Genomic DNA, 115343 nt, shown 5'->3' on the forward strand with positions numbered 1-115343 from the left:
CACCTCCAAAATCGTATAGATATTAAATACGATTCAGGGGGTGTTTTTTCCTTGTCTCATTTTACTGGGTCACTCTAGACCGCAAGGAGGCTTTTAACTAAAACACCAATTAAAGAGGAACGTTTTCAAAGTGTTCAACATCAGGAAATGGATCATAGAAATGGTGCAGCTGTCTTTTCCATTCTTGATACTCTTTCGATTGTCTAAACCCAACTGTATGGGCCTCTAATGATTCCCACTTCACCAGCAATAAATATTTACCCTCAACTTCCATACATCGCTGCAGCTCGTGAGATATGTAGCCTTTCATGGAAGAAATAACTTTTGATGCTTCACGAAATGCTTGTTCATATTCTTCCTCCATCCCTTTTTTTACTTGCAGCATTACTGCTTCTAAAATCATGTAAATTTCCCCTTTCCCTGCTTTCTCAAAAGAGCTCCTGATTTCTAGTTTAATTTAATGATTTCAAAAACTGCCTGTTCAGCTGACTGAAGGGCACCTTCAAGGTGGCCGCCAAAGGGTGAATTCGTCTCCGTACCAGCAAAAGTAATTTTCTTTTCCCATACCCCAGCTTTTGGCGGCTGACCATAACTTGGAAAATCTCTAAGCGGGTCCAGGTCTTCCTCAACTGCAGTTTCGGAATCTTCGGCCCAATCCTTATAAAGGATAGCCTTAACGTTTTGGGCGGAGGTTCCAAATAGCCTAACCAATTGATCAATGACCAAATTTAAAACTTTATCCTCTCCAAGTTCTCGGCGTGTTCTCGCTGGCATACCGAAGAAACCAAATAAAGCGCCAGATCCTGTTTTAGGAGAAGCATCGTGGATTTCCTGCAGAGGTCCAACCCAGCTCGATGCGAAGCCAGAGAGCTCTGATTCTCTCCAAAAGGGACGATCATAGATGGCAACTGCCTTCGCCTGCCCTGCCATCCACGTCGGTTTGCCAGCAAGGTCAGTCATAAGATCTGCAGGGAGAGATGGAGAGAATTCAATATGACGCGCCACAATCCGAGGCGGCAGTGCTAGGATTACAGCACTTGCAGTTACATTTGTTGTCTCTCCATCAGCAAGGACTGCTTCAACCGTAATAACTCCCGTTTCCTCTTGTCGAATGGCTGTGACTCGGGTTCCTAGCTCGACTATCCCTGAGGGAATTGTATCTGCTACAGCATCAATAAGGGATTGCACACCTCCTATGAATCGAATCGACCTTGCACCAGCATTTTCCGGCAATACATGGCGCTCTGGAGGTTCGTTTTGGAATCGTTCTGAAAGCATTGCCCCTTTGGTGTACTGGACAAAAGTTTCTAAATTCAGTTCTTTCACAAGGCCGGTGATCGCGCTCTCATATTCAGGCCAAAACCACGTTGGCCCGAGATCAAATTTACCCAGGTCAGGTCTGTTTGGATCAGAAACGCTCAAGACTCTGCCGCCAATCCGTTCTCTAGCTTCGAGAACCCTGCAAGGAATGCCATGTGCAGCAAGCAAAGACGCAGCCCGCAGTCCACTTAACCCAGCACCGACAATGACTACAGGGTTTTTCACACTCTTGCCTCTTTCGTACTGTGTCTATGCTGAATGAATGCAAATATAAAAGAGCTATTCCTTTTTATATATAACTCTTCTAAATGAGTTTTCCCACTCGTCCAAATTTCAGCTTCCATTACTATACCCCCGATTTTTAACTCGGCATTGTTGAGTTTAGATTATTGCTGTATAGAGCGTTATACCGGCTTGCAGCCATTAAATAATACCAGATAAGGGCACAAAGCCTTGTTTTAATCAGACTGTCAGCAATGAATCATTTTGTAATTCCCGGTGCAATACTTCACCCATACGCTTCATCCCTTCAATAATCCTCTCTTTAGACATATTGGAGTAATTTAAACGCAATGTATTTTTTTGTGTGCCATTTGGAAAAAAGGGCGCACCAGGTACACAAGCCACATTGTTTTTCAGGCACTCTGTAAATATATGCGCTGAATCAATACCCTCTGGAAGCTCAACCCAAATAAATAATCCGCCTTCCGGCTTACTGTAAGATAAATGATTTGGGAAGAATTCTTCAATGCAGGATAACATAGCTGTGCATCTTTCTTTATAAACAGCTTTGATTTTATTTATGTGTTCTTCGATATCGTAAAGCTCCATATACTTTGCTGTAATTCTTTGAGCAAAGCTGTCAGTATGCAAGTCAGCTGTTTGCTTAAAAGCAACATACTTATCAATGAAGGTTTCGTCCGCACAAATCCATCCAAGCCGAAGACCGGGAGTGAAAATCTTAGAGAAAGTGCTTAAATAAATGACTCTGCCTTCTGTGTCAAAATGTTTCACAGGCGGGAGTTCCTCTCCAGCAAATCTTACAGCTCCATAGGGGTTATCCTCTACAATCAGCACATCATACTGATTAGCAAGCTCAATCATTCTTTTTCGTCTTTCGAGTTTTAAGGTACGGCCAGTAGGGTTTTGGAAATCAGGAATCGTATAAATAAATTTTGCATCAGGATGATCTCGCAGCATTTGCTCCAGCTCTTCCATTACCATTCCATCATCATCCATGGCTACTTCAACAAACTTTGCATTATATGCCTTGAATACATTAATGGCTGCAAGATAGGTTGGGTTTTCACAAATAATAGTATCTCCCTCATTGATAAATAATCTTCCAGTCAGGTCGATTGCCTGCTGGGATCCTGATGTAATAAGAACATTTTCAATGCTGGAGTCAATCCCAGCCATTTTCATTCTCTGACAAATAGCTTCTCTCAAAGGAATATATCCTTCAGTTGTACTATATTGAAGAGCAGCCGCACCTTCTTCATTCAATACAGCATTGCATACTACCTTTAGAGCTTCTACAGGAAACAGTTCTGGAGCCGGCAGTCCTCCCGCAAAAGAGATTACTTCCGGTCTTTCTGTTACTTTTAAAATTTCACGTGTCTCAGAAGAAGTTACAAAGCGAGCTCTCTCAGCAAATTTATGTTTCATTTATACACATTCCTTTTCTATTTTTGGAGTTGCTTTAATACTGAAAATTCAGTCACTAATGCTTATACTTTTCTCTTTTTGATAGATACCTGCCCATATTACAATGGGAATGAGCAGTAATGAAAGGACAGCACCTGCAATGGAAAGGGCTGCATAACTGGAATGTGCTACAACTATTCCGGATAACCCTCCTCCTAATGCTCCTGACAAAGCAATCCCTACATCGATTGAACCCTGAGTTTTAGCCCGGGAAGAAGCATGAGTTGAATCTACCAGAATAGCCGTGCCGCTAATTAAGCCAAAATTCCATCCAAGCCCAAGTAAAACAAGGGCTATATTGAGTATGAGCATCGACTCACCAGGTCCTGCTGCAGCCAAAATGCCAGAAGCAAGCAGCGTAATAGCGGAAGCAGCAGCCATAGCCGCACGGCCAATTTTATCAACAAGAATACCAGTTACTAATGAAGGCAAAAACATCGCACCTATATGAAATCCAATGACAAGCCCCACCTCATTCAAATCATGTCCATGATGTCCCATATGTATAGGGGTCATTGTCATAATGGCCATCATCACAAATTGAGTTAATACCATTACAGCCGCTCCTGCAAAAATGCCTCGCCTGTTTATCGATGCCAAATTAGAGCTTTTCTCTAAATGATTGGCTTTAGTGTGTGCATCTGATATGGCTTTTGCCACAATAAAAGGATCAGGACGAAGGAACAAAAATAAAACAAATCCAGCAAGTATATACGCCGCAGCCGCTAATATAAAAGGACCGGCTAAAGCAGGAATTCCTATGGATATAGCAAACTCCCCCATTACATCCACCAGGTTAGGTCCTGCGACAGCACCGAATGTGGTGGAAACCATGGCCATACTAATAGCCTTTGCCCTCTGTGCGGGGCTTGCCAGGTCAGTTCCAGCGTAGCGCGCCTGCAAGTTTGTAGCCGTCCCCGCCCCGTAGATGAGCAGTGAAATAAATAATAGCAGAATGCTGTTTGTTATTGCTGAAACCAATACTCCAATGGCACCTATGCCTCCAGCCAAAAATCCTGCCGCAAGTCCAGGACGGCGGCCAAACCGCTGAGAAAGCCGTCCCACCAGCAGCGCAGCACCTGCTGACCCTAAAGTAAATAACGCGGTTGGAATTCCTGTTACACTATCTGTCCCCAGCATGTTTTGCGCGAGAAGTGCTCCTACTGTAATTCCTGCTGCAAGTCCTGCTCCTCCAAAAACTTGGGATATGACAATGACAATTAATGTTCTTTTGTATAGTTGCTTCTGTTTTTCTGAAGAATTTATGTAGCTTTGCAGCCAGGCAGATTGCGCGTCTAACGGTAACAAAAACTCACCTCCCTTTTTATTTTCATAATATTCCAACTAGATTTCAATCATCTTAACACGCACAAAAAAACCATACAATATTATAATTGTATGGCGAACAATATTAGATATGATTGTTTAACAGGCGTTTAAGGATGATCAAACCTCTCTCAAGCTCTTCAAGCGTTTCCGGTGCACAAACAGAAACTCTTACAGCCCTCTCCGGACAACTATTTCCAACTACAAAACGTTCAGCTGCAAACACCTGTACTCCATGCTGCTTAGCCAGCGTTTCAAATTCAGCACCTGTAATCTTGCCTGGCAATAGCAGCCAGCGAAAAATGCCTGTTTCAGCGCCTAGACATGTAAAGTCTGCCAAATATCGGTTAACGAGTTGATTTCTGAGGATCGTCTGCTCCTGATGTCCCTCAATTAAGGCTTCAAATTGATTCGATACAATAGTACGTGCTGCAAGTTCTGCCAGTAATGGAGAAACGGAAACATTTAAATTATAAAGCGCCCTTGAAATTGATTCCTTGAATTGACTCGGCACTGCTGTATAGGCCAGCCGCAAGCCCGGTGCAAATGATTTAGATAAGCTTGCAATATAGATGACCTGTTCTGGTGCAAAGGATGCGACTGCCGGCAGTGGTTCTTTGCTTAGAAGATGGTATGAAGCGTCTTCGATAATGAACTGATTATACTTTTTGGCAATGGCTGCGATCATTTTTCGATTCTCAATCGACATAAAGGAAGCTGTCGGATTATGATAATCCGGAATCAAGTAGATGCCTTTAATATTTTCATTTTTACACGCATATTCAAAAGACGCCGGACTCATTTCATAGTTGTCTGTTTTTATTGGCACCAGCTGCACACTAAGCATCGCTGCAGCCGTTTTTAAGCCAGGGTATGTATGCTGGTCAACTCCAATGCGCTCTCCGGGCTTACATAGACTTGCCAGTGCAGCAGCAATAGCATTTTGACCGCCATTCGCAAATAAAATGTGATCAGCGGTTGTTTCTAACCCGCCTCTGCGGATAAGCTTTACCGCTGCATCCTTTTGCCAATGGCATTCGCCTCCCCGGCCATAGCCAAACCATTTTTCATAATCGGTCTCTTGCAGCATAGTTTTCAGCTGGAGCATCAGCGGCTCGAAAGAAGCATTATCCGGAAGGGTTGCTCCCATTTCAATTAAGTGCTTCGGCTTTGTATCTTCAAGTAAATACGCATTCGATAGGGCATCATAGGACACAAATGTGCCGCTTCCAACCGTTGCACTTAATAACCCCTTTAACTCACACACTTTAAATGCTTTTGAAATGGTGCTCACATTTAAATCTAAATAATCGGCCAGTTCCCGCTGTGGAGGAAGCTTGGTTCCGGGCAATAACACTCCGTTTAAAATATCCTGTTCCAATTGCCCTGCCAGTGTTTGATAGATGGGCTTTTCTTTTTTATCAAGGGATGGCTTCCAGGTCATAGGATAGTTTTCAAAAGAATTAATCGGCATGATACGCACCCTTTTTTGTAAAAGTTTTCAATGAAGCTGTTTCTTTCATTATAACCCTTGTTCCTCTACCCTGCCCATTTCGTCTAACAAAGAAAAAATTTAGTTTTTATTCTCCAAATACTTTTCCCATTCGCTTAGATACATCTTAGGTTTATCTTCAGGCTCAAATGATAATTTACAGATAAATTCTAATGAATTTCCATCCGGGTCATGAAAATAGACCATAGCATGTGTCTGGTCTGGGAGTACAATGGGTTCAAGAGGTTTAAAGCCGAATTCTTCACGCATTTCAATGCCTCGCATTTCAAGCCACTCTTTTGCATTCTTCAGATCTTCTAAATCTACTCTAAATGCAATATGTCTGATGGAAGGATGATAGTTCATTTTTGCTTGGTCACATTCCCATAATCCCAGCCAGCTTTCGTTCTTAACGATCCAAAAAAATGCCGTTTTTTCGTATTTTATTGCTAAATCCAGCCTCAAGCCCCTGTAAAACTCAATCGAATTATTGATATTACTTACTGGTAAATGTGCTTCATACAGTCCTTTAATCATTTTTTAACCCCTGTCCCTCATTTTCTTAGCATTAATATACCAGTAACTGATCCATTTTCCGTCCACAATATGGTTGAAATTTTCTACTGCTTTATATGTATTGGCCCCTTAAGAACTTAAGTAAATTCCAAAACAAAAAAGCTGTCCCGCATGATTGTGCGGGACAGCCCTTATTAATCTCCTCCCCCGCCGCAGCTTGAGCAGGAGCTGCAGGTTGAGCAGGAGCTGCAGATTGAGCAGGAACTGCAGGAGCTGCCCGACCCGCAGCTTGTACAGCTTGATGAGATCTTGCTGCTGATTTTCATGTAACTGGCAAAATCATCATAATGAAAATACGATACAGATAAAAAAGGAACCAACATTGCGTTATAGTTTTGCTGATTTTTCCTTTTTCTCATCATTTCTTGTATGACGCTTTTTTCATAGTTTTTTACTTTCTTTGCAGTTTTTTTCATAGCAGAAATAAGCGAGAGCACAGTAGCCATATATTGGCTATCACTCTTAAAATAGAGCTCTATTAGTTCATTTTCCGGCAAACACTTAAAATCATCAATTATATTTGGAGGTACAGAGAATCTGTAAAATCCCTTATAAAGTTTGATATTTTCCTTTCTTATGAAAAAGAGTTCACCATACACCCAATCAAAAAATCCGCGTACATCGGGTTCAGGCGACTTCTTTAGATTGGGACTATGATGAAGAGTGCTTCCTAAATATTCTTTTGAAAAATCATCATACTCACGGGTAAACATGAGCATATGATGCCATAGGTCATCGACTTTTTCACTGAACATAGGGGACTCCTTTAAAAGAGAAGTCAAAATAAAGTAGCGTTTTAAATCCAGCAGACGCCAGCTGTACTCATTTTCTTTTAGCTTAATTTCTTTCATTACCCTCTCTTCTACGTTTCCCATATAACTTTTACTAAGAGACTTCTCCAGGTGATCACTTAGCTTTTTTAACCCTTTAATCGGTTTTATGTCTAATGATTTTGGAGATAAACTAAATTTAAATGAGAGCTTTTTGCGCAAAAATAAAATAAACCAAATAACCACTGCAAGCAGGAGTAACCAGGCCATGTAATCCCCCCTTCTTTCATACTATTACGAATTCCATTTTCAGAAGTTCCATATTTTGCAATATTAATATTGTTTAGCACAAAAAGAAAAAGCTGCCTTACTCGGCAGCAGCTCAATATATGCACCATTTAAGATAATATCACACCCGCAAAATTCCCTCTTAGTACTTGTTTCTTATTCTGGTTCGTACAAAGGAAAGAGGCGGCAATGGCCATTCTATTATGATCTTGCTCTTCATATTTATCGATCGTTACTTCACATATGATTGTATCTCCTGTAAAGACAGGTCTCAAAAATTCAAAATTCATCGTACGGGCCAACACGTTTGCGTCTCCGCCCACTTTGGTTGGCAGTGTGGCCGTTAATAATCCTTGGACTACAAGCCTCCCCTGTTCATCCGGGGTTATATGGTGAATTCCTTCATCACCTGATATTTCTGTAAATAATTCAACATCCCTTTTTGTAAAAGTCCGTTCAAATGTAATCATGTCCCCTACTTTTAAAAGCATATTAATCTCCCTCCGAAGGCTTAAAACAATATATCAATTAACGACTGAATATTACAATAATTATCAACGGTATTCAACTTATTAGCCCAGTTTTTAATTGCTGTTTATGTATCAAATTTCCAATATTTAGGCTTTATATCCTTATTCACCCATTCCTTTTGCGGTGCCTGGTATGGGGTGTTGGCGACCAAATGATTATTGTGCCAGCTTGCTGCTCCGGAACTAATCATTTCATCGAGCAGGACTGGAATAAATTCTTCAGGCTGCAACTGGAAAGAATAGCGTGCAAAATCCTGGAACCATCCGCACTTTAGCAGGTAGTCGCTGATCTCTTCTTTAGCCAATCCATCTTTCATGATTAAGGTGAATGAAAAAATCCGCTTGCAGGCATGCCATGACACTTTTTCTGGCGCCTTAAGCCACTTTTCAAACCGTCTCTTTGCTGTATCAATGGCAGCCAGAGGATCCTCGATTTGAGGCCCATGTCCTGAATAGGCCTGCCCGATCCGGAGTTCCGACAGCCGTTCCAGACTTTCCATCGATCGCTGGATTGATGAAACACCCTCACGAAAGATATTCAACCATCCGATATCATTTTGGTGAAAAAGATCCCCGCAAATTAATACCTCTTCTTCAGGTTCATACAAAGAAATATGCCCTAACGTATGTCCAGGTGTATGCAGGACTTTAAAGGTTCTGCTTCCTGTCTGAATTTCATCTTTATCTGAAAGTTTAGCATCAACACGATAAGGTTCTACAGACTGATCCAGCCATTCTGCACTGCAGGCTTCGGGATCACAAGAGTTAATTAATTCCGCTTCCCATTTATGAGCAGCAATCCTAACACCATAATTTTTTTGAAAATGAAAATTGCCTCCCGCATGGTCACTATGGTAGTGCGTGTTGACTATAAGGTGCAGTTCTTCTGGTGAAACGCCTGCTTCTTTTATTAATTGCTCAGTTTCTTTGACATCACTGCCAAATCCAGTATCAATAAGGATTGGAAGTTCATCCTTGATCAGAATCATATTCGCACTTGGAAACTTTCTTTCAAAAAAAATAATATCCAAAGCTCAACCTCCTTAAATTTACCTCAATTTAAATGTGAAATATATTCAAATGCTGTCGTCCCATATACGCTTTTAAAGTGCTTATTTAAGTGAGTCAAATCAACAAAACCACATTCAGTAACAGCTGCATAGATGTCTTTATTCTTTTCGATTACCTGCTTGGCGCGTTCAATCTTGCAGTTGAGAAAATACTGATATGGTGAAATTCCGGTATGAGCCTTAAATAATCTGATAAACTGGTATTTTGATAAATTCAGCTCTTTACATATGTCGTCCAGTTTAAGTACATTCTCCAAGCTCCCATGAACCATATTCTTCGCCTTTCTAATTAGAGCATTATCTTTCTTATCATATGATGAAAGTTTAGTTTGAATGAGATGATCTGTGAGAGATAAAAGCAATTCACTGCATAGTGCTTCATCTTTTTCGCTTAATATAGAATGAGAAAGAGTCAATATTTTTTGTTCAAGCAGATCATCATACACAACGGGATTTGAAAAACGGACGATATCCTTTGTCCCGCTGACATCTGAAATCAGCTGAGGGTCAATATATAACATCACATAGTCAAGACCGGTCTCATCATGCGCCATTCCGTCATGTGCCTGTTCCGGATTAAAAAGCATAACGCCATTAGGATAGGATAATTGCAGACCGCCATCCAGGGTATAATGCTGAATGCCGCGCAGCGTCACACCTATTGCATATTCAGCGTGAGCATGCTTTTTATAAGCAAATTCAGAAATACTTGCTGACAACGCAGTAATCCCTGCCGATTTTTTATAGATAAATTTGTCCATTGGACTCACCCCTTAACAGCATGCCTACATCCAGATCATCACGCCGGAATAAGCTAAAAATATGGCCATGACTATATTCACAATTTTATCATGCTTCTGTAAAAACGCCTTGAAAATGGTACCGAACAGCACCCATGTAATAAATGCTAAAAATCCAATAATCGTGATGGCGAGAACACTCATTGTCACAGCCGGCACTTCCGTATAATACGGCATGATGAAGCTGGGAATAACAGTCATTGTAAATAAAATCACCTTTGGATTTAAAAACTGCATCAGGAAGCCTGACATAAAGGTGCCATTTTGGATTGCAGCTGGCTTTGATGTGTCTGACTTAAAAATTTTATAAGCGAGATAGAAAATATAAAAGCTGCCGATTAACTGCATGACGATTAAGATTTTTGGTATGACCTCCATAAGGATCGTATTCAGCATAGCTGAAATCATAAGCAGCAGACCAAAAGCAATCGTAGCACCATACGTATATTCCATCGCCTTTTTTGTCCCTATATTATGGACAGTGGATAATATGACGATATTCGTCGGGCCTGGCGTAAACGTAACAATAAAACAATATACTAAAAAAGATGTAATATTCATGAAGAAAACTCCTTTCAGGGTATTCTCACATAAATATACATCTTAGGATTAAGCGGCTTATAGTATATTATTGCAGGATCAAATAAACTCCTATTATTGTTGCCCCGTTTGTTTAAATCCACTTCTCACAGTCTCAATTCAACATATTGTCTCCGCACATGACCAGTCCCTTGCATGTTTCAGAGTAATATCAATAAACATGGATAAAGCCGGGGAAATCCACTTGTTTTTGTGATAAACTGCTTGGGAGAAAATCTGTTTAAAGCCACCTGCACAGGGAATAACTTTTAACCTTCCTGCCTTGATTTCATCAGATACTGTCATTAGAGGTAAATAAGCAATACCAAGCCCGCTCATGACACAACGTTTCGTCGCTTCAATACTCCAAAGCTCCATCGTGTGGGAAGGGACGATTCCACGTTCTCCAAGGTATTCTTCAAACATCGTTCGATAACTGCATTCCTTCTCGTTCGCAATTAGACACTCGCTTATCTTTTGATTTTCGCAGCTTTCATCTAAAATATTCAGTGGACAGTCAGGGCTTCCAACTAGGACGATAGGTTCTTCCAAAAACGAATGGACGATTAAATCAGAATCCTGCAGCTGCGGCATCATGACAAATGCAATATCCGCACTGCCATTAAGTATTGCTCTCTTGTTATCACTGCACCTGGCGTTACTTAAACTGATGTTTACATGGGGAAACTTCTTTCTATATTCTCTTAATATTGGTTCCAGGCGGTATACCGTTAGTGATTCCGGAGCCGCAATCTTTAACTCTCCTCTCATATCCTCTCCATCACTGGCAATACTTTCGATCTTTCCATAGGTATCTAGTATCTCTTGAGTATAGGGGAGCAGCTTCTTGCCCGTATCAGTCAATCTTACCTTTCGGCCCATCCGGTCAAACAGAGGCAAGCCTAAATGTTCTTCAAGTGCCTGAATATGAGAAGTTACCGTGGATTGAGTGTACCCTAATTGTTCTGCCGCTTGTGTGAAGCTGCCCGTTTCAATGACCTTTTTAAACGTAACAAAATGGCGAATTTCCATTATTTCACCCACTTTTATTTTTCTCTTATTTTTATAGTATCAAAAAAATCAATGGATAACTTCATAAACTTCAATTTTACTAATAAATAGCTGCGGGTTACTATTTAAGAAAAAAACAGGAGTATAACGGAGGTGTCTGAGTGTTGAAGCGTATTCACTATAGCTGGTTTATTCTTACCATCACATTTTTATCCATTATCGTTGCCGGAATTGCCATATCATCATCAGGAGTTTTCATAGATCCTTTCGAGAACGAATTTGGCTGGGATCGGCCTATAATTGCACTTGCTTTTGCCATTAGTCTTTTTTTATATGGTATATCAGGCCCGTTCATGGCAGCATTATTAGAAGTGATCGGGTTAAAAAAAATGATGATTGGTTCAATGGCGACTTTGCTTGCTGGTCTCATGCTTACCTTAATGATGAACCAGTCATGGCAGCTGATGATTATTTGGGGCATTATTATTGGACTGGGAGCTAGTCTTTTTTTAACGGTAGTAAGTCCATATGTAGCGAATCATTGGTTTGCAAAACGAAGAGGACTTGCAGTAGGAATTTTAACAGCAAGTACTGCAACAGGTCAGTTAATTCTTCTTCCTGTCTTAGCAGCTATAATCGATCATTATTCTTGGCGTTTGGCGATTGGTTTAATTATGATCCTTAGTTTCATTATGCTGATCATAATCCTTTTATTTATGAAAAACAAGCCAAAGGATGTTGGCATTCTTCCATATGGACTTGAAAAGGAGATACAGGACAGCACTGAAGGACAAAAGAAAAATCCTATTGTTTTAGCCTTCAATGGCTTATTAGAAGCTGTGAAAGTAAAAGAATTTTGGCTATTAGCCGGCAGTTTCTTTATTTGCGGACTTTCAACGAACGGTTTAATTGGCACCCATTTTGTATCTTACTGTATAAGTTTTGGAATACCTTTAGTTACAGCGGCTTCGTTTCTTTCATTTATGGGAATTTTTAATCTAGCAGGAACAACCCTATCCGGCTGGCTGTCAGATCGTTTCGATAATCGATGGCTATTATTTTGGTACTACGGTTTAAGAGGGGCTTCACTTGTATTTCTTCCTTATGCATTAATTGAAGGTTCGATTACGATGCTTATTATCTTTACTGTGTTTTATGGATTAGATTGGATTGCAACTGTTCCACCAACTATTAATATCTCAAGACAAATATTTGGGACTAAAAAGAGCGGAATCATTTACGGCTGGATTTTCGCATCTCATCAAGTAGGTGCTGCTGCAGCTGCATATGGAGGCGGTCTAATCTATAAATTTTTCAATACTTATACTTGGGCGTTTTTCCTGGCTGGTGTTTTCTGTTTATTTGCAAGCTTATTTGTCATTACTATTAAAAAACAGCATTCAAGTCAATTAGCTAATGAGGGAATAGTGAATATATAGCAATTAAAACATAAGCACCATTTTAATATCACGTCCGCAAAATTCCCCATCAATACTAGTTAAAGTCTAATATCCTATAAAAAAGAACAAGCTGATTTTACTAAAAGATCGGCTTGTTCTAATGTATTCGAAAAGGAAACCGCCAATTTTAACTAACACTAAAATTACTCTAAACCATCATTAATCCTCTTCACAATTTTCCCAGGTACTCCCGCAGCAACAGTATTTTCAGGAACATCTTTAGTGACAACGGCTCCTGCCGCAACCACTGAATTTTCCCCAATCGTCACACCAGGCAGGATGGTAGCGTTTGAACCAATCCAGACATTTTTTCCAATAATAACTGGAGATGGATAGGTTGTATTTCTTGTTTCTAGAGATAACCCATGATTCAGTGTAGCAATCGTGACATTCATACCGATCATGGTGCCGTCTCCAATACGAATCCCGCCTCTGTCCTGGAAGGAACACCCTGTGTTAAAAAACACGTTTTTGCCAATCGTGATATTCTTGCCGAAGTCGGTATAAAATGGCGGAAAACACATAAATGAAGAATCAACTTTGCTGCCTGTCAGTTCTCTGAAAATCTCAGCTATTTCCTCTTTTGAATGATACGAATTATTCAATTCCATAGTGATCCTTTGAGCTTCATAACTGCATTGAGTTAAAAGCCCATGCAATTCCTTGTCCTCACCTGAAATGGGATTTCCCTTTCGGCAGAAATCTATAAAGTCTTCCATGTTCATTTTTTAACCACCTATCTTTGTATGACCCTAACCAAACCCATAAAAATAGAATGTCCCAAAAGCCAGGCTTTCAGGACATCTTTGAACTATTTACATAGTGCTGATATCAATCACAAATCGATACTTCACATCTGATGCTAATACGCGCTCGTAAGCTTCATCTATTTGATCAGCTGTAATGACTTCAATCTTTGGAACAATGTTATGTTTTGCACAGAAATCCAGCATTTCCTGAGTCTCACGGATGCCTCCAATCATAGAACCCGCAAAGGAACGGCGATGGCCGATGAGTGAGAACACATTGACTGACAATGGCTCTGCTGGAGCACCCACGTTAACCAATGTTCCGTCAAGCGTGAGCAGAGAGAAGTAAGCATCTATGTCGATCTTTGCACTTACCGTGTTAATAATTAAGTCAAACGTTCCGGCAAGTTTTTTGAACGTTTCCTGGTCGTTTGTGGCAAAGTAATGATCTGCACCGAATTGCAGGCCGTCTTCCTTTTTATTCAATGTTTGTGAAAGGACTGTCACTTCTGCACCCATGGCATGTGCAATTTTAACAGCCATATGGCCAAGGCCGCCCATACCGACAACCGCTACTTTCCTGCCTGGTCCAGCTTCCCAATGATTTAGCGGCGAATAGGTAGTAATCCCCGCACAAAGCAGCGGTGCTGCAGCGTCAAGCCCAATGCTATCAGGTATGCTGAGTACGAATTCTTCCTGTACTACAATGTGCGTTGAATACCCGCCTTGAGTTGGTTCGCCATATTTGTCAACACCAGCGTAGGTTTGGATATTTCCCTTAAGGCAGTATTGTTCTTCTCCTTTACGGCAGTTTTCGCATTCGCCGCAGGAGTCAACCATACATCCGACTCCTACCCGGTCTCCTGCCTTGTACTTTGTAACCTCAGCTCCTACTTCTGCAACAATTCCTGCAATCTCATGCCCGGGTACAAGCGGATAGTTCACAGGACCCCACTCCCCGTGTGCAGTATGGATGTCAGAATGGCATATGCCAGCATATTTAATTTCAATCAGAACATCATGCAAATCCAGATTGCGCCTTTTGATCTCAGCCGCTCTAAACGGCTTGTCCGGACCGTCAACGGCCCGCGCTTTAGCAGTTATCATGAATAAACCCTCCTGAAATATTTTAAGAGAATGATAGATTTTAATAGAACTCAATTAAGTTCCCATCATTTATCTCTTTTCACCACCATGTTAAGGCTTATAGTTAACTCTAGGTCAAGTGGCTAATATAATTTTTTTATTCCCGATAAAGTGTCTTTGACATTTATAAAATACCATGATAATCTCACGTCATACCTTATAGTTAACTCTAGGTCTATATCTTTGATAATAGGAGATAAATAATGAAGACATACACGATCAGCGAAGTGGCAAAGGAATTGAATCTGACAGTATATACCCTGCGCTACTACGATAAGGAAGGTCTGATGCCCTTTGTAGAACGGACCCCCAGCGGAAACCGTTTATTTAAAGAATCCGATCTTAACGCTCTAAAAGTGATTGAATGCCTGAAAGCCACCGGAATGCCTATTAAAGAGATTAAAAATTTCATTGATTGGTGTTCTGAGGGGGATGCCACACTGCAGCAAAGATATGACATGTTTCTGGAGCGAAAAGCAAATGCAGAAGCACAAATGGAAGAACTAAGAAAAACAATGGAAGTCATTGAGCATAAATGCTTATACTACAAGACTGCACTGGAAGCCGGAACAGAAAATATTCATAAAGAAGATAAAATAGAGATTAATAGCTGATTGAAAGCCGCCTGTATTTAATACAGGCGGCCATCTTTAACTAAAAAAAATCCAATAAGCATCACAGTACACAATCAGGGGAAAAATCAATCTAAAAAGCCGCTTTCCATACGCAAGGAAAAGCGGCTTTGGATGTAGTTTTATTCAATCAATGTCCCTGTTGCTGAATACAAGTATTAAACATCTCTTTTCACCTAGACTGCCTGATGAGAGCTTTTGACCATTTCACCCAAGAGTTTGAAGCTATAAGCCTTTTTAGCTTAGTGCTCCATCATTTCATGGGCAATGTCTTGGCCATCCATGTCAGATGGATAGTACGTAGGCCAATGGGTAACTTCATCCAGCAATTTTTCCCGGTCGTCACCCCAATAAAGGTGATAGTGACTAGCTTCTGTCGGATAGATACTATGATCACTAAACTGAATATATTGAGGAAGACCTTCAGCTATTGCTACTAGCTTAAATACATATCTAACCCCTCTATTTCCCGCATCATATGTCAGAATTTCATATCCATCGTAGATATACTCCCCGGTATATTCTTCTCCGTTTTTGAAAAACGTTACCTTATTCCCCTGTATCTGAATTCGTTCAACATTTGTTTGGTATCCTTTATTATAATATTCCTTATATTCTTTAGCTGTCATCTCACCCCCATGCTCTGCTTTATGTGCAAATACTTCGTCAAGGGCGCCATCTTGAAGAAATGGGTATACTGACTGCCAGTCACCTTCCCAGTCGGATAAGGAACGATCCTTCACTTGACTGTTTTCAAAATATCCTTCATAAATTTTTGCTGTTTCTTCATTATGTACATGAGTATGGCCATGATCGTGTTCACCCTGCTCATTTTTCTCAGAGTCTCCCTCGGATGAAGGTTCCGATAATGCTTTTGTCAACTCCTCTAAGTTGTGCTGCATAAGCGTAAAGTAGTCCTCATTATTCTTTATATCTTCATCTGTTAAAACAGATAAATTGTGAATACGTAAAGCCTCTGCACCAATTTCCTTCCTAACTACTTCTGCCACTTTAGGAGTTATATTCTGTTCAAAAAATACATGCATCAAACCATGCTTTTCAGCAGTCTTAATGATGTTTTGCACCTCTTTATGTGAGGGCTCATTAGCAGGGCTCAAGCCGGATACTGCGATTTGCTCGATCCCATAGGATTTCTCCCAATAGCCATAAGCAGCATGAGATACAATAATTTTATTTTCAGGCAAATTTTCAAGTTGTGTACGGAAGTCCTGGTCTAAGTTTTCGAGCTTTCCTTTCAGCTCCTCAAAGTTTTGGTTGAAAATCTTTTCTTGCTTAGGTTTTAAATCAACTAATAAATCTTTTATATGCTCTGCCAGCTGAATAGATCGAATAGGATCCAGCCAAACGTGAGGATCCTGATCCCCGTGATTATGTCCAGAATGTTCGTCCTCATGACTGCCTTCTTCTTCATGCTCATGGCCGTCATCCTCTCCTTCATGGTCATGTACATGCTTTTCCAAGATAATTTCTTTTGATGCTTCAAGTACCTTGACGTCATTAGATTGAATAGTTTCCGAGATTTTGTTTGCGTATGATTCTAAGCCTGCCCCATTATAAATAAAAGCATCAGATTCAGATATTTTCATCATATCGCCGGTTGTTGGTTCATATGTATGCGAGTCTGATCCCGGTGGCAGAATAGACTCCACAGAAGCTTGATTTCCTGCGATTTGTTCAGCGAAAAACTGAAGCGGATATACGGTTGTATAAATCTTCAACTCTTTGCTGGATCCTTTTGGTTCCCCATCACTTTCACTGCTGTTTGCAGCTTTTCCTCCACACGCAGCCAGCGTGAAGATGACTATAAATAAACTAAGTAAACCTGCGAATCTTTTTAACAATTTTATTCCCCCTTTACTTAGGGAACATTTTATCGTAATGATTACGATTTGTAAATAGTAATCATTACGATTTTTCGGTTGAACCCTTTCAACTCCTTTGTTTAAAAAGAAAAAGCTGCTATATTAGCAGCTAATTTTGTACATAAGCACCAATTAGTTCAATACCTTTATCAATTCAATTTCATCTCTGATTGGAATACCATCATTTCCAATTAAGGTATTTCGGGTTTTACCTTCCTTGCTTTCTCAACCGCATTAAGTATAACTTGAGACAGAATAAATCCTCGTTTCTGATAAAATTTTAATGCTGACAAATTATCGTTTGTTGTAATAAGTTTTACGATTTTACAATTTTTCTTTATAGCAAGATTTTCTACTTCTTGAACTAACGATGTACCTATCCCCTTACCTTCTTCCATACTATCTAAGGATATAATTTCACAATCATTATCTTTAATTAGGTAAGTAATTAAGCCAATGATTTTGTCATCTACATCTACAACAGCAAAACCGTCCAGTGCACTGCAATCATAAATCCCACTGGAAATAACCATTTCCGTGCTCCCCCAATGCAGCTTAAAAAACTCTACTATTATACTTTTCGGTAAATTCGCAGCTGGGTAAATATTCATTTTTAGCCACCCTTAGATTTATAAAGTCTTTCTTAATTATCTTAAATGACCATCCAATTAACAACCTTTTTATTCCAGTCACTTAGAAGGAAGACCTAATGAATTCCTAAATCCCCTTTAGCAAACAGCAGCTCTAATGGTACCACCGAATTAATGGAATATTTTAGAAAAGAGGTTAAGGTGATGGAGGACGTAACTGGCACCTGAAGTATTATGCGCACTCCAGTGTCCTGCAATAAAAATAGACATCCCGCGAAAGGATGTCTTCTTATGTTTTTATCAGCTGAACAAAAACTAACATGATAAATGATATTCCGATCATACACGCTACCCATAACCAGGCCATCTCCATATTGCCTGAATCAATGGCTACATAAATAGCGGTAGGAATGGTTTGTGTTTTTCCCGGAATATTACCGGCAAACATTAAAGTAGCTCCGAACTCCCCCAGCGCTCTTGCAAAGCTCAGGATGCCACCTGAAATAATGGCCTTATATGAAAGTGGTATCGTGATATTCATAAATAATTGAATTTCATTCGCTCCATCAACCCGAGCCGCATTTTCAATATCACGATCAATTGCTTCAAAGCCTGTCTTGGCAGACTGATACATAAGAGGAAATGCGACAACCGTCGAAGCGATAACAGCCGCCCACCATGTAAACATAACTGGCTGTTTAAAAATAAACTCAATGAATTGGCCTGCAAAACTGTTTCTTCCAAAAATGACTATCAGCAAAAACCCTACAACAGATGGCGGTAATACTAATGGCAAAAGAAAAGCGGTCTCTGCAATGGCTTTTCCTTTAAATCTTTTATTTGCCATACCCTTCCCTATGATAACGCCAAGAATAATTGCCAATACTCCTGAGACAGCCGCAACTTCAGCAGATATTAGGACTGGTGACCAAAAATCAGTAGCCATATAATTATTTCAATCCTTTAAATCCATACTCTTTAAAAATATCCATAGATTTTTCATTTTGAAGATAATCATAGAAAAGCTTAGCTTCCTCAGGATGACTTGTATCTTTAATCACACCCAAAGGATAAATGATAGGATCATGAGTATTCTCCTCTGCCGTGTTCACTATGTTGACCTTTTCAGATATTAACGCATCCGTTTTATAAACAATTCCGGCATCCACATTATTTGTCTCTACATATGTAAGGACCTGGCGGACATCTTTGGCATACACTACTTTTTCTTCTATGTTGTTCCAGATATCTATTTCTTCTAATAATTCCTTCGCATATTTCCCGGCAGGAACCGACTCCGGTGTGCCTATGGACAATTTATCTGCTTTTGGCAGATCGTGAAACGACTTGATTTTCAATGCCGAATCCTTTGGCACCACTAAAACAAGCTCATTCCCAACTAGATCAATTCCATTCTTTTCTTCAATCAGCCCGTCATTCACCAGTTTATCAAATTTATCCTCTGCAGCTGAAAAGAAAAGATCAGCGGGTGCTCCCTGGGAGATTTGCTGCTGAAGAGAACCTGAAGCTCCAAAGTTAAAGTTGATCAGCACATTTGGATGTTCTTTTTCGAACCTTGCTTCGATTTCCGTTAAGGCATCCTGCAGGCTTGCCGCTGCTGAAATAGTCAGTTCCACCTTCTCTCCGGCTGCATCCCGCTTCTCTTCTCCTGTATTTTTAGACTGACATCCAGCCAATGATAAAAAAAGGACCATTGATGAAAAAAATAACAGGGATTTCTTTTTCATTATGCCCCCCCTTTCCAATTAGTTATATCTGATTATAACTAATTATAACTGCTAATGCCCTGGATATCAGCGGTGAGGACATTGTGACAATTCCTCTGGGAAAAACAGTGAAAAAACTCCATTTTTAGGGCTGGAAAAAAGAAGGCACAATGGCCTTCCTTATAAAAATAATTGAACCAGCATCGGCTTGCTTTAGTACAGCTTATTACTGATATTCTCAGATATCTCCATTTTCACTTTTGAAGCTTGTTCATAGTTTTTCATGGTGATCCCCGTGCAGATAAGATCGATTAAATAAAGCTGTGTAATTTTGGCTACTAATGAACCGCTGTCTAACGGGCTTTCTTTTACAGAGGTCAGTAAAATATAATCCGCGTATTTGGCCAAAGGTGATTTCACATAGTTTGTTAATACAATCACAGTAGCTTTCTTTTCATTGGCTATTTTAACAGTGTCGACAATATCCTTTGTGCTGCCTGTTAAACTAATGGCAATCACAACGGAATGTTCATCCAGGGAGGTCGCCCTCATTACCTGGAAGTGAGGATCTGTGACGACATCAACATGTTTTCCTATTCTCATGAGGCGATTTTGCATATCAAGCCCGGCAATTCCGGAAGAGCCTATGCCAAATATCACTACATCCCTGGAACGGACTATCGCTTCGATGCTGTTTTCAAGAGCTTGATTATTCAGCATACTATACGTATCTTCAATGGCATGTACCATGTTTGTGCGGATGCGTTCAATATAGGTCTCGTCACCCGCCTGACTGGAATTACCAGATACCTCTTGCGCGAGCGAAAATTTAAAATCCTGGAAGCCTTTAAAGCCCAGCTTTCTGAAGAAGCGCAGAACTGTAGCCTCTGCAGCTCCTATTGCTTCCGATAATTCCGTTAATGAATGGTATAACACCTTGTCTGTATTCGTTAAAATATATTCATGAATTCTATGGTCGGATTTAGTAAAGTTGTGTTTATGCTGTTCCATTAATATAGTAGGCTTCAGCCCTGTTATTTTTCTATTCGTTTCCATAGTAACCCCTCTGCTAACTTTTCCTGTTCATGTCCAAAAAGTGCTTGGCTGCTCCTAATAAATTGGCTTTGTTTTCATGTGCGGCAATTCTCATCCGAAGCGACTTCCAGTGGTTTGGCATTACTTTCTTCGCTAAAGACGATTGTACCTCTTCCAATAAAAAGTCTCCTTGTGCAGAAATTCCGCCGCCAATCAGTACAAGCCCGGGGTTAAAAATATGAACAAGGCTCTGAATGCCTGTCGCCACATCATCTGCCCACTGTACAAATAGGTTATTAGCTTCCTTATTTCCCTCTCTGGCAAGCTCGAAAAACTTCTCTAATGGAAGGTTCACACCCATTCTTTCCTCCACAAGCTCTGATAGGGCTGAACTGGAAGCATACCTTTCATAACAACCATTGTTACCGCAGGTGCAGGGCTTCCCATTTGGGTACAGATTGATATGCCCGATTTCCCCGGCTGAAAAATTGGCTCCTGTGTATAGCTTACCATTTAAGAATAACGCACCGCCAATCCCCGTGCCAATAGTTACGCAGAGAAAATCATCCATATCTTTAGCTGCACCTTGCCAATATTCACCTAATGCCGTGCAATTCACATCGTTTTCAACCGTAACCGGCAATCCGGTATGTTTTGAAATAACCTCAGCCAGACTTGTACTGGTATATCCCGGAATATTATCCGTTGCATGCACCACGGTTCCATTCTGGTTATCAATCTGCCCTGCAGAGCTGATGGCAATGCCCTCGACTTTTGCCTGTTTTAACAGCATATCACAGATCATCTTCACTTTTTCTACTATTAAGGGACCGCCCTTATAAGCCTCAGCCGGGATGGAATCAAGACTTAAAAGCTCTCCTGCGTCTGAAGCGATGCCATATTTTATAGATGTTCCGCCAATATCAATAACTCCAAGCTGCATGATTGTGCTCCTCCCTTACAATTGAAAAAAGAGAAAACCCATACCAGGTTTTCCCCTCCATCTATGAGCATTAAAGCTACTTCCCTATTCATTTAGAAAGCGATACTCCAATGCTCCATCATCTTTCATGGAAATAAACAATCTTTTATTATATTCTTCACGTTCTTCCGGATAATCCTCACGAAAATGTGCGCCCCTGCTTTCTTTTCGTTCCAGCATGGCCTCAAGCAGAATTTGCGAAAGCTTGAAGAAGTTTCGTGCCTTAATTGTCAGCTTTCGGGTTGCCTGCTGTTCGAACAATCTACCTAAATCAAGCTCTGACTCGAGCTTTCTGATGGTTTCTAATGCTTTTAATAGACTGTCCTTATTGCGCACGACATTCCCATGATACCACATGAGTTTTTTGATCGATTCAATAGCCTGATGAACTTTTTTCTCCATATCTATAACAGGACCTTTTGTTTGCCCCTGAACGCCAAACATGTTCTCGATCTGTTTCAATGCTTCAGGTTCAGAAATTTCCTCATGGCTTTGTGTTTCGATATACCTGACACAATCTGCCGCAGCCCTTTTGCCAAATACCATGCAGGCGCCAGTCGAATTTCCTCCCAATCGGTTCGCACCCTCAATATTGCAGGACAGCTCACCAATGGCATATAATCCGTTCACACCGGTTCTGCCATACGTGTCAATATAAACTCCGCCGTTGCTGGCATGGGCAAATGGGGCAATACGAATCTCATTCTCCAAAAGATCAATATTTCTCTCTTTCAGCCAATTTAAATAGACCGTGTAGAACTCTTCCCCATTTTCATATAACTCGGACCGATATAAAAGCCTGAATCCGCGGTCATTCCGATTCGCAATGATGTTTTTCATCATCGCGATATCCACATACTTCGAATCAAGTGAATGGGTGAACGGACCGTGTGTGCTCCGGATCTGCAGACATTCCTGCTTCGATATCTCCTCAGGCAGCATAGAATCCAGTAAGCTGCTTCCTTCTTCATCGACTATATCATCACAATACATTAATGTATGTTCCCCAAAGAGGGTTTTATATTTCGGAGCCGTAATGCCTGGAATGAATTGAATATATTCCATGTTTACAAGACGGGTCCCTGCTTCGACAGCCAGGATATGGCCGGAGCCATCCACATCATTGGGATTTAAGTTATGCTGATAAATACTGCCGAATCCGCCCGTTGCTAAAATGACAGATTTGCATTCCACCATAACGAGGTCATTATTCTCATCTAAAAGTATGGCTCCCGCCACACGGTCATCTTTCTTCAGCAAAGTAAGGACGATTGTCTTTTCCAGGATAGACAGGTTTTCATACTCTGCAAAAATAGTTCTCACATTTTCGCGAATCTGATCCCAGTCACTTAATAAATAGATATCCCGTTCATGTTCAGCGAAACAGGCTTTACGCTCCCCTTCCAGCTTTTTCGCCTTCACACCAATCTCCTGATATTCCTTTACACGCTTCGGAATTTCTTTTACATACACCTCAGCTAAATCCCGCCCATGCATGCCATGGCTCAAGCTTTCAATATCTTCAAGAAATATCGATTCATCTTCATGATCTTTTGTCACCTGAGTTCCAAGGGAGGCTTTCAGCGGATAAAAGCTTGAACCTGAAGCTACCTGCATTTTTGTCACCATCAATACATCGGCCTGTTGATCTGCAAGCTCTTTGCTTACTTTTATCCCGGCCAGCCCGCTTCCGGCCACTAAGACATCCGTTTTTATTTTCTTTTTTATTTGAAACATAGTCTCACCATTTTACGCTGGTTTTTTTCTATCATAGTATGTCAGATTTTCATCTTCAGCTTTGCTTTTTTGCTTGAATAATAAGCTAAAGACATAACCGAACACGATAGAAGCAATTAAATTAATGATGGAATAGGCCCATAAAGTAATATCAGTAAAGTAAGACACATAGACTGCAAGGGCTGCTGTTGCGAAGAAACCGCAGATGGCCCCTTTCGCGTTTGCTCTTTTCGTCATGACTCCAAGCGTGAAGGTACCTCCGATGATACCCAATACTAATCCCATCAATCCATTAAACCAGGAATAAGCATCTCCAACATCTGTGTAAATCAGGACAATGGCAAAAGCAATGGAGAAAATCCCTACAATTGTGGATACATTACGCGCCATTTTGGTGCTTTTTTCATCACTCATATCTGGTTTAAGAACTTTCTGAATATCCAATGTCCAGCTTGTCGCCACACTGTTCAAGCCCGTTGAAAGTGTTGATTGTCCCGCAGCGAATAATCCGGCAATCAGCAAGCCTGAAATTCCTGCCGGCAGCTCAGCCACGATAAAGTTGGCAAAAATCAGGTCGGCTTTACCTTCAGGCATCGCACCTGCCTGCTGCGTATAAAATGTATATAAAGCTGTTCCGATAAAGAAGAATAATGTTGCCGTACCAAGTGACAGAATACCATTTAAATAAGTCATTTTATTCATTTCTTTTAAGTCAGTGGTTGTTAAATAACGCTGAACCATGTCCTGACTTGAAATATATGAGAATGCAGTTGAAATCCCGGCGCCAAAAATAAGAAGTAGAACACTGTTATTGACAAAGTTCGGATCGAAGAATGGTGTATCCGTAAAGAATTTCCCGTCTTGCGTACCGACACGGACCACTTCTCCAAATCCGCCATCAATGGAGAACATCAGCATAATGAGGGCAAAAATACCTCCGCCGATTAAGACAACACCCTGGATGAAGTCTGTCCAAAGCACTGATTTAATTCCTCCAAAGGCTGAATAGATGGTTGCCACTACACCCATGAATAATACGATCAGTACAGCATTGATGCCTGTAACAGCCGCTAATGCTAACGCCGGCAGATACATAATAATGGACATGCGCCCAATCTGATAGACGATAAAAAGAAGGCTCCCAATAACGCGCAGCTTTGTATCAAAGCGGCGCTCTAAATATTCGTAAGCTGTATCTAAATTTAACTTCCTATAAACCGGAAGGAAATAATAAATCGCGATTGGCACGGCAATAAATAAACCTAATTGTGCAAACCACAGCTCCCATGATCCTAAATAGGAGTTTCCGGCTAAGGATAAGAATGAAATCGGACTTAATAAGGTTGCGAATAAGCTGACAGATGTCACCCACCAAGGAATAGAGCCATCCCCTTTGAAGAACTCTTTTCCCTGCATTTCTTTTTTGGCAACTGCAATCCCTACCCAAAGAATGAACAATAGATAGGCAAATAATATAACGTAATCAATTACAGCAAATGATCCAGTCATCATTTATCCCCCTGATATTACAGATATTTTTCCGCAATCATTTTCGCACGCTGAACTTTGTCCTCTTCAAGCGCTTTCATTGGCTTCCTGCATACACCTGCATCAACGCCTTGTGTCTTCAGGATCTCTTTAATCGTCTGGTATAAGCCGTTATCTAAAATCTCGCCGATTAAATCATTGGTTACTTTTTGAAGCTCCCTTGCTTCTTCAATCTGGCCATTTTGTGCCAGTTCAAAAATTTGCTTGGCACGCTCTCCATTTACATTAAACGTACTGCCAATTGCCCCGTCTACATTCAGGACACTTGCCGAAAGCAGCATTTCATCAAATCCCGAGTAGATGAGCTTATCAGGATAAGCATGGCGAAGTCTTTCCAATAAGAAGAAATCAGGTGCTGTAAATTTCACGCCGATTACTTTTTCATTCTCAAAAAGCTCTCCAAATTGCTCAAGATTCATGCTAACCCCTGTTAAGGCTGGGATAGAATAGATGATCATTTTGTTGTTAACGCTTTCTAAAATGGTGTAATAATAATCTTTAATCTCCTGGAAATCAAACTTATAGTAGAATGGTGTAACAGCAGAAATAGCATCATAGCCTAAATCTGTTGCAAATTGTGCTAATTCTACTGCTTCATCAATATTTAATGAACCCACCTGAGCAATCAGTTTAACCTGATCTTTAGCTTCATCTTTTACAATTTCAAAGATTTGCTTTTTTTGTTCAGTGGAAATCAGAAAGTTCTCACCTGTACTTCCATTAACATACAAGCCATCTACCTTTGAAATTTCGATATTGTAACGGACAATCTCCCTTAATCCCTTTTCGTTCACCCTTCCGTTTTCATCAAATGAACACATCAACGCTGTAAAAATTCCTTTCATCTCGAACACCCTCATTTCTAATTTTCACTAGTAGTTTTGTATAGCTTTTGCAAATTTCTCTGTAATTAATTTCGGACGTGTAATGGCACTTCCTACAACAACTGCATGAGCTCCTAATTCAATAGCCCTTTTTGCTTTTTCCGGTGTATCCATATTTCCTTCCGCTATAACAGGAACTGAAACATGGGATATTACTTGTTCCAGTAATTCCAAAGGAACAACTCCTTCCGAATAAGGAGTATATCCCGCTAAAGTGGTTGCCACAATATCAACTCCGGCTTTTTCAGCTGCAAGCGCTTCTTCTAATGTAGAAATATCAGCCATAAACAGCTGGTCCGGGTACTTGGCTTTCACTTCTGCAAAAAACCCCTGAAAACTTTTTCCATCCGGACGGACTTGCTTTGTTGCATCAAAAGCAATGATATCCACACCTTCCTGATACAGGTCATCTACTTCTTTTTCCGTTGCCGTAATATACACTCCGCTGCCGGGATAATCCTTTTTAATAATCCCAATGATGGGAAGATTGACCTCCTTCTTGATTGCACGGATATCTTTCACGCTGTTTGCTCTAATTCCGGAAGCCCCTCCTAGCTTTGCTGCAAAAGCCATCTTACTCATAATATATGAATCATGAAGCGGCTCATCTTCAAGGGCCTGACACGAAACTATTAATCTGCCTTTTATCTTATCTAATACATCCATAATACCTCTCCTACCTGTCATTCCTTTGATGCTTCCATAACGGCAATCATCCCTGCACAAGAAAATGCTCAGAAAACGTTTTCATATCGTCACTATATCACCGTGATATTTAATTGTCAATTTTATTTTTAAAAATGACAATTTATTATCAAAATAAATGAAAATTTATATCATTGTAGAATCCGAGTCAAACAAAAAAATGCAAGATTCTTATTTATAAGGAAGCTTGCATTAGAATCTATTTTAATTTGTATTAAATGATTTCAGGATCTCCTTCATCTAAATTTTCAACTATACCGCTCTGACTTTCACAGTAATACGATGCCCTCTTTCATAGTTGAGTATAATCTCGGCTGCTTGTTTACCCATAACCTAACTGTCTATATTTACAATGTTGCACATATCTTCAATATCAGCCTTAATAATGGTCTTCATCCTACTTCTCCATTATCAGTAATATCAAGGCAGTTCTACAAAAATAGCGTTAATCCCTTCCCGGATTAACGCCTCAATCAATATGAGTGCACTACTGACCCTTTCTCTTTTTACTTAGTTTTTCACTGAACCTAAACTCTCAAGGAGCCGCGGAACCCCCTTGCAGCATAGTAGGAATCAGCTCCATTGTGATACACAAACACCGTATCGTAGCGGCGGTCACAGAAAAGAGCCCCGCCAAGTTTTCTGATATGAGCGGGTGTCTGCACCCAGCTCGATGTTTTCTTATCAAAAGCTTCAAGCTCCTGAAGCTCCCGGTATTGCTCTTCCGTTAAAAGCTCAACGCCCATGGCAGCTGCCATATCCATCGCACTGTTTTCCGGCTTATGTTTTTTCCTTGCCTCCAGTGCTTCACGATCATAGCAAATACTTCTGCGGCCCTTAGGACTTTCAGCTGCACAATCATAAAATATGTATTCGCCCGTCTCTTCATCATACCCGGCAACATCCGGTTCGCCGGCCGTTTCGTCCATTTCATTCAGCGACCATAACTTTTCAGGATTAGCCTCAAGCTTAGCTTGTACATCTGCCCATTCCAGCCCTTCATGCCTGTGCATATTCTTTTCAAAACGTGCTTTCAATGTTTGCAGCAATTCATCCTGCTGTCCTGGTGACAGCACCTTGCTTCCTTTTGTCATATGAGTACCTCCTTTTTTCTCCATTATAATATAATTATGACCCTAAAGGGCTAGTTGATAAAAGCTGGAGCCGCATTTTACTTTTCATATTTGGCTGTTTCGCCGGTTTCCCTTTTTTTGTTTGCTGCTGCTCTTACTTCGGACTTAAACCCGGCGTTTTCCCCTTCCTGAGTCCGAACCTGAACCAACTTCGGACTCAAACCCGGTGTTTTCCCCTTCCTGTGTCCGAACCCCAACCAACTTCCGACTCAAACCCGGTGTTTTCCTCTTCCTGTGTCCGAACCTGAACCAACTTCGGACTTAAACCCGGCGTTTTCCTCTTCCTGTGTCCGAACCTGAGCCAACTTCGGACTCAGACCCGGCGTTTTCCCCTTCCTGTGTCCGAACCTAAACCAACTTCGGACTCAAACCCGGCGTTTTCCCCTTCCTGTGTCCGAACCTGAACCACCTTCGGACTTAAACCCGGCGTTTTCCCCTTCCTGTGTCCGAACCTGAACCACCTTCGGACTCAAACCCGGTGTTTTCCTCTTCCTGTGTCCGAACCTAAACCACCTTCGGACTCAAACCCGGCGTTTTCCCCTTCCTGTGTCCGAACCTGAACCAACTTCGGACTCAGACCCGGTGTTTTCCCCTTCCTGTGTCCGAACCTGCAACTACTTCGGACTCAAACCCGACGTTTTCCCCTTCCTGTGTCCGAACCTGAACCAACTTCGGACTCAAACCCGAGGATTTCCTCTTCCTGTGTCCGAACCAGAATTATCCTGCTCCACAAAAAAAACACTAACAAACGATACCATTTGTTAGTGTTTCCAAATCTATTATGAAGCTTGTTGTTCAAATCTTTCTTCTGCTGGAGGGTTGAATTGCCCTTCCCACTTCGCAATAACTATTGCCGCAAGTGAGTTCCCCACCACGTTAACTGCTGTGCGTCCCATATCAAGGATACGGTCGATGCCGGCAATAAAGGCAAGGCCTTCTGCAGGCAATCCAATGGTACTGAATGTCGCCAGCAGCACCACAAAGGATACGCCCGGTACACCCGCCATTCCTTTCGATGTAACCATCAGCACTAACATTAGCGTAATTTGCTGTCCGATGCTTAATTCGATCCCAAACATCTGGGCAATAAATAAAGAGGCAATCGCCTGATATAAAACAGATCCGTCCAGGTTAAAAGAATAGCCTGTCGGAATAACGAATGAAGAAATATGTTTCGGGCTTCCCGCTTTCTCCATTTTGTCCATAATTCTTGGAAGAACTGTTTCCGAGCTTGCTGTTGAAAATGCCAAAATTAATTCCTCTTTGATCATCTTCAATAATTTAAAGATGCTGAACCCGACAATTTTGGCCATGACTCCCAGAACAACTAGAACAAAGAAAATCATCGATCCATATACAGTAAGCGCCAGCTTGCCTAATGGAATCAGTGAGGCGAAGCCATACTTGGAAATTGTGACACCAATTAAGGCAAATACCCCGATCGGCGCATACTTCATAAATAGATTCGTTACATAGAACATCGCCTTAGCTGTACCTTCGAAAAATCTCAGAACCGGCTTTCCGACATCTCCAATTGCAGCGATTCCGAGTCCAAATACAACAGCAAAGAAGATAATCGCCAGCATATCGCCTTCAACCATGGCTTGTACCGGATTAGTAGGCACAATATGCAAGAATGTATCCGCTACAGACTTGCCTTCCTGCTCTTTATTGGTTTCGACATAGCTTGAAATGTCACTTTGCTGCAGGCTGTCCATATTCAGGCCGGCACCTGGCTGAAATACATTCCCGGCGATTAAGCCAACCACAATGGCAACCAATGTCATGCCGATAAAATAGGTCAATGATTTACCGCCAAGCTTACCAACGGATTTTAAATCACCTACACCAGCAATAGCAACGATAATCGTGGATAGTACAATAGGAACCACAATCATTTTAATTAAACGGATGAACAGATCGCCAAATGGCTGTAAGGCACTTTGCGCTGCTTCATTACCGTAAAAGATACCGCCAACCACAATCCCCAGGACAAGACCGATAAAAATTTGAGTGGCTAAACTTAATTTAATTCTTTTCATCAATTACCCTACCTTCTTGTTTAGTTTTAACATGCTGCGCAGGCAAGGGAAACAAAGCTGATCTCAAAAAAAAGAAAATCGACAATTGTCAATTCACTCTGATTCATATTCTCTTCTGTTTCCTTAAACGCTGACGAGGTTAGCTTTCGGGTTAGGACTGCGGAAACAGTAAGCCCTTCCATCTTTCGGATTCACCCCGTGCGGAAACTCCGCCGTAAATAATGGGTCCCCCGTTCTTAAAATAAGATTAAGCATAGAACACTAAATCATTATATTATCCCAAGATAATTTTTGTAAATAGTTAAGTATTCCCGGTATAAAACAAAAAAGCACTTGGCTCCACCTGCGCCAAATGCCATGATAGCCACACATGCTATCCCCGCTACATCTAAATTAGCATCTTTGTATTAAGAATATTGAACGGGCTTGTAAACTTTTCTTAAATATCAGGTGATAACGAGGGCATTATAATATCTCAATCAATATGCAATAAAAATTCCAGCGTTTTGCTAAATGCTTCTTGTTCTGATTTTACATCATACCTTGAGGAATAAGGATCACTGAATCCGTGTTTCCCAGTAAATTTATGTGCTTTAATTTTCTTTTTCTCCAAAGCCAATACTAACTCATCGACATTAAAAGATTGCTCTTCCTGCGGAAAAAACAGCATGGCAGGACTCCGGGGTGTCACCTCTAAATAGTCCCTAATCCTTGAACCATAGTATCCAACAATTCCATCAACACAATCTTCCTCGCTGCACAGCCAGGCAATAGTTGCACCTATACTAAATCCAATGATATATATTGTTTCGTATTCATCTTTAACATCCAATAATAAATCTTTGACTTTACGAGCCGCTCTATCGAAACCAACATGTTCCATAAAGTGATGATAAGCGGCTTCCTCTTGCGAATAATCAAAAGGTTTCTCTCGCTCTAGTAAATTGGGGCATATCACTTCAAAATTCTGCTTGGTTAATAATTCGCAAAAACTCTTTATATGTTGATTTATTCCATAGATTTCGTGGATTACGAGTATTAAAGAATTAGAATTACTATCATAACTATGATCCTTATTCTTCATTTTTCTTCTCCCATTCATTTTTACACTTTATTCCATCGTAAGGTATTCTACATTAATATGATTTAATCATCCATCCTCTAAACACCCTTTTAGATCAAAAAAAGAGCCGCCTATTTGGCAGCCCGACTTTAAACAGTGCACCATTATGACATTAAACACACGCTTCATATTCCCGTTTGATCTTATGAATGATCGTCTGAACAGGCAAAATCTCGTTAATTTCATGGACTCTTGCCCCCGCAAATACGAGACCATTCTCACAGTCCCCCTCCATGGATGTGACCAGAGAATCCAATGTGCAAAAGCGGTAGGAGCAGTTTTTCAGACAATCGATGCATTTCTTGATTTTCACCTTTTTATTGTCAGATATTTGTTCAGTAAAGTTATTCTTAATGGCACGGCCTTCCAAACCTACGGTGGTTTTCACCATAACGATATCTTCCTGTTTGGCATGTACATATTTTTCCTTGAAGGATAGGGGTGCATCACATTCTTGACTTGCGACAAACCTGGTTCCCATCTGAACACCGGAAGCACCGACACGAATGGCATGCGCGATATCTTCTCCTGTCATGATTCCCCCTGCAGCTATGACAGGAATCTTAACAGCATCCACGACTTCCGGCAAAATATCGAATAACGGCCTTTCGGTCCCTAAATGTCCTCCCGCCTCATTGCCCTCTACGACAACAGCAGAAGCTCCCAGCCGTTCAGACATTTTGGCCAGCCTTGCAGATGACACAATCGAAATGACCGGTGTCCCGGATTCTTTGCCCCAATTGTACATATCTCTAGATATTCCTGCACCTGAAATAATGAAATCCACCTTTTCCTCAATGGCAGCCTTCATTTTTTCAGCAAAATCATTCATGGCAAATAAAACATTCACCCCAATATAGCCCTCACTCTTGATAGCTGCCCTGGCCTTTCGTATATGAAGCCTCAGCTCTTCAATGCTAATTCCTGTTCCTGAAATAATTCCAATCCCCCCGGCATTCGCAACCGCTGATGCCAGACTGCTCAACGAAATCCCTACGCCCATTCCCCCTTGCATAATGGGAAACTCAGGCGTCATATGACCGATTTTTAATTGTGGAAATTTCAAAAGAACTACCCCATTTCATCGCCAATTTATTTCTTCTTCATTATTGGACGAATGGGGTTAATTGAATAGTGACAAACATAATACCTGGTACTAAAATCAGGTATTATTTCCGCGATATTCACAGAATGTTCAATATTTCCCAAACCAGAGACATATCTGGAATCACCACCGATGCTAACCATAAAAAGATTTTATCTGCCTCTTTGAAATATACGATGTAACAGGTAAGCTAAACATAAATAAAGGATCATGATTGAAAACACTTTATTTATGGAAAGCTGTTCGATCAGAGGTGTGTGCGTTGAACGATCCGAAGAAAAGATAGACCACCAACTTGGTTCAGGGAATAGGACAGATACTATAGCCCAAATGCATAAGGAACATAACACTAAAAAACAATATAACTTCATAAGCTCCCCTCTTTTAGAAAGCAGTACCAAACACCGATTTAATTGAGCTAACAGTCTTTCCGGACAAAACGGATAGGTCATCTTATAGTCCGTTTTTCTTCGTTTCTAATCTAATTCCTCTATTTTTATGTTATCAGTCATCCAATCTACTAAATCGTTTGTCTGAAGTTCGATATTAAAAAAATAACGTTCTGCATTCCCCCCTATCATCATACTGGATCAAAGTTGTTGTGATCCCGTTGAGATTTACCGGTACGATGATAAATCCGAAAGCAGTTATATACCTAAAACCTTTCTGTTCCCTCCACATTTGGGGTCCAAAAATAATAATGACAAAGTAAAGAAATCACCTCTTTATTTAGCTCATACCTGCATATTCAATAAAAAAGCAATTTCTCCTTTGAAGGCCTTGTCCGGGTGCTCATTCAGCCATAACAAGAAAGTTAATGATAGATAGGTGGTATGGATTCTGCTTGTTCATTTTTCATGGAAATATGCAGCTCTTTCTTAGAGCTGATAGAGGCAAAAAATATATCCCCTAACACGGAGACCCCCTTTCTGGAAAGCTCCCGTTCGAGCCAGTCCCTATCCAAACCTAACTGCTTAAGTACCGTGTTGTATACCACTCCCTCAACAATCACCGGAAAAGCTATTTGATTGGAACTCTCGGTAATGTTCAAATCTCCAAGTGTTGCAGGCATTTGGGAAGGTTTTAATTGGACACTTAACATACCGCTTCCTTCGAGCACCCCCATCTCCACATTCTGGATATCAAAAATATCTTTCTCCCTAAGCATTTGAAGAATGTTATCGATCGTATAGTTAGTCCTTCTTAAATTGGCCTGAAGCAATTTCCCCTTATAGATGACAATCACCGGTTCGAAAGTAATCAATTTTCCTATTTTCCTGTTCGAAATTTTTACTTTCCCGATGATTCTCTGAAAGATGCCGATGGCAATGATGGCAAACCCAGTTTCCAGATGTCTGACAGACGGATCTGCGATATCCGCCCCAGCCACAGCACCTAATATAAGAATAACCAGGTAATCGAAGATCGGAAGCTCCCCTATCGAGCGTCTTCCCATATAAAGAGTAATAAAAAGAAATAGAGGCAGAATGGTAATAATTCTTCCTAATATTAAAAGACAATGATAAAAAAAATCACCCATATTTTACTCCTTTTGTTGTATAGTGTTCTTATCTTTTCGGTCTCTGAAGGAGATTATACGGCAGAAAGGGGCCTTCGAAAGGATTTTGACCATCGCAGCATAACTAAATAAAATGAAACACACCAAATTGGAGGTTTTTGTTTGTTGAACTTATGTTTAGAGCTGGTGAAGTAACACTTTCTCCATGAGAAAGTGCCATTTATATTGAAACTTTATCATCACATAAAGAACAGGAGACTATAAATGGATATCTTAATTCGGCAAGAACTCCCTGCAGACTATAATTCGACTGAAGAAATGGTAAAAGAAGCTTTTTTACATGAAGAATACAGCGACAAAACAGAACATTTTCTTGTCAAAAGGCTCAGAAATTCAGATGCTTTCATTTCAGAGCTTTCTTTGGTCGCGCTGAATCCTGCTAAAGAGGTTGTGGGCCATATTCTTTTAACTAAAATCAAAATATCGGATGGTGAAAGAGCGGAAGATTCTCTTGCACTTGCCCCCGTTTCTGTTCGTCCCGGTTATCAAGGAAAAGGCATCGGCAGTCAATTGATTCGTACCGCACTTAACAAGGCAAAAGAGGCCGGATATCAATCCGTAATCGTTCTGGGCCATAAAGATTACTATCCAAAGTTCGGCTTTAAGCCAGCCAGCCTTTGGAATATCCAGGCCCCGTTTGAAGTGCCTGATGAAGTGTTCATGGCTCTGGAGTTAACAGAGAATGCTCTTAAAAATACTGCCGGGGTTGTTCATTATTCAAAAGCTTTTTCAGAATAAGAGGCTGGATAAAAAAGAGCTGCCGATCAACAAGCTTGATTGGCAGCTCTTTTACCTTGATAAGGGCATTGGAACTTATTCTGTAAATTCCCAAGCAGGATTCCAGACCACTTCCCACAAGTGTCCATCTGGGTCTTGAAAATATCCGGAATATCCACCCCAAAAAGTCTCATGGGCTTGAACCGTAATAACGGCACCCGCACTCTCTGCCTGTTTCATTACCATATCTACCTCTTCTTTACTCCCAACATTATGCCCAATCGTAAATTCAGTTGGACTTTTTCCTGTCTGGTTCATATTGGTATCATGAGCGATATCTTTTCGATTCCAAATTGCCAGTTTTAATCCAGATTGCAGATCAAAAAATGCCACAGCACCATGCTCGAACTCTCTTCCTACTATGCCCTTTGTTGGAAGCCCAAGACCAATTTGATAGAAATGTAAGGACCTTTCTAAATCATCTACACCTAATGTGATAACTGAAATCCGCGGTTTCATATAAGACCTCCCAATAAACTTGCAAATCTTTGCGAAGAAAAGATCATAAAGCATCATCATTCATTTATATCGTAAATCAATTGATCGAATAATTCCCCATCCACATAAAGCAAAATGGCCCACTCACCCTTTTTGGGAAACTTAACAGATGATGGTGTATGGGCATCCGCCCCGTTGTTTGGACCATATGCACGAATGGTCCATCCCATGCCATTTGTTAAAATGGGATGAACTGTTTGCGATTCTTTATGAAAGCCAACGATAGTCAAGTCTGCATTCTCAACGCCCCATAAATGCCACATCCACTTTTGGCCGTTTAAACTGGGCATGTCAGCGCCAATCACACCGGACTTGTTTTCATTTCCAATTATGCCCCTGTCGCCGAACTCCACAGCTTTTCTCTTCCAATCAATAGTGTCAAAATCACTCTCTTGAACAAAATCCGGTATATCCTCAGGCAGCGTAATAGGGTCATCCTTAGCTTTTTCTGCTACACTGACCACTACATCCCCATAGGATTTGCCATCCAGGTACACTTCAAACTTCCACAGGCCTTCGTAAGGAAGGCTGAATGTCGTCGTGAACCGCTGCAAACTTGAGTACCCCGGAGAAGGTTCTATTATTTTTTGCTGAGGTAAGACTTGTATTCTTTCGCCAGTTTCTTTATGAAAGGCAGAAATGGAAAGCTCTTTTCCTTTATACGTGTTAAAAGGCTCCTGGAAACTAAAGATATAGCCATAAGGCGTTCCAGCTTTCAGATAAGGATCGGGTAATATGCTAAATATCATCTTTTGATTCACCTTATATTCATGCCGGATGTTCCATTCACCAGCCGTACCGCCATGTATCTGGTTTTGATCCTGCCTGACCCATGTCTCAGTTGAAACTAAGAAAGCTAAAAGGCAGATGGCAAAAGTGGATATGGCAAAAATAACGAATTTATGAGGCTTTTTTGTTGGCTTCTCTCTTCTATCGGAATGGAGTGCTTTTCTAATATTTATTTTTTGAAATTCCGTAAAGTGCTCGCCCTTGTGAGTTGTCGAGTCCATTGCCCGCCGCAGCTGCCTAAGCTTGCTCTCCATTGTATCCCCGCCTCTCCATCATTTTTTTTAACTTCATCCTGCCTCTGCTCAATCTCGTTTTAATCGTATTTTGGTTTACTCCTATTAATCCCTGGATCTCTTCAATCGAACATTCTTCATAATAATAGAGAGTAACAACTTCCCGATACTTCACAGGCAAAGACAATACACACAAGGAAAGAAATTCTTCCTCGCTGCGCTTCAGCAGTTCCTTTTCCGGAGGCAACTCCTTCGATGAAAATAAAGAAAACAGGCTCGAATTAAGCACTACTTTCCGAAACGCATGACTCTTCAAGACATCTTTTGATCTATTAATAGCCAATCGATAAATCCATGATTTAAAGGAGATCACTTCATCGATTTTGTCGTAATTTTGGTAACATGTGATGAATACATCCTGAACAATATCTTCAGCCAGCTTCCAGTCTTTCATATAGTTATAAGCAAGCTTCGTGAGCCGTTCACCGTACTCATTCATTATCATCTCAAGCCAAACTTCACGATTTTCTAATGAATCATTGTCCCTGATCTTTCTCACACACTCCCCACCCCATTTTCACTTTAATGCTAAGACGAATGAGTAGGATATAGGTTTCATTTATTTTGAAAAGGCACCTGCCTTTGAACCCATCCATATTTGCCTCTTCAAAGACCTGTTTGTTTAAAAAGAAGAAGCCGCCTGGATTGGCAGCTGTGTTATTCATTTTCCCTCATTGAAAACAAATAAATAATTGCAATGATAACGGCAATAATGGAAGTGATTACAGAATATCGAAAAATAGTAAAAAAGAACTCAGGATATGGTGTTATAACACTTGAAGTCATACCATCGACATCTGTTGTGCTTGCGATCCGCTTCATAAAGGCCACTAATAAGAAAAAGGAGACAATAAATGAATAAACGCCTGTTTTCACTATGATTTTCTCCATAAATTCACCCCTAAACTTTCCTTGACTTGCGTTTTCAACTGCATAATTGGAACCACGAACAATTAGTTTATGAAATTACTGAAATCCGCCTGTGTCCTTATTATCTCCCATTAAATAATTTGAACTTTCCCCTGGCTTTGCGTTCGGATTTGTTGGGGTAAGAGGGTTATTTTTGTTTCTCCTGCGTCTCCAATCAATAAACAAAGCAAATAATATAATTCCTGCAATAAAAATTACTAACCACCACATAGGTTCACCCCCCTATTTTGAAAGGCGCCTTTATAGATAAACAACTCTCAGTTTAAGAAAAGATAAAGAAGCAGCGCAATCATAATATTTGGCAGGCCAATTAAAACTGAGCCTATGCTTGTTCTTTTCCGCTTTCGTTTTTCTTCAGGAAAATCATGTGCTTCCAAGCCTGCCCTCATCCGATGGGGACCAGCTATAGAACCTGACATAAGAACAGACATGGCTATAAAAAATAATCCAATGGCTCCTGTCACTAAGTAAGCCTTATTTAATTCCCAAAAACCAAGTGATAATAAAACACCAGTTATTGAGAAAACAATCCCGATAGTTAGATGTTTCAACACACCAAACCTCCTTTATTACTAACTATACGGCTGAGATCTTAAATTGTTTCAATTTTAAATTTATTATGAATACCAATGAAGAAAAAAGGGAGCTCCTCTTCGGAACTCCTTTCTAAATAGAATTAATATAATCTTTAATCACTTTACGATCTGGAGGACTTATATTCGAGGGAATCTCATGGACATGAAAAAAACGCAAATTTTTAACCTCTTCGCTATCCATTGTAAGTTCTCCATCATAGTTGTTGCAGATATAAGCGGTGATGACATTATATACTTCATCACCGTGAGGGTATTTATAGTAAAATTCTTCTCCTGAATAAATATTAAACAACTGCAGATCATTTGCTGTTAACCCAGTTTCTTCAAGCAGCTCTCTCTTAGCCACCTCTTCCAATGTCTCTCCAGGCTCCAGAGAACCTCCGGCCAATGCCCAACAGTTATTATCCATTCTTAACTGCAGCAACAGCCTGTTATTCTTATCCAAAACGATAACACTTGCCCCAGGAATAACAAGAGGACGGCTTCCAACTATTTTTCTTAAATCCATTACATAACCCATAGTAATCTCCTATATATAAGACTTTCCTAACCTTATTCGCTGCGTGGAAAGGAAATCCTTTAAACAATATGGAATTTTATGTTAATATATAAATAACTAACAGGCAATGATTTCATTAACGAAAGGAGGATTTTTATGAGCCCCAATAATAAACACACCACAAAATCATTAGGACTTTCATTGTTAATAACTATATTTGCCTTTTACAATGTGAATACCCCTTATACATCAATACTCTTCGTGTCTGTTGCTTCGTTCATAAGCATTTATTTGATTTCAAGGATTACCGCAAAAGCATATCAAAAGTTTCTAACACACACTGACTATAATTAAAAGTTCCTTACAACCCCAATGCCTAATGGTAAAGGAATGAAAGCAAACCGCTATTCCTCGGGATGGAAGTCCCTTACACCTGCATACCAATCAAGCGCCTTCTGCTCCATCCCTTTCACAAACACCTTTTTTGCCTGGCTATAATCAGCCGTGTCTTCAAACCTTTGAGCCAATTCTTCCTTAAACTTCGTATACCTTGCTGCTTCACGGGGATGGGTCCGCAGATAATCTCTAAAAATAAGATGCCGTTCTATTTGGGGGTTATCAAATTGATAGAAATGTATATGATGAGATCGGTTTTCCCCGCCTTTACGAAATAATCTTCTCCCTGTAATGCCCCATTCCCCGGCAGAGTCATATCCAAGCTTCTTCATCTTCTCATTAAATTCATCTATCTTCTCGATGTTTCTCACAATACACATCATATCGATTACAGGCTTTGCCTTCATCCCCCGGACTGCGGTACTCCCGAAATGTTCACATTTAATGATTTCATCTTTAAAGATGGATTTTAGGAATTGTGCTTCTTTTTGATACATAGGGGCCCAGTTATTGTTAAATTCCGTAAGACGAATCTTCATATGGCCACCTCTGTTAGATAAGCTTGAATGTGTAACTCACATATTAAAAATCCCAATTTCTCATCAAGAAATTGGGAATGCATTTCAACGAGGAATATCCTTAAACTATAATTGAATTTACCTATTACCTATAAGAATCATGTATTGGATGAAACAAGTCTTCCGCTGCATTTCTGACAACTGAAAAGTGTTCCACATTGTAATGGCCATGAAGAATTTCATTATGATGCTTAATAATTTGTTCCGCACTTAAAGTATCGCTATCCGTTGTTGAATGTCCATCACCTACTAATGTGACATCCAATCCATTAATAGTTGCGGTTCTCACTGCACTGTCTATACAGTGCTGGGTTTTGCATCCCATTATTACAACATGCTTGACCTTTTGAGATTTCAGGTGATCCAGGAGTCCCGTTCCATGAAAAGAATTGGTTGCCGCTTTATCAAAGTACTTTGTTTCTGCAGGCACAATAATTTCTTCGTGTACCTGAAATCCTTTTCCTTTCCCTTTCGCAACATCTAAATCCCTTACAAAGACAACTGGAACACCTGATTGTTTTGCTTTATCAATCACTAAATTGATATTCCCAAGAAGGTGCTCTTTATTAATAACTGCACTTTCTTCCTGATTCCCATCGATTAACTCTTGCTGGGCATCAATAATTAATAAGGTTTGATTCAAGCGGCTCTCCTCTTTCGTTATCTAAATTTTTAGATATTTTTGATTATAACACAATATCCAGATTAAAAAAATTTGCTTTGAAACCATAAGAAATAGGCCGCCTGAATGAGGCGGCCCTAAAAACAATTGACTCTGAAAGATCACGTTATATTTCACATTCCAAGTTTAGTATGCTCGAGCAAACCAAACCGTATGCTTCGCTTCTTTGCCACAGTGGATGCATGTATCTTTCGTTGCCGGCGGGTTGAACGGAATGTTTCGTGTCGTGAATTTCGTTTTTTCTTTTACACTTTCTTCACAGGCGTCATCACCGCACCATCCGGCTAAGATCCAGCCTGGGATGGCATCATTTTGTTCAGATTGGGCAATGTGCTGTTCTAATTGCTCGATAGTATCGATATGTGTGTGTGAATGCTCCGCGCGGAATGCTCTTGCTTTTTCTAATAAACGAGTCTGCATCGTTTCAAGCTCTTTTTTGATGCTTTCGATAATCGAATCAAGCGGTACGGCCACTTTATCACCAAGATCACGCGCCTTCATTAAGCATTGATTTTGGTCTAAATCACGAGGGCCAAGCTCTATGCGGACAGGCACGCCTTTTAGCTCCCACTCATTAAATTTATAGCCTGGTGATTGATCGGAATCATCAAGGCGTACACGGATTCCTTCCGCCTTTAATGCAGCAAACACTTCATCTAATTTCTCCATAATCGCAGGGTTCTTTTTCCATGGGCCGACTGGAATCAGCACGACTTGAGTCGGTGCTACTCTTGGAGGAAGAACAAGGCCTTGTTCATCACCATGAACCATGATGACAGAGCCGATTAACCGTGTGGATGTACCCCATGATGTTGTATGGACAAAAGTATGTTTATTTTCTTTGTTCAAATATTTAATATCAAAAGCTTCCGCAAACTTCGTGCCCAAGTAATGGGAAGTTCCCGCCTGTACCGCTTTTCCATCCTTCATCATCGCTTCAATGGAGAACGTATCAACCGCACCTGCAAAGCGCTCGGATGGTGTTTTTTGTCCATCATACACAGGAATGGCGAGCAAGCCTTCTACCACTTCTTTATAAATCTCGAGCATCTGCATCGTTTCCTGGCGCGCTTCTTTTTCGTCCACATGCGCTGTATGGCCTTCCTGCCATAAAAATTCTGACGTGCGGATGAAAGGAAGAGTTTTCTTCTCCCAGCGGAATACATTCGCCCATTGATTGATTAAGACTGGCAGGTCCCGGTAGCTTTTAATCCAATCGGAATACAAATGTCCAATCATCGTTTCAGAAGTCGGACGCAGCGCCAGACGCTCTTCAAGCTTCTCTCCTGCCGCTTCTGTGATCCACGGAAGCTCTGGCGAGAACCCTTCAATATGATCCTTTTCCTTTTGAAAAAAGTTCTCCGGAATCAGCATCGGAAAATAGGCATTGCGGTGGCCGGTTTCCTTAAAACGCTTATCCATCTCTGCCTGAATATGCTCCCAAATTTCATAGCCATCAGGCTTAAAGGCGATACACCCGCGAACAGGGGTGTAATCAAATAAATCTGCTTTTTGTATCGTTTCCAGATACCATTTTGAAAAGTTGTTGGTGTTATGAGACATCTTCTTTTCCTCCTGAAAATATTTTTAAGAATAAAAAAAGCATAAAGAGTCCTTCAAAAGGACGTCTTTATGCTAATAGACGCGGTACCACCTTAGTTCGGCTTTTACAAAATCTAAAGCCCTCTAATCGTTAATAACGAAACGACCCGGTTAGCTTTTTCCTAACATCTCCGTGGCAGGTTTCAATAAGGAGGGGTGATATAGCTCTCAGCCCAGGCTATATTTTCTGTTTCACAATCCTTATTTACTTGATCACATCATTGATTACATATATATGATAATATACCAACTTGTGATGAGTAATTCAATACAGGCAGAAATAAATTCCTGATGGAGTGTTCCCTCCATCCTATTTACCGTCAGCTCTTCTCTCTATCTTAGACGTCTTCAGGAAAAATAATTCATACACAACAGGAACAATAATTAATGTCAGCAGTGTGGATGATGTTAAACCGCCAATGACTGTTACCGCAAGGCCCTTAGAAATAAGTGTTCCTGATGAGGTGGTCAAAGCCAGCGGGATTAATGCGGCAATTGTCGCAAATGCTGTCATTAGAATTGGTCGTAATCTTGTTTTCCCTGCTTCAACTAACGACTCTCTAATAGGCAAACCTTTCGTTCTGTTCTGTCCGATCCTGTCGACAAGCACAATCGCATTCGTTGTGACAATTCCAATCAGCATCAGGAAGCCAATCATCACACTTACAGAAAGAGGCTCATTAATCATGTAAAGTGATACAAGCGAACCAATTGGAACAAAGATAAGTGATGAAAGGATAATAAATGGAATACGGGCTTTACCAAAGGTAATCAGCATGGTTAAATACACAAGCCCGATTGCCACAAGAATGGAAATCCCCAGTGATTGGAAAATCTCCACTGTTTCATCGTTGCCTCCGCCGCTCGTTAAGGATACTCCATCCGGCAGATCAAGCTTTTCCACTCCCGCCTTTACCTCTGATGATACTGCCTGCACATCATTTCCTTTTACCTGGCCTGAAACGCGGGCATAAACCTTACTGTCCAGTTTCTGAATCGATGTGAAGGTATCGATTTCCTTTACCTCAGCCACCTCTGAAAGGGGGACTGGTCCTCTTTTAGAAAATAGGGTAACCTCTTCCAATTCTTCTTTTGACCTGAGTTCTTTATCAAAGGACAGCTGAACCTCCTGCTCCTTATCATCGAGCAGCAGCGTCCCGACATTCACAGGCTTCGTCTGATCGCTGACAGTTCCAAGAATCTGGAATCCCGACAAACCATATTCACTAGCTTTCTCAGAATCTATTTCCACTAAAAATTGCTTTTGTTTTTCACTGAAGTTGTTCGTAATATATTTCAGATCATTATTTTCCTGCATATACTCTTCCACTTGCTTGGAAGCCTTCTGCAGCGCCTCTAAATCATTGGAAAATAAGTCGATATCCACATTATTATTTGAAGGAGGCCCGCCTGTTTCCAGCTCCTGGACACTAATCTTCAAATCAGCGTTTTCCTCTTCTGAGATATCTTCTATTTTACTTTCAATTGATTTAATCGTTTTCTCCACATTTACATTATCTTTTAAGTTAACAAAATAGCTTGCTTTGTTTTCAAGCCGCAGTCCTGTGGCAAAATCCCGGGCTCCTATAGCGGCTGTGACATCTGCCGCTTCTTTCTGCTCATCCAGCATCTCTTCCACCTTCAGTGAGATGGTATTTGTTTTTTCCAGTGAAGCGGATGATGGCAATTCAATCGATGCTGTCAGCGTTTTGGACTGTTCATTAGGAATAAACGTAAATCCTAAAGAAGGCACAACCGCTAATGAACCAACAAGCAATACGAGCGAAATAAATAAGATAACTAACTTGTGATTGAGCGATTTTTCAATTAAACGGCCATAAAACCTCTGAAGAGCTCCCTCTTTTTCATCAGCCGGCACTTTCTTGAACGAAAATTTTGCCAGGATCGGCACAATCGTGATGGAAACCAGCAGCGATGCCAAAAGGGAGAACACGATCGTTAAAGCAAAAGGCAAAAAGAATTTCCCTGTAATCCCGCCAACAAAACCGATCGGAAGAAATACCACAACGGTCGTTAATGTTGATGAGGTGATCGCCTTTAGGATTTCTTTGGTGGATTCTAAAATAATTTTATCGGACATCCCCTCATTGGATTTGCGGACCCGCCTGAAAATATTTTCGATGACGACGATACTGTCATCCACCACACGCCCTACAGCCACAGCCATGCCGCCAAGTGTCATGATATTCAATGAGATGTCCATTTGGTTTAGAAAAATCGCTGCAATCAGAATGGACAAAGGAATGGAAACGACTGCGATAATGGTCGCTCTGGCATTGCGCAGGAAAATCAGAACCGCAATGGATGCAAATAGTGCCCCCAACAGACCTTCTTTGACTAAAGTGCTGACAGATTTTTCAATATCCTTGGCAGAGTCTATGCCAATCTCGTAGTCGAGCTGATCATCGTATTTTTCAAGTACCTTCGTTACCTTGTCTGCCACTTCAACGGTGTTGGCTTCCTGTTTTTTTGTGATTGCCATGGATAATGAATCTTTGAGATTATAACGTGCTAATTCACTTTTATCTGTTATTGGCTCAATGTCTGCAATATCCTTTAGGGAAATACCGGCAGATTGCTGGGTGCCCTGCTCTCCGCCGCCACCGGCACCTTCAGCTGGAGCGCCGCCAATAGCAGGCTGAAGCTGAAGATTTTCCAGATTTGCAATAGAATCAAGGTTTTCTTCTACACGGATCGGGATTTGCTCTTCACTTTCCGTTAGCTCACCTGCCGGGAAAGAAAGGTATTTTTCATTGATCTGCTCTTTAATGCTGCTGAGTGATAATCCTGCTTCTGCTGCTTTCTCTTTATCGACCGTAATTTGCACAAGATTATCGGTTAAGCCTGCAACAGATACGCTGTTGATTCCTTCTATTTTATTTAATTCAGGAATGACATCATCCTTCATGACAGCCTCTATGCTTTTCCCGTCCTTGCTGAAAAAGGAGATATTATAAATTGGAAAAGAACCAAAAGAGAGCCGGTTTAATTTCACTTCAGCCTCTTCAGGCAATCCGGCTTCATCAATAACCGAATTCACCTGCTGTTCCACTTTATCGAGATCTGTATCAAATGGAAATTCCAGGTTAATGATCCCAATGCTGTCATAAGCAGAACTGGTCATCTTCTTTACACCCTCAATGGAATCAAGCTGATCCTCAAGCTTCGAAACTACCTGTTTATCCACATCAGATGGAGATGCACCAGGGTATACCGCTTCAATGGATATCTGCGGGAACTCAATATCAGGAAATTGATCCACTTTTAATTTTGAAAAAGAGTAAATACCGCCAGTGATTAATAAAAATGAAATGATAAAGACCGCAGCGGCATTCTTTAAACTGAACTTTGTTAAAAAATTCATCATTTATTCTCCTTTATAATTAATTTATAAAAATATTATACAAAAACTATACAAACCTATCAATTGATAGACTGTTTCCAAAAAAAAACTTTAACATGCCACTTTGTTAAAGTTACTAATCGTTATTCCTTTGACGCCGATAAAGTGAAACTTCAATCAGTGGGGGGGCTTTTCCCCCGCTGATTGTTAGTTGAACCAATCGGGCCTTTACGGGCAGTTTGACCTCACTTATCCTCCTTTGATTCCTCTGAGTCTTGAAGGGGGGGCTTACTGCCCGTTAGACTGCGATAAACCATAAAGAATCACTTTGATATAAAATCTGGCTTGTTCTTTCGCCAGGCTTTCTTTCAATTTGTAATCCGTATTCCTTGATGAAATCAGACTTAAAAGCAGGTACGCCGATGAAACCGGGTCAGATCCTATTTCCCCGGGATCCCTCAGCTTTTGATCTTTAATGCCTTTTTCAAAGATCGAGGCAATAGGATCCTGATAAGACTCCATCCACCATTTCCGAACGGTTCCCTGATGCTCCTGATCTAATTCTTTTTGAATATCATGAAACATCTGGCCCATTGAAGGAGGCTTATTGATTAAAATATAATAAGTGACCTGGAATAAGCATTCTTCAATATCATCCTCAAAACGCTTAATAATTCTGCTTAATGCATTTTGCATATCAACCAGTTCAGTCCTCAGCACTTCCATATAAATGGCCTTTTTATTGGAAAAATGATGATAAAGGGTAGGCTGCGTAATGCCGCAGGCTTCAGCAATTCTTCTCGTGGAAACCGCCCGATACCCTAAGTCCATAAAAAGCTTATGTGCTGCTTTCACAATTTTTTTATGTGTATCGCTTGCATTTAGTAACATAAGCAAAATCCCTTTCAAGTAAGCGAACCCTATCACTTGATAAGATTATAAAAACCAAAGTGAAATGCGTCAACAATCAATGTGCTCATTTATAAAGTTAACATTCCATCCTACTACATATTCCCATTTCTCCACTTTTCAATCAAGGTTCTAAGGCAAAAATATATGATAATATAAATAATTATGTTAACCTATTTATCATTTCAGTTTACCAATATATCTAATCTAAACAATGGGGGGATATTATGTATAAGCTGCGTGGCCATCATCTATTTTGCCTACTGGGCTATCGGGGAATGGGCTACTCTCAGGAATATGTGGAAAATATGACCCGTATGCATCAAACCTTGAGAGACAACCCCAGGACATGGATACAGCTTGTTAAAGGGCCGGATCACCTGTGTGAAAAGTATCCCAACTCAGGTGAATACCATTGTGAACACGATGATATTTATGAAAGAGATGCTGTTATTCTGGAGAAATTAGGCCTTAATTTCGGACAAATTTTGTACTGGCAGGATATCGAGTCAAACATCCAGAAGTATGCTCTCCCCTCAGATATACAGACTGTTTGTGAAACTTGTTCTTGGCGCTCTTATGGCGTTTGTGAAGAAGGTATCCGGGATATTCTTGCAGGGCAGGGCTTAAGGGAAGTAAAATAAGCCCCCTATTAGAATCTAAAATGGCAATATCCATTAAATTAACCTCTCCATCCAGGAATTAGTCCATTCTTTTCAGAATATAGGTAGATAAAAAGGAATGATGGGGGAATTAACTTGGCATTTGCGGCAATTTTGACAGTTGGACAGCTAAAGCATACAGAAGAGCACCCTGCCTTCAGGGAGTTCTTTACAGCAGGAAATTATATAATGAGAGAGGCTGCTAAAACTGGACAGCTCATCAAAGAATTCAACCCAAATAGATTGAAGCTCCCTGAAGAAATGATTAAAGGGAATGGTACTCCTGTTCTTACCTTAACTGTATGGAATGACCTGCAATCTTTATATCGTTTTACCTATTCAGGTCTTCATAGGCAAGCATTGCAGGACAGGAATAAGTGGTTTGATCCTCTTCCGGAGAGACAGCCTAATTATGTGATATGGTGGTCGGATATGCTATCAAATGTTTCTTGGAAGGAAGCTTTCAAAAGATATGATTCTTATATCCAGCATGGACCTGACTCTTTTGCATTTGACTTTAAGCATCCTTTTGATGAATTTGGGGAGCCGGTCGCGCTTAAGTAGCGGACAATCAATGAGTACCGTTTCTTATTAATTAAATCAATTAAATAACAAATCTGCGAAATAAAAAATAACATAAATAAGACAATGATTGTTCCGAATGTGTATACCGCTTCTTCTGCCGGATTCCCTCCTTCCATAAATACAGAACCAAAGATAAAAAAGAGTAAGAAACTTACCAACGCACCTAAGAAGAAAATACTAATATACTTTGACATGGAATTCCTCATTGATTCGATATTCCTTCCTAATATTATAAGGTTCCCGCACTATCCAGATGCGGGAATTACGATACTCTCCAGTCATCCCAGCCATTGCTGATTGTATGTTATAATCCCCAATATGGCACCTGCACCTGTGCCAAATAGTAAACCATCGATGGCCCAAATCCCTTTTTTATTCACTTTGTTATCCTTTTTGAACATGAACTGCACCTCCTCACAGCAGATTAAGAATCAGACAGAATCCTCTTACACTAATTTTTCATTTATATTTCTTTTAAACTTCTATACATTTATTTTCATTTTTTTCATGATTGGAAATTACTTCTAGTATTTGTAATTTTTTATTTCCTGTTGTGAGTTATACAAATCTCATGGTATATTTTAGTAGGTTATTTGAACTATAAATAGCACTTTATTTTCGGTGAAGAGAAATGAAAAAACCTATAAGATTAAGCATCCAGTGGCTTATTTTAGGCTTACTGGCTTTTGCTATGCTTGGCACCTATGCAGGAAGTGTCATTTCCAGTGTAGTGGTCAGCAGGAACAACCTGGAGAAAAATTATTTAATAGAAAATCAATATTATGCTCAAAAACTCGCAGCTGTTACAGATTCTCTTTTTGTCAATATGATTAAAAATCTGACCATCGAAGCACGAAATGAAGATCTTATGACGAACGATTCCCAAAAAATCCACAAAGAGTTAGATTTCATTCTGCAGTCGACTACCTATTTCAATTCTACATTTTTTGCGGACAAAACAGGCCGCGTCGTGGCATCCGCTCCTGATATGGCTTTAAAGGGAACAAAGTTAACTAGTGTCGGTGCAAAAAAATCTCTGGAAAAGAAAGTTCCAATAATATCAAAGCCTTATGTAGGTGTGACCGGAAAATTAATTTTGCTTATATCTGTCCCCGTTTTTGATGAAAGCGGATCGTATGAGGGATTTCTTGCCGGAACCATCTATTTGCATGAAGATAATAGCCTCATCCAAGTTCTGGGGCAGCATCCAAAGCATGAAAATAACTCTTATGTATATGTGGTTGATTCTGAAGGTAATATTATTTATCATCCGGATAAAAATAGAATTAACGATAATGTAAAGGAAAACAAAGTGGTACAGTACGTTTTAGAAGGAAGAAACGGAAATCTGGAAGTCACGAATACGAAAGGCATAGCCATGCTTGCCGGATATGCCTCTGCTGCCTCAACAAGCAAATGGGGCATTGTATCCCAGACTCCTAAAGAATCTGTGATGGAGCCAACCTTTGAAATGGCCAGGCAAGTAAGTTTGATTGCCATTCTCTTTATGCTGTTTGTATTCGCCCTCTCCCTGATCATGCTGAAAAAAATTGTAAATCCGATCAGAAATCTAGCTCTATACGCAAAGCAGATGACGACCGAACCATCTCGTCCTGTGCCGCAAATTCCCAACTGGTATTTTGAGTTAAAGGAATTAAAGCGAGCTATTTTAATAGCTGTGGATTTTTATCAGACCAAACTGACGAATGCGGAAAGTGAGTCGAACCTGGATCCGCTTACCGGTTTCTACAACCGCCGTTTTTTAGAAAAAAAGATAAGTGAGCTCGATAGGTACTCCATCATTTTATTTGATATTGACCATTTTAAAGCAGTAAACGACCAGTTTGGCCATCAAGCGGGAGATGAAGTATTAAAATTTCTGTCTGATTTAGTTAAAAGGGAAACGAGAGCAAGTGATCTGTGCTTCCGCATAGGCGGTGAAGAATTTCTAATCATCCTTCCAGAAACCGATATCTATATCACGGAATCTGTTGCAGAACGGATAAGGAAAATCACTGAATACACTTTAAGCCCCTCCGGAAAACCAGTCACTGTTTCCATGGGAATTAGCAGCTATCCCGCTGCAGCGGACAGCTTTTCAGAGTTATTGAACAAAACAGACCAGGCGTTATACAAGGCCAAACATGAGGGAAGAAATAGAGTGGTTATCGCCTTGTAAAATAAAGAGGGCAAGCTTTGAGTGAATATCTCTCAAAGCTTGCCCTCCTTTTATGCTACATCTCTAAATCCGTAAACGCATACGGCAATAAATCTTTTAATGTCAGTTCCAATATTTCTTGCTTCTCATTTGTTAAGTAGACTGGCATATCAGGCATACAGAACTCGGCTAACACCTGTCTGCATATGCTGCACGGCGGAAGAAAGTCTGCCGTATCACCAGCTACAGCAATAGCTTGAAGATCACCTTTTTTGTAACCGTTAGCAATTGCAGTGAAAATAGCTGTTCTCTCAGCACAGTTTGTTGCACCTAACGAAACATTTTCCACGTTAACGCCATTAATGACAGTGCCGTCTTTCAGCAATAATGCAGCTCCAACCGGAAATTTGGAATAGGGAGCATAAGCTCGTTCCTTCATACTGCGCGCACTTTCCATCAATTGCTCTTTATTCATGGTACCCATCCTTTTCAAAGAAGAATGAACTTTTCACAGTCCCCTTAGGCCAATGTAAAATTGGCAGGATTATTATCATATTATTTTTTGAAATGTTTGTCAATACCAGCGGTAAGGTTCTCCGCCTTAAAGGCATAACCCACTTCCTCCTTTGATATGTTATACAAATGAATATTTTGTATGGGAGGAAGATAAATGAAAAAAATCATTTTGTTTGCAGACCCTGGCATTGATGATTCTGTTGCCATCATGTATGCCCTTCTCAATCCCGGCATCAAGGTGTTAGCTATCGTATCGAGTTACGGGAATGTCACTAAAGAACAAGCAACAGACAATATCGCTTATCTGCTCCGACTAGCCGGCAGGAAAGATATCCCTATTATCGGCGGAGCTAATAGTCCTTCATCAGGGGAGATCCCAAGGTTCTATCCTGAAATTCATGGTGAAGAGGGATTGGGTCCTATACGCCCTCCGGTGGATGTGCAGGGAGAGCTGACGAATTTTTCGGAGCTCTACAACATTATAAGAATGAACCCGGACGTTACTGTAGTAGATGTGGGGAGAAATACCTCATTAGCTGCACTTTTTATATTAGGGGAAAATATATCCGACGTCATTAGGGAGTTTTATATTATGGGCGGTGCTTTTTTGGTTCCTGGAAATGTAACTTCTTCAGCAGAGGCAAATTTTTATGGTGATCCCGTTGCCTCACAGGTAGTAGTAACCAATATGGATAATATCTATATTGTCCCGCTTAATGTTACGAACAAGGCCATCGTTACAATGGAACATATTAATATGATACAGAAGCTGACTGACAACCCGCTGATTCAGATTATGGATGAGGCAATGGAGTACTATATAGAAGCTTATAAAAAACTCATTCCCGGGATTAACGGTGCTCCATTACATGATGTTTTAACACTGTTCCTCATGGTCAATCCTGAAATGGGAAGCTCCATTAGAAGAGATGTAAAAATATTAACAGCGGATGAAGGAAGAGGGACATCCATCGCTGATTTCAGAGTCAGCTCCAAGCCTGCTGAAAAGAATATAAATATTTTTCTGGATTTTAATTATCAGGAATTTATTGAAGATTTTATAAAAGTAATGAGTTCTTAAACAGAGAAGCAGGTCATTTATTGTTTCGCTCGTGTTTCTACCTCAGTGTCTGAAGGAGCACCAAATTCGGACTTATTCACTCGGATTTTTTCCTCCCCTGTCTGAAAGAGCGCCCTGTTCGGACTCGTTCGCTCGGATTTCTTCTCCTTATGCGAATGAGCCTGCTCCTTTAGCTCCAAAAATAATCGCCCATGCCCTTTTGGTTTTACACCGTTTTTTTAGGGGTAGAATTGCTGTTCACTGAGATCCTGAATATATTTAATGGATTATTCACAAAATCTATAGGAAGACGAGCAGATTGGACTGAACAGCATGTGGAAAATTTATAAAAAGGATATTAGAAGTATTTTTACGAACTGGGTTGCGGCAGTATTAATCGGAGGTTTGACGTTGCTGCCTTCTTTATATGCCTGGTTTAACATCGAGGCTTCCTGGGATCCCTATAGTCAAACGAATCAGCTTCCAGTAGGAATAGTGAATGAAGATGCCGGAGCAGTGGTTCGCGATAAAGACATACATATTGGAAATGACATCGTCAAGGAATTGAAGAAGAACGATAATATGGACTGGCACTTTGGAGACCGGAAAGACGCGATGGATAAGCTGGAATACGGCGACTATTTTGCCGTCATTGTGATTCCGGAAAATTTCTCTCAGAAGCTGGGAAGTGTCATTGAAGATCAGCCCGAAAAAGCGAAAATCGAGTATTATGTGAATGAAAAAATCAATGCCATTGCACCTAAAATCACAGAAAAAGGTGCAGGCGGGATTGTCGATACGGTTACAAGCAATTTTATCTCGACCGTGAATGGAACTATTTTTGAGAAGTTTAATGAATTGGGTCTGGAGATTGAAAAAGACCTTCCGGATATAAAGCGGTTCGAAGAGTATGTTTTTCAAATGGAGGAAAAACTTCCTGAAATCCATTCCTTATTAAGCAGCTCCCTGTCAGATGCGGAAAATGCCCAAAAAATGATTGATAAGGCACAAGCACTCGTTCCCGATGCCAAACGTGCAACAGGCAACGGTCTGCAGACAATTAATGAAACGATGAAATTTATAAATGAGGCTGAGAATCGCCTGAATGCAATGGAGCCCCAAATTCAGGAGAATCTGGAGAATGTGCAGAATATGGCGGTAAAGGTGAACGATTTTATCTCTTCGGTTCAAACCTCTGATTTGAAACTGGACCAGGGAAAGGAAATTAGCAATAGAATCAATGAGCAGATCGCGGGTTCGCTTCAGAATATCGAGACTATCGAAACAGCACTAAAGCAGCTGCAGGAATCTAATATTGAACAAGGCACAAGCCAGAATCAGGAACAAATCAATCAGGCTCTGGAACAATTGGCTGCATTAAAGCAGGAAGTGCAGACGATCCAGGCAAACGGGCAGAAGGTCAATGCCTTTCTTTCAGACAAGCAGCAGGAAGCGGATGATTTAATCACCCGGCTTCAAGAAAATTCAGCTGCAACTGCAGGCAGGATCGACGCATTCGTTAAAGAATATAATGAAAACATCCGTCCAGCCATCAAACAGGAAGTGGCCAGCGCCAAGGAAACATTGAGTAATGCCCGGAATATCCTGACTGAAATACAATCTGCCATTCCTGAAATCGAAAAAATCCTTGCTAAAACAGAGGGGAACTTGGGCAAAGGGAAAGAAACTCTTAAACATATACTAGGAGAATATCCATACGTTAGTTCAAAGATCAATCAATTAGCCGATCGGATTCGGGATATCCAGGGCGAGACAGACATCAACGAGATCATAGAGCTGCTGCAAAATGATCCCGAAGCAGAGAAGGGTTTCTTCGAGGAACCTGTTCAGCTCAATAAAAACAGCCTATTCCCAATCCAAAATTACGGAACAGGCATGACTCCCTTTTATACCGTACTTGCGATATGGGTAGGTGCCCTTCTATTAATTTCTCTATTGGCTACAGGTGTCCATCATCCTGAAGTCTTAACGGGAAAACAAATCTATTTCGGCAAACTGCTCACATTCCTAAGCATTGGATTTGCACAGACACTGGTCGTAACCATAGGGGATATCTTCATTCTCGGAGTGGATGTGGCAGCACCGGTATGGTTTATCCTGTTTGGACTGGTAAGCAGCTTAGTGTTTATATTAATTGTTTATACATTAGTATCTGTATTTGGCGATGTAGGAAAAGCCATGGCGATTGTCTTGCTGGTGCTGCAGATTGCGGGTGCTGGCGGAACCTACCCGACCGCCTTGCTTCCGGAATTTTTCCAAACCATCCACCCCTTCCTGCCCTTCTCTTATGCCATTGATTTAATGAGAGAAGCTGTTGGAGGCATTGTTTGGGAGAGAGTGTACAGAGATCTCCTGATCCTCATGCTATTCGGTTTTATTGCACTATTAATTGGAAGCTTTCTGAAAGAGCCATTAAGCAGAAAAATGAAAGTGCTGATGAAGAAATCGAAGGAATCCGGGTTGTTTCATTAGGGTCTAAAAGTTTTATTAACCCTCTTGACCTTTTCCAAAAAGTGTATTAAAATCAGTAAAAATATCCAATATGGGCTATGAAAAGGACACGAATCTTTCTTTATTTTCTTTCCAGAGATCAGGGCCACCGGCTGCAAGCCCTGAAGAAACGGGATTGATTTACCGCCTTGGAGCTATTATGGTGAAATGATATAATCAGAGTATCTATAATCGGGGAATCCGTTATCTTTTTGAGCATAAAGCAGTCTTTCGGCATGCTTTATGGAATTAGGGTGGCACCACGACCGCACTCGTCCCTTTTGCTGGGATGGGTGCGTTTTTTATTTTATTTAAAACTATATAATTAGCGTTGATAAGGACACGAATCTTTCTCTGTTTTCTTTTCAGAGATCAGGGCCATCGGCTGCAAGCCCTGAAGAAACGGAATTGATTTACCGCCTTGGAGCTATTATGGGGAAATGAGCTATTCAGAGTATCCATAATCGGTGAATCCGTTATCTTTTTGAGCATAAAGCAGTCTTTCGATATGCTTTATGGAATTAGGGTGGAACCACGGCCGCACTCGTCCCTTTTGCTGGGATGAGTGCGGCTTTTTATTTTAATTAAAACTATATAGTTAGCGTTGAAAAGGACATGAATCATTTTTTATTTTCTTTCCAGAGATCAGGGTCACAGGCTGCAAGCCCTGAAGAAAAGGGAATGATTTACCGCCTTGGAGCTATTATGGGGAAATGAGCTATATCAGAGTATCCATAATCGGGAATCCGTTATCTTTTTGAGCATAAAACAGTCTTTCGATTGCCTTATGAAATTAGGGTGGCACCACGACCACACTCGTCCCTATGTTTGGGAGGAGTGTGGTCTTTTTTTATAACTAATAATCAGGAGGAATTGAACATGGAAGCAGAAAAAATAAATCATAGAAAGTTAGGTCAAGAGCTGGAGCTTTTCACATCCATGGAGGAAGCCCCCGGAATGCCTTTTTTCCTGCCAAAGGGAATGGTGATGCGAAATGAACTTGAAAGTTACTGGAGAAGAAAACACCAGCGGGCAGGCTATCAGGAAATAAAGACACCGATTATGATGAAACAGAAACTTTGGGAACAATCGGGCCATTGGGATCATTATCATGAAAATATGTATTTCTCAAATGTAGATGAACAAAATTATGCGATAAAGCCCATGAACTGCCCAGGTGCGATATTAGTCTTCAACAGCAAACGGAGAAGCTACCGGGAATTGCCTATCCGCTATGCGGAACTGGGATTAGTCCACAGACACGAACTCTCAGGTTCTTTAAATGGACTGTTAAGAGTTCGGTCATTCACTCAAGATGACGCGCATTTATTTGTGAGGGCTGACCAGATTGAAGCGGAGATTGATAAAATACTTGTCCTAATTGATGAATTCTACTCCCATTTTGGTTTTGACTATAAAGTTGAACTCTCAACACGCCCAGAGGAATACATGGGATCTCAGGAAATGTGGGACCGTGCGGAAGGGGCTTTGGAATCTGTTTTGAAAAACAAAGAAGTTAACTATCAGATTAATCCTGGCGATGGGGCATTTTACGGGCCGAAAATTGACTTTCATATATTGGATTCACTCGGCAGAAGCTGGCAATGCGGTACAGTCCAGCTGGATTTTCAAATGCCGGAAAAGTTTAATTGTGCTTATGTAGGTGAAGATAACAAACTTCACCTTCCCATTATGATTCATAGGGCAATCTTTGGTTCAGTTGAACGTTTCATGGCCATTCTAATTGAACATTTTGCTGGCGATTTCCCACTGTGGCTGTCACCCATCCAAGCAAAGATCATTCCCATCTCAGATGCCCATGCAGAATATGCAGACTATGTAAAATCACAATTGGAATTATCTGGTATTCGCACAGAAGTCGACTTCAGAACAGAGAAAATGGGACTCAAGATCAGGGAAGCCGAAAAACAGAAAGTTTCCTACATGCTGGTGATTGGTGATAAAGAAATGGAGCAGCAATCCTTGGCACTGAGAAAACGTAAAGAAGGAAATATCGGTGTGATGAGCATTGAGGAAGTAATTGAACGGTTTGTAAATGAACTAAACGGCGGCAGATAAGTTTTCAAGCTCAGAAGGAATCTAATCCTTTTGGGCTTTTCTCTTTATTTACAAATAATCTATCTCTTTTATTCCTTGCAATAGTACAGACATGAACACGAAAGGATCTAAGATCAATAAGCTTATAACTGAAAATGTGCTTGAGTTCACATGAAAGGCCCCAACCTCCTTTCACTATCTTTTTAATGATGCAGGAATGTTTGATTGTCTTCCAATGAATCACTCTTCGGTATCTTTGCTTACATATGTATGTTACAATGAAATAAGCTTCAAAACTTTAGGGTTAACTCGACTTTTCTTAGTCACCCCTTTGAAAGGGGATTAAAAAAATGGAGAAAATAAGCGTATTTCTGGATGATTATCGGAGAGCGCCGGATGGTCATGTATTAGTTGAGACCATTGATGAATGTATCCTTTTGCTTCAGACCTATGAAATTGACCACCTTTCTTTAGACCATGATTTAGTAAGCAAATCGAGAAATGGTCTTATGCTTGTTCATATCATGGTTCAAAAACAGTTATTTGCGGATCGAATAACTGTCCACTCTGCCAACTCAGTAGGCGGGAAAGCCATGTATCGTTATTTAAAACAAGCACAGCAGGATTTTGAAATGCCCACTGACATTAAAGTACTTTTACGTCCACTGCCCCTCAACTACATTCCGCCAAACTATCTGCACAACTATTAGAGTCCATCGACAACCACCTTTTCTCCTTAGTCACAGGAATTAAATAAATCAATAGTGTATAGGGAGCAGAGTTAATCGACTGCTTCCTTTTTTTATTTCTTTAAAAGTTAAAAAAATCCGCTCCTCCCATAAGAGGAACGGATTGATCAGATTTACTGCTTTTCGTTCAAGTATGCCCATGCATATTGCACATAAAGCTCTGCACCTGTCGCTAGGGCGTCTTCATCAATATTGAATTTGCCGTGGTGGTGAGCCCACTCTGTGTCTTTCTTCGGGTTGCCGCTGCCGACAAGGGCGAAGCTGCCAGGTGCTTGGTCCAGATAAAAACTGAAATCTTCGGCCCCCATTGTGGGCTTTTCAGTAAATAGAACATCTTCCCCGAAAGCTTTAGAGGCAACCTTTTGGACGAGCTGCGCACTGTATTCATCATTGATTACTGCCTGTGAACCCCGAATGTATTCCACCTCTGCTTTAGCACCGTAGATAGCTGCCGTATTTTCAGCATAATGCTGCAGCTGTTTTTCAATATGATCTCTTGTTTCAGGATCGAAGCAGCGGACTGTCCCCTCGATGAATGCATTTTCAGCGATGATGTTGAATCTTGTACCCACAGTCATTTTACCAATGGAGAGTACGGCCGGCAGCTGGGCATCAATGGTTCTGGACACCACACTCTGCACATTCATGACAAAAGAAGAAGCAACCACAGCTGCATCAATGCAATCATGCGGCATGGCCCCGTGCCCGCCTTTCCCTTTGAATGTCACCTTAAATATATCAGCTGATGCGAAGGATGGCCCGGGCGTACAGGACACTTTATATGTTGGCATTTGCGACCAGATATGGATGCCAAAGACATTGTCCACGCCTTCCATCGCTCCCTGTTCCACCATCATCTTTGCCCCTTTCGCCACCTCTTCGGCTGGCTGGAAAAGCAGGCGGACAGTCCCCGGCAATTCTTCTTTTATCTCATTTAATGCCTTGGCAGCAACCAGCATCATCGCAGTATGAGCATCGTGTCCGCATGCGTGCATTTTGCCGTTCTCCATGGATGCATAAGGAAGGTCCTTATTCAATTCCTCCACCTGCAGTGCATCCATATCTCCCCTTAAAGCTACCGTCCTTCCAGGCTTCCCGCCTGCAATTTCAGCAATGACACCCGTTGGTTCTGTCCTTCTGTAAGAGATGCCTAAGCCATCCAGATACTCACAGATAAATTGAGTCGTTTTAAATTCCTCCCATGACAATTCCGGTTCACGATGCAATTTTCTGCGCAGTTCCGTTAATTCATCACTATATGCCCCAATCAATTCCTTTAGCCTGTTATGAATCATCTCTTATTCCGCCTCCGTTAGCTCTATTGCTGCCTCAAACAAAATCTGAACTGCTTCGGCAATATGCCGGGAATCAGACCATTCTTCCGGACAATGGCTCAGTCCATTTTTGCTTGGAATGAACAGCATTCCGGTACTTGTGTAATCAGCAAAAACCATGGCATCGTGTCCGGCGCCGCTATTCATGGAGCAAGAAGGGAAACCAAGTGTACTGCTTTTCTCCTTTAGCAGACTGACAATCTCTTTATTCATCTCTTTTGGCTGAATATATAACAGCTGTTCAACCGTTATTTCTAATCCGCTATCAAGATAGGACTCTGCTAATTCCTTCACTTTCTGAATGACATTCTGAACATGTTCCTCCCTGCCGGAGCGTATGTCTACAGAAAATACTGTTTGATCGGGTATCACATTGGCTCCATTTGGATACACCTGCAATCGTCCCGTTGTTACAACCGTCCCTTCTCCTTCTGCCGCAGCAAGCCCGGGAAATTGGGCGATCATTCCGGCAGCGGCAACCAGCGAATCCGACCTTCTGTCCATCGGAGTGGTCCCTGCGTGCCCGGCCTTCCCTTTTACGGTTACTTCCAATTGTGTTAAACCGACAATCGTTTCGACTACTCCGATTGGTATATTCTTTTCTTCTAAAACTGGACCCTGTTCGATATGCAATTCCAGGTAAGCCTTTACTGTTTGAGGGTCACGAACTTTCGGGAGAGATGGATCCAGCCCGATTTTCTCCATGGCTTCAACCGTCGTTATGCCATCTTTGTCTTTCAATGCTTTGAAGTCTTCCTCAGCCAGCAAACCGGTCATTCCGCGCGAACCCATTAAGCCGCCGCCAAACCTGGAGCCTTCTTCTTCGATAAGAGCAATAACCTCCAGAGGATACTTCGGCGTTAATCCATACTCAGTAAAAAGTGCGGCCACTTCAAGTCCTGCTACAACTCCGGCAGGCCCGTCATAGGATCCCCCATTCGGCACAGAATCAAAGTGAGAGCCGACCAGAACACTCGGTGCATCTTTTAAGGAACCATCAAATTTTCCAAAAATATTGCCCAATCCATCTTCACGCACAGTCAAGCCGGCTGCCTTCATTTTTTCTTTAATATACTGCCGTGCAAGCAGATCCTCCTGACTATATGTCAGCCTGGTTGTCCCTCTTCCAGGAGTTGCCGTATAATTGCTTAATGTGTCAATATGACTTTCTATTCTCTCCTGTACTTTTTCCAGATTCACATTTTTCCCTGTCTGAACATCACTCATTTCAATTCCATCCCTTTCTTATAAAAGTCCGACAAATATTCCGGCCAGCACGACCGACACAATGGTCACTGTGATGAATCCGCCGACAAGCATAGGCGGCAGCATATTGCTGGTCAGCATTTCCCTTTCTTTTTCATCCTCGGTTAATGCTTTAATGACTTCATTTGTAATAATGTAGTCAGCCGGAAACCCATATAATGCCGTCAGTGAAACAGCAAAAGCCATTTCCTTGCTCACTTTTAAAAGTTTCCCTGCGATAAATGAGAAGACATACATTCCGATTACACCCAAAATAATGGTTCCGGCAAGCGGATAGATAATTTCAAGCATCATCCCTGGTGTAGCCTGCTTTAAGCCGTCAAAAATAAAGAGCATTAGAGCCATGATCGCAAAACCGAAGCCATTTGCTTTTTGCAGCACCTGCTTTTCAAGAAAGCCAATGCTTGTGGCAATCACCCCGAACAACAGGCAAAGGACAAATGGACTGACACTGGCAACTGGAGCCAGCAATGTCGATGTCAGATAAGCAAGGTAGGATACTACTGCCAATCTTAAAAACTTGAAGAAATCTGTATTATATTTCTCAGGCATATTCTTAAAAAGCTTAAGTTCAGGTTTTGAAACTGTCATTGATGCTGCAGCCGTCTCTTCAGCTGCAGGCCCCTGGGCCTTATAAGCAAGCTGACCGCTGCGGTACTGCTTCAAAAGCCGCTTTCCTTCTTTTTTCAGGACGATGGATGTAAGCGGATATCCCGCAAATCCCTGCATCACATAAATCACGATGGCAAAAACCGATAGTGAAGCCAGTCCCGCTTCCTTCGCTCCCTCCGACATGATCAGAGCAGATACCACACCTCCAACCAATGGCGGAATAGCGACAACCACCGTTTTAAATCCAAAGATAAATGTTCCGATTCCTAGTAATATCGCAATAATTCCTAAAATCCCTGATAAAGCAATCACAATCGTCTTCCACTGATTTTTCAATTCCTTAATCGAAAGCAATGTTCCCATATTGGTAATCAATAGGTACATCATCATCGTTGCCACAACAGGCGGAACCCCTGCCAATGCCACGATATCCTGCGGAAAGAATGTCCAATAACCTGCAAGGAACAGTACGGCACAGACAAATATGGATGGCACCCAAGCCTTAGTCCGGACTGCAACCAGATCTCCAATAAATAATATAAGTAAAAGAATAACTAACGCTAACAGCTGTGACATAAACCCTTCCCCCTCTAAGTTGAATACCTATTCATTCGTGTTTCGAAAAGTATATATTGTTAGAATAATAATACAATTATACTTTTCAGTCAATTTAAATTATTAAAAATTTTATGGAACCGCTATCATCATGACTTCTGCATGAGAAAGTCATAAAAATCAATTTAGCAAAATAATAATATTATTTTAAAATTCTATTGAAACCAAAAAAACCCGCCAAAATGACGAGTTTTCTCCATTTTTGAATAGCCGAAGACTAGTTTCTGGGATCAACATAATCCGGATAATCGGTGATGACGGCGTCCACTTCCATTTCGAACAGGAAGTCAGCAGCTTCCTGGCTGCGCACTGTCCATGAGCCAATTTGCATGCCAAGAGAGTGAACCTGATTCACTAATTCTTCGCTGACAATTCCATAGCTTGGATTAAACCAATCAGCATAAGCTGAAAATTCCTTTAATGCTTCCGCCGTTGTATCGGCACGGTTAGATGTCAGTACACCAATGGGCACTTTAGGAAGAAGCTGATCCATTGTTTTCATAGAGTCGAAGTTAAAAGACTGGATAATGATTTTTTCATTTTGCGGCTTATCAAGATTTCTTTCTTTTAATGCATCTGCCACTTGTTCTTCAATGCCGGGATAAAGCTCTGGAGCCTTCAATTCTATTAATATTCCAACCTTGCCATGGTAGCGATCCAGAATCTCTTCAAATGTCGGGATTGGTTCTCCGGCAAATTGTTCCCCTTTCCAGCTGCCGGCATCGAGACTTCTTAAAAAATCAAACGTTAAATCCACTACTTTTCCGGTTCCATTTGTTGTACGATCCACAGTTGTATCGTGGATTACCACTAATTCGCCATCTTTACTTCTTTGAACATCAATTTCAATATAATCAGCTTTCATATCTACAGCCAGATCAAAGCCGGCTATCGTATTCTCAGGTGCATACCCTGTGGCACCGCGGTGCGCTATATTATCCACTTGTTTCCTTTCCCCTGTTGTCGGTTCTGCTGCGAACGCCTGGCTGATTGGGCTGAATAGCAGAGAAAAAGCCACCCCTGTACCAATTAATAATTTTTTGTTCACGCTCTCCATCTCCTATCTAAAATATGTATTCAACCATATTCTAGAAAAGGAATGTTGAAGGGGTGTGTGATTATTTTTATGGCTAAATAAAGACCATGTTAACAAAAACCAGCCTTTTTCCTTACGTTTTTTTACAAATCCGCTTGTGGAGATTGAATAGAAATGCTCTTTTATTTCGCTTCTTACTGTACATGAACCCCTTTTCCCAGTTCTCTATTGCCGTTTTCTGAATCCCACTCTATTATTGACTGTCCAATCCTCCCATCCATACTCTATAATAATAAAAACAAATACTTGCGAATGACTGCTGCGGGAGAGAACGTAACGTACGTCACCGAAGGGGTAAATCTATAGGAAAGACGAATCTGTCAGGTACAAGGACAGAGATACTTGATTAGGGGGATTGTATGGTTTGGGATGTATTGAACGTGATCGGAACAATTGCATTTGCAATGAGTGGGGCAGTCGTTGCACTGGAAGTAAAATACGACATTATGGGTGCCTATGTTTTAGGATTAATTACAGCATTTGGCGGCGGTGCTATTAGAAACCTTTTTACCGGCATTCCGATTATAGAATTATGGCAGCAAACGACTCTTTTTATTGTTGCCCTAATTACCATCAGCTTTGTCATTATATTGCCAAGCAGCGCTGTTCAGCTTTTGACGAAATGGAGCATCTTTGACTCAATTGGCTTGTCAGCCTTTGCTGTCCAGGGAGCTATGTATGCACAATCAATTGATTTACCCTTATTTGCTGTTATGTTCTCCGCGGCCATAACCGGTGCCGGCGGAGGCATGATCCGCGATGTGCTGGCTCAGCGAAAGCCCATTGTTTTACGTGATGAAGTATATCTTTTATGGGCCATCTTTGCCGGGTTTATCATTGGCCTTGATTGGTTGTCAAAGTCTTATCATTTTTATATTCTTTTTGCTGTTACTTTAATGCTTCGAGGAATTTCGCATCATTACAGCTGGAGATTGCCTATCAAATCTATTCAAAAACAATAAGAAGCTAAAAACGATTCCTTTAAACATAAAAGCTCACATCAGCGTGAGCTTTTGTTTTCTTCCTTATTAAAATAATGGCAAACGACATATCCCACTGATTTTGCGGCAACAAGCATCGAACCTTCATCGATATCAAATTTAGGGTGGTGATTGAAGTATGGTTCTTCCGTTCCCTTTGGAGTGCACCCAATATAAAAATAACAGCCAGGGACCTTCTCCAAATAATGCGCAAAATCGTCCGATGGTGCCATTTTAGGAAACTCTTTTACCTCCAAAATGTCTTTATCCCCGGCTGATGCCAGCGTACCTGCAACAAACCTCGTCAATTCAGGATCATTATACAGCGGCGGGTAGTCGGGTTCATATGTCAGCTCACAGCTTACACCAAATAACTCCTCAAGTCCGTTTACAATGCGGTGAATTTCTCTATTCATCACATCCTTTGTTTCATCATTGGAATAGCGTACATCCCCCTCAATTTCGATATGATCCTTGATCACATTAAAACTCCCTTTACCGTCAAATGAACCGATTGTCACTACACCGGCATGAAACGGATCCACTCTTCGGCTAACAACCGTCTGGATAGCTGTTACAAAGTAAGCGCCTGCAACAATAGCATCGTTTGCTTTATGCGGGGAAGAACCGTGTCCTCCGCTTGCCTGCACCCTAAGTTTAAAATAAGCGCGGCCATTAAAGGAATATCCGCTGTGATAGCCAACAGTTCCAGCGGGGGCGATTGGCAAAACATGTATGCCAAAAATGGCATGGACATCATCGAGAAATCCTTCTTCAACGATGCTTTTTGCTCCGCCTGGAGGCTCTTCTTCCGCATGCTGATGGATTATTTTGACGGTGCCATGGATCTTATCTTTTAATTGGATGAAACAGTCAGCCAAAACCATAAGGTATGCTGTATGTGCATCATGGCCGCAAGCATGCATGATCCCTTCCTTTTTTGATTTAAACGGAACATCCAGCTCTTCTTTAATAGGAAGCGCATCAAAATCAGCCCGAAGTGCCACGGTTTTTCCCGGCTTTCCACCCTCAATAGTGACAACAATGCCATATCCATTCCCTGCATTTGTTATCAGATCAACATCTTTCCCTCTGTAAAAATCAGCGATATAGGCTGCCGTTTTTTCCTCTTTGAATGAAAGCTCAGGATTCTGGTGTAAATAACGGCGTATCTTAATCATCTCTTCTTCTCGTTCTTCCAGCATTTTCATTAATTGATCAATCACCAAAATCATCTCCTATCCTTGCTGGAACCTAAATACCTGTTACTGGGATTCCCTTTCATAATACTAAAAAGAAGAAGAGCATTGTGCAAATCCATTGCTCTTCTTCTATATTCTCTGTATTTACACTTTTCACTCGTTCTCACTGTTCACTTTATATGTTGATTGCTAAATCGCAGCCATCTTTTTGAATTCCTCTTTCAAAATAATGCCCAGAATTAAACCAGGGCTCTATAAACCTCCACAATTGGGCGGTTTGTCCTTTTCCCCCTCAGCGAAATCACAGCCTTCAGCAACTGATTCAAGGCCATAGTCTGTATTGCTTATCTCATATGAATCCTGGGCATTTTTTCGGATATCCTCGAGCGGCTTTTCTTTCTTTTCTCTCATATCTTCCCTCCTAAGTTTTTATTAAAAGTTTTTTCTTAGATGAGAAATATTATTCGTGTTGAGGTTTGGAGCAGCAGCTTCTAATATGCTATAGCGCCATATTTCTGCAAAAAGCCACTGTAATTAAGAAATACCGGAAGCTTGAAAAATACCCTAGTACAAACGAAAAGCACAACCCGCAATATGAAATGGCTTTTCTTGTAAGGATGCTGAGGAGAATTTAAAGCTCAATTTGTTTAATTACTTTCGCTGGATTTCCGCCAACTACTACATTCTCTGGCACATCTTTCGTAACAACTGCACCTGATGCGATCACCGCATTGTTGCCTATTGTTACACCTGGATTAATGACTGCACTTCCCCCGACCCACACATTGTTTCCAACCGTAATCGGCTTAGCATATTCTCTGCCTGAATTGCGTTCAGCGGGATGAAGCGGATGCGTTGCCGTATAGATATGTACACCGGGAGCAAGCATGCAATTATCTCCAAAACGCACTTCACAGACATCCAGGATGGTACAGTCAAAGTTCGCAAAAAAGTTTTCACCTACATGAGTATTATAGCCGTAATCAAATCTGATATTGGGCTCCATATATACGTTTTCTCCGGTAGACCCAAGCAGCTCCTTTAATAACTTTATTCGCTTTTCCCCTTCAGTCTCCAGAGTCTGATTGTACATTCTGACCTTTCGTCTTGCTTCCTCGCGTTCCTTTAATAATACCGGATCGGCAGGATCATACATTTCTCCGGCCAGCATTTTTTCTTTTTCTGTTTTCATTTTATGACCTGCTTTCAAATACATTTTCAAATACAGAACTGAAAAAAGGACAGTGTACCTGTCCCCGTGTCCCCTTTAGCGTGACGCTTTAGGCGGCTGGCAAACGTCACATTTGCGCTGGTGATTATTTTTAAATTTCGTAAATGTTTTTTCAAACTGGCTGCCGCATGCACATTGAAAAAGCAGCTTTTGAGAAAAACCATGATATTCCGTCGATAGCAGCTTACTATCCGAGTTTTTCTCAACGAAATCGTTAATTTTGCTGATGTTCCATCGTTTATTCATTACCTTACCCTCCATATTGAATCGCTGAGCGGACATCCGTTCCATTATTAGCGCATTTCATCATTCCTAAGTTCCTCATTATAACACAAAGGGACAGGTTCATTGTCTAACCCAGCCCCAATTGGTTTAGCATCTTACATATTTCCTTTTAAAGCCAATCTTTCCTCTATCTGCTTCCTTTTGGATATTTTCTGAGGCCTGCAGAATGGTACTTTTTTTCTTATCCCGTTTCATTTCGACCGGCCCAATGGCTTTTGCAATCTCAACCGCCTTTTCATGGAGCGGCAAATAAGAAACACCCACTGTATAGACAAAATTATTCATGGCGGATTTCGTACGCTCCGGAGAATTGTGGATGGTGTCTTTCACTTTATCAAGCATTTTGGCCAGCTTCTCTTCAGAAAATTCAGCGTCCGGACGATTTCCCAAAAGCCAGCAATAGCAGCTCCAGCCACCTGACATCCGCAGTTCTTCCCCGCTTTCGATCCATTTGTCGGCAACATCCTGTGCAATATCTGCTTCAGCTAATGTAACGGCCACTACATAATCGGACAGCATGTAAAAATAAGCAGCATCCATCCAGCGGTCAAAATCCGCTTCGGTCATGGCCTCAGGATCTGCAATGACGCCTGCAAAGTACATGGCATCGTAGTTCCCTGTGGCGTATAACTCCTCCGCCAAAGGCTGATTTCTTTTAATTTTTTTAGCTATCGGTTTCATTCCACCTGTTGCAGCACCAAAAAGCGGCTCATGTGCTCCGTTAGATATGTACATTTTCTTGGTCCGTTCCTTGCCGAGAGCCTCAAGCTCCTGCATAACCGTCTGTAAATCCATCTTTTTAAGCACTTCCTTCTATTTAAATAAAGTTAACAGCAAAAGACTGATTCGCTTCAAGAACCCAAATATTCGGTTTTCAGTTCAATCTCTTTAACTTCTTTATCGAAATAGACCTTATAGGCCATGGCATCCGGTCTAGAACTTACGATTCGGCTGACCTCCTCCTCAATGAAGTGGATAGCCACTCCATCATCCGCTGCAATTCCAGGCTTTATTTTATCAGAAGCCAAAAGCTCATGATAGGCTGGCCTTCTTTCCGCTTCTCCGTCGTAATGAGGGCAATTGCTTCCTTTCAAAAAGCCGAGGCATGTTAATGGCTCCAGTTTATCTCCATAAGAATCCGTAACCCCTTCTTCAAACCAGCAAATGGAGCCCGCACTGATGCCGGCTAATATGATCCCTTGGTCCCATGCCTTTCGTAAAATCTTATCTAATCCCCATTCTTTCCATAAAGCCAATAAATTCTTCGTATTTCCGCCTCCAACATAAATGATATCTTTATCCAGTATAAACCCCTCTATATCTCTTGCTGGCGGTTTAAATAATGATAAATGAGAGGGCTGGCACTTCTGTTTTTCAAAAAAGTCATAAAACCATTTAATGCAAACCTCGGAATCCCCTGTTGCAGTAGGCACATAGCAGACTTTAGGATTTTCTTTACCTGACTGACGTAAAATGTATTCATCTAACAATGGATTCTCCAGCTCCATGGAGAACCCGCCTCCTCCTAATGCGATAATTTGCCTCATAACTTATTCCCCCTCAAAGAAATGCTAAATATAAATATTCTCCTTTAATTCCAGCTGTTCCTTGCTACTCATTCTAAAAGTGATTCTGCATAACAAAACGCTTAGGATTTAGCCCAAGCGTTTTGTTATTTAAAAATAAATTTATTAAATTCCTCTACTGTTTCAAAATAATACTTTGAATCTAACTTCATTTGTTCCTTGATTTCAGGGATAATGTGAGACCATCCGGCAGCCGCAAAATCCACATTGCAGCTTCTGGCCATATCCAATCCGGGCTTCAGGTCATCGAGCATTAATGCATCAGTCTCTTGAAGTTCATAGCGCCTTAATATTTCTTTAATTGGATATGGATGCGGTTTTCTTTGATTCTCAGGAAGATCCCAGCCAAAGATGGCATCTGGCACAAATCCACAATGAATGGAATAATCTCTTTCAATTCTGCTTGTCTCAGAATGAGAAACAACCGTCACAATTCCACCTTGCTTTTTAAACTCTTGAACTGTCTCAGCAAACAGCTCATAGAAGTCAGGTACAGTTGACTCGGTATATTTTTTCCATACCATCTGCTGGTGATTTTGTTCCTCATCTGTAAATTTAATAATATCCTTACATAATGCAGTAAATCCCGGATGATAACAATATCTGACGAAATCTTCAAAAGATATAGGTTTATCATTTGGCCGCAAGTCTTTAAGAGCCTCTGCAAATGATGGAAAGTGTATACCAGGTGTGCTTTTTACCCCTGTATCATCATGATCTAAGATTAAACATTTATATTTTAAACCCATAACTGCCTCCTGCAAACCTCTACATTAAAACATAAATAAAATCCAGCATTCATTTATAATTATATTAGCAAAAAGCCCAATTCATTGCGAATTGAGCTTTTTATTTTGACTGTTGTTTGTTTCTCTTAATTTAAACAGAAGGGTTTATGATTCACTCAGCTCAGGCTTCCCGGCTTCCAGAAGCACCTGATCCCGGCCTAAAATAACAGCTAACAGGATAATGAATGCGCCTGTTCCCACAAGAAGCCATTCGATGGCAATGATATCTGCAATCGGGCCAAATATCAGCATGCCAATCGGCATCATGGAGGTGGAGATCATTCCCATGACACCAAACACTCTGCCTAAATAATTTTCTTCAATTTTCTCCTGCAGCAATACAGTTACCGGCGTATTGAAAATTGGCATGGCAATCCCGAAGAACGCCATGAACACTAAATAGATCCAGAAAACCGGCACGATGCCGAGTGCCAGGGTGCAGATCCCCATGATGAGACTGGCAAGGGTCATGGTTCTAATTTTATTTGGGTATCCTCCCCAGGAAGCAATGATTCCGCCTCCAGCCATCATTCCAACTGAAAAAGCAATTTCAATGGCAGTCAGCTCCCACACATCTCCCCCAAAGGTACGGGTAACCTGCAGCGGCGTCAGAAAGGCCGCAGGCGCCATTAGCACGATGAATACGGCAAAGAATAAGAAAAACTTCTTCAGGAAAGGATTACTGTTCACATATTGCAGCCCTTGTTTAAAGTCGCTGAAGTAACTCGCTGTCTGTTCCGCTGCTGCTTTTTTGTGCACAGCAATTTTAACAAACGTCATCAGTGTAACAATGGCAATCGCCGCTGTGATGACATCGATGAAGAAGATGACCTCAAGCGATGCCATAGCGATTAAAGCGGCACTGACCATCGGTGAAACAAACATAATGACAGCCTGTATGCTCCCATTTACTCCATTCACCTTTGTCAGCTTCTCCTTCGGAACAATCTGAGGCAGAATTGCCCCGACAGCAGGAGTCTGGATTCCTGTTCCAAGGGCACGAATTCCTGCCATGACAAACAGCAGCCAGATGGACTCATATCCCATTAAGAAGAGGATGGCGAGTATCAGTGTTGAAAAGGCAATGAGGCCATCTGCTAAAATAATCAGCATTTTCCGATTGTACCGGTCTGCCCAAACACCCGCAGCCGGTGATAAAAAGAAGGTCGGAATGAACCCGCAAATAATGTAGAGAGTCATCATCAAACCGGATTCTGTCGTTAACGTAATATGCCACATAATGGCGTATTGAACGAGGGACGATCCAAAAAGGGAGATCGTCTGGCTGCTTAAAAAGAGAATAATATTCTTCAGCCAATTTTCCTGCAGATTAGAATTTAAGGTACTCATATATTAATCACTCATTTCTATATTTAATAAAAACAAGCTTTGCCTATATTCAGCTGAATCCATCCGATCTCTATATTCTATTTCCGAAGACAGCAAAAAAGAGGAGAAATTCATCCCCTCTTTAAAAAATACCGTTAAATATAGGTTTCCTTAAATAGACAGACCAATCCCGTCGCTCTGAACATAGGCAGAGCCTTCAAACGTATTCAATTAACGATTGAAAAGCGGGCTTCTTAGTCTCATTGATGCTGTCAACAGGAAAACCTCCATTTCATTATAATTACATTTATCATACCAGCAGAGAACCGTTCACGCAATAGGGACTCAGGGACAGGTTCCAAGTCCCAGTCGGGGGCGTGGGTGTCTGTCCCCGCGTCCCTACTTATAAACTTCATCTCTGGAATGAAACCCATCTGCAATAATGGTGCTATCCATGTTGTGTTTATCAACAGCAATAGGCGAAAGAAGGACTGAAGGCACTTCAATTTTGCCATTATTAATTTTTCGGGTTGTTTCTACCTGTTCACCCTTTGCTATTCTGACCGCAAGTTCAGCAGCTTCTTTGGTCAGTGTGCCGATAGGTTTGTATACTGTCATCGTCTGCGTGCCTCTGATGATCCGCTGGGCAGCGGCAAGCTCGGCATCCTGCCCGGCTACAGGGATTTTTCCTGCCAGCCCTTGCACCGCCAATGCCTGGATGGCACCGCCTGCAGTTGCATCGTTTGCCGCGATCACTGCATCAATTTGATTTTGATTGGCTTTAAGAGCCTCTTCCATATTCACAAATGCATTCGCCGGTGTCCAATCTCTGGACCACTGATCATAAACAATCTGAATATCTCCTTTATCAATTAAAGGCTGAAGCACGTTAAAGACTCCTCGTTTGAATAAATGTGCGTTATGGTCAGTGATTGCTCCGCCAATATACACATACTTCCCTTTAGGTACCAGTTTGGTGATGGCCTTTGCCTGCAGCTCACCAACCTTTTCATTATCAAAGGATATGTATAAGTCGATATCAGCATTTTTCACAAGCCGGTCATATGAAATGACCTTAATGCCTGCCTCATGTGCTTTTTTGACGATCGAAGCGGTGGCTTCAGCATTATGGGGAACGACAACCAGCAGGTCCACCCTTTGTTTTATTAATGTTTCTGCCTGTGATATTTGAACCGCATCATTCCCATTCGCAGCCATGATCTCCACTTCCGCTCCAAGCTCTTCTATAGCCTCTTTGAACAGATCTCGATCCTTCAGCCAGCGTTCTTCCAATAAAGTATCCATTGAAAAGCCGATTTTAATGGGTTTCTTCCCATCCTCTCCTCCTTGCACTTTGCCTGCCGCAGGTATTGCTTTCCCGGGATTTTTTTCGATTGCTGTATCCATTTGGCAGGCTGACAGGAGGCAAACCAGAAACAGTGCAGCCAGAGTCAGCTTCCTTTGAATCTTATCCATCTGTCTTGCCCCTTTTCCTTCCATCAGTCTTTTTTGCCCAGAAGGGTTTTGCGGAATTCCGTCGGTGAGCGGCCGCACATCTTTTTGAAAACCTTGCTGAAATAGTTCGGTTCATGATAGCCCACCTCAAAGGTAATTTCCTTCAGACTTTTCCCGTGATCTGCCATCAGCTTCTTTGCTCTTTCAATACGGCATTCAGTCAGGAAGTCAATATAGTTAACCCCTAGCTTCTCCTTGAACATTTTACTGATATAAATCGGGCTTAACCCCACTTTCCTTCCCAATGCTTCAAGAGAAATATCTTCATGGGAATGTTCGGTTATATATTGTTTCAGCTGATGGACAGTATCCGCTTCCAGCCTGTCGTAATGCTCCATATACGATTTCCTCATCTGTCCTAACAATTCATCCGTTTCAGAGCGAAGCTGCCGGAAATCCTGCGTTTGATAGGCAAAAAATGGTGCAGGAGCTTCAACCCCAATCTCACTCATTACGCGTGAAGCAATCCAAAGCATTTGCAGCACCCGCTGCTGCGCTTGAATCACCCCTGCTCTTTCCGTTTCACAACGCTGAATCATCTCCATTACACGCAAGCTGATTTGCTGCCATTTTCCAAGCCTGACTTGATCGAAAAACTGTTTTTCCCGTTCTTTGGTCAGCTGCAGATCCTCCCCTGCACTAAGTACTGGCACGTCGGAATAAAAACGGTATTTAACAGGAAGAGTTGAATCCAAAGTGGCAATAAGAGATTCCTGATAGGATTGACGGATGGATTGCAGGGAACCGCAAGCATTCCCGATCCCGACGAACCAGCCTTCTGATGACCCTTTTTTTGCAAGAGAAAGAATTTCGCCGGCCATGGATATAGCCTGCGAACGGAATGAATGCTGCTTTTCCCGAAAAACAATGATGGGAAGCTGACGGCCATATAGTGCACCTACCCATGCACTGCCTGCTTGTCTGACCTTCTCTTTGACTGCGGTATAGAGGTGTCCCTGTCCATCGGGAAGCAGGATGCTCATGACAAACTGTTCATCTGTTGAGCGAATATCGAGCATTTCAACCAGCATATCCAGATGAACTTCATGGACATGATCGAACAGCAGCTGTGTCACGACATCTGTCTCAATGACCGGAAGAGCCCTTTGCAGCGCATCCTGCTGGAGCTTTGTCATTTCACGGAACCTCCGCTCTTCCTCAATCTGTTCAAGCACCCTCCCAATTGTTGCTTCAATTTCCGTGATCTTGCTTGGCTTCAGTAAATAATCCTTTACCCCAAGCTTTATCGCCTGGCGTGCATAATCGAATGTATCGAAAGCTGTAATCATGATAAATTTAATATGCGGAATCTCTTCACTGATTTGCTTTATAGCTTCCAGGCCATTCATTCCTGGCATTTGGATGTCCATCAGGATTAATTCAGGCATAAACTCTTTAGCCAGCTGAACGGCCATCTTTCCATTTTTCGCCTGGATGATTTCAACACCAGGAAAGGCTTTCTGCAGAATCATTTCCAGTCCTTCCCGCTCAATTTGTTCATCATCCGCGATCAGAAGTTTTGTCATGCAGCCCCCCTCCTATCTTTCGGTATTTTCATCACTACTTTTGTGCCTGCAGCACTGCTCTCAATGCTCATGACATCGTCACTGCCGTAAAAAAGGCGCAAACGCCTGACTACATTGGTAAACCCGATGCCTGTTGAATTTCCATCTTTCTGAATGAACTGCCCTTGAAGAATCTGTTTAATTTTTAATTCCTCAATTCCTGGACCATCGTCTTCCACTTCTATAATTACACAGTCATTTCCGTCCTGAATGCGAAACCAGATTTTCCCGCCATCTTCCCTGGGCTCGACTGCATAATTAACGGCATTCTCGATGATTGGCTGCAGCGTGAGACCCGGAATGTCCACATTCAGACACGTTTCATCTATAGACATTTTCAAATGCAGACGATCTGTAAATCTGGCTTTTTGAATATCCATGTACTGCTGCAGGACCATCACTTCTTCACCAAGTGTCACGGGCCTATCAAGCCTTTTTAAGTTATAGCGAAGCAGGCCGGCAACACTTACAAGCAAGTCACTTGTTTCAAGAGAACCTTCCAGATAGGCTTTCTTGGAAAGGGTATTTAATGTGTTAAATAAAAAATGAGGGTTAATTTGGCTTTGCAGGTTCAAGAGCTGACTTTCCTTCAGCAGCAACTTGCTTTCCTGCAGCTCATGCTCCAGCTGTGCCTTATGCTGGATTTCTGAAATCAGATTATTGATATTAACCCGCATCCGGTCAAAAGTCTGCGCCAGGAAAGCAATTTCATCATTCGAATCAACCTTTATCGGCAAATGAAATCTTCCCCTTGATAAATCATTGGCTGCCTTGGTCAGCTTCTGCACAGGCTTCGTGATGCTCAAGGAAAAGCCATAGGTCAAGAACATTAAAAGGCATGTGATCATCAGCATGAGCCAAATCCCCAGTTTTTTAATTTCTTCGGATTGTTCAATGATCCCCCGGTAAAACCGTTCATATGTATTCAGTTCACTATCGACCAGTGTCAGCGTCATCTCAGATATATACATGGAGATGCGCGTTGCTTCCGAAAATTCCTTGGCCGAGTCCTCTGTCTCCTTTTCTTTAAAGAAAAGAAGGGAGCGGTCCGTCGTCTCAACCAGGCTATCAATTAGATTCATATAATTTGTCAGTGCAAAATCATTTTCTGAATTTCGCAGATATGAAACTTCACTTCTCACCTTTATCATTTTTTCCTTGCTAGTGTTCAATTTGTCCAAATTCTCCGGAATGGGGGTGATAAAATAGTTATTCAAGTCTGCAATCACCTGCTGGCTTGTCCTTGTAACCTCATTCATCCGAAGGTACCGCTGAAGAATATCGTTATATTGATTCTGAGTTTTCTGATTATAATAAGTAAGTGTGATCCAAATGGCTGCCATGATCAAAAGAATTACAGTCATAAGTGTCCAGATTTTCTTATGTATTTTGTTCATTTCTTTTCCAGCGCTTTTAATATCCTGATATCGGTCAGGTAGCCATCAGATTTCAGCGGCACTTCTTCATCCCTGAGCCATTTTAAAATCAGCTCTGCACTGAGGCTTCCCATTTTCTCAGGGGATTGTTCAATGATTCCATCAAGTTTTCCCTGAGTAAGCAAAGAAATTGAATCCGGACCATCGTCAAAAGAATAGATATAATAAGGTTCAACCAGTGATCGCCTGCCAATTTCATGAATCATCGCTCCGGCTATATTGGCCTTAATAGCTACAAAACTATCAGTATCCGGGTTTTGATTCAGCATGTTCTGAGTGGCAGCAATAATTTCCTCCCTAACATCAGTCGTTTCCGCATAGACTGTCTGGATATTTGGATAATCCTTCAGTACTTCATGGATCCCATCGAGGCGCTGCTGCTGATAATACTCTTTATGCTTGTCGCCCATAAGGATGACTTTTCCCTCATGGCCCATATCGTCAAGAAGCTGTTCTGCAATTAACTGCCCGGCCAGATATTGATCAGAGCCGACGTACGTTTTTCTCAAACTTTCAGATTTGGGCACGTCATTGGCCACTGTAATAATCGGAATTCCATAAAAAGCTGCTTTTATCTTTGCTAAATCTTTGAATTCCTGAGTGTCCAGACCCTGAACAATGATGCCGTCCACTTTTGATTGAATGGCTATCTCCAGCTTTTTTAAAAATTCCTCTTGATTCTTTCCATAGCTTCCCCAGACTTCCAGACTTGCCCCATCCTTCCGTGCTTGTTCCTGTGCAGCAATACCTGCCTTATCCCAAAAAGGGGTCTCTAATTCCTGCGTTATCAGAACCAGCCGGTATTTCACTTCCTGTCCATCTGATGCTGCCGGAAGATCCCGTTCGGATGTAAACGCTTTCTTATAAAGCGTGAATGTGAAATAACCAAGGACGATACATGTTAGACAAAATATTAAAATACCCGTTTTACGCAAGGCTGTATCTCCGTTTCTAAGTATGAATAGTTAAATAATTTTAATTCTATCACCTTTTTAAGGCTGATAGAAGAGTTAGAAAGTGAGAGGATTGTTTGGTGTTAACAAGAGGATAATCAGCGCTTTATGGAATGCTGCCCATCTGCATCATAAAGGCACCCTTGCCGGATGCCCCATTTTCAAAACTATGAATGCAGGAAACTGGTAATCTAGCCTCTCTTCTTCCGAGTCATGACATCAAAGATCACAGCACCCGCCAATACGCCTCCACGGATCATATACTGGAGGGAAACCCCTACTCCGAGCAGATTCATACCGCTGGATAAAGAAGCCATGACCACAGCACCAATAATAGCACCGGTGATTTTGCCCACGCCCCCTGCTGATGAAACTCCGCCAACATAAGCAGCTGCAATGGCATCAAGTTCAAATAATGTCCCGGCAGTAGTAGTCGCTGACTGAAGCCGGGAGGTAAATAATATACCTGAAAGGGCTGCCAGCATCCCCATTGAACCGAAGACTATATACGTAATTTTATTTACATTGATTCCGCTCAGATGTGCCGCTTCCGGATTGCTTCCTACTGCATATATATGTCTTCCGAGCACGGTTTTCGTTGTCAGGAAATGATAGACGACAACCACTAAAAGCATGATGACAACTGTCCAGGAAAATCCGTTGTAGCCTGCGAGGATCCATGTAATATAGGAAATGATAGCTGAAACGAAAACTAATTTGACAATAAAAATCCCTTTAGACACTACCTCGAATTGATAGTTGATCTTTTTCGTCCGGGTGGAAATTTCACTGTATATATACAGTAATATCGCCAGTAATCCCAGAATCAGTGTAAGCAGATGCAGTCCATTCACTTGCATAACGGAAGGAATAAATCCGTTCCCGATTGCGTTAAATCCGTCATCCTTGATGATAATGGTCCCTGTTTTCTCTGTTACCTGAAGAAGGGCTCCTCTGAAGATCAGCATTCCTGCAAGTGTAGCAACAAAGGATGGGATACCAAATTTTGCAACTAGAAGACCGTTGAACAGTCCGACAAAAATACCCAGCGCCAGAATAACCGGAATAGTGATATAAAAAGGCACTCCCATTCCCGTCAGGAGAATTGCAGCAATGGCTCCCAAAAAGCCGGCAACAAATCCGACTGAGAGGTCAATATGGCGAATCACGATAACCAGCGTCATCCCTACTGCCAGAACAGCGATGTACCCCGTTGAATCAAGCATGTTGCTTATATTTCGTGAAGACATAAACAGCCCGTCAGTCATAATGGTGAAGGTGAGCATAATAACGAATAAGGCAATGTACATGCCGTAGTCACGGATATTATCTTTAAATAGCGTCTTCGCTTCGTTAATAAATTCCATTAGATTAACCTCCTATTGCGTAGCAAGCTGCATAATACTTTCCTGATTGGCTTCTTCAATCGACAGCTCACCTTTCATTTGGCCTTCCGCCATGACATAGACACGATCGCTCATCCCAAGAACTTCACCCAGTTCCGAAGAAATCATAATGATGCTCATGCCTTCCTCAATCAATTGGTTCATAATCGTATAAATCTCGAACTTAGCTCCCACATCAATGCCACGCGTCGGCTCGTCCAGAATCAGCAATTTCGGCCCGACAAATAGCCATTTGCCCAGGGATACTTTCTGCTGGTTTCCTCCGCTTAAGTTGCCGACAACCTGTTCAAGAGATGAAGCTTTGATATACATGGACTTTTTATATTCCGCTGTTTCCTTCACTTCTTCGTTATCGTTAATCACTCCATTTACTGCAACCCGTTTGAGATTTGCTGCAGAAATGTTGTTTTTAATGTCCTGTATTAAAAACAGGCCGTCCCCTTTTCGGTCTTCCGTCACATACGCAATCCCTGACCTGATGGCGTCACTCGGATGCTTCAGCGTCTTTGGAACGCCATCCACCAGGAGCTCGCCTTGCAATTTATAAGATTTTGGATTTCCGAAAATACTCAGGGCAAGTTCTGTCCTGCCTGACCCCATCAAGCCAGCAATCCCGACAATTTCTCCTTTTTTAACCTGAAAATTAACATCTTTTACAACCTGCCTGCCCAAATGCACAGCATACGCAGACCAGCTGCGAAGCTCTAGAACAGGATCACCAAACGTCTTGTTCGGCCTCTTCGGATAAATATCTTCAATCTCCCTGCCAACCATGTTTTTGATAATGACATTTTCAGAGATTTCACCTTTTGCTGCGTCCAGGGTACAAATTGTTTGGCCATCACGAAGCACCGTAGCCTTATCTGCAATAGAAATGACTTCCTTCAGCTTATGGGAGATCATAATGCAGGTAATTCCCTGCTTTTTCAGCTCACCTAACAAATCCAGCAGATTTTCGCTGTCATCTTCATTCAATGCTGCAGTCGGTTCATCCAGGATAAGCAGTTTCACATCCTTGCTTAAAGCTTTGGCTATTTCGACCAACTGCTGTTTTCCAACGCTCAGGTCTTTAACGAGTGTCTCAGGGTTCACATCGAGCTTAACCTTATCCAGCATTTTTTTAGCTTCAGCAATGGTCCGGTTCCAATCGACGATTCCCACTTGCTTGATTTCATTGCCCGCAAAAATATTTTCGTAGACTGTGAGATCAGGAAACAAGGCAAGCTCCTGGTAGATAATGACGATTCCTGCCTTTACACTGTCACTAATCTTGTTGAATTGCTGCACACTGCCCTCAAATACAATATCACCCTCATATGTGCCATAAGGATATACGCCGCTGAGCACCTTCATCAGAGTGGATTTGCCCGCTCCATTTTCACCGATTAAGCAGTGTATCTCACCTTTCTCCACCTTGAAATTGACATTGCTGAGCGCTTTAACACCTGTAAACTCTTTGGAGATTCCGTGCATTTCCAAAATATTTTCGCTCATTATGACTCCCCCTTAGCCAAACAGCTATTCAGAAGGAGAAATAGTGATAGACTCATCTATCACTACTTCTCGACCTTTATTGATTAAAGCCCTGTAAATTCATCTGCTTTATAGTATTCAGAATCGATCAATTCATTTTTTACGTTATCTTTGTCGACAACGATTACATCTGTTTGCTTTGCTTTAACTTCAATCTTGCCGTTATCGTAAGATCCAGTTGTCTCAGGGTCTTTGTCTTCAAGAATATCAATCGCCATGCCCATTGCATCTTTTACGAGAGTACGAACATCCTTGAATACTGTCATGGATTGCTTTTCATCAATAACGTATTGAATGGAAGCTTTCTCTGCATCCTGACCTGTCACAAGATAGCTAGATACTGCGCTGTCAGTTCCAAATACATCTGCAATGGAACGGGCAGTTCCGTCATTCGGAGCAAGAATAGCCACATCGCCCTTCAGATCGTCAGAAGCTGCTGTCAAATGGGTTTGCGCTTTGTTCTTTGCTTCGTTAGGATCCCAGTTCGTTGTTACCTGACCAATAATTTTGCTTAGCTGGTCACGGGACAGATCAGCTGTATCTTTCAAAGCTTCGGCTTCGCTTGAGTTAGCAATCTTGAATGTGCCATCTGAAATTTTAGGCTGAAGCACGCTCCATGCTCCCTGGAAGAATAAGAAGGCATTATTATCAGAAGCAGCGCCGGCATATAGGTACAGAGGCACGTCCTTGCCCTTTGCGTTGTCAACTAAATATTGTGCCTGTGCAGCTCCTACTGCAAGGCTGTCAAATGTTACATAATAATCGATTGCATCTGTGTTAGTAATTAAACGATCATAGGAAATGACTTTTACGCCATCCTTCTTTGCGGCTTCAACCGCCGCTGCTGCTGCATCACCATCTTGAGGACAGATGATCAGTACATCAATCCCTTTGTTCAGCAAAGTCTCTACATTTTCTTTTTCCTTAGCCGAAGATCCCTGGCTAAATAAAATTTCAGTTGTGTATTCCGTTCCTTTTAACGCATCTTTAAATCTTTGCTCATCCTGAACCCACCTAGGCTCATCTTTCGTTGGCAAAACAATCCCGACACTTACTTCACTGCTTCCGCCGCCGGTTCCCTGGCTGCACCCTGCTGCAATAAATGCAAATATCAACAGCATAAGAGAAACGACTTTCCACTTTCTTTTCATTCTTTTTCCCCCTTTATAATGGATAAGAATTACCTGTCTACAGGAAAAATTATAACTTTATTCCCAGTTCATGAAAGCGTTATCACTAGCACTCTTTTAATATCACCTGTAATTTTTTATACTTTAATCGAATGTTGCAGCAGTTTTATTTTCCCAATCAAAAAAGACAGCCCTCAAAAGCTGTCCATAAGAAAATGCGTTAATCCTAAGATCAACGCATTTCTCTTTATAAAGCTTCACCCTCCGTTTGTTTCTTACCCGGAGCAAACCACCCAAGCAGCGCAATGGCCACTAATACGCCATAGAAGACGATAGTCCAGCCTGTACTATGAGGAAAATGATGATCAAGGACACCAATATCCTCATGGGCAAGTGTGATAACAGCAAGCTTGACACCAACCCAGGCGACAATCGCATAGGCCGTTGTTTCCAATGCAGGCCGTTTGGCAAGCAGCTTCACAAACCAGGTAGCCGCGAATTTGATCAGGATCAGTCCGGCAATCCCGCCTAAAACGACGACAATAAACTGGCCTCCATCCATGCCGCCGAAATCATCAAGCGGTGAATCCGGCAGTCCAAGTGCCAGTGCAACAGCCGCAAGAATCGAATCGATGGCAAAGGCAAGATCCGCTAATGCAATCTTTCCTACAGTAGGCCAAAATCCTTTCCCGGCTGCGTCTTTCTTCACATCCTCGCGAATATTTTTATTTTCTTTACCGAACTTGGCCTTAATCACATGTTTTAAACCAAGGTACAATAGATAGGCCGCTCCAATGGCCTGTATCTGCCAGACGTTTGCAATAAAAGATATGGCAAACAGCGCACCAAATCGGAAAACAAATGCCATAATGATTCCATAATTGATTGCCCTTTTCTTCTCATCTTCCGGTAAATGCTTGGCAATGACTGCCAGAACAAGGGCATTGTCCGCTGACAGCAATCCTTCCAGTCCAATTAATATCAATAATGCCCAGGCATACTCGAGCCAAATAGACTCCATCCGCGACACTCCTTTCAGGAACAAACAAGTTCTTCATTGATTCGATAACTATAGATTCCCCAAAAATGCTAAAGGAAACCTTAAAATATATATAGAAAAATGGCGTCCTATATTCAGGACGCCATTCGAAAAAACTAATTGTTCAAATCAAAAAGCCCAGGTGCATGTTCATTCGGCATGTCAGGCATTTCTGGGACAGGATAGCCTTTTGGCGGTTCTACAACGGCAAGGTCTCCGCCATTTCTGCTAGGAGTGGTTCCTTGAAAAATTTCACCAATCCGGGTATCATCAAGCCTGAAATTAAACTGGGCATTATGGAAGCCCATTTCAACGTACTTACGGCATTCAGGGTATTTATTTAAATCATAATTAGGAATCGGGAATAGTTTGCCCCAATCAACACCCAGCGTTTCCAGTGCTTTGGCGAAGGCATTTTGATGGGCATTATCCCGCACTATTAGGAAGGCAATCGTTTCCCTCAGTGTCTTATTGCTGCTCATTTCGTAAATCCTTGATTTTTGAAGAACTCCGGTGGATTCAAGAACCACATTATTCAGGAGGTTCGCCACCAGGTTGCCATGGTCATATACCCAGGAGCCATTCCACGGGTTCCCGCCAGCATCGACTGGAAGTGACGCCTTTGCCCCAATAATGAAATGATGCGGATTCGCTCCTCCTTGGATGACATCATCCAAAGGGGCCCCATCTGCTGCCTGGTTGCCCGGCATATCCCCTCCAGCTTCATTCAGAAGCTGATTAATCGTGGATTGGACAAGCTCCACATGGCTCAGCTCTTCCAAAAATATGCCTCTTATCAGATCTCGGTATTGCTTCGCCTTGCCTCTGAAATTCGCACTCTGGAATGAAAACTGCATCAATGTCCGCATTTCACCAAACTGTCCGCCTAATGCCTCCTGCAGCACTCTCGCCGCATGAGGATCCGGCTTATCAGGTACAATCATATTGATTAAATCTTCTTTATAAAAGTACATGGATCATCAATCTCCTTTTACTAAGCATTCTTAATTAGAATGCCTGACGGGCGTCCCATTATTCATCACAGATTGATGTCCCAGCACTCATTTTTTGGAGAAGCAGGACCTTGCATTAATTAAAAAATAAAGTAACAGTAAACCAGCCCGCAATCGTTGAGTAATTCCATTTAATATGTATTCACTTATCTGATTCTCAGTCATGATCACTTACTCTTACCTGCTCTCATCTCTTCATCATTCTAAATAAACGGGCGGCTGCACCACTCTGCAAAAAAAGATGCCGTCATAATGCTTTTGAGGATAAATGGAAATCGGCAGCTGTCCCACCATTCCTGTTTCAAGGAGCTGCCATCTCCGCTTCATCCAACTGCGCTCCGGCAGCCCCTTGTCACATAGCGGCACAAAGCTGTCATGCCGGCAAGCGTCCATAAGCAAACTTTCCAGGTGCTTATTTTTGTAGGCATTAATGGAAAAGTGAACCCTTATCAGGGAAGCAAACTCACCCTCTCCTGCATAAAACCCTATCGAATATACTTGATCACTATATCTGCTGCTGGACAGGAGCTGTCCGACAGTCGTAATTCCCAAAAGGCTTGAGGTCAGTGTTTTGCTTTTTCTAATATGAAAATTATGAGCCCAGACAATGACCTTTTCACCCTTGAAATGCTCTTCTAATAACCACTGCAGATTTTTGTACATATTCGTTCCCCGCATGACACCAGATGCCATCCAGCTTTTTGTATTGATTTCCAGCCACTTCAGACGGTTTTTCAGCCCCTGTCCAATAACCTTCAGGATTTCTTCTCTTTCCAGATCAGCATCAATTACTCTGCTTGCAAAAAGCTCCAGGCATGATTGATATAAACCCATGCACATTCGTATCTTTTCTTTGACCATTTTTGGTATTTTGGCTTGTCCTCTAATCTCCTCATCGATTTCAAAGAATAGGGTTTCTGCCCGATTGATTGAAGAAACCATTTCTTCGTCAGTGTGGAGTTTGAGCCAGTCCAGCATCCTATGGGATACCTGCTGATATGCAGGCTGAATATCCATTCCTGAAATATGAAGGCTATCCGCCCAGGACTCCTGATATAAAGGAAGCATCTCTTCGTTATGAAAAATATCAAGAAGACTGTGCTGAATTTGTTCTTTAGCAGGAAGATCTTTCAGCAGACTTCTGCTTAATACCGCTTCAAGCAGACCACTCTCCAATACAACAGCCTTAAATCCATGGACCTTATGCAAATACTTAATCATATTCACTTTGGTTTTATAAAAATCTCCGATTCCATGGCTGCTCTCTCCCAGCAGCACAATCCTTTTCCCCTCAACATATCGATCCATACAGGAGAAATCAAATGGATCTGTTATTTCACAGCTCTTGCGGGCTATTTGATCTATCCAAAGTGATTTTGTTTTTCGAGTTATGAAGTTCATTAACAAGCCTCCAACTTAGGTCCCAATATGACTATACCTATTCATACGATTTGGAAATAAATTGGTTTCGCCTATTCATATACTTGGCAAAAGGAGCCTTCGAAAAGGTAAAATAAATTGAAACCATTCGCAGAAGAAACGGGGAGACTATATGAATGCCTATTTTCTTTTAGCATTAGCCATTGTAAGTGAAGTGGCTGGCAGCTCCTTGCTTAAAGCATCAGACGGATTTAAAAAGCTCCTGCCATCCATTGGTGTAATCATTGGATACAGTGTCGCTTTTTACGCGCTATCTTTATCGTTAATAACGCTGCCTCTAGGCGTTGCCTATGCGATCTGGGCCGGTATCGGGACTGTGCTGACAGCCTTAGTCGGGATCTTTATCTACAAAGAGAATGTAAATGGCAAAAAGCTTTTGGGATTGGCTTTGATAGTCGGCGGCGTCATCTTATTGAATAGCGGTGGAGGCCATTAGTATGAGAGGTTATGTATTCTTAACAATTTCAATCGCTGGAGAGATTTTTGCCACTACCATGCTCAAACTGTCGGATGGATTAACTATGCTCCTGCCATCTGCAGGAGTCGTATTTGGCTATGCACTTTCATTTTATTGCTTATCATTATGTCTTAAAACCCTTCCATTAAGCCTGGCTTATGCCATTTGGTCTGGTGCAGGAACCGCGTTGACTGCTTTTATAGGCGCCATTTTATGGGGAGAAGCATTCAGCACCATGAAGACCCTGGGAATCATACTGATTATCGGCGGAATATTCGCATTGAATTCTTCCAGCAGTGAAGAAACGGTAAAAGAGCCTTTACATTAAGGGCTCTTCTTTGTTCCATGTCTTATCTTCATTTATGCCATTCCCCTCATTAAATATCCTTCAAGGCCCTCAATGTCTTATCCCGAATCTGAACACGATTGACATAATCTTTTGCCACAAGTTCTGTATACAGCAGGTCAAAGAGCAGGAAGAGCGGCAGCGTTGGAGAAATATTCTGGCCCATATGCATACTGCTTTTACTCATTACCAGAAGGGATAGATCTGCCAGCCGGGAGAGTTCGGATGTTTTCTCACTTGTGATGGCAAGGACTGACGCACCTTGCTTTTTAGCAATTTTAACAGCGTCGATTATTTCTTTTGTGTTCCCTGAAACAGAAATGCCAATGACAAGGCTTCTGTCTGAGCTTAATGCTGCATCCATGACAGCTTGATGAGGATCTGTAATCGACTCAACCTGGATTCCGATCCGGAAAAACTTCCATTTAAACTCCTGTGCTGCAATCCCTGAGTTGCCGATGCCATATACATGCACTTTCTCCGCTTCCGTTAAAAGAGAAACAGCTTGCTGAATATCAAAATAAAACATTTTTCGAAAAGTCGTTTCGATGATCTCCAAATGGTTTTGATAGAGATTGGAAAAATAATCAATCTCCTTAATATCACTGGACACAGTCGGTTTATTCGTTAAATCGATATATCTTTTTAATTCATGCTTAAATTCATTAAAACCTGTAAAAGAGATTTTCTGACAAAAACGGGTGATTGTAGCTGGGGAAATATGAATTTTTTTAGCGATTTGATTAATAGACATTTGGCTGATTTCATCCGGATTTTCAATTATATACTTTGCTAATTCCGACTCTGATGTTGTGAATTTTTCCATCGTGCAGGCAATGCCATGCAGAAGATTCTCACCGAGATATTCCATATTCTATCTCCTTTTTAAATAATCGATAGGCTCATTATACAAGATGTTAACCTTATTTTTATTCAAAGGGCAGAAAACTATGAAATATCTATAACTTTTCAGTAAAGCAAAAAGCTGAAAACCACACAGTCAGAAGACTGAGTTATTTTCAGCTGGTCTCTATTTTTTAATAGCATCTACAAATCTTTTCGTGATGATCTGAGGTCTGGTTATCGCACCGCCAACCACAACCGAGTGAACATGAAAGTCCAGTACTGAACGGGCAATTTCCGGAGTTGAAACATTTCCTTCAGCTATAACCTTAGCATGCTTCACTTCTTTGACGATTTGTTTAATAACGGTGTAGTCATGATCATCGATTTTCAAACCGTTTGTCTCTTCTGTATATCCGTATAATGTCGGTGCGACAATATCGAATCCGAGCTCATCGGCAAATATGGCTTCTTCTACTGTAGAGACATCGCCCATCAGCAGTATATCTGGATACTTTGACCTTACATCCTGATAAAACGATTTCAGGTCCTTTCCATCCGGCCGAATACGGTTGGTTGCATCTGTTGCAATAATTTCGGCACCTGTCTCAGCTAAGGCATCGATCTCTTTCATCGTAGGTGTAATAAAGACAGGATGGTCTTTGTATACCTGTTTAATAATGCCAATTACAGGAAGATCCACTTGTTTTTTTATTTCCTTAATATCAGGGACAGAGTTGGCACGAATGCCAGCTGCTCCTCCCTCTTTTGCAGCCAATGCCATACGTCCCATAATGAACGAGCTATGAAGAGGTTCTCCTTCTAAAGCCTGGCAGGAAACAATTAGCCCGTTTTTGATCTGTTTCAGCACTTGATGCATTTACAAACACGTCCTTATTATTTATTACTGACCTAGATACTCTTCTATTTCGTTTTTAACAATGGTGACTTGTGGTCCATAAATAATTTGAACACCCGTTCCTTTTTTCACAATTCCTTTTGATCCAGTCTGTTTAATGATATCCTCTTTTACCATGGAATCATCTTTAACAGTTACCCGGAGACGAGTCGCACAGCAATCAACAATATCAATATTATTTGTTCCGCCCAATCCTTCTACAATTGTTTTGGCACGGTCTGTAGCTGAAACTTGCTCTGCCGCCTGTTCTTCGTCTTCGCGTCCAAGAACTTTGAAGTTCTTTTTTCTGATTAAGAATTTAAAGGTAAAGTAGTATAGGAAGAACCACGGAATCCCTACCATCAATACATATGGCCAATTTGTTTTATCGGCACCTTGTAGAATTCCAAATAAAATGAAATCAATAAATCCGCCTGAGAATGTTTGACCGACAGTAATATTGAAAATATCAGCCATCATAAAAGCAAAACCATCAAAAATAGCATGCACTAAATAAAGAAGAGGCGCCACGAATAAGAAGCTGAATTCCAGCGGTTCTGTGATACCAGTCAGGAATGATGTTAACGCTGCTGATAGCAAAATCCCTGCTACCACTTTTCTGTTTTTCTTTTTAGAGCAATGATAAATGGCCAATGCAGCGCCTGGCAGACCAAACATCATTGTAATAAAACGGCCTGACATAAATCTGGATACCCCATCGTAATATTGTTCAGTCGATGGGTCACCCAATTGCGCAAAAAAGATATTTTGTGTACCGCTGACTAATTTTCCGCCAATCTCCAGTGTTCCGCCAAGAGCGGTTTGCCAGAAAGGAAGGTAGAAAATATGGTGCAGGCCAAGCGGTCCAAGCATACGCAAAATAAATCCATAGAAAAGGGTTCCAATTTCCCCGGTGCCTGTAACCACTGATCCCAGCCCATTGATTAATGCCTGGAAATAAGGCCATATCAAAAATAGAATCGCTCCTACAAAAATTGAAGCAAATGAAACGACTATAGGAATAAAGCGAGATCCCCCAAAAAATCCTAACACTTGAGGCAGCTGAATTTTATTGTATTTGTTATGAAGGGCAGCTGCTGCAATCCCGACGATAATCCCGCCAAATACACCCGTTTCCAAAGTCTGAATCCCTACTGCCATCCCTTGACCGGCTCCTGCCAGATTATCCTTCGCCAGGTCTCCGGTTAAAGATAGCAGTGCACTGATTGTACTATTCATAACAAAATATCCAATCATGGCTGCTAATCCAGCCGTTGCTTTATCTGAACGGGCTAAACCGATCGCTACCCCTACCGCAAATATGATCGGCAAGTTGGCAAATACGATTGAACCTGCGGCACTCATTATTGTAAAAATGGCCTGTAGCCAACTGATATCTAAAAAAGGATATGCTGAAACCGTATTCGGGTTGGACAGCGCTCCGCCTATTCCTAATAACAAGCCTGCTGCCGGTAAAACCGCAATAGGCAGCATGAATGATTTACCAAATTGCTGTGCTTTTTCAAAAGCTTTATTCATTGATGTTGACCCCCTTTATCTTGATGAGAAATCTTGTTGTTTTTTCCCTCCTGTCCGTATCATATATTCGCAGCTGCCGAAGTTCAATGAGGTTGAAATCGGTTTCAATTCTTTTCATCATTTTCCCGAGAACACTGAAAACACGTTCAAATTAGAGTATGTGTCTACTTTTCATTCATTCCTGATAGTAGAATATTTACTGGAATGAAGAACCCGCCGCCGGGAAAACGGAATGCTCTTGAAGCATTCATTATTGAATACTGTAGAGATTAGCGAGACTTAGCCAGCTGATCTGCAAAAAGGGAGTTGTTTACCTTGAAAGCTATCTTGCTTAAAGGAATGCAAATATATGCGGAAGACCAAAAGATCGAAGAAGGTTATATTCTATTGCAGGATCACAAGATAATCGGGATTGGGCCATCCACGGATTTGCCAGCATCAATGGGGGTTGAAGTGATGGAAGTTCCATCTTCCTTTAAGGCCATTCCCGGCTTAATTGATATTCATATCCATGGAGTAAATGGTGCTGATGTGATGGATGCCTCAGTGGAGGCATTAGAGACCATGTCTGACGCTCTTCCTAAAGAAGGAACAACCAGTTTCTTAGCCACTACAATGACTCAGAGCCAAGCAGCCATTGAAAAGGCTCTAATAAACGCTGGGAGCTATATACAGAAGTCTCAGCCTCCCGGTAAAGCGGAAATCCTTGGCGTCCACCTCGAAGGGCCATATGTCAATAAGTCCAAAGCTGGCGCTCAGCCTGAGGAGTTCATTAGAAATTCCAGCATTGAGCAATTTAAAAAATGGAATAATCTCGCAAATAAAACAGTAAAAATTGTTACACTGGCTCCTGAACAGCCAGGCGGCATGGAAATGGTGAAATACCTGGATGAAAACGGCATTATTGCTTCTATCGGCCATTCCGATGCCACATATGAAGAAGTCTCCCAAGCTATTGAGGCTGGTGCTAAACATGTCACACATCTATTTAATCAAATGCGCGGCCTGCATCATCGGGAACCCGGTGTAGTGGGTGCTGCTTTGCTTCGTGAAGAATTAACAGCAGAATTAATCGCCGACGGTGTTCATGTACGTCCTGAAATGATGAAGCTTGCCTTTCAGCAAAAAGGCGAAAAAGAACTGATTCTTATCACAGACGCCATGCGTGCCAAATGCTTGAAAAATGGAATCTATGATCTTGGCGGACAGGCTGTAACGGTTGAAGACGGGAAGGCTCTTTTACAGGATGGGACCCTCGCAGGGAGCATTCTAAAACTCGGAAATGCAATGAAAAATATGATGGCTTTCACGGGCTGCTCACTGGAAGATGCCATCCAAATGGCTTCTGTAAATCCGGCTAAGCAGTTAAATGTCATTGACCGCAAAGGAACCCTTAGCATTGGAAAAGATGCTGATATCGTGATATTGGATGAGCAGCTTGAAGTAGCCATGACATTTTGCCGCGGAGAGATTGCCTATCATCGAGGAGGAGAACAGCTGTGAAACTCTTACAAGCAAAGAATTATGATGAAATGAGTCAAAAAGCAGCGGAATTTTTAATCGAAAGAGTTCGCCGCAGCCCTGATATTAAGCTGGGATTGGCAACAGGCGGTACCCCAGTTGGATTATATGATCGAATGATAGACGATCATCAAAAGAAGCATACATCCTACAGGGACGTAACAACATTTAATCTGGATGAATATTTGGGGCTTTCTGGTATAGACCCGAATAGTTACCGTTATTTTATGGACAAGCATTTATTTAATGATATTGATATTCAAAAGGAGAATACTCATGTTCCTTCTGGGGATAAAATCAATCCCCAGCAGCAATGCAGGGACTACGAATCTCTGATAAAGAGACATGGAGGCATTGACCTTCAAGTTCTGGGCATCGGCAGCAACGGCCATATCGGCTTTAATGAACCAGGAACATCCTTTGACTCCGAAACACATATAGTCGAATTAACACCTTCCACACGCAAAGCCAATGCAAGATATTTTAACAGCATGAATGAAGTTCCCTCTCATGCCATTACCATGGGAATTACGAGCATTATGCGCAGCAGGGAAATACTATTGCTTATCTCGGGAGATGCAAAAAGTGCAGCTTTAGAGCAGCTCTTGGAGGGAGAAGTAAACGAAAGCTTCCCAGCATCAATATTAAAAAAACACCCCGCTGTGACCATTATTGCAGACGAGGCGGCTTTAGGTAAAATCCTTGTATAAACTGGCTCGAGGATCGTTCCTTAGTAAATAAGGAGCAGAGTACACGACCAAATGGAACGGCATTAAAGAAGTTTTTCCTCACTTTGTATGAAGGATGAAGGAAAACTTCTTTTTATATAGTTAGATAACCAGACCCTATCCTCCTATTTCAATGGCGAAAAGTATGGATAGAATCAGTCTTGACTCGCCAAATCATATGATGAGCCCCTTCACCCCAGTAATCATTTAACAGGTAGCCTGGTTCTCCAAATTTCTTTTTCCAGACTTTTTGGGAGTTTTTATATCCTGAATCCAAACAGAATTCATCTGCACCCATATTCTTTAAGGCCAAGATGATTGCATCTAATAATTGATTGCCTATGCCTTTTTTCTGATAGTCAGGATGCACGAATACCGTACCCACCTCATAAAGGCTTTTAAGTGCCTGGTCAGTACTTTTAATTATCAGCTCACTGGCTGGACCGTATTCTACTGATCCAACGATTTTATCTTCACTTAATGCAATTAGAAAATACCGATCTTTACCGCCGCTTTTCAAGTCCCGATTCAGGCAGTTTTCCTTGGCTTTAATTTCTTCCTCCATGTCTTCAAGCAAACCCCCAATACCTTCTTTTAGAAATGTATCGGTTATAACTATTCTAAAGAAATGGTTCAGATCTTTTACATCCTCTGCTGCTGGTCTTCTTATCATGACATTATTCACTATATTCTTCCTTTCAAGGCAGACCTGTTACCCAAGAATGACCACATTCCCTGCATATTGTGCACTTCCACTATCAGAACGAAGATACACTTCTATTACATATTCACCTTTTTCTTCAGGAAGAGAAAAAGAACGATAGTCATATAAGGCCAATTGAATCTCCTCATCATTTTTCCATAGGGAAACTGATAATTCTTCTACCAAAAAATCTTCACTGTCAAACAGCAGATCTATTTTTTGTCCGCCTTTATAGGAGAGTGCTTCCTGTTTTTTCGCAAATGATATTATATCATCTGTCTCTTTCTTGATCTGTTTGTTATTTTCTCCTATCCAATCAACATTTGCTTCCTTTAATTCTGCTGACTGTACACTATCGGTGTTGGAGAGAGTTACAGCTGGCGGAGTGAAATCATATTCTTCCGCTATGCAGCCTGTCAATGCCATAACCAGCCATAACCCGGCAGCCAGTTTCCAAAGATAGTTCATTTAGCACCTCTATTTATTAATAATTGGCCTGGATTCAGTCAACCCCGCCTCCGCACCCGCCGCTATCTCCTCCGAAACTATCACAGTTATCTGATCTGCTGCTATAATCTCCTATATAATGATGGGAGGAGGAATTCCCACTATCATAAGTACGTTTTGATGGTTTGGATCCGCTAATACCAATCACAATAATAAGAAGCAAACCCATAATAATTATTCCTGACATGTCCATCACCCCTTATTTCTCTATACGGATGATGGCTTATTTAGTTTCAGAAAATTTACAAAATAATAACCTTTATTAAATTCCAGCAAGCTTTGCCGAAAAAACTAGTAAGATGCTTTTGATTAAATAGAAAATGAGGATTTTAAAATGGAAGAAATTCTAGTTTACAGGTATGAAGATGTCATTCACGCCCCGATTGATTTGGTTTTTAAATACGTGGATGACGATGAAAAAATAAAGCTCTGGAATACCATGCTGATCGAAAACATTTATGACAATGAGGAAAACAAACCAGTCCCGCAGCCTGGGACCAAGTTTGTTACCGTTCAGAAATTGGATAAAAAAATCCTCAAAATCGAATCCGAGCTGATCGAATATGAAGCTCCCTATAAAGTGGTTATGCACTCCCATTCCAAAGAGGGATTAAGCATTTCAAGGTATCTCTTATCAAGGGAACATGACGGGACGCGTCTGATTGTAGAAGCAAGCCTGATTCCGAGCAGCCTCTTTTATAAGCTGACAACCAAACTTTTAGGCTGGACGGCTAAATTTGTGTTTGAAGATCAATACCAGAACTTGAAGAAATATGTTGAGAATGAGGCGGAAGAAGATTGAAAAAGGTGTCCTCAAACGGGACACCTTTTACCTATTTACTCTTCCTTTTCGACCCATTTATCATCATCATTCTTCTCATATTTCTTCTTCACTGCACTCCAGGCCACCTTAAAGGCCGTTTCTTCTTCGTCATACTCTTCACTTGCAGAATTAAACGCTTCCTTAAAGATTTCCTGGGCGTGATGCGGAAGATTGTCTTTAACAGAGTCTGGCAGATCGCTTAGTTTATCGTATGGCATTTTTGTTTCCTCCCCTGCACAAGTACTTATATGTATTTTTCCTGATTATGTTTGTTTTAAACACAGACAAGAATACCCTCATACGGAAAAGTTAATCGGCTGCCCGTCCATCGTTTAAATCCAATCTTTCACATAAGCCACTAATCCGATCACAGAACCAATTGCTGCGCCAAAAAGCACATAATACCGGGTTTGGAGCTGTGCGAGCTTTTTCGTCAACCTAATCCCTCCTGAACTTTGTTTCTAGATTCTACGATTTTTTCTGGAAAAGGTTTCAATTTTCCCAAAACAATGCTATTCCTGAATCGGCAGTACCGTCGAATCTTTTATCTCCCTCAGCGCAAGGCTGGTCTGTATTTTCGTGATTCCCAATTCATTCAGCTTCCTGATAAACATCTCCAGCCCCTTGCGATCCTTGCACGCCACTTTCAAAAGATAATCATACTCTCCTGTTAAACAATGACATTCTAAAACTTCCTTCATGGATTCCAGCGTCTTTTCAAGAGATTCCAGTTTTTCCGCCTGGTGCATATTGGTGCTCATAAACACGAAGCATAATAAATCAAAGCCCAGCTTCTCATGGCTTAGAATAGCGACATGCTCCTGGATATACCCTTCCGCTTCCAGCCGCTTAATTCTTGCATGAACAGCCGGAGCTGACAGGTTCACCCTTTTCGACAGTTCCAGGTTGCTAATCCGCGCATCCTTTTGAAGCAAATCCAAGATTTTTATATCCAGGTGATCCAGTACCTTACTTACAATCGATTCCACTGTCCATCCACCCTTTTCAATTATTCCAAATCCTTTTCAAATCACATACCAAAACTGAATTTTTCATACTTATTATCTAATAAACTTTTAATTATTTTGAATTAACTTCATTATACAAAATTTTCTTTTGTTTAATATAAAAAATGTTAAAATTATTCATATAAACAATGTCATTGTGCACAATGGCTCTGAAAAGGGGCTAAATGACGTGAAATATTATCTTCTCCTTTTATTAACAAGCTTACTTTGGGGCGGAAATTTTATTGTTGGAAAAACGCTTGTGGACCACGCATCTCCTATTACCTTAACCATGTTAAGATGGACCATCGCCATTATCTGTCTTGCTCCTCTTGTCTGGCATAAAGAGAAACGGCTCCTGCCGCCGAAAAATGCCATCCTGCCATTATTGCTGATGGGTATCACGGGCGTTGCTTTGTTTCAGGCTCTGCAATTCATGGCACTTGAAAAAACATCAGCTACGAATGTTGGGTTAATTTCAACCTTGAACATGTTTTCGATTGCTGCCTTCTCTTTCATTTTTCTAAAAGAAAAAATGAATTCACTTCAATTCCTTTCTATGTTTGTTTCATTATTCGGCGTTCTGATTGTCCTCTCAAAAGGGAATTTGGAATTATTATTTTCAATGACATTTAATGCAGGAGATCTCTATATGATGGCAGCTGTAGGTATGTGGGGAATTTATTCTGTCAGCAGCAAATGGGCGATGAGGAACGTCTCACCGATGATGTCAATTCTATACTCTGGCATTTTCGGCCTTCTTGTCTTGCTTCCTTTTAGTGTTTCCAGCTTCACGGTATCGAACATAAATGCTTCTTTTATTCAATCCATTTTATATACCGGCCTGATTTCGACCGTCCTGTGTATGGTCCTTTGGAATATCGGAGTGAATAAACTTGGCCCCAATACCTCTGGATTGTTCTTGAACTTTAATCCCGTTTTTACAGCCGTTTTGGCATTTGCTTTTTTAGGGGAAGAAATGACCTGGATTCAGACTGTGGGCAGTTTCATTGTGATTGCTGGTTGTATTTTATTTACAATACTGAAAAACAAGCCATTTAAAATACTAATTAGAAAAATGGCAACACGTCCCCCTCTACCGGTTAAGCAAAGTCACTAATAGAATACGCAAAAGTGCCTGTCTCTTCATTCATATGAAGAGACAGGCACTTTTTATATTAATTAATCCAAAATTATGCTTTTTTCGTTGTCACCTTTTTTCTAATATCAACTATACGCTCCTGCTGACTTTTACTTACTCTCATCATTTTTAGCTCATCCTTCAATCCTTTATAAGTTGAATAACACATCACAAGCATTAGAATAGCTAATGGAATAGAAGTTGCTACTAAGGCAGATTGCAGCCCTGACAAACCGCCTGTCATAATTAGTACAGCTGATACCGCTGCAATGACAATACCCCAAATGATTTTCGTTGAGTGAGATGGATTCGGATTTCCATTTTCACTGATCATCCCTAATACGAAAACAGCTGAATTGGCAGAAGTAATAAAGAAAACAAGTACTAACACCATTGCTAAAATACTTAAAAATACACTCATTGGAAAATAGTCAAAAAACTTAAACAAAGCAGAGGTTACGTCAGTAGAAACTGCCGTGGCAATAGCGTTCTCCCCCATGTTTTGAATCAGATCAATGGCTGATCCGCCCATTACAGCAAACCAGAAGAAAGCCCCTATAACAGGAATGAAGATAGCCCCAACCATAAACTCCTTAATGGTTCTTCCCTTTGAGATTCTGGCTACGAAGCTGCCGACAAGAGGAGCCCAAGCAATCCACCAGCCAAAATAAAACAGCGTCCAGCTTGCAATCCAGGATCCCTCACTATAAGGTTCTGTCCTAAATGACATCCCAATAAAGTTTTGAGCATAATCCCCTATGCCTTGAACGAAGATTTTTAATATGGATTGAGTCGGCCCCAGGAATAGTATGAAAGCCAATAACGCAAATGCCAATGCCATATTGAGGTTTGAAAGGTTCTTCATAGCCCCTTGAAGGCCTGAAACCGTAGAACCCACATATATTAAGCTAACAACCAGAATGATAGCCATTTGAGAGTAGAAGCTTACTGGAATACCCCATAGATAATTCATGCCGCTATTCACTTGCAATGTACCAAAGCCCAGTGAAGTTGCTATTCCAATAACAATTGATAAAATAACCATAATATCGATCATTTTGCCAAAAGGCCCTCTAATTTTGTCGCCTATTAAAGGGTAGAATACAGAACTTAAAGATGCAGGGAGCTTTTTGCGGAATTGGAAAAAGGCCAAAGATACTCCTACCACAGCGTAACACGCCCAGGCTGAGACTCCCCAATGAAGATAAACAAACTGCATGGCTAACTTTGCCGATTCTTCTGAAGAACCTTTTCCGAACGGAGGGTCAATATAGTATGAAACAGGCTCTGCTACACCCCAAAATACCAGACTGATGCCAATGGAGGCACTAAACAGCATGCCTACCCATGTAGCTGTTTTATACTCTGGCCTGTCATCGTCTTGACCTAACCTGATATGCCCGAACTTTGAGAGGCCAATATACAGGCAAAAAGCAAAAAAGAAAAATACACTGGCCAAAATAAACCAGCCTAAATTATTATAGATAAACTCCAAAGAGTTATTGGAGAAACTCTCTAATTTTTCAGGAGCAAGCACCCCAACACTAATCAAAGCCAAGCTTATAGCTAATGAGGAATAAAAGACAGTTCTTTTACTGTTCATATCAACACTCCTTGTCAGATATTGAATTTTCAGTAATTTAAATGTAAGCGGTTTCCAATCTCTTCAAAAAAAGCAAGACTATTCAGCAGAGAAATTTGCGATTAAAACCTACACTTACGTAAGGTAAATCAAACTGGCGCGCAAAAAATAGTAATCTCTTTCGGTAAGTTTTTGGAAAAATCGGTCACTCTGCGGCACCCAGTATTCTAGTATATATAAGGTGACAATAGGTTTAAAGCAGCCTGCTAATAAAAGTTAAGTATAAAAGAAATAGGAGAAAAATCAACCTATACCATAGGAAGAAACATTCTTCTTCCTATGATATCCATTGACTTTTAAACACCTATTTTTCCCGCTGATATACGGGTATCTATGAGGTCAATGATTCGATCGGCCACTTCACTTGTAGAAGCTGTTCCTCCCATATCAGGTGTCAGATCCTGATCTTCTATCAGCAGCTCTTCTATTGCATCGAGTACTTGCTTCCCATAGTTTTCATACCCGAAGAAATCCAGCATCTGGCTGGCAGACCAAATGGAAGCCAGCGGGTTGGCAATCCCCTTTCCGGCAATATCAGGAGCAGAGCCATGAATAGGCTCAAACATGGACGGATATTCTCTTTCAGGATTAATATTGGCACCAGCTGCAAGCCCAATTCCTCCCGCAATGGCAGCCCCCAGGTCTGTTAAGATATCTCCAAATAAGTTGGATGTGACGACCACTTCAAACCTTTTTGGATCCTTAACCATCAGCATGGCAGCGGCATCGACCAGATAGGAGGCAGTTTCCACATCAGGGTACTCAGCGCTTACTTTTTCAAAAACCTGATCCCAGAACACCATTGAATAATTCAATGCATTTGCTTTCGATATGCTTGTAAGAGACCTGCCCTCTTTACGGGCTGTTTCAAACGCATACCGGATGATTCTTTCCGTTCCTTTACGGGAAAACACGCTGTTTTGCAGTACAACTTCATTCGGCTTCCCCTTAAACAGCCATTCACCCGCACCAGCATACTCTCCTTCGGTATTTTCGCGTATAAATAGCATATTGATATCTTCCCGTTTTACATCCACTAAGGAAGTTTTTGCCCCTTTCAGCAATTGGACAGGCCGGATATTCACGTATTGCTGAAACTCTTTGCGGATTCTTAAAAGCAAATCCCATAACGAGATATGGTCAGGGACGCCAGGAAACCCGACTGCCCCCAAGTAAATGGCGTCAAACTCTTTCAATGTCTCTATGCCATTGTCTTCCATCATCTTTCCATGCTTAGTATAAAATTCACATCCCCATGGAAAATAAGTGAAATCAAAGCTGAAACCTGAATCAATTTCCGCCACTTTATTCAATACTTTAATCCCTTCGCCAATCACTTCAGGTCCGATTCCATCTCCTGCGATCACCGCAATCTTATAATTTTTCACAGAATTCTCCCTTCACCTTCAGTTATTATTCCAGACAATTAATTTCATTTCGGTCATTTCTTCTATTGCATATTTGATGCCTTCCCGTCCGGTGCCGCTTTCCTTTACACCGCCATATGGCATTTGATCAACACGGTAGGTTGGAACATCATTGATTATGACTCCCCCAACATGCAGCTCCTGTGAAGCATATAGGGCGTGCTTCACATTGTTGGTGTAAATTCCCGCCTGCAGTCCAAACCGCGAGTTGTTGACTTGCTCAATGGCTTTCTCAATGGAGTTGAATTTATTTACAACGACAACGGGGGCAAAAGCCTCCTGGCAGGATACTTTTAAATCATGTTCGGCATTTGTAATGATTGTAGGCTCAAGTACTCCATTACGAAGGCTTCCGCCAGCCGTAATCTCAGCGCTGCTGCTCTCTGTTTCCTCAATCCAGCCCAGAACTCGATCAGCCTCTCCTTTTGAAATTAAAGAAGAAATATACGTATCCGGCTCAAGCGGATCGCCAACCTTCAGCTGCTTTGCGGCCCTAGTAAATTTTTCTGTGAACTCTTCATACACATCTTCATGTGCATAGATTCGCTGAAGCGAAATACAGACCTGCCCCTGATTTGAAAAAGCCCCCATAATGCAGCGGTCAATGATTCGATCAACCTCCGCATCTTTATCAATAATCAATGCTGAGTTAGAGCCCAGCTCCAATGTTGTTTTCTTTAAACCTGCCCTGTTGCGGATCCCAATCCCTACTTCAGGACTGCCGGTGAAGGTGACCATGCTGACGAGGTCATTTCTGACAATTTCTTCTCCCACTACACTTCCAGGTCCGGTCACAACGTTTAACACCCCTGGCGGAAGCCCTGCCTCTTCAAATAACTCTGCTATAAACAATGCCGAGAGCGGCGTCTGAGAGGCTGGCTTTAATACCACTGTATTGCCTGCTGCAATCGCTGGACCTACCTTATGAGCTACAAGATTCATAGGGAAGTTAAAAGGAGTGATGGCTCCTATGACCCCAATCGGTTCCCTTAATGTATAGCCGATCCGGCCAACACCGCCCGATGCAGCATCGAAAGGAATCGTTTCTCCGTGAATGCGCTTCGCTTCCTCAGCGGAAAATTTATAGGTTTCGATTGTTCTGGCCACTTCCGCTTTTGAAAACATGATCGGTTTGGAAGACTCACGGGTAATGATCTCTGCCGCTTCATCCGCTTTTTCAGTCAAAAGAGAAACCACTTTTTCTAAAATCTCCGCTCTCTTAAAGGCAGGCATTTTTGCCATCAACTGTCTGGATTCATACGCAGCTTCAATGGCCTGTTCAGTCTGTTCTTTGCTGGCCATCGCGATTTGGGCAATTTCTTCCCCAGAATAAGGTGAATAAAGGGATGTGTAACGGTTTGCTTCCACTTTTTCTCCATTAATCATTAAATATTTCTTAGTTGGCTGAACTCCGGTTAATTTACTCATTTAGGGCCTCCAATACCATTTCATGAAATTGAACAATTGCCTTTTCTGAAGACGAATATCTGCCTTTATTGAACGCTCGTGAACGGAAGCCAATCTGCTCCAATTCCACCAGCTCAATATCCTCTGAACGGACCTGCTCCGCGAAAGTCATTAAATCCTTTTCTGCCTGTGAGAGGTTTTCATCGCGGAAGTAATAAGTATAGACAGCCATGGATGTCTCATGATCAATCGGAATGATTTGAATGGTCGCCATATTGCCTGGTCCAGGGTAAATGGTCAGCATCAAATTTGGCCAAAGCCAGTAGAATTGGCCGCCTTGCATTTCCGCTTCATCTAAATTAACCGTTCCATACTTTTTATCCGGCTTTACAACCGTTCCTTGCATGGAATAGTTCTCACACGTAATAATCTGATAATCATTCATATCCAGTGCCGCCACGAAGCTTGGATGAGCAACATGGCAATGGTCACACTCCAAGTAGTTATCCATAAAGGCCTTCCAGTTTGCCTTAAATGTACGTGTTTTTTGGCTGGTTCTTTTTAGCTCACTCAAAAATGTATTCTTGCTTAATCTTTCGAAGAAATCTCCATATGACTCGCTTAATGGCTTTGCATTGTCATCCAAATTCACAAAGATGAGTGATTCTAAAATTTCCATTCGCACAGAACGCAGACAGGCATCCTTTACACACGCCTCATCTTCTCCTTTGAAGTTAGGAGCTTTATTCAGCTGGCCATCAAGCTTGAATGTCCAACCATGATAAGCACATTGAAGGATCTTCTTATTTCCGGCTTCATTTTTTTCAAGCTTTGTCGCCCGATGCGGACAAACATTATAAAAAGCACGAACGACTTCATCTTTCCCGCGGTTAACGATAATCGGCTCCCCCGCCACCTCCGCAGTAAAAAAGTCTCCGGCCTTTTCCACCTGGCTAACATGCCCAACGAGCTGCCAGGACTTTGCAAAAACAAGGTCCATCTCTTTGTCTAATACTTTCGGATCTGTGTATTTGTCATAGGTTAATGTTCTTTCAAACGTACGGTTTGTTGCATTTTGCACTTTATTGTAAGCAGTCATGATATATCTCCCTCTAATATGAATTTTTATAAATTAAATGGCTGAACCGGTTTTTTCCTTATTCGCCATCATGCTTGTACTATGGAGCGGCTGTACTTTTGAAGCTGGGTCAATATAAACCTTTGCATTACTGATAGCAGTCGGCGCCTCCCCAAAGCCGCTGGCAATCAGCTTTACTTTGCCTTCATAGGTGCAGATGTCGCCTGCTGCATAAATCCCGGCAATATTCGTTTCCATTTTGGAGTTTACTAAGATCGCATTTTTCTCTATTTCCAAACCCCAATCTTTAATGGGACCCAGAGAAGATACAAATCCAAAATTCACTAGTATATCATCTGCCGGAATGAGCCTTGTTTCTCCGCTGTTTGTGTTTTCCACCATCACGTTTTCTATTTCATCTGCTCCAGCCAGTTCCAGTGGGATATAAGGCGTCAGCACTTCCACTTTGGAATCTTTCAATTTTTCAACACTATGCTCATGAGCCCGGAACTTATCTCTCCTGTGAATCAGTGTTACTTGTTCGGCTATCGGCTCGAGCATCAATGCCCAGTCAACAGCGGAATCTCCGCCGCCAAAGATGACCACCTTTTTGCCGGCAAATTGCTTTAAGTCTTTAACAAAGTAATGAAGGTTTTTGTTTTCATATTTTTTCTCGCTGTCGATATTTAATTTTCTTGGCTGAAAAGCACCGTTTCCCGCGGTAATGATCACTGCCTTCGAATAATGGATGCCTTTATTTGTTGTGATTGCAAATGACCGGTCAGACAGGCGGGAGATGCTTTCAACTGATTCTCCTAAACAAATGCTTGGTTCAAATTGATTCATTTGCTTTAATAAATTATCTACAAGTTCTTGCGCTCTTACCTTTGGAAAACCAGCGATGTCATAAATATATTTTTCTGGATATAACGCTGATAGTTGGCCGCCAAGCTGCGGCAGGCTCTCGATCACTTTCACGGAAGCCTGGCGCATTCCCGCATAAAAAGCGGTAAATAAACCAACTGGTCCTCCGCCAATAATGGTGATATCGAGTATATTTGGGGTATTTCCCATTCCCTAACCTCCTTTATGTCGTTCTATACTCCTTTTCAATGCAAGTACTGTGCCAATAGTGCAAACCCTTTATAATTAAACAAAAGATTAAAAATATACTGAAAAACAAGTGATATTGAGTTAAAATGGACTCATTACGCAGATTTATCCGAACCAAAAATGACTCAGGAGGGATCTTCTAATGAAAATGCCAACAAATACAGGCAATGTAGAAATGACACTGGAGACCTTGTTAAAAATTCTCGATTATTCGTCAGATGAGATCTTTGTTTTGGATGGAGAAATGCGGATTTTATATGTAAATAAGGTATGTGAGAGGCATTACGGGCTTAAGCCAAAAGACATCATCGGAAAGTACAATGTGGAACTTTTTGAAAAAGGCTACTGGAAACCTTCTATTGTACCTGAGGTCTATCGGCGGAAAGAGCCGTGCTACATGAGACAGCAGACCTATATCGGGGCAGAGCTGATGACTACGGCCATCCCGATCTTAAATAACAAAAATGAAATTGAACTGGTTGTCATTACATCTACAGAAATACAAAAAATGAAAATAATGAATGCAATTGAGGATCAAATTGAGTCAAAATCAACTCAGCAGGATGAAGATGAGGAAATCACCATTGTGACCAATAGCGGGGAGATTAAAGGAATATTGGAGTTTTGCAAAAAAGTAGCGCCAACTGATTCAAATATTCTGATTCTCGGTGAATCCGGAACTGGAAAAGGTGCCTTCTCTCAATATATTCACAAAGTCAGCAATCGAAATAAACGACCTTTTCTTGCTATTAACTGTGCGGCCATCCCGGAAGAATTATTGGAGTCAGAACTATTTGGCTACTCAAAAGGCGCCTTCACCGGGGCAAATAAGTTAGGAAAACAAGGATTAATAGAAGCAGCGGACGGCGGTACCATCTTCCTGGACGAAATCGGCGAAATGCCCCTATCCGTGCAGGCTAAGCTTCTCCAGCTTATTCAGGAAAAACAGTTTATCCCTGTAGGAAGCAGCGAAATGAAAAAAGTTGATATCCGCATCATCGCGGCTACCAACCAGAATCTGCAGACTATGATTGAAAACAAGTTATTTAGAGAAGACTTGTTTTATCGCTTAAATGTCATTGACATTCACCTGCCGCCATTACGGGAAAGAAGAGAAGATATCATCCCGCTTACCTACAATTTCCTGAATAAATTCAATCATAAATATAATGATAATAAAGTCATTTCTGAAGAATGCCTAAATATCCTTACTCACTATTCCTGGCCGGGAAATGTGCGTCAGCTTGAAAACCTGATTGAAAGATTAGTCATCATCAGCAACTCTATTATTCAGATTGCAGATCTCCCTGACATGATCAAGGAAAGTACTAATCAAGCAGTCTGCCCATCTCATTACACTACTCTGGATAAGGCTTTGGATGAGACCAAAAGAAACCTGGTAAGACGATCCTATCAGATTCATAAATCCTCCAGAAAAGTAGCAAGCGACCTTGGAATCAGCCAAACAAAAGCAGTTAGGCTGATTAAAGAGTATTGCGGGACAGAGGGACAGGTTCATCGTTCCAGTTAAAAAATTGGGGAGAGGATACCTGTCTGTCCCCTTTTCCCTTTCTTATTAGTGAGCTATTGAATTAGTTGCCAGGTAAAAAGCCATACTGATGCTAACCCCGCATAGAAGAATTAACATTATATAAAAAACCTTTCTCCAAAATCCGCCTAAGTAGTAGATGCTTACTAGAAGGTAATAAATTAATGCACATCCTAAAATAAACAGAAGAAATTCTTTTGTTTCTTCCTTTGATGGCAATGGGGTCGTCACATTTGTTAAAGCCATACCACCGAAAATAAATAGGCCTATACCATATAATAAATTTTTCCGGCTTACTTCTTTTTTATCATCTTTAGTTTTCAAGATTACTACCCCCTCAATTAATGGTACGAATCCCCAAAAAGAAAGTTTCACCCAATGTTTACTTTTCTGCATTTCTCTAACAGACATAGCATATAAATTAGCAAGCTCATAAACTCTAATATTTATATATCTAATAAGGGGGTGCTGAACGCGATGCAGTTTGCACCCCCAATTAATATTTTCTCGAGTTAACATGTTTGCAGAATTTCTTAATACAATTCCTTTAGAGGTGATAAAAAGTGCCAAGGGTACAATATACCGACAGCGATGTGGCTTTAATGGCCAGGATGATGAGAGCAGAGGCCGAAGGTGAAGGAAAATTGGGTATGCTGATGGTTGGGAATGTAATCGTCAACCGCCGAAAAGCTAATTGCCTCGATTTTGAAGGCTTAAGGACCATCCCGCAAGTCATTTTTCAGGTGCAGGGAGGGAATTATTCTTTTGAAGCTGTACAAAAAGGAAATGTTTTTTATAACAGGGCACGAAGTGTGGAAAAGAGGTTGGCCAAACAAACGTTAGATTATTGGAGACAGCATCCTTCCAAGTTTGCTCTCTGGTATTTCAATCCGTACGCTGCATGTCCGCCAACATGGTACGATCAGCCTTTCTCCGGGCAATTCAAACAGCATTGCTATTATGAGCCTAAGGCCAATACATGTGAAGGCGCTTATATTTGGTGAACATGACCCCCACGTTTTGTGGGGGTATTAGTTAATTCCCATATGTTTTTTCAATGGCATCTGAATAATTATTATCTATAATCAGCATAGGTTCCTGTATAGATTCCAGGAGCCTTTCTATTTCGACAGACTCCTTTTCTGCCTCTTTGCTGACATTTCGATACACAGAAATAACTGCATCCATTTTTTCTTTTTCTTCATCACTTATCCGATATGACCGATTTTCCAGAAGCTTAATAGTCATGCCATCTATAAACATATCAACGCGAAACAAACTATATTGAAGCAAATTCCAGTCATCGATCTCATCCTCCATATGTAAAGTGGACATACGGGACAAATAGGAGTAAATACTCCTGCTCTCACTGCTGACAACCCTCCAAGAGTCAAACAATTCGGCTTTCTTTTCATCCTCTTGCTCAATAGGTATCTGTGTGAATTCCACCAGCCGATGAGCCAAATTGTCTCCAATTGCAGATATAGTCCGCAAATGCTGATAATTTTGTTCCTGACTTTGCTTCATATGATTTCTGTAATCGAGATTTATAAAAGTGCTATATACAAAATAGGAAAATAATAATGTTACTATAATTCTCTTTAAATATTTCTTGGTATTCCTCTTCTTCATAGAATCCTCCCCTGTAACTACTCCTTCACAAAAATAAAAAGCCGCCCTCTGGCAGCTGAACTAATTGGCAAAATTGATTATCACTGCTCCCCAATAAAGAAAACTCATAGTTAGAAAAACGAATGCAAATGCGGCTATTGCTTTTGGCAATTTACCATATTTATGGATCAATGCACACCCCATTACAATGTGAATAATAGCAAATAGAATCAGGTTCATTTTTCCACCTCTTTCCTAAAGGGTATCATCACTAAAAGTGGTAAGTAAACCCAAAATCCATATCTTGAAAAGGCTGTCGACTTAACAGCCTGTGAAAAATTCTCTTATTCCCCTGCACAAACCTCTTCCGGCTTCATGTACACCTGCTTCCACTCCCCATCTCCAGCTTTACGAAATTGAGCGATTTCTATGTCGGTCCCATTGGTTAAAAGCGCAAAGAGAATGCAATAATCCGCTCCGTCCTTACCATGAAAATAAATGCTCTTAATGTACTCATTTCTAATCGTTGGGTAAATATGCTGTATTAAAAGGCACCAATGCCCATACTTTACCTCAACAACCGCTTCCCCATCATGATTCCAGCCATGGTATGGCGCACACAGGAAATCTTCCTCTATTCTGCTCATCTCAGAAATCCGAAAACCTTCCTGTTCCTTTACAAGACTGATAAAACCATAAGAATATCCAAAGTACTCAGCTTTCTTGCCTTCAGCACCTTCAATCGTTTCAATTTCATAAAAGAATCTAATTCCCCGCATTCTATCCGGAACTCGGCATAGCTTTATTAAACTTGTATGCCCGATCCCGGAAAATATATGAACATATTCTTTATAGCTTAATGTTTTCTGATATTCCTGAGACAAAAAGTTATAAGCAATGGGAAAAGGAAGTTTGGCCTGGCCTATAGTGCCACAGCCCCTGTCGTACATATTTTCAGCTTCCCGCAAAATACTAAAATAGTTGAGAACCGTGTCTTCGGGGGTTAAGCTCAATTGAGGAGGAATTTTGATTTGGTCATAAGTTTTGTCATAGAAGGGAGCTAAGAACTCCCAGGTGCTAAACCTTAGATTTAACGCTCGCAAGCAGGACGGGCGGAAATATTTTTGATGATAGGCTTCTATATCTTTTTGGTATAGTCTACACATATTCATCACCCCGATTTCAGTTTATGGGCAATGGAGGGAATGGTGTATTGTGAAATTTGCATCTTGGGATTCCATTGTGTTCGGACAAACACAGGCTAACTCGGACAATACACATCAAATTCCACCAGCATCCATAAGATACACGCCACCCATAAACACAACCCAGATGAAAACCGGCAAACATAATGATTTTAAAGCATTTCTCCAGCCGCCGATTTGTTTACGGCGTAAAACAATATCCGTAACAAAAAATAATACAGCTGCAGCTAAACTTAAGCCACGCAAAATTAATCCAAAAAGCAGGTGAAGAAGTAATGAAATATAAAATTCCAGTTTCCTGTTTGTATGATTCGAAAAAAACAAGGATATGCAGTCACTAATGACGGAAGTTACTGTGCCATAAACCAAAATGACCGGGAAGCTGTACAGAAGATAGAAGGGAATGGACAGCATAACTCCCTGAAAATACTCGCCAGCTGAATTAACTTCTCCGGCAAACGCATCCGCTGCAATCAGACCTAACAAAACGGCGAACAGCGACCCTGCTATAGATGCAGTTATTATTTTTCTTGCCAGCATTTGACTGATAGTGTATTTGATATAAAATCATCCCTTTTAATAAAATTGCACGATTACTCACATGCGACCTTTCACCAAATAAAAAAAGCAACAAAAACTATAAAAAATGAAACAGCTACATTTAGATACCCATACTGTTTTCTGCCTTTTATAAACTCATCCGTCCCCATCACCATCATAAACAAGCTTAACAAAAACAAATTAAAGGGCATCCACTCAAAGTTATTAGTAATTAACATATAAAGTGCTAAAGGAATAATAATAACGGACATAACTATTCGTAATATTTTTATCAAAGGCTATCCTCCCAATCCGCCATTATGCGATATTAAATCTTACAAAAATAGTGGTAAATACCCTGAAATACTATATTCGAAATCCAAGCCCTAATCCCTCTTAAATTAGTATATTATTGGATAATCTGCACAATAAAACAAAGTGCCTGCATCCACCTGCTGATAAGCAGACTGATACAGGCACTTCCCCTGACTTATTTAACATCCTTCACAAGCTCTCTCATTGAGTTTAGTTTTGTGGTCAATTCAAAGAACCATTCTTCATCTCCAGTGGAAAGAGCAAGATCAATCAGGAAATGAATCTGTTCCTTGTTGGCCACTTTCGCCGCCGGCATTTTCTTAACCTGTTTGCTCTGCAGGGGAATGATTTTGCCTTCAATGGTTTTATTATCACTCGAAATCACCTTTGTCTTAATAATTCCTTCTTCAAGGTTCTCGATATAGCCAATGATTAGTTCCCCTTCATGGGATTTCCCCTTGACCCAATCTCCCGTTTTTAAAATGGCATTATGGTTGGACATCATTTCATTCACCTTCTTCGAAGTGTTTTTTTAAACTGTAACATTTTTTATTACATTTCAGCTGCTGGAAAGCTTGGAAGCTCCCAATTATTTTTCTTTATGGATAAGATCAACAATATCTTTTAAGGTATAGTGCTTCAAATATTCTCCCAAATGTTCCTCTGCACCTAAAAAGATGCTGATCAGAACTCTTTGCATATTCGCACCCACTACACACGCTTCATTTGAATCCGGACACTTCGGCTGAAGTGCACCTTCAGATGTAATCTTATAAATATCCCAAAGATTCACTTCACTTAAATCCCGGGCAAAAATAAATCCGCCGCCCGTTCCCTCTTTTGATTTGATAAATCCATGTTTTTTTAATAAACTCAGGACTTTTCGGATGCGGACCGGATGGACACCTGCACTTTCAGAAATCGCATCGCTCGTTGACATGCGATCCAGTTGCAGAGCGAGATAAGTTAGACTGTGAATGGCAAGAGTAAAATCGCTATTCATGGCCGGCCTCCTATATTTCTGATACTGTACTGTAAGACTAAGTGTTACAGAATGACTTGTCAAGAATATACAGACTGGCGCTGTCTAGTTAGCCAATCTTTGCAGTTCATTGTATGAAAACGCACGAAACTTCCGAGGAAGGAAGCTGCGGATTTCATCCTCGTTAAAGCCTACCTGCAGTCTTTTTTCATCCAGTATAATCGGTCTGCGGAGCATTTGCGGGTTATCAATGATTACTTGATATAACTCTTTCAGCGGCATTGAATCAATATTCACGTTCAGCTCCTGGTAAGCTTTTGATTTAGTTGAAATAATCTCCTCGGTCCCATTCTCAGTAAGACGAAGAATCGATTTAATTTCATCGACTGTAAGCGGCTCCGTTACTATGTTCCGTTCCACATACTCAATTTGATGCTCCTCAAGCCACGCACGTGCTTTCCGGCAGGAACCGCAGCTGGAAGATAAGAATAGATTCACCATTTAAAACACTCCCTCTATTGTATTCGTCTTTTTAAAATGTAATAATAAAAATTACAGTTAATACACCATTAATCTGCATTCATTTATTTTACAGGGTATACTGTAATAATAATATTTACAGTTACAAAAGTCAACATGAACTTTTACTCAATATTGCAGCCGATAATTTTTCTAAGAGCTGATATAATATTACATAACTCATTTTTTATAAAAGGATGTTTCAATTGGATTGGAAACCTGATAGAAAATCAAAAACACCTATTTATAAACAGCTGGCGATTTATATAGAAAACGGAATAGCAGATGGCACCTTCCCGCTAGACAAACCTCTGCCCTCAGAAAGAGGATTAGCAAAACAGTTTGATATCAATAGAAGCACGGTTGTTGCTGCATATGATGAATTGGAGTCAAACGGGATCGTCGAACGAAACCGGGGAAGCGGTACGATGGTCAGCAAGGATATTTGGGGAATGGCGAAAAGACGTATTCCAAGCTGGAACCGGTATATTGAAGCAGGCTCCTTTTTGCCCAACTTGCCAGTCACACAAAGGATACATAAAGAACTGGCAGAGACAAAACTGATCAACCTGGCCAGCGGGGAACTCTCTCACGACCTCTTTCCTTTGGCTTCTCTAAGAGAAATTACTTCCAATCGCTCTTTTATCGGTACACTGGGGTACGATCACCCGCAGGGAAATGAAATTCTAAGAAGTACACTGGCTGATCATGTAAAAGAGTACCGGGACATCGAGACCAGCCCTTCTTCCATACTTATTACATCCGGTGCCCAGCAGGCCCTGCACCTTGTCGTCCAATGCCTCTTAAAACCCGGGGACTCTGTTGCCATCGAGGATCCCTCTTATCACTACAGCCTGCCAATCTTTAAATCAGCCGGAGTCAAAACCTTTTATTTAAAAACAGGCAAGCATGGAGTAAATCCTGATGATATTATAGCCTTATATAAAAAGTATCGAATAAAGATGATCTTTTTAAATCCTATTTTTCAAAACCCCACAGGCACATTGCTTCCTGAAGACAGGCGCAGAAAAATCCTTGAATTGTCCTCTGAATACGGGATTCCGGTGGTGGAAGATGATCCTTACAGCCTAACACCCTTTACCGGTGAAAAAATGAATACACTCAAATCCCTGGATCGCAATGGCATTGTTTTATATATTAGTTCTTTGACCAAAATTGTCGCTTCCGGGCTTAGAATCGGCTGGATCATTGGCCCCAGATCGGTAATTGAGCGGTTATCAGATGCCAAGCAGCAGGTGGATTTCGGCCATGGAAGCTATTCGCAATGGATTGCGAATGATTTTATTGAGTCCGCAGGCTTTGAGTCACATTTAAAATTTCTGACCAGGCAATTGGAACAGCGGAGAAACTCAATTGTTTCAAGCCTGAATCATTTTCTGGAAGACCAAGTGGAATTTAGTACACCGCAAGGCGGAATACATCTTTGGTGCCGGATCAAAAAAGAGCACAATGAAAATCAGCTGCTTGAAGAGTCAATAAAACGGGGTGTCATATATGTTCCCGGAACAACCATGGGATCCGAGAAAGGGTTCGTTCGATTTACATTTGGCAGGGAAAATGAAGCAAACATCCATGAAGGGATTAAACGGTTTGCCGAGGCTCTGATAAATCTCGAATAATGAAAAAACGCCTGTTGTCAGGCGTTTTTTCATTTTCATTAAATACTTAATTCATAATGATAAAATTGCTCATCCCGCGTAAACCCGATTTTTTCATAGAGTCTTTGTGCAGATATATTATCATGAGCCGTACTCAGGCTGAGACTCACTGCCCCAGTTTCAGCAGCGAGATCTTTTGCCTTGTCTATGAGCATTTCCCCTATTCCCTGTTTTCTTGCCTCTGCATCCACATACAAATCATTCAGGATCCAGGCCCTTTTCATAGATATAGATGAATAAGTTGGATATAGCTGAGTAAATCCAAGATACTTTCCTTCCTTTTTCACCACATATATGACAGAGTCCTCCTTCTCCAAGCGTTCTTTTATGTAATCGGCTGCTGCTGCCAAATCGGGTGCCTGGCTGTAAAATACACGGTATAAATTAAATAAAGCGGAAACTCCTTCTAGATCCTCCATTGAAGCTTGATAGATTTCCATTTTTATAACCACCTTTATAACTTTAATTAAGTAATTATATAAATATTAACAAATGTTTGTAAACTCAATATGTAAATGTATTGATAAAGGCCCAAATTTCTTATGGGTATTTTCTATATGTTACCATAATCAAAGCAGCATGCACGATCAGCATGGTAAGCTGCTGTTAATTACATCCCTCCTGCAGACATAAAAAAGCCTAGATCCAAGGATCTAGCTTTCATTTAATATTCTTAGTTTAACTGGCCTTTATTGCCAGTGAGCTGCTTTGAAGGCTATCAGAAATCAAGCTGTATGCGATTACCTTATTTCTGCGCTGTTTAACCACATCAATGCGGTCCTTATAGCTATATACCAACAGCGTGGCTTCTCCTTCCAGAAACTCAATAACTATAGGTGTTCCACTGATCTCCGGCCGTAAAAAAAGCTGTTCGTTCCCAGGGTGGATATAATGTTTCTTAATAAATATTCCTTCATTGAACTGATTGATAATCTGAAGTTTCTCCTCATCTTCAAGTCTATTATCACCAATTGTGACTGTAACCTCTTTTACATCAAGCTTGGAATGAGTTTCAAATTTCCGGATCAGCCAATTAACCGTGCCCGTCGGCATACAGGTCAGCACAATTTTCAGCAGACTAACGAAAATAATTGAAACCAATACGGCCCATGTCATATTTCTTCATCTCCATCTGTATTTAGATCCGCCAAATATAAATTCCTAGAGAAGCTAATCCGATAAAAATAATTACCACATATATTAAGGTTAAATTGGTGGTGTTCCGTTTTGTTGAATTTCCATAGTTCTCGTCAGCCTTGCCTGTCAGCAGCAAAGTTGAAACCACAGCAAAAATTAAGATAATTAGTACCAGTCCAAGCATTACTCCCATGCTGCGCACCTCTTCTTTTACATTTTAATAAACTGCTATATCTAAATAATATCGCAAAAGGGCCAACAATTAACCATCCAATTAAATATAAAATTCACCATCCACTTTCACCATATAAAAAAATGCCGCTCCCAGCTTATATTAGGCACGGCTTAATAATCTTGAATTCTACTTATCAGGCATAGTAAAGACTGCTAAACCATTTCCTCCATGCTCTAATTTCTTATGAATTTGTTCAACCACTTCCAATGCTCTTACATGAGAATCATATTCCCCCAGCACTCTGCTCCAATATACAAAAAAACTTCTGCTGATTATTCCTTCCACAGCTTTCCCTTTAACGGTTATTTCCTTCACATTGACTAAGCTTCTCTTATTTTGCGTCTTAACCCAAAGCATTCATTTCCTCCTAATGGCTCCTTTTTAAATCTATAAAACTCACCTTTTCACCTGATGTTCCCCTTTCCTTCCAAACAATGAAAAAAAGAAGTTCATCTTTCTGGTCATAATAACCGCAGTCACTGCACGACCAATAATAGCTTCCATTTTTATCGAAATCTGGATAGCTCCCTTCATAACCATTTGGGAAAACTCTATAATCTGCTCGCTCAATGGTGCCTGTCCCTGTATAGCGAATCTTAATTGAGTGACTTCCTTCAAGCCCAGTCAGCTTAGCATTAATTTCAATCGACCAATCCCCGTTTTCACCCGTATAATCAACTGTTTTGGTTTTTAACAGTACTTCATAAATTGTAAAAATCAAGACTATGACTAAACATAGCCATATATGTTTCTTTTTCATCATGAACACCTCTGTATAAGAGATGTCCCCAGCTGCCAAAATATGATACTTAATCTACAGAGGCGATTTCATTAAATGCTCCCAGAATCCTTTATATTATAATAGCTGACAGTTAGTTTTTTGAGTAAAATATGGAAAAATTATGTTATTATTATCAAATACTATTTTTAAGCGGTGATATTTATGAAGAAAATAATAAGATTGATCATGGGAATTAGCTTTCTTTCTTACTTATGTGCCTTAACAGTATTACTCTTCTTTATATCGAGAGGATTCTGGTCAGACATGCAGTTAATCGAATATATGAAGCAATCCTCAAACCTTGTCCCCTTTAAAACCATTAATGGGTATATATTGGCTATTTCCAATGGAAGCATGAATTTAATCATTCCTATAAAAAATCTTGCCGGCAACGTGGCTGCATTTTTGCCAATGGGAATTTTCCTGCCCTATTTTATTAAAAGGCTAAACAGACTTAAGTCATTTACAATTACCATGACTGTCATGATCCTTAGTGTGGAAATTATACAGCTGGTCACAAGAAGAGGCAGTTTGGATATTGATGACTTTATTCTAAATATGATCGGAGCGTTAATAGGGTTTGGCTTATGGGAAGCGATGACAAACCGGAAAGTGAGAAAAAATGCAGTGAACGTATAATAAATGCCTGTCTAACTGGTTTAGACAGGCATTTTCATCACCATGTTTTTTTAAGAATTAATCTAAACAGCAGCAGCCCATTTATGGCCATCACAATTACTGCCAATATCGTTAAAAAGGCAATATCAGGTGCAAAGACAGAGATGGAATGCCAAGGAGAAGATGTGGTAAATATGAAAAGAGGAATTAACGATGCTGACAGGCCAATAAATAGCAAACCTAAGAAAAGTCCTGTTCCCTTTTTAAAATATTTCCGGGTTCTGAAACTTGTCCCTAAAAATATTGAAAGTATAACCAGCAGAATGATACATCCCAGCATAATGAATTGTATGGTCAGACTTTGTTTAGGTACTTTTTCAGGCTCATCGTCATTTAGTAGACTAATAATATGATTCTTCAGGTAGTAAAGTCCATCCTCCTCTAATATATGATTCTTATTTGTCAGAATCACACCGCCCCAGCTGGTTCCCGGAATATAAAAGACTTCTGCATGCGAATCAGGGGTAGAACCAGAATGCCAGATCATTTCTTTTGGAGTATCCGGGTTGGATATGCGGATTCCTAGACCATAATAACGGTCTTCTCCTGTTTGGACCTGCGGTGTCTTAAATAAATCCAAAGTTTTATCACTGATAAAATGATCCGGCCCTTTCCCGCTCAATAATTTTACAAATTGGATCATATCTGCAGAACTGGCAGTAATGTATCCGTATGGTGCCCCGGCGTTATCATAGGCTACGGAACTTTTCACCGGAAATCCAAACCAGGATTGATAACCTCTAAGGTAGCCCTTCTCATAAGCTCCCTCTTTATCAGCCGCAGCATATTTCATCCCTAAGGGCTCAAAAATCTGCTGTTCCATGTACTCGGCATAGGACATTCCTGTCAATTCTTCAATCATCGCACCCAAGATTAAGAAATTGGCATTGCTGTATTGATGCTTTTCACCAGGTGTAGCAGTCAGTTCAACTTTTGCCAGTTTCTTGACTTGATGCTTAATAGCCTTACTGCCTGTTAACTCTTTATCAGATAGGGCAAGCCCGTCATAGGTGCTGAACCCGCTTGTCTGCGCGAGCAATTGCTCCACTGTGATTTCGCCCGCTTTCCCATTGTTCCGTTTCAACCACGGAAGATATTCTTGAATGCTGGCATCCAGGCGGATGGTTCCATTATCAGCTAATTTCATAATGGCCATTCCCGTTAATGATTTGCTTATGGAGCCAATCGTAAAAGGAGTTTGTTCTGTAACCTCCTCCGTTGATTCTCCAGTAACTCCCCATGATTTTGAAAAAAATAGTTCATTATTATGGACGAGGGCAACTGAAGCGCCTGGAACCTGATAGTCTTCCAGGTAATCCTTAATTGCCTTTTCAATTTTTGCTTCGATGTTTTCTTCAGCTGAAGCCGAATTTTCAGGCAAATAACTAAAAGAAGTGAACAAGAAAAGAACCAATATTATTTTTAATAAACTGGACGGCAAGACTGCCATATAACCTCTCCTTCTACCAATGGTCTTAACCAACGGAGTGTCCCGTTGTTGGGATGCTAAAAAATATCTATAGGCACATTCCCTTTCTCGATTTCATCTTACCTGTAAATGGAAATGTCTATAATGAGCCTCAGCTTTATTTTCAAATAGGACTTGAGGCGTAATAGAAGATCGGACTATTTTCATCAAGATGGATATCATGGAAAAGTGTATGTTAATGCAGATTAATGAAGGGTACACACGGGGCAGGCAAAAAAATAACAAAGACTGCAGCTCTTAGGATGATTTAACATTTCATCCCAGCTTGCAAACCTCACTGCTTTTTTTCTTCATTTATTGCTCTCCTTTTTCAAACACAACCGTTATTCAGGTACATGCACTGATGGTGGGCATATGCATACTTTATCTGAGACATTTATTTTCTCAAAAGGACTGAACAGCAATGGTTAAATATTTGGATTACACCTCTCCGTCTTTAAATTACTTTTTCGATGTGAATAATAGCAATCTGATGAAAAAAGATAACCGAAACTTAATAAATGTATTGGGCATTCAACAATTAAACACGCTGGAAGATGTCTCGCTTCTGGACATCTATCTAAGCAAAAATAATGTAATAGAACCGCATTATCACCAAAACGCTGCTGAATTGGTTTATTGTATATCGGGTGCAGCGACGGTTTCATTGCTTAATCCATTTACAAAGCAAATCCAGAATTATTACATTACACCTGGGCAAGTAGCCAATGTCCCTCAGGGATGGTGGCATTATGAGGTAGCTAATACCGACGGCACTCATCTGCTGGCCATCTTTAATGCGCCAACGCCGGAGGTTATCTTAGGATCTGACATTCTCAAGTTAACTCCTTCAAATGTAATGGCGCACACTTATTGTATGGATGAAAAGCAATGGAAAAAGGCGGTTGCACCTGTCCAGCCTTCAACCTTTATCGGCCCGAGAAAAGACTGCAGCAGAAATGCTCACAGCCCTGACCCAAACCAGCAATATCAATACACCCAGCAATATTCCCCCCAGCAAATGTATTTTTATTAGGGACTTCCATGGCATGGATAGTACCATGCCTGTCTTCTTAGGTCTTCAGCATGTACAAGCCTTCCACTTTTATTCCAACCTGGACCGGCGCCATAATCAAACAAGAAAAAGAGCTACCGATAAGGATCGCTGACATAAGAATTTCGAGTAATTAATTATAATAATTATGAAACGACCAAACAATAAGGGTAATACTCACTATTCCCCAAGCTGTGGTACCTACTATCCACCAAACTATGAACCTAGCTTTTATTGAAACCTCCTCACTCTCCATATTTGTTTTTATAAAAGCAATATCATTTTTTATATTTTTCTTCTTATATATGATAAAAACAAATCCGATTATAATGAAGGCGATCGTTACCCAAAGTGATAAGTCCATCTTTTGTAACTCCTTAGTTTTTTTGCAAATTGTATTCTATATAAACACTATTATAGATTTTTGCTGAAAACCTCAATAATTAAGGAAAATGACGTGTGCCAATTCACACGTCATTCTTTATGCCATAAATAAAGCACCCGAAAACGAATGTTGCAGACAGGCTTATTCATTGCCTTTTTCCGAGGAATAACATCCTATACCTGTTCTCTGCTGACATAAGTTCCGGCAATCAGATCATGAACCGCCCTCTTGTCTTCTCTAAAAATAATCATAAACATACTGACCAGTGTTGATATACCAAACGTCACATTAGACAATAGAAATTTACCCACAATTTCTCTTAGAACCATCGTTTTCAACGTTAAGCCTTCTTCATCTATCCTTCTAACCTTAATCTTAAAAATGCGCTTTCCAATGATATAACCGGTCCAGACAAGGGGAACGAGTGTTAAATAGATAGTATAGATGATCGGCCAGGTCCATCCCATCATCCAGGTAAATGGGGAATCTCCCTCTATCAGAAAGAACACCGTTGAAATGGGTATTGTAAGTATTAGAGCATCAACAATATCCGCTGCAAATCTTATGCCAAATCCGGCCTGTTTCTCCATTCATCTATCTCCTTCTCTATTAAAAAAATGCAACAGTTGCATGATAAGCAATCACAATCAGTATGGGGCTCCAAACTGCAAAAGCAAATTCCATTATATGTTCATTAGAATGGCCTGCAAATCTTCTGATCATATACCCTCTGTATCCGCCTATAACCATTATAAGTAACGCCATCCAAAGATGCTTGCCAATATGCATCCAAAAAGAAATACAACGAAGATTAACGACTCTATTACCGTTTGCTGTTTGTTAAACCTTTTTGTATACTCCCGCTTCTTTGGGATATTAAACTTCCATTTCAGCAGCCTTTCCAGCCAAAAAGCACTGCCTATTAAAAGGAAATATATGAAAATGGCTATCCAATACACTTCATTTCCCCATTTCATCTGTGTGTGATGCCAATTGGTTACCCTCCTGACCATTTCCTTATTATACCAAAATATCCCTCAGATTAATTAACAGATTGGTTCAGTAAAATTTTGGGTACATTAAAATCAACATCGTGACCAAGGAGGACTTTATGAAACTGAAACTTATAATCTCGGCATTTCTATCTGTATTATTGCTTACGGCCTGCAATAATGACAAAGTAGAAAATCCGCCTGAAAATGCACCTGCTGAAAACCAAAATAATGAAACATCCAATGAGGCTGCATTTAATTTTACGAATTTCGATCTTGAGGTGGAGTACAAAGATAATATAACCATTGATTTGGATTATGAAAATGAAAAAAACGGAATGGAAGCCGCATATCAGGATGACCTTGCTGATCAGAATTTAACTTCGGATGAAGCCATGGAGAAGCTGACTCCAATTTTTGAGGGGCTGTCGTTCGATCAAAATACAGAAGATCAAGAGGTCATTAACCAGGTAAAGGATGCATTTTCAGTAGAGGACAATTACCAAAAAATTGAATTGGAAATAAAATTCCCAGATGGAACGGAAAAAGAATATTCAGAAACGAAAACTCAATAAAAATCAAATGAGCTCAGAAGCATTGCCTTTTGAGCTCATTTAACGTGCCTCAGCTATCCCAGGTCACTTTAGCACTCAACTAAATCTGCTGCATTAGTTTATTGCGGTGAATTTTCCCCAGTCTTTTGTTCAAAGCTATTCTCAACATATACAAGTCTTCCGCTTGATTCCAACCCGGCCTTTCGATTCGACCTTCTCAATATATTCCTTGGCCAAAGGCACTTTGCAGGCTGTGTTTCCGACATCCACATGCACTTTTCCGATATGCGCAGCAACATTATTCGCTTCCTCATTCAGCTCCGGTACATAAGAGCCCACAGAGATGACAAAGCCGTTCATTACATATCGTACTCTGTTTTTTTCTTCATGAATGGTATTATTAACTTGTGTCAATAATGCTCTTATCTCACTGACATCAAGCTCGTCATCAGGTGTGACTGATATATAATTAGAATACGTGCTCCAGCCGCAGACCGAAACCATTTCATCCTCAGATTTGATCCACTCCCGGGCCAAATCAAGAGCATGCTCACTTTCCGCAGCTACCTGGGCCACTGTATACTCCGCAGCCATGTACCAATATGCCTTTTCAGCCCATTCCTGTAAAGTCTCTTTTGTCATTAGCTTTGGATTGACAGACAGCCCTGCCAGATACATCGCATCATGATTTCCTGATTCATATAATTGAAGTGCCAGCTCATGATCCTTCTTTACAAACTTCACCAGCTTTTTTAAATCTCCAACTCTCACACCAAAAAAAGGCTCCTTCGCCCCGTGATTTTTGAAAGTCTTCTTCGTCTGCTCTGTACCAAGCTCTTCAAGCTTTTTCATGATTTCTTCGTAAGTCATATTCTCTCTCCCTTTCAAATAGCTACCTCTACATTATTGACCTTGATCATTAACCTTAAGCCGAAATTTGAATGATTCTCAGGTAACAGATGTCACAGTTGCTGGACAAATGGGCATCACAGTATTCATCCTTATTACCCTCACCGTAGTATTCAGCAAAATATTAAAATCTTTATTTCCCCACAAAATAGTCTCTCAACTCTCCTTGAGTGGCTCTTTCAACAGGAGGTTCCGTTAATGTATAGGCTTTAGCATTTAATTCAGCAAACTCTCATCTTCCTGCAAACATAAGCCGTTAACAAAAAATATTCCACTTGCTATCAACAGTAAAAGTAAATTCAAAATCAGCCGTGGCTCATACATTAGCTAACAAATCTGTACCTCCCTCCAGCCAATATTAAAATCAAACTTTAGTCTCTTTCTTTATTTAAACTTTTTCACACAAACATTTCACCTTAAATATATAAATTTTCAATAAAAATCAAAAACAGTAAAAAACACCCATAAATTTATG

General features: G+C 41.0%; 119 protein-coding genes, 1 pseudogene, 2 riboswitches and 4 other annotated features. Of the genes and pseudogenes, 23 read left to right on the forward strand and 97 right to left on the reverse strand.

Annotated elements, in window-relative coordinates:
- Positions 1-109: 109 nt before the first annotated feature.
- From AC3WTL_RS17240 to AC3WTL_RS17295, 12 genes are all read right to left on the reverse strand, one after another.
- Positions 110-403 carry an antibiotic biosynthesis monooxygenase family protein gene (locus AC3WTL_RS17240; RefSeq protein ID WP_061792398.1) on the reverse strand — a complete coding sequence of 98 codons (294 nt, stop codon included), beginning with the start codon at positions 401-403 and terminating at the stop codon, positions 110-112.
- Between the two features lie 44 nt (positions 404-447).
- Positions 448-1545, reverse strand: a complete 1098-nt coding sequence (locus AC3WTL_RS17245; protein ID WP_492369780.1) for a flavin monoamine oxidase family protein — start codon at positions 1543-1545, stop codon at positions 448-450.
- 237 nt (positions 1546-1782) lie between these two features.
- Entirely contained in the window at positions 1783-2988 is a 1206-nt protein-coding gene (locus AC3WTL_RS17250; protein ID WP_492369781.1) for an aminotransferase-like domain-containing protein, read from the reverse strand.
- A 48-nt stretch (positions 2989-3036) separates the two neighbouring features.
- A complete protein-coding gene (locus tag AC3WTL_RS17255; protein WP_492369782.1) occupies positions 3037-4335 on the reverse strand; it encodes an MFS transporter in 1299 nt (432 codons plus the stop codon).
- 103 nt (positions 4336-4438) lie between these two features.
- Positions 4439-5827, reverse strand: a complete 1389-nt coding sequence (locus tag AC3WTL_RS17260) for an aminotransferase-like domain-containing protein (protein WP_492369783.1) — start codon at positions 5825-5827, stop codon at positions 4439-4441.
- A gap of 99 nt (positions 5828-5926) precedes the next feature.
- Positions 5927-6382 carry a VOC family protein gene (locus AC3WTL_RS17265; protein ID WP_492369784.1) on the reverse strand — a complete coding sequence of 152 codons (456 nt, stop codon included), beginning with the start codon at positions 6380-6382 and terminating at the stop codon, positions 5927-5929.
- A 173-nt stretch (positions 6383-6555) separates the two neighbouring features.
- Positions 6556-7461 carry a UCP032817 domain-containing protein gene (locus tag AC3WTL_RS17270; RefSeq protein WP_492369785.1) on the reverse strand — a complete coding sequence of 302 codons (906 nt, stop codon included), beginning with the start codon at positions 7459-7461 and terminating at the stop codon, positions 6556-6558.
- 128 nt (positions 7462-7589) lie between these two features.
- Complete coding sequence (locus AC3WTL_RS17275) at positions 7590-7970, reverse strand: hotdog family protein (protein ID WP_197248798.1); 381 nt, start codon at positions 7968-7970, stop codon at positions 7590-7592.
- 104 nt (positions 7971-8074) lie between these two features.
- Entirely contained in the window at positions 8075-9040 is a 966-nt protein-coding gene (locus tag AC3WTL_RS17280; protein WP_492369786.1) for an MBL fold metallo-hydrolase, read from the reverse strand.
- A gap of 23 nt (positions 9041-9063) precedes the next feature.
- Positions 9064-9840 (reverse strand): helix-turn-helix domain-containing protein, encoded by a 777-nt coding sequence (locus AC3WTL_RS17285; protein WP_492369787.1) that lies wholly within the window; start codon positions 9838-9840, stop codon positions 9064-9066.
- Positions 9841-9864: 24 nt separating this feature from the next.
- Positions 9865-10440, reverse strand: a complete 576-nt coding sequence (locus tag AC3WTL_RS17290) for a LysE family translocator (protein ID WP_492369788.1) — start codon at positions 10438-10440, stop codon at positions 9865-9867.
- A gap of 138 nt (positions 10441-10578) precedes the next feature.
- Positions 10579-11490, reverse strand: coding sequence for a LysR family transcriptional regulator (locus AC3WTL_RS17295; protein ID WP_492369789.1), 912 nt, complete (start codon positions 11488-11490; stop codon positions 10579-10581).
- Positions 11491-11633: 143 nt separating this feature from the next.
- On the opposite strand from AC3WTL_RS17295, the gene AC3WTL_RS17300 reads away from it, so the two are divergent.
- Positions 11634-12908 (forward strand): MFS transporter, encoded by a 1275-nt coding sequence (locus tag AC3WTL_RS17300; RefSeq protein WP_492369840.1) that lies wholly within the window; start codon positions 11634-11636, stop codon positions 12906-12908.
- Between the two features lie 164 nt (positions 12909-13072).
- Here the strand turns inward: AC3WTL_RS17300 and AC3WTL_RS17305 are convergent, their stop codons facing one another.
- Together AC3WTL_RS17305 and AC3WTL_RS17310 are read right to left on the reverse strand one after the other, a co-directional pair.
- Positions 13073-13654, reverse strand: a complete 582-nt coding sequence (locus tag AC3WTL_RS17305; RefSeq protein WP_492369790.1) for a sugar O-acetyltransferase — start codon at positions 13652-13654, stop codon at positions 13073-13075.
- Between the two features lie 90 nt (positions 13655-13744).
- Positions 13745-14785 (reverse strand): NAD(P)-dependent alcohol dehydrogenase, encoded by a 1041-nt coding sequence (locus AC3WTL_RS17310; protein WP_492369791.1) that lies wholly within the window; start codon positions 14783-14785, stop codon positions 13745-13747.
- Positions 14786-15027: 242 nt separating this feature from the next.
- Here AC3WTL_RS17310 and AC3WTL_RS17315 point away from each other — a divergent pair, with 242 nt between their 5' ends.
- Positions 15028-15438 (forward strand): MerR family transcriptional regulator, encoded by a 411-nt coding sequence (locus tag AC3WTL_RS17315; RefSeq protein ID WP_197248793.1) that lies wholly within the window; start codon positions 15028-15030, stop codon positions 15436-15438.
- 260 nt (positions 15439-15698) lie between these two features.
- On the opposite strand, the gene AC3WTL_RS17320 is transcribed toward AC3WTL_RS17315, so the two are convergent.
- The 16 genes and pseudogenes from AC3WTL_RS17320 to AC3WTL_RS17395 all read right to left on the reverse strand — a co-directional run bounded on the left by AC3WTL_RS17320 (position 15699) and on the right by AC3WTL_RS17395 (position 33490).
- Complete coding sequence (locus AC3WTL_RS17320; RefSeq protein ID WP_492369792.1) at positions 15699-17318, reverse strand: metal ABC transporter solute-binding protein, Zn/Mn family; 1620 nt, start codon at positions 17316-17318, stop codon at positions 15699-15701.
- 153 nt (positions 17319-17471) lie between these two features.
- A pseudogene (locus tag AC3WTL_RS17325) lies at positions 17472-17950 on the reverse strand (GNAT family N-acetyltransferase).
- A 268-nt stretch (positions 17951-18218) separates the two neighbouring features.
- On the reverse strand, positions 18219-18875 hold the full coding sequence (gene modB, locus AC3WTL_RS17330) for a molybdate ABC transporter permease subunit (protein ID WP_492369793.1): 657 nt from the start codon (positions 18873-18875) through the stop codon (positions 18219-18221).
- A 4-nt stretch (positions 18876-18879) separates the two neighbouring features.
- Entirely contained in the window at positions 18880-19677 is a 798-nt protein-coding gene (modA, locus tag AC3WTL_RS17335; RefSeq protein WP_492369794.1) for a molybdate ABC transporter substrate-binding protein, read from the reverse strand.
- A gap of 192 nt (positions 19678-19869) precedes the next feature.
- Positions 19870-20712 (reverse strand): MurR/RpiR family transcriptional regulator, encoded by an 843-nt coding sequence (locus AC3WTL_RS17340; RefSeq protein ID WP_248349175.1) that lies wholly within the window; start codon positions 20710-20712, stop codon positions 19870-19872.
- A 13-nt stretch (positions 20713-20725) separates the two neighbouring features.
- Positions 20726-21634 carry an ROK family protein gene (locus AC3WTL_RS17345; RefSeq protein ID WP_492369795.1) on the reverse strand — a complete coding sequence of 303 codons (909 nt, stop codon included), beginning with the start codon at positions 21632-21634 and terminating at the stop codon, positions 20726-20728.
- An 84-nt stretch (positions 21635-21718) separates the two neighbouring features.
- On the reverse strand, positions 21719-23410 hold the full coding sequence (locus AC3WTL_RS17350; protein ID WP_492369796.1) for an FAD-binding protein: 1692 nt from the start codon (positions 23408-23410) through the stop codon (positions 21719-21721).
- 12 nt (positions 23411-23422) lie between these two features.
- Complete coding sequence (locus AC3WTL_RS17355; RefSeq protein WP_242069081.1) at positions 23423-24922, reverse strand: sodium:solute symporter family protein; 1500 nt, start codon at positions 24920-24922, stop codon at positions 23423-23425.
- 14 nt (positions 24923-24936) lie between these two features.
- Positions 24937-25803 carry an N-acetylneuraminate lyase gene (locus tag AC3WTL_RS17360; protein WP_048009635.1) on the reverse strand — a complete coding sequence of 289 codons (867 nt, stop codon included), beginning with the start codon at positions 25801-25803 and terminating at the stop codon, positions 24937-24939.
- A 27-nt stretch (positions 25804-25830) separates the two neighbouring features.
- Entirely contained in the window at positions 25831-26508 is a 678-nt protein-coding gene (locus AC3WTL_RS17365; protein ID WP_492369797.1) for an N-acetylmannosamine-6-phosphate 2-epimerase, read from the reverse strand.
- A 566-nt stretch (positions 26509-27074) separates the two neighbouring features.
- Positions 27075-27641 carry a DUF4256 domain-containing protein gene (locus tag AC3WTL_RS17370; protein ID WP_492369798.1) on the reverse strand — a complete coding sequence of 189 codons (567 nt, stop codon included), beginning with the start codon at positions 27639-27641 and terminating at the stop codon, positions 27075-27077.
- 77 nt (positions 27642-27718) lie between these two features.
- Positions 27719-27841, reverse strand: a complete 123-nt coding sequence (locus AC3WTL_RS17375; RefSeq protein WP_492369799.1) for a hypothetical protein — start codon at positions 27839-27841, stop codon at positions 27719-27721.
- A gap of 618 nt (positions 27842-28459) precedes the next feature.
- Positions 28460-29722 carry a cation:dicarboxylate symporter family transporter gene (locus tag AC3WTL_RS17380; protein ID WP_048009638.1) on the reverse strand — a complete coding sequence of 421 codons (1263 nt, stop codon included), beginning with the start codon at positions 29720-29722 and terminating at the stop codon, positions 28460-28462.
- Positions 29723-29835: 113 nt separating this feature from the next.
- Positions 29836-29986: riboswitch (cyclic di-AMP (ydaO/yuaA leader) on the reverse strand.
- A 211-nt stretch (positions 29987-30197) separates the two neighbouring features.
- Positions 30198-30806: a dienelactone hydrolase family protein gene (locus tag AC3WTL_RS17385; RefSeq protein ID WP_492369800.1), complete on the reverse strand. Its 609-nt coding sequence runs from the start codon at positions 30804-30806 to the stop codon at positions 30198-30200.
- 151 nt (positions 30807-30957) lie between these two features.
- On the reverse strand, positions 30958-31911 hold the full coding sequence (locus AC3WTL_RS17390) for an NAD(P)H-dependent flavin oxidoreductase (protein WP_492369801.1): 954 nt from the start codon (positions 31909-31911) through the stop codon (positions 30958-30960).
- 853 nt (positions 31912-32764) lie between these two features.
- On the reverse strand, positions 32765-33490 hold the full coding sequence (locus tag AC3WTL_RS17395) for a DUF421 domain-containing protein (RefSeq protein ID WP_197214167.1): 726 nt from the start codon (positions 33488-33490) through the stop codon (positions 32765-32767).
- 243 nt (positions 33491-33733) lie between these two features.
- On the opposite strand from AC3WTL_RS17395, the gene AC3WTL_RS17400 reads away from it, so the two are divergent.
- Entirely contained in the window at positions 33734-34267 is a 534-nt protein-coding gene (locus AC3WTL_RS17400) for a GNAT family N-acetyltransferase (protein WP_222499889.1), read from the forward strand.
- Positions 34268-34342: 75 nt separating this feature from the next.
- Here the strand turns inward: AC3WTL_RS17400 and AC3WTL_RS17405 are convergent, their stop codons facing one another.
- The 12 genes from AC3WTL_RS17405 to AC3WTL_RS17460 all read right to left on the reverse strand — a co-directional run bounded on the left by AC3WTL_RS17405 (position 34343) and on the right by AC3WTL_RS17460 (position 45424).
- Positions 34343-34765 (reverse strand): VOC family protein, encoded by a 423-nt coding sequence (locus tag AC3WTL_RS17405; RefSeq protein ID WP_226619638.1) that lies wholly within the window; start codon positions 34763-34765, stop codon positions 34343-34345.
- A gap of 56 nt (positions 34766-34821) precedes the next feature.
- The gene (locus AC3WTL_RS17410) at positions 34822-35847 is read right to left on the reverse strand and encodes a DUF4871 domain-containing protein (protein ID WP_492369802.1); all 1026 of its coding nucleotides are present in this window, start codon (positions 35845-35847) and stop codon (positions 34822-34824) included.
- Positions 35831-36385 (reverse strand): sigma-70 family RNA polymerase sigma factor, encoded by a 555-nt coding sequence (locus tag AC3WTL_RS17415; RefSeq protein WP_226619640.1) that lies wholly within the window; start codon positions 36383-36385, stop codon positions 35831-35833. Before AC3WTL_RS17415 ends, AC3WTL_RS17410 begins: the two co-directional genes overlap by 17 nt.
- A 158-nt stretch (positions 36386-36543) precedes the next feature.
- Complete coding sequence (locus AC3WTL_RS17420; RefSeq protein ID WP_248349188.1) at positions 36544-36777, reverse strand: hypothetical protein; 234 nt, start codon at positions 36775-36777, stop codon at positions 36544-36546.
- Positions 36778-36852: 75 nt separating this feature from the next.
- Positions 36853-37026: a hypothetical protein gene (locus AC3WTL_RS17425; RefSeq protein WP_197214161.1), complete on the reverse strand. Its 174-nt coding sequence runs from the start codon at positions 37024-37026 to the stop codon at positions 36853-36855.
- Between the two features lie 47 nt (positions 37027-37073).
- On the reverse strand, positions 37074-37367 hold the full coding sequence (locus AC3WTL_RS17430) for a DUF5316 family protein (protein ID WP_226619642.1): 294 nt from the start codon (positions 37365-37367) through the stop codon (positions 37074-37076).
- Between the two features lie 115 nt (positions 37368-37482).
- A complete protein-coding gene (locus tag AC3WTL_RS17435; protein WP_252220769.1) occupies positions 37483-37932 on the reverse strand; it encodes an NUDIX hydrolase in 450 nt (149 codons plus the stop codon).
- A 383-nt stretch (positions 37933-38315) separates the two neighbouring features.
- Positions 38316-38846 (reverse strand): GrpB family protein, encoded by a 531-nt coding sequence (locus AC3WTL_RS17440; protein ID WP_492369803.1) that lies wholly within the window; start codon positions 38844-38846, stop codon positions 38316-38318.
- A 124-nt stretch (positions 38847-38970) separates the two neighbouring features.
- Positions 38971-39528 carry a cysteine hydrolase family protein gene (locus tag AC3WTL_RS17445; protein WP_222499902.1) on the reverse strand — a complete coding sequence of 186 codons (558 nt, stop codon included), beginning with the start codon at positions 39526-39528 and terminating at the stop codon, positions 38971-38973.
- 165 nt (positions 39529-39693) lie between these two features.
- Positions 39694-41130 carry a proline--tRNA ligase gene (gene proS, locus AC3WTL_RS17450; protein ID WP_492369804.1) on the reverse strand — a complete coding sequence of 479 codons (1437 nt, stop codon included), beginning with the start codon at positions 41128-41130 and terminating at the stop codon, positions 39694-39696.
- 54 nt (positions 41131-41184) lie between these two features.
- Positions 41185-41400, reverse strand: a binding site (T-box leader).
- Positions 41401-41479: 79 nt separating this feature from the next.
- On the reverse strand, positions 41480-44554 hold the full coding sequence (locus tag AC3WTL_RS17455; protein ID WP_492369841.1) for an efflux RND transporter permease subunit: 3075 nt from the start codon (positions 44552-44554) through the stop codon (positions 41480-41482).
- Between the two features lie 267 nt (positions 44555-44821).
- On the reverse strand, positions 44822-45424 hold the full coding sequence (locus AC3WTL_RS17460; RefSeq protein WP_492369805.1) for a TetR/AcrR family transcriptional regulator: 603 nt from the start codon (positions 45422-45424) through the stop codon (positions 44822-44824).
- Positions 45425-45669: 245 nt separating this feature from the next.
- Here AC3WTL_RS17460 and AC3WTL_RS17465 point away from each other — a divergent pair, with 245 nt between their 5' ends.
- A complete protein-coding gene (locus AC3WTL_RS17465; RefSeq protein ID WP_222499908.1) occupies positions 45670-46086 on the forward strand; it encodes a DUF1284 domain-containing protein in 417 nt (138 codons plus the stop codon).
- A 114-nt stretch (positions 46087-46200) separates the two neighbouring features.
- Positions 46201-46668, forward strand: a complete 468-nt coding sequence (locus tag AC3WTL_RS17470; RefSeq protein WP_222499910.1) for a DUF3291 domain-containing protein — start codon at positions 46201-46203, stop codon at positions 46666-46668.
- A gap of 299 nt (positions 46669-46967) precedes the next feature.
- On the opposite strand, the gene AC3WTL_RS17475 is transcribed toward AC3WTL_RS17470, so the two are convergent.
- A complete protein-coding gene (locus AC3WTL_RS17475) occupies positions 46968-47090 on the reverse strand; it encodes a hypothetical protein (protein ID WP_261391571.1) in 123 nt (40 codons plus the stop codon).
- 230 nt (positions 47091-47320) lie between these two features.
- On the opposite strand from AC3WTL_RS17475, the gene AC3WTL_RS17480 reads away from it, so the two are divergent.
- Positions 47321-48868: a sensor domain-containing diguanylate cyclase gene (locus AC3WTL_RS17480; protein ID WP_492369806.1), complete on the forward strand. Its 1548-nt coding sequence runs from the start codon at positions 47321-47323 to the stop codon at positions 48866-48868.
- A gap of 55 nt (positions 48869-48923) precedes the next feature.
- Here AC3WTL_RS17480 and AC3WTL_RS17485 read toward each other — a convergent pair whose 3' ends face one another.
- Positions 48924-49322 (reverse strand): cytidine deaminase, encoded by a 399-nt coding sequence (locus tag AC3WTL_RS17485; RefSeq protein ID WP_197214151.1) that lies wholly within the window; start codon positions 49320-49322, stop codon positions 48924-48926.
- A gap of 195 nt (positions 49323-49517) precedes the next feature.
- Between AC3WTL_RS17485 and AC3WTL_RS17490 the strand changes: the two genes are divergently transcribed.
- The 4 genes from AC3WTL_RS17490 (at position 49518) to AC3WTL_RS17505 (ending at position 55702) form a co-directional block, all read left to right on the forward strand.
- The gene (locus tag AC3WTL_RS17490) at positions 49518-50444 is read left to right on the forward strand and encodes a nucleoside hydrolase (protein WP_222499916.1); all 927 of its coding nucleotides are present in this window, start codon (positions 49518-49520) and stop codon (positions 50442-50444) included.
- A gap of 312 nt (positions 50445-50756) precedes the next feature.
- Positions 50757-52916, forward strand: a complete 2160-nt coding sequence (locus AC3WTL_RS17495; protein WP_492369807.1) for a YhgE/Pip domain-containing protein — start codon at positions 50757-50759, stop codon at positions 52914-52916.
- A gap of 68 nt (positions 52917-52984) precedes the next feature.
- Positions 52985-53217, forward strand: a binding site (T-box leader).
- Positions 53218-53256: 39 nt separating this feature from the next.
- Positions 53257-53489, forward strand: a binding site (T-box leader).
- 40 nt (positions 53490-53529) lie between these two features.
- Positions 53530-53761: a binding site (T-box leader), on the forward strand.
- A 52-nt stretch (positions 53762-53813) separates the two neighbouring features.
- Positions 53814-55013, forward strand: coding sequence for a threonine--tRNA ligase (gene thrS / locus AC3WTL_RS17500; protein ID WP_252220760.1), 1200 nt, complete (start codon positions 53814-53816; stop codon positions 55011-55013).
- Between the two features lie 329 nt (positions 55014-55342).
- Entirely contained in the window at positions 55343-55702 is a 360-nt protein-coding gene (locus tag AC3WTL_RS17505) for a cyclic-phosphate processing receiver domain-containing protein (protein WP_197248724.1), read from the forward strand.
- A gap of 152 nt (positions 55703-55854) precedes the next feature.
- Here AC3WTL_RS17505 and AC3WTL_RS17510 read toward each other — a convergent pair whose 3' ends face one another.
- The 4 genes from AC3WTL_RS17510 to AC3WTL_RS17525 all read right to left on the reverse strand — a co-directional run bounded on the left by AC3WTL_RS17510 (position 55855) and on the right by AC3WTL_RS17525 (position 60616).
- A complete protein-coding gene (locus AC3WTL_RS17510) occupies positions 55855-57036 on the reverse strand; it encodes a M20 family metallopeptidase (protein WP_492369808.1) in 1182 nt (393 codons plus the stop codon).
- Positions 57037-57039: 3 nt separating this feature from the next.
- Positions 57040-58302 (reverse strand): Zn-dependent hydrolase, encoded by a 1263-nt coding sequence (locus AC3WTL_RS17515; protein WP_222499924.1) that lies wholly within the window; start codon positions 58300-58302, stop codon positions 57040-57042.
- An 18-nt stretch (positions 58303-58320) separates the two neighbouring features.
- Positions 58321-59529 carry a hypothetical protein gene (locus AC3WTL_RS17520; RefSeq protein WP_197248717.1) on the reverse strand — a complete coding sequence of 403 codons (1209 nt, stop codon included), beginning with the start codon at positions 59527-59529 and terminating at the stop codon, positions 58321-58323.
- 256 nt (positions 59530-59785) lie between these two features.
- Entirely contained in the window at positions 59786-60616 is an 831-nt protein-coding gene (locus tag AC3WTL_RS17525) for a glycerophosphodiester phosphodiesterase (RefSeq protein ID WP_492369809.1), read from the reverse strand.
- Positions 60617-60916: 300 nt separating this feature from the next.
- Positions 60917-61010: riboswitch (glycine riboswitch) on the forward strand.
- A 13-nt stretch (positions 61011-61023) separates the two neighbouring features.
- Here AC3WTL_RS17525 and AC3WTL_RS17530 point away from each other — a divergent pair.
- Positions 61024-61626, forward strand: a complete 603-nt coding sequence (locus AC3WTL_RS17530; RefSeq protein ID WP_163139438.1) for a trimeric intracellular cation channel family protein — start codon at positions 61024-61026, stop codon at positions 61624-61626.
- A 38-nt stretch (positions 61627-61664) separates the two neighbouring features.
- Here the strand turns inward: AC3WTL_RS17530 and AC3WTL_RS17535 are convergent, their stop codons facing one another.
- From AC3WTL_RS17535 to AC3WTL_RS17620, 18 genes are all read right to left on the reverse strand, one after another.
- Complete coding sequence (locus AC3WTL_RS17535; RefSeq protein ID WP_492369810.1) at positions 61665-62870, reverse strand: amidohydrolase; 1206 nt, start codon at positions 62868-62870, stop codon at positions 61665-61667.
- 228 nt (positions 62871-63098) lie between these two features.
- Positions 63099-63257, reverse strand: coding sequence for a hypothetical protein (locus AC3WTL_RS17540; RefSeq protein ID WP_248349214.1), 159 nt, complete (start codon positions 63255-63257; stop codon positions 63099-63101).
- 220 nt (positions 63258-63477) lie between these two features.
- The gene (locus AC3WTL_RS17545; protein WP_492369811.1) at positions 63478-64038 is read right to left on the reverse strand and encodes a sugar O-acetyltransferase; all 561 of its coding nucleotides are present in this window, start codon (positions 64036-64038) and stop codon (positions 63478-63480) included.
- A 75-nt stretch (positions 64039-64113) separates the two neighbouring features.
- On the reverse strand, positions 64114-64323 hold the full coding sequence (locus tag AC3WTL_RS17550) for a hypothetical protein (RefSeq protein WP_222499936.1): 210 nt from the start codon (positions 64321-64323) through the stop codon (positions 64114-64116).
- A 126-nt stretch (positions 64324-64449) separates the two neighbouring features.
- Complete coding sequence (locus AC3WTL_RS17555; RefSeq protein WP_492369812.1) at positions 64450-65157, reverse strand: DNA alkylation repair protein; 708 nt, start codon at positions 65155-65157, stop codon at positions 64450-64452.
- 56 nt (positions 65158-65213) lie between these two features.
- Complete coding sequence (locus tag AC3WTL_RS17560) at positions 65214-65909, reverse strand: Type 1 glutamine amidotransferase-like domain-containing protein (protein ID WP_492369813.1); 696 nt, start codon at positions 65907-65909, stop codon at positions 65214-65216.
- A gap of 125 nt (positions 65910-66034) precedes the next feature.
- Entirely contained in the window at positions 66035-66697 is a 663-nt protein-coding gene (locus AC3WTL_RS17565; protein ID WP_197214135.1) for an HAD family hydrolase, read from the reverse strand.
- Positions 66698-66841: 144 nt separating this feature from the next.
- Positions 66842-68086: an MFS transporter gene (locus tag AC3WTL_RS17570; RefSeq protein ID WP_222499940.1), complete on the reverse strand. Its 1245-nt coding sequence runs from the start codon at positions 68084-68086 to the stop codon at positions 66842-66844.
- A gap of 378 nt (positions 68087-68464) precedes the next feature.
- On the reverse strand, positions 68465-69568 hold the full coding sequence (xylF, locus tag AC3WTL_RS17575) for a D-xylose ABC transporter substrate-binding protein (protein WP_492369842.1): 1104 nt from the start codon (positions 69566-69568) through the stop codon (positions 68465-68467).
- Positions 69565-71106 carry a response regulator gene (locus tag AC3WTL_RS17580; RefSeq protein WP_226619660.1) on the reverse strand — a complete coding sequence of 514 codons (1542 nt, stop codon included), beginning with the start codon at positions 71104-71106 and terminating at the stop codon, positions 69565-69567. Before AC3WTL_RS17580 ends, xylF begins: the two co-directional genes overlap by 4 nt.
- On the reverse strand, positions 71103-72542 hold the full coding sequence (locus tag AC3WTL_RS17585) for a sensor histidine kinase (protein ID WP_492369814.1): 1440 nt from the start codon (positions 72540-72542) through the stop codon (positions 71103-71105). Before AC3WTL_RS17585 ends, AC3WTL_RS17580 begins: the two co-directional genes overlap by 4 nt.
- A complete protein-coding gene (locus AC3WTL_RS17590) occupies positions 72539-73516 on the reverse strand; it encodes a sugar ABC transporter substrate-binding protein (RefSeq protein WP_492369815.1) in 978 nt (325 codons plus the stop codon). The genes AC3WTL_RS17585 and AC3WTL_RS17590 overlap by 4 nt, the downstream gene beginning before the upstream one ends.
- A 209-nt stretch (positions 73517-73725) precedes the next feature.
- The gene (locus tag AC3WTL_RS17595; RefSeq protein WP_061791860.1) at positions 73726-74901 is read right to left on the reverse strand and encodes a sugar ABC transporter permease; all 1176 of its coding nucleotides are present in this window, start codon (positions 74899-74901) and stop codon (positions 73726-73728) included.
- A gap of 12 nt (positions 74902-74913) precedes the next feature.
- On the reverse strand, positions 74914-76434 hold the full coding sequence (locus tag AC3WTL_RS17600; protein ID WP_492369816.1) for an ATP-binding cassette domain-containing protein: 1521 nt from the start codon (positions 76432-76434) through the stop codon (positions 74914-74916).
- Between the two features lie 83 nt (positions 76435-76517).
- Positions 76518-77624 carry a sugar ABC transporter substrate-binding protein gene (locus tag AC3WTL_RS17605; RefSeq protein ID WP_076260014.1) on the reverse strand — a complete coding sequence of 369 codons (1107 nt, stop codon included), beginning with the start codon at positions 77622-77624 and terminating at the stop codon, positions 76518-76520.
- A 226-nt stretch (positions 77625-77850) separates the two neighbouring features.
- On the reverse strand, positions 77851-78624 hold the full coding sequence (locus AC3WTL_RS17610) for a TerC family protein (RefSeq protein ID WP_035326567.1): 774 nt from the start codon (positions 78622-78624) through the stop codon (positions 77851-77853).
- A 134-nt stretch (positions 78625-78758) separates the two neighbouring features.
- The gene (locus AC3WTL_RS17615; RefSeq protein WP_222499952.1) at positions 78759-79616 is read right to left on the reverse strand and encodes a manganese catalase family protein; all 858 of its coding nucleotides are present in this window, start codon (positions 79614-79616) and stop codon (positions 78759-78761) included.
- Positions 79617-79853: 237 nt separating this feature from the next.
- Positions 79854-81056, reverse strand: coding sequence for an erythromycin esterase family protein (locus tag AC3WTL_RS17620; RefSeq protein ID WP_492369817.1), 1203 nt, complete (start codon positions 81054-81056; stop codon positions 79854-79856).
- Between the two features lie 151 nt (positions 81057-81207).
- Between AC3WTL_RS17620 and AC3WTL_RS17625 the strand changes: the two genes are divergently transcribed.
- Together AC3WTL_RS17625 and AC3WTL_RS17630 are read left to right on the forward strand one after the other, a co-directional pair.
- Entirely contained in the window at positions 81208-81531 is a 324-nt protein-coding gene (locus AC3WTL_RS17625) for a DMT family transporter (protein WP_492369818.1), read from the forward strand.
- A 1-nt stretch (position 81532) separates the two neighbouring features.
- A complete protein-coding gene (locus tag AC3WTL_RS17630) occupies positions 81533-81880 on the forward strand; it encodes a DMT family transporter (protein WP_197248679.1) in 348 nt (115 codons plus the stop codon).
- Between the two features lie 49 nt (positions 81881-81929).
- Here AC3WTL_RS17630 and AC3WTL_RS17635 read toward each other — a convergent pair whose 3' ends face one another.
- From AC3WTL_RS17635 to AC3WTL_RS17645, 3 genes are all read right to left on the reverse strand, one after another.
- Positions 81930-82769 carry a MurR/RpiR family transcriptional regulator gene (locus AC3WTL_RS17635; protein ID WP_492369819.1) on the reverse strand — a complete coding sequence of 280 codons (840 nt, stop codon included), beginning with the start codon at positions 82767-82769 and terminating at the stop codon, positions 81930-81932.
- Positions 82770-82928: 159 nt separating this feature from the next.
- Positions 82929-83621, reverse strand: a complete 693-nt coding sequence (locus tag AC3WTL_RS17640) for an N-acetylmannosamine-6-phosphate 2-epimerase (RefSeq protein WP_048009689.1) — start codon at positions 83619-83621, stop codon at positions 82929-82931.
- Between the two features lie 24 nt (positions 83622-83645).
- Entirely contained in the window at positions 83646-85178 is a 1533-nt protein-coding gene (locus AC3WTL_RS17645; RefSeq protein ID WP_492369820.1) for a PTS transporter subunit EIIC, read from the reverse strand.
- 315 nt (positions 85179-85493) lie between these two features.
- On the opposite strand from AC3WTL_RS17645, the gene nagA reads away from it, so the two are divergent.
- Together nagA and nagB are read left to right on the forward strand one after the other, a co-directional pair.
- Entirely contained in the window at positions 85494-86681 is a 1188-nt protein-coding gene (gene nagA, locus AC3WTL_RS17650; protein ID WP_492369821.1) for an N-acetylglucosamine-6-phosphate deacetylase, read from the forward strand.
- Positions 86678-87409: a glucosamine-6-phosphate deaminase gene (gene nagB, locus AC3WTL_RS17655; protein ID WP_492369822.1), complete on the forward strand. Its 732-nt coding sequence runs from the start codon at positions 86678-86680 to the stop codon at positions 87407-87409. The genes nagA and nagB overlap by 4 nt, the downstream gene beginning before the upstream one ends.
- A 148-nt stretch (positions 87410-87557) precedes the next feature.
- Here nagB and AC3WTL_RS17660 read toward each other — a convergent pair whose 3' ends face one another.
- From AC3WTL_RS17660 to AC3WTL_RS17670, 3 genes are read right to left on the reverse strand one after another with little or no spacing between them, the layout of a single operon-like run.
- Positions 87558-88112: a GNAT family N-acetyltransferase gene (locus AC3WTL_RS17660; RefSeq protein WP_492369823.1), complete on the reverse strand. Its 555-nt coding sequence runs from the start codon at positions 88110-88112 to the stop codon at positions 87558-87560.
- Between the two features lie 27 nt (positions 88113-88139).
- Positions 88140-88598 carry a hypothetical protein gene (locus AC3WTL_RS17665; protein WP_492369824.1) on the reverse strand — a complete coding sequence of 153 codons (459 nt, stop codon included), beginning with the start codon at positions 88596-88598 and terminating at the stop codon, positions 88140-88142.
- 34 nt (positions 88599-88632) lie between these two features.
- Positions 88633-88824 carry a hypothetical protein gene (locus AC3WTL_RS17670; RefSeq protein ID WP_492369825.1) on the reverse strand — a complete coding sequence of 64 codons (192 nt, stop codon included), beginning with the start codon at positions 88822-88824 and terminating at the stop codon, positions 88633-88635.
- 147 nt (positions 88825-88971) lie between these two features.
- Here AC3WTL_RS17670 and AC3WTL_RS17675 point away from each other — a divergent pair, with 147 nt between their 5' ends.
- A complete protein-coding gene (locus AC3WTL_RS17675) occupies positions 88972-89439 on the forward strand; it encodes an SRPBCC domain-containing protein (RefSeq protein ID WP_197214119.1) in 468 nt (155 codons plus the stop codon).
- A gap of 35 nt (positions 89440-89474) precedes the next feature.
- Here the strand turns inward: AC3WTL_RS17675 and AC3WTL_RS17680 are convergent, their stop codons facing one another.
- Together AC3WTL_RS17680 and AC3WTL_RS17685 are read right to left on the reverse strand one after the other, a co-directional pair.
- On the reverse strand, positions 89475-89678 hold the full coding sequence (locus tag AC3WTL_RS17680) for a ChaB family protein (protein WP_035325486.1): 204 nt from the start codon (positions 89676-89678) through the stop codon (positions 89475-89477).
- Positions 89679-89972: 294 nt separating this feature from the next.
- Positions 89973-90449 carry an Lrp/AsnC ligand binding domain-containing protein gene (locus AC3WTL_RS17685; protein WP_197248660.1) on the reverse strand — a complete coding sequence of 159 codons (477 nt, stop codon included), beginning with the start codon at positions 90447-90449 and terminating at the stop codon, positions 89973-89975.
- Between the two features lie 208 nt (positions 90450-90657).
- On the opposite strand from AC3WTL_RS17685, the gene AC3WTL_RS17690 reads away from it, so the two are divergent.
- Entirely contained in the window at positions 90658-91587 is a 930-nt protein-coding gene (locus AC3WTL_RS17690) for a DMT family transporter (RefSeq protein ID WP_492369826.1), read from the forward strand.
- A gap of 73 nt (positions 91588-91660) precedes the next feature.
- Here AC3WTL_RS17690 and AC3WTL_RS17695 read toward each other — a convergent pair whose 3' ends face one another.
- The 5 genes from AC3WTL_RS17695 to AC3WTL_RS17715 all read right to left on the reverse strand — a co-directional run bounded on the left by AC3WTL_RS17695 (position 91661) and on the right by AC3WTL_RS17715 (position 98236).
- On the reverse strand, positions 91661-93211 hold the full coding sequence (locus AC3WTL_RS17695) for a BCCT family transporter (RefSeq protein WP_197214116.1): 1551 nt from the start codon (positions 93209-93211) through the stop codon (positions 91661-91663).
- Positions 93212-93546: 335 nt separating this feature from the next.
- Positions 93547-94638, reverse strand: a complete 1092-nt coding sequence (locus AC3WTL_RS17700; RefSeq protein WP_252220736.1) for a tartrate dehydrogenase — start codon at positions 94636-94638, stop codon at positions 93547-93549.
- A gap of 18 nt (positions 94639-94656) precedes the next feature.
- Positions 94657-96105, reverse strand: coding sequence for an aldehyde dehydrogenase family protein (locus tag AC3WTL_RS17705; protein WP_252220735.1), 1449 nt, complete (start codon positions 96103-96105; stop codon positions 94657-94659).
- Positions 96098-97183: an aromatic ring-hydroxylating oxygenase subunit alpha gene (locus AC3WTL_RS17710; RefSeq protein WP_222499970.1), complete on the reverse strand. Its 1086-nt coding sequence runs from the start codon at positions 97181-97183 to the stop codon at positions 96098-96100. Before AC3WTL_RS17710 ends, AC3WTL_RS17705 begins: the two co-directional genes overlap by 8 nt.
- A 33-nt stretch (positions 97184-97216) precedes the next feature.
- Entirely contained in the window at positions 97217-98236 is a 1020-nt protein-coding gene (locus AC3WTL_RS17715; protein ID WP_252220734.1) for an NAD(P)/FAD-dependent oxidoreductase, read from the reverse strand.
- Between the two features lie 181 nt (positions 98237-98417).
- Between AC3WTL_RS17715 and AC3WTL_RS17720 the strand changes: the two genes are divergently transcribed.
- Positions 98418-99806 (forward strand): sigma-54 interaction domain-containing protein, encoded by a 1389-nt coding sequence (locus tag AC3WTL_RS17720; protein WP_252220733.1) that lies wholly within the window; start codon positions 98418-98420, stop codon positions 99804-99806.
- A gap of 45 nt (positions 99807-99851) precedes the next feature.
- Here AC3WTL_RS17720 and AC3WTL_RS17725 read toward each other — a convergent pair whose 3' ends face one another.
- Entirely contained in the window at positions 99852-100148 is a 297-nt protein-coding gene (locus tag AC3WTL_RS17725; RefSeq protein ID WP_492369827.1) for a hypothetical protein, read from the reverse strand.
- Between the two features lie 239 nt (positions 100149-100387).
- Between AC3WTL_RS17725 and AC3WTL_RS17730 the strand changes: the two genes are divergently transcribed.
- Complete coding sequence (locus AC3WTL_RS17730; protein WP_035325478.1) at positions 100388-100828, forward strand: cell wall hydrolase; 441 nt, start codon at positions 100388-100390, stop codon at positions 100826-100828.
- Positions 100829-100859: 31 nt separating this feature from the next.
- On the opposite strand, the gene AC3WTL_RS17735 is transcribed toward AC3WTL_RS17730, so the two are convergent.
- The 7 genes from AC3WTL_RS17735 to spxA form a co-directional block, all read right to left on the reverse strand.
- The gene (locus AC3WTL_RS17735; RefSeq protein WP_492369828.1) at positions 100860-101456 is read right to left on the reverse strand and encodes a hypothetical protein; all 597 of its coding nucleotides are present in this window, start codon (positions 101454-101456) and stop codon (positions 100860-100862) included.
- 323 nt (positions 101457-101779) lie between these two features.
- Positions 101780-102385, reverse strand: coding sequence for a hypothetical protein (locus AC3WTL_RS17740; RefSeq protein WP_492369829.1), 606 nt, complete (start codon positions 102383-102385; stop codon positions 101780-101782).
- A gap of 330 nt (positions 102386-102715) precedes the next feature.
- Positions 102716-103126, reverse strand: coding sequence for a hypothetical protein (locus AC3WTL_RS17745; RefSeq protein WP_492369830.1), 411 nt, complete (start codon positions 103124-103126; stop codon positions 102716-102718).
- A 125-nt stretch (positions 103127-103251) separates the two neighbouring features.
- On the reverse strand, positions 103252-103476 hold the full coding sequence (locus AC3WTL_RS17750) for a fatty acid desaturase family protein (RefSeq protein ID WP_252220723.1): 225 nt from the start codon (positions 103474-103476) through the stop codon (positions 103252-103254).
- Positions 103477-103670: 194 nt separating this feature from the next.
- Positions 103671-104000, reverse strand: a complete 330-nt coding sequence (locus AC3WTL_RS17755) for an IDEAL domain-containing protein (RefSeq protein WP_197214105.1) — start codon at positions 103998-104000, stop codon at positions 103671-103673.
- Positions 104001-104084: 84 nt separating this feature from the next.
- Entirely contained in the window at positions 104085-104498 is a 414-nt protein-coding gene (locus tag AC3WTL_RS17760) for an RrF2 family transcriptional regulator (RefSeq protein ID WP_035325467.1), read from the reverse strand.
- Between the two features lie 84 nt (positions 104499-104582).
- A complete protein-coding gene (spxA, locus tag AC3WTL_RS17765) occupies positions 104583-104978 on the reverse strand; it encodes a transcriptional regulator SpxA (protein ID WP_222499982.1) in 396 nt (131 codons plus the stop codon).
- A gap of 224 nt (positions 104979-105202) precedes the next feature.
- On the opposite strand from spxA, the gene pdxR reads away from it, so the two are divergent.
- A complete protein-coding gene (gene pdxR / locus AC3WTL_RS17770) occupies positions 105203-106636 on the forward strand; it encodes a MocR-like pyridoxine biosynthesis transcription factor PdxR (RefSeq protein WP_492369831.1) in 1434 nt (477 codons plus the stop codon).
- Between the two features lie 38 nt (positions 106637-106674).
- On the opposite strand, the gene AC3WTL_RS17775 is transcribed toward pdxR, so the two are convergent.
- The 5 genes from AC3WTL_RS17775 to AC3WTL_RS17795 form a co-directional block, all read right to left on the reverse strand.
- Positions 106675-107115 carry a GNAT family N-acetyltransferase gene (locus AC3WTL_RS17775; protein ID WP_222499987.1) on the reverse strand — a complete coding sequence of 147 codons (441 nt, stop codon included), beginning with the start codon at positions 107113-107115 and terminating at the stop codon, positions 106675-106677.
- Positions 107116-107353: 238 nt separating this feature from the next.
- Positions 107354-107791 carry a YfmQ family protein gene (locus AC3WTL_RS17780; RefSeq protein WP_163139510.1) on the reverse strand — a complete coding sequence of 146 codons (438 nt, stop codon included), beginning with the start codon at positions 107789-107791 and terminating at the stop codon, positions 107354-107356.
- A gap of 22 nt (positions 107792-107813) precedes the next feature.
- Positions 107814-108005, reverse strand: a complete 192-nt coding sequence (locus AC3WTL_RS17785) for a hypothetical protein (RefSeq protein ID WP_163139512.1) — start codon at positions 108003-108005, stop codon at positions 107814-107816.
- Between the two features lie 168 nt (positions 108006-108173).
- On the reverse strand, positions 108174-108404 hold the full coding sequence (locus tag AC3WTL_RS17790; protein WP_197214103.1) for a hypothetical protein: 231 nt from the start codon (positions 108402-108404) through the stop codon (positions 108174-108176).
- A gap of 10 nt (positions 108405-108414) precedes the next feature.
- On the reverse strand, positions 108415-108810 hold the full coding sequence (locus AC3WTL_RS17795) for a hypothetical protein (protein WP_226619678.1): 396 nt from the start codon (positions 108808-108810) through the stop codon (positions 108415-108417).
- A 180-nt stretch (positions 108811-108990) separates the two neighbouring features.
- Here AC3WTL_RS17795 and AC3WTL_RS17800 point away from each other — a divergent pair, with 180 nt between their 5' ends.
- Positions 108991-109467, forward strand: coding sequence for a VanZ family protein (locus AC3WTL_RS17800; RefSeq protein ID WP_197214102.1), 477 nt, complete (start codon positions 108991-108993; stop codon positions 109465-109467).
- A gap of 37 nt (positions 109468-109504) precedes the next feature.
- Here the strand turns inward: AC3WTL_RS17800 and AC3WTL_RS17805 are convergent, their stop codons facing one another.
- Entirely contained in the window at positions 109505-110956 is a 1452-nt protein-coding gene (locus AC3WTL_RS17805; protein WP_492369832.1) for a serine hydrolase domain-containing protein, read from the reverse strand.
- A gap of 442 nt (positions 110957-111398) precedes the next feature.
- On the opposite strand from AC3WTL_RS17805, the gene AC3WTL_RS17810 reads away from it, so the two are divergent.
- Positions 111399-112010, forward strand: coding sequence for a cupin domain-containing protein (locus AC3WTL_RS17810; protein ID WP_248349242.1), 612 nt, complete (start codon positions 111399-111401; stop codon positions 112008-112010).
- 151 nt (positions 112011-112161) lie between these two features.
- Here the strand turns inward: AC3WTL_RS17810 and AC3WTL_RS17815 are convergent, their stop codons facing one another.
- The 3 genes from AC3WTL_RS17815 to AC3WTL_RS17825 form a co-directional block, all read right to left on the reverse strand.
- Complete coding sequence (locus AC3WTL_RS17815) at positions 112162-112392, reverse strand: hypothetical protein (protein WP_252220713.1); 231 nt, start codon at positions 112390-112392, stop codon at positions 112162-112164.
- Positions 112393-112586: 194 nt separating this feature from the next.
- Positions 112587-113003: an RDD family protein gene (locus tag AC3WTL_RS17820; protein WP_248349243.1), complete on the reverse strand. Its 417-nt coding sequence runs from the start codon at positions 113001-113003 to the stop codon at positions 112587-112589.
- 19 nt (positions 113004-113022) lie between these two features.
- Complete coding sequence (locus tag AC3WTL_RS17825) at positions 113023-113178, reverse strand: hypothetical protein (protein WP_492369833.1); 156 nt, start codon at positions 113176-113178, stop codon at positions 113023-113025.
- Positions 113179-113524: 346 nt separating this feature from the next.
- Here AC3WTL_RS17825 and AC3WTL_RS17830 point away from each other — a divergent pair, with 346 nt between their 5' ends.
- On the forward strand, positions 113525-113980 hold the full coding sequence (locus tag AC3WTL_RS17830) for a YusW family protein (RefSeq protein ID WP_252220711.1): 456 nt from the start codon (positions 113525-113527) through the stop codon (positions 113978-113980).
- 141 nt (positions 113981-114121) lie between these two features.
- Here the strand turns inward: AC3WTL_RS17830 and AC3WTL_RS17835 are convergent, their stop codons facing one another.
- Positions 114122-114829, reverse strand: coding sequence for a DNA alkylation repair protein (locus AC3WTL_RS17835; RefSeq protein WP_252220710.1), 708 nt, complete (start codon positions 114827-114829; stop codon positions 114122-114124).
- Between the last annotated feature and the right edge of the window lie 514 nt (positions 114830-115343).

Source organism: Cytobacillus sp. EB106-05-05-XG126, assembly GCF_058791715.1.

Excerpts from the sequence above, each read along its gene's own strand:
- AC3WTL_RS17615 (WP_222499952.1), bottom strand. The coding sequence starts at position 79,616 with ATGTACTTTTATAAAGAAGATTTAATCAATATGATTGTACCTGATAAG.
- AC3WTL_RS17670 (WP_492369825.1), bottom strand. The coding sequence starts at position 88,824 with ATGTCAGGAATAATTATTATGGGTTTGCTTCTTATTATTGTGATTGGT.
- AC3WTL_RS17545 (WP_492369811.1), bottom strand. The coding sequence starts at position 64,038 with ATGAAAACAGAAAAAGAAAAAATGCTGGCCGGAGAAATGTATGATCCT.
- AC3WTL_RS17740 (WP_492369829.1), bottom strand. The coding sequence starts at position 102,385 with ATGTACGACAGGGGCTGTGGCACTATAGGCCAGGCCAAACTTCCTTTT.
- AC3WTL_RS17645 (WP_492369820.1), bottom strand. The coding sequence starts at position 85,178 with ATGAATAAAGCTTTTGAAAAAGCACAGCAATTTGGTAAATCATTCATG.
- AC3WTL_RS17465 (WP_222499908.1), top strand. The coding sequence starts at position 45,670 with ATGTATAAGCTGCGTGGCCATCATCTATTTTGCCTACTGGGCTATCGG.
- AC3WTL_RS17460 (WP_492369805.1), bottom strand. The coding sequence starts at position 45,424 with ATGTTACTAAATGCAAGCGATACACATAAAAAAATTGTGAAAGCAGCA.
- AC3WTL_RS17505 (WP_197248724.1), top strand. The coding sequence starts at position 55,343 with ATGGAGAAAATAAGCGTATTTCTGGATGATTATCGGAGAGCGCCGGAT.
- AC3WTL_RS17800 (WP_197214102.1), top strand. The coding sequence starts at position 108,991 with ATGAAGAAAATAATAAGATTGATCATGGGAATTAGCTTTCTTTCTTAC.
- thrS (WP_252220760.1), top strand. The coding sequence starts at position 53,814 with ATGGAAGCAGAAAAAATAAATCATAGAAAGTTAGGTCAAGAGCTGGAG.
- AC3WTL_RS17570 (WP_222499940.1), bottom strand. The coding sequence starts at position 68,086 with ATGAGTACCTTAAATTCTAATCTGCAGGAAAATTGGCTGAAGAATATT.
- AC3WTL_RS17400 (WP_222499889.1), top strand. The coding sequence starts at position 33,734 with ATGGATATCTTAATTCGGCAAGAACTCCCTGCAGACTATAATTCGACT.
- AC3WTL_RS17240 (WP_061792398.1), bottom strand. The coding sequence starts at position 403 with ATGATTTTAGAAGCAGTAATGCTGCAAGTAAAAAAAGGGATGGAGGAA.
- AC3WTL_RS17515 (WP_222499924.1), bottom strand. The coding sequence starts at position 58,302 with ATGAGTGATGTTCAGACAGGGAAAAATGTGAATCTGGAAAAAGTACAG.
- AC3WTL_RS17305 (WP_492369790.1), bottom strand. The coding sequence starts at position 13,654 with ATGAACATGGAAGACTTTATAGATTTCTGCCGAAAGGGAAATCCCATT.
- AC3WTL_RS17735 (WP_492369828.1), bottom strand. The coding sequence starts at position 101,456 with ATGAAGAAGAGGAATACCAAGAAATATTTAAAGAGAATTATAGTAACA.
- AC3WTL_RS17825 (WP_492369833.1), bottom strand. The coding sequence starts at position 113,178 with ATGGCGTTACTTATAATGGTTATAGGCGGATACAGAGGGTATATGATC.
- AC3WTL_RS17630 (WP_197248679.1), top strand. The coding sequence starts at position 81,533 with ATGAGAGGTTATGTATTCTTAACAATTTCAATCGCTGGAGAGATTTTT.
- AC3WTL_RS17530 (WP_163139438.1), top strand. The coding sequence starts at position 61,024 with ATGGTTTGGGATGTATTGAACGTGATCGGAACAATTGCATTTGCAATG.
- AC3WTL_RS17265 (WP_492369784.1), bottom strand. The coding sequence starts at position 6,382 with ATGATTAAAGGACTGTATGAAGCACATTTACCAGTAAGTAATATCAAT.
- AC3WTL_RS17835 (WP_252220710.1), bottom strand. The coding sequence starts at position 114,829 with ATGACTTACGAAGAAATCATGAAAAAGCTTGAAGAGCTTGGTACAGAG.
- AC3WTL_RS17355 (WP_242069081.1), bottom strand. The coding sequence starts at position 24,922 with ATGATGACTGGATCATTTGCTGTAATTGATTACGTTATATTATTTGCC.
- AC3WTL_RS17520 (WP_197248717.1), bottom strand. The coding sequence starts at position 59,529 with ATGTCACAGCTGTTAGCGTTAGTTATTCTTTTACTTATATTATTTATT.
- AC3WTL_RS17705 (WP_252220735.1), bottom strand. The coding sequence starts at position 96,105 with ATGAGTAAATTAACCGGAGTTCAGCCAACTAAGAAATATTTAATGATT.
- AC3WTL_RS17510 (WP_492369808.1), bottom strand. The coding sequence starts at position 57,036 with ATGATTCATAACAGGCTAAAGGAATTGATTGGGGCATATAGTGATGAA.
- AC3WTL_RS17350 (WP_492369796.1), bottom strand. The coding sequence starts at position 23,410 with ATGTTTCAAATAAAAAAGAAAATAAAAACGGATGTCTTAGTGGCCGGA.
- modA (WP_492369794.1), bottom strand. The coding sequence starts at position 19,677 with ATGAAAAAGAAATCCCTGTTATTTTTTTCATCAATGGTCCTTTTTTTA.
- AC3WTL_RS17830 (WP_252220711.1), top strand. The coding sequence starts at position 113,525 with ATGAAACTGAAACTTATAATCTCGGCATTTCTATCTGTATTATTGCTT.
- AC3WTL_RS17340 (WP_248349175.1), bottom strand. The coding sequence starts at position 20,712 with ATGGAAACGAATAGAAAAATAACAGGGCTGAAGCCTACTATATTAATG.
- AC3WTL_RS17595 (WP_061791860.1), bottom strand. The coding sequence starts at position 74,901 with ATGGAATTTATTAACGAAGCGAAGACGCTATTTAAAGATAATATCCGT.
- AC3WTL_RS17790 (WP_197214103.1), bottom strand. The coding sequence starts at position 108,404 with ATGCTTTGGGTTAAGACGCAAAATAAGAGAAGCTTAGTCAATGTGAAG.
- AC3WTL_RS17425 (WP_197214161.1), bottom strand. The coding sequence starts at position 37,026 with ATGTGGTGGTTAGTAATTTTTATTGCAGGAATTATATTATTTGCTTTG.
- AC3WTL_RS17295 (WP_492369789.1), bottom strand. The coding sequence starts at position 11,490 with ATGGAAATTCGCCATTTTGTTACGTTTAAAAAGGTCATTGAAACGGGC.
- AC3WTL_RS17805 (WP_492369832.1), bottom strand. The coding sequence starts at position 110,956 with ATGGCAGTCTTGCCGTCCAGTTTATTAAAAATAATATTGGTTCTTTTC.
- AC3WTL_RS17560 (WP_492369813.1), bottom strand. The coding sequence starts at position 65,909 with ATGAGGCAAATTATCGCATTAGGAGGAGGCGGGTTCTCCATGGAGCTG.
- AC3WTL_RS17475 (WP_261391571.1), bottom strand. The coding sequence starts at position 47,090 with ATGTTCAAAAAGGATAACAAAGTGAATAAAAAAGGGATTTGGGCCATC.
- AC3WTL_RS17360 (WP_048009635.1), bottom strand. The coding sequence starts at position 25,803 with ATGAAAGGAATTTTTACAGCGTTGATGTGTTCATTTGATGAAAACGGA.
- AC3WTL_RS17665 (WP_492369824.1), bottom strand. The coding sequence starts at position 88,598 with ATGAACTATCTTTGGAAACTGGCTGCCGGGTTATGGCTGGTTATGGCA.
- AC3WTL_RS17760 (WP_035325467.1), bottom strand. The coding sequence starts at position 104,498 with ATGAATAGCGATTTTACTCTTGCCATTCACAGTCTAACTTATCTCGCT.
- AC3WTL_RS17285 (WP_492369787.1), bottom strand. The coding sequence starts at position 9,840 with ATGGACAAATTTATCTATAAAAAATCGGCAGGGATTACTGCGTTGTCA.
- modB (WP_492369793.1), bottom strand. The coding sequence starts at position 18,875 with ATGGCTACTGATTTTTGGTCACCAGTCCTAATATCTGCTGAAGTTGCG.
- AC3WTL_RS17385 (WP_492369800.1), bottom strand. The coding sequence starts at position 30,806 with ATGAAGAATAAGGATCATAGTTATGATAGTAATTCTAATTCTTTAATA.
- AC3WTL_RS17495 (WP_492369807.1), top strand. The coding sequence starts at position 50,757 with ATGTGGAAAATTTATAAAAAGGATATTAGAAGTATTTTTACGAACTGG.
- AC3WTL_RS17815 (WP_252220713.1), bottom strand. The coding sequence starts at position 112,392 with ATGGACTTATCACTTTGGGTAACGATCGCCTTCATTATAATCGGATTT.
- AC3WTL_RS17480 (WP_492369806.1), top strand. The coding sequence starts at position 47,321 with ATGAAAAAACCTATAAGATTAAGCATCCAGTGGCTTATTTTAGGCTTA.
- AC3WTL_RS17785 (WP_163139512.1), bottom strand. The coding sequence starts at position 108,005 with ATGGGAGTAATGCTTGGACTGGTACTAATTATCTTAATTTTTGCTGTG.
- AC3WTL_RS17290 (WP_492369788.1), bottom strand. The coding sequence starts at position 10,440 with ATGAATATTACATCTTTTTTAGTATATTGTTTTATTGTTACGTTTACG.
- AC3WTL_RS17250 (WP_492369781.1), bottom strand. The coding sequence starts at position 2,988 with ATGAAACATAAATTTGCTGAGAGAGCTCGCTTTGTAACTTCTTCTGAG.
- AC3WTL_RS17490 (WP_222499916.1), top strand. The coding sequence starts at position 49,518 with ATGAAAAAAATCATTTTGTTTGCAGACCCTGGCATTGATGATTCTGTT.
- AC3WTL_RS17395 (WP_197214167.1), bottom strand. The coding sequence starts at position 33,490 with ATGGGTGATTTTTTTTATCATTGTCTTTTAATATTAGGAAGAATTATT.
- AC3WTL_RS17585 (WP_492369814.1), bottom strand. The coding sequence starts at position 72,542 with ATGAACAAAATACATAAGAAAATCTGGACACTTATGACTGTAATTCTT.
- AC3WTL_RS17380 (WP_048009638.1), bottom strand. The coding sequence starts at position 29,722 with ATGAAAAGAATTAAATTAAGTTTAGCCACTCAAATTTTTATCGGTCTT.
- AC3WTL_RS17405 (WP_226619638.1), bottom strand. The coding sequence starts at position 34,765 with ATGAAACCGCGGATTTCAGTTATCACATTAGGTGTAGATGATTTAGAA.
- AC3WTL_RS17775 (WP_222499987.1), bottom strand. The coding sequence starts at position 107,115 with ATGGAAATCTATCAAGCTTCAATGGAGGATCTAGAAGGAGTTTCCGCT.
- AC3WTL_RS17260 (WP_492369783.1), bottom strand. The coding sequence starts at position 5,827 with ATGCCGATTAATTCTTTTGAAAACTATCCTATGACCTGGAAGCCATCC.
- AC3WTL_RS17820 (WP_248349243.1), bottom strand. The coding sequence starts at position 113,003 with ATGGAGAAACAGGCCGGATTTGGCATAAGATTTGCAGCGGATATTGTT.
- AC3WTL_RS17605 (WP_076260014.1), bottom strand. The coding sequence starts at position 77,624 with ATGAAAAGAAAGTGGAAAGTCGTTTCTCTTATGCTGTTGATATTTGCA.
- AC3WTL_RS17565 (WP_197214135.1), bottom strand. The coding sequence starts at position 66,697 with ATGGGTTTAAAATATAAATGTTTAATCTTAGATCATGATGATACAGGG.
- AC3WTL_RS17580 (WP_226619660.1), bottom strand. The coding sequence starts at position 71,106 with ATGACAAAACTTCTGATCGCGGATGATGAACAAATTGAGCGGGAAGGA.
- AC3WTL_RS17755 (WP_197214105.1), bottom strand. The coding sequence starts at position 104,000 with ATGATGTCCAACCATAATGCCATTTTAAAAACGGGAGATTGGGTCAAG.
- AC3WTL_RS17780 (WP_163139510.1), bottom strand. The coding sequence starts at position 107,791 with ATGACATGGGCCGTATTGGTTTCAATTATTTTCGTTAGTCTGCTGAAA.
- AC3WTL_RS17550 (WP_222499936.1), bottom strand. The coding sequence starts at position 64,323 with ATGAATAAACGATGGAACATCAGCAAAATTAACGATTTCGTTGAGAAA.
- AC3WTL_RS17540 (WP_248349214.1), bottom strand. The coding sequence starts at position 63,257 with ATGAGAGAAAAGAAAGAAAAGCCGCTCGAGGATATCCGAAAAAATGCC.
- AC3WTL_RS17440 (WP_492369803.1), bottom strand. The coding sequence starts at position 38,846 with ATGAAGATTCGTCTTACGGAATTTAACAATAACTGGGCCCCTATGTAT.
- AC3WTL_RS17620 (WP_492369817.1), bottom strand. The coding sequence starts at position 81,056 with ATGAACTTCATAACTCGAAAAACAAAATCACTTTGGATAGATCAAATA.
- AC3WTL_RS17410 (WP_492369802.1), bottom strand. The coding sequence starts at position 35,847 with ATGGAGAGCAAGCTTAGGCAGCTGCGGCGGGCAATGGACTCGACAACT.
- AC3WTL_RS17795 (WP_226619678.1), bottom strand. The coding sequence starts at position 108,810 with ATGATGAAAAAGAAACATATATGGCTATGTTTAGTCATAGTCTTGATT.
- AC3WTL_RS17555 (WP_492369812.1), bottom strand. The coding sequence starts at position 65,157 with ATGGATTTACAGACGGTTATGCAGGAGCTTGAGGCTCTCGGCAAGGAA.
- AC3WTL_RS17675 (WP_197214119.1), top strand. The coding sequence starts at position 88,972 with ATGGAAGAAATTCTAGTTTACAGGTATGAAGATGTCATTCACGCCCCG.
- AC3WTL_RS17315 (WP_197248793.1), top strand. The coding sequence starts at position 15,028 with ATGAAGACATACACGATCAGCGAAGTGGCAAAGGAATTGAATCTGACA.
- AC3WTL_RS17600 (WP_492369816.1), bottom strand. The coding sequence starts at position 76,434 with ATGAGCGAAAATATTTTGGAAATGCACGGAATCTCCAAAGAGTTTACA.
- AC3WTL_RS17345 (WP_492369795.1), bottom strand. The coding sequence starts at position 21,634 with ATGCAGCTTGGAGTTATTGATATTGGCGGAACATCTATAAAATATGGC.
- AC3WTL_RS17370 (WP_492369798.1), bottom strand. The coding sequence starts at position 27,641 with ATGACAAAAGGAAGCAAGGTGCTGTCACCAGGACAGCAGGATGAATTG.
- AC3WTL_RS17610 (WP_035326567.1), bottom strand. The coding sequence starts at position 78,624 with ATGGAGTCTATTTGGCTCGAGTATGCCTGGGCATTATTGATATTAATT.
- AC3WTL_RS17625 (WP_492369818.1), top strand. The coding sequence starts at position 81,208 with ATGAATGCCTATTTTCTTTTAGCATTAGCCATTGTAAGTGAAGTGGCT.
- AC3WTL_RS17365 (WP_492369797.1), bottom strand. The coding sequence starts at position 26,508 with ATGGATGTATTAGATAAGATAAAAGGCAGATTAATAGTTTCGTGTCAG.
- AC3WTL_RS17270 (WP_492369785.1), bottom strand. The coding sequence starts at position 7,461 with ATGGCCTGGTTACTCCTGCTTGCAGTGGTTATTTGGTTTATTTTATTT.
- AC3WTL_RS17680 (WP_035325486.1), bottom strand. The coding sequence starts at position 89,678 with ATGCCATACGATAAACTAAGCGATCTGCCAGACTCTGTTAAAGACAAT.
- AC3WTL_RS17635 (WP_492369819.1), bottom strand. The coding sequence starts at position 82,769 with ATGGAATATCTCGGTGAGAATCTTCTGCATGGCATTGCCTGCACGATG.
- AC3WTL_RS17435 (WP_252220769.1), bottom strand. The coding sequence starts at position 37,932 with ATGGGTTATGTAATGGATTTAAGAAAAATAGTTGGAAGCCGTCCTCTT.
- AC3WTL_RS17310 (WP_492369791.1), bottom strand. The coding sequence starts at position 14,785 with ATGATAACTGCTAAAGCGCGGGCCGTTGACGGTCCGGACAAGCCGTTT.
- AC3WTL_RS17720 (WP_252220733.1), top strand. The coding sequence starts at position 98,418 with ATGAAAATGCCAACAAATACAGGCAATGTAGAAATGACACTGGAGACC.
- AC3WTL_RS17640 (WP_048009689.1), bottom strand. The coding sequence starts at position 83,621 with ATGCATCAAGTGCTGAAACAGATCAAAAACGGGCTAATTGTTTCCTGC.
- AC3WTL_RS17710 (WP_222499970.1), bottom strand. The coding sequence starts at position 97,183 with ATGACTGCTTACAATAAAGTGCAAAATGCAACAAACCGTACGTTTGAA.
- AC3WTL_RS17455 (WP_492369841.1), bottom strand. The coding sequence starts at position 44,554 with ATGAATTTTTTAACAAAGTTCAGTTTAAAGAATGCCGCTGCGGTCTTT.
- AC3WTL_RS17485 (WP_197214151.1), bottom strand. The coding sequence starts at position 49,322 with ATGAATAAAGAGCAATTGATGGAAAGTGCGCGCAGTATGAAGGAACGA.
- AC3WTL_RS17810 (WP_248349242.1), top strand. The coding sequence starts at position 111,399 with ATGGTTAAATATTTGGATTACACCTCTCCGTCTTTAAATTACTTTTTC.
- AC3WTL_RS17420 (WP_248349188.1), bottom strand. The coding sequence starts at position 36,777 with ATGGAGAAAATCATAGTGAAAACAGGCGTTTATTCATTTATTGTCTCC.
- AC3WTL_RS17275 (WP_197248798.1), bottom strand. The coding sequence starts at position 7,970 with ATGCTTTTAAAAGTAGGGGACATGATTACATTTGAACGGACTTTTACA.
- spxA (WP_222499982.1), bottom strand. The coding sequence starts at position 104,978 with ATGGTGAATCTATTCTTATCTTCCAGCTGCGGTTCCTGCCGGAAAGCA.
- AC3WTL_RS17715 (WP_252220734.1), bottom strand. The coding sequence starts at position 98,236 with ATGGGAAATACCCCAAATATACTCGATATCACCATTATTGGCGGAGGA.
- proS (WP_492369804.1), bottom strand. The coding sequence starts at position 41,130 with ATGTCTCATAACACCAACAACTTTTCAAAATGGTATCTGGAAACGATA.
- AC3WTL_RS17695 (WP_197214116.1), bottom strand. The coding sequence starts at position 93,211 with ATGAACAGTAAAAGAACTGTCTTTTATTCCTCATTAGCTATAAGCTTG.